This window comes from Glaciimonas sp. OK215, from assembly GCF_057787885.1.
Window position 1 is genome coordinate 692,059 of sequence record NZ_CM173544.1, and the last position, 115,343, is coordinate 807,401.

General features: G+C 55.8%; 105 protein-coding genes, 1 other RNA gene and 1 pseudogene (2 of these 107 only partly in view). 69 read left to right on the forward strand and 38 right to left on the reverse strand.

Annotated features, from left to right (window positions below; genetic code table 11):
- From AC3CHX_RS03130 to AC3CHX_RS03145, 4 genes are all read left to right on the forward strand, one after another.
- Window positions 1-23 carry the end of a sarcosine oxidase subunit alpha family protein gene (locus AC3CHX_RS03130; RefSeq protein ID WP_488642652.1) on the forward strand. 3,001 nt of this gene lie to the left of the window's left edge, so the window shows 23 of its 3,024 coding nt (coding positions 3,002-3,024); the start codon falls outside the window, past its left edge; its stop codon occupies window positions 21-23.
- Entirely contained in the window at window positions 13-663 is a 651-nt protein-coding gene (locus tag AC3CHX_RS03135) for a sarcosine oxidase subunit gamma (RefSeq protein ID WP_488642653.1), read from the forward strand. The genes AC3CHX_RS03130 and AC3CHX_RS03135 overlap by 11 nt, the downstream gene beginning before the upstream one ends.
- Window positions 663-1,100 (forward strand): dihydroneopterin aldolase, encoded by a 438-nt coding sequence (locus AC3CHX_RS03140; RefSeq protein WP_488642654.1) that lies wholly within the window; start codon window positions 663-665, stop codon window positions 1,098-1,100. The genes AC3CHX_RS03135 and AC3CHX_RS03140 overlap by 1 nt, the downstream gene beginning before the upstream one ends.
- 176 nt (window positions 1,101-1,276) lie before the next feature.
- Window positions 1,277-3,586, forward strand: coding sequence for an NADP-dependent malic enzyme (locus AC3CHX_RS03145; protein ID WP_488642655.1), 2,310 nt, complete (start codon window positions 1,277-1,279; stop codon window positions 3,584-3,586).
- Window positions 3,587-3,718: 132 nt separating this feature from the next.
- On the opposite strand, the gene AC3CHX_RS03150 is transcribed toward AC3CHX_RS03145, so the two are convergent.
- Complete coding sequence (locus tag AC3CHX_RS03150; RefSeq protein WP_488642656.1) at window positions 3,719-4,741, reverse strand: AraC family transcriptional regulator; 1,023 nt, start codon at window positions 4,739-4,741, stop codon at window positions 3,719-3,721.
- A gap of 329 nt (window positions 4,742-5,070) precedes the next feature.
- Between AC3CHX_RS03150 and AC3CHX_RS03155 the strand changes: the two genes are divergently transcribed.
- Both AC3CHX_RS03155 and AC3CHX_RS03160 read left to right on the forward strand, forming a co-directional pair.
- Complete coding sequence (locus AC3CHX_RS03155; RefSeq protein WP_488644709.1) at window positions 5,071-6,666, forward strand: AMP-binding protein; 1,596 nt, start codon at window positions 5,071-5,073, stop codon at window positions 6,664-6,666.
- A gap of 135 nt (window positions 6,667-6,801) precedes the next feature.
- The gene (locus AC3CHX_RS03160; protein WP_488642657.1) at window positions 6,802-7,569 is read left to right on the forward strand and encodes an SDR family NAD(P)-dependent oxidoreductase; all 768 of its coding nucleotides are present in this window, start codon (window positions 6,802-6,804) and stop codon (window positions 7,567-7,569) included.
- A 228-nt stretch (window positions 7,570-7,797) separates the two neighbouring features.
- Here AC3CHX_RS03160 and tpx read toward each other — a convergent pair whose 3' ends face one another.
- The 6 genes from tpx to AC3CHX_RS03190 form a co-directional block, all read right to left on the reverse strand.
- Window positions 7,798-8,388 carry a thiol peroxidase gene (tpx, locus tag AC3CHX_RS03165; RefSeq protein WP_488642658.1) on the reverse strand — a complete coding sequence of 197 codons (591 nt, stop codon included), beginning with the start codon at window positions 8,386-8,388 and terminating at the stop codon, window positions 7,798-7,800.
- A gap of 104 nt (window positions 8,389-8,492) precedes the next feature.
- Window positions 8,493-8,765: a helix-turn-helix domain-containing protein gene (locus AC3CHX_RS03170; protein WP_488642659.1), complete on the reverse strand. Its 273-nt coding sequence runs from the start codon at window positions 8,763-8,765 to the stop codon at window positions 8,493-8,495.
- A gap of 58 nt (window positions 8,766-8,823) precedes the next feature.
- Entirely contained in the window at window positions 8,824-9,267 is a 444-nt protein-coding gene (locus tag AC3CHX_RS03175) for a hypothetical protein (protein ID WP_488642660.1), read from the reverse strand.
- A gap of 292 nt (window positions 9,268-9,559) precedes the next feature.
- Window positions 9,560-12,955, reverse strand: coding sequence for an ATP-binding protein (locus AC3CHX_RS03180; RefSeq protein WP_488642661.1), 3,396 nt, complete (start codon window positions 12,953-12,955; stop codon window positions 9,560-9,562).
- A complete protein-coding gene (locus AC3CHX_RS03185) occupies window positions 12,952-13,791 on the reverse strand; it encodes a response regulator (protein WP_488642662.1) in 840 nt (279 codons plus the stop codon). The genes AC3CHX_RS03180 and AC3CHX_RS03185 overlap by 4 nt, the downstream gene beginning before the upstream one ends.
- Window positions 13,743-14,258: a transposase gene (locus tag AC3CHX_RS03190; RefSeq protein ID WP_488642663.1), complete on the reverse strand. Its 516-nt coding sequence runs from the start codon at window positions 14,256-14,258 to the stop codon at window positions 13,743-13,745. The genes AC3CHX_RS03185 and AC3CHX_RS03190 overlap by 49 nt, the downstream gene beginning before the upstream one ends.
- A gap of 165 nt (window positions 14,259-14,423) precedes the next feature.
- Between AC3CHX_RS03190 and AC3CHX_RS03195 the strand changes: the two genes are divergently transcribed.
- The 11 genes from AC3CHX_RS03195 (at window position 14,424) to AC3CHX_RS03245 (ending at window position 22,931) form a co-directional block, all read left to right on the forward strand.
- The gene (locus AC3CHX_RS03195; RefSeq protein ID WP_488642664.1) at window positions 14,424-14,666 is read left to right on the forward strand and encodes a hypothetical protein; all 243 of its coding nucleotides are present in this window, start codon (window positions 14,424-14,426) and stop codon (window positions 14,664-14,666) included.
- A 35-nt stretch (window positions 14,667-14,701) separates the two neighbouring features.
- Window positions 14,702-15,355: a hypothetical protein gene (locus tag AC3CHX_RS03200; protein WP_488642665.1), complete on the forward strand. Its 654-nt coding sequence runs from the start codon at window positions 14,702-14,704 to the stop codon at window positions 15,353-15,355.
- A gap of 249 nt (window positions 15,356-15,604) precedes the next feature.
- On the forward strand, window positions 15,605-16,114 hold the full coding sequence (locus AC3CHX_RS03205; RefSeq protein ID WP_488642666.1) for an Rrf2 family transcriptional regulator: 510 nt from the start codon (window positions 15,605-15,607) through the stop codon (window positions 16,112-16,114).
- A gap of 13 nt (window positions 16,115-16,127) precedes the next feature.
- Window positions 16,128-16,451, forward strand: coding sequence for a HesB/IscA family protein (locus AC3CHX_RS03210; RefSeq protein WP_488642667.1), 324 nt, complete (start codon window positions 16,128-16,130; stop codon window positions 16,449-16,451).
- Between the two features lie 29 nt (window positions 16,452-16,480).
- A complete protein-coding gene (gene sufB, locus AC3CHX_RS03215) occupies window positions 16,481-17,920 on the forward strand; it encodes a Fe-S cluster assembly protein SufB (RefSeq protein ID WP_488642668.1) in 1,440 nt (479 codons plus the stop codon).
- Window positions 17,921-18,060: 140 nt separating this feature from the next.
- On the forward strand, window positions 18,061-18,858 hold the full coding sequence (sufC, locus tag AC3CHX_RS03220; protein ID WP_488642669.1) for a Fe-S cluster assembly ATPase SufC: 798 nt from the start codon (window positions 18,061-18,063) through the stop codon (window positions 18,856-18,858).
- 175 nt (window positions 18,859-19,033) lie between these two features.
- The gene (gene sufD / locus AC3CHX_RS03225) at window positions 19,034-20,365 is read left to right on the forward strand and encodes a Fe-S cluster assembly protein SufD (protein ID WP_488642670.1); all 1,332 of its coding nucleotides are present in this window, start codon (window positions 19,034-19,036) and stop codon (window positions 20,363-20,365) included.
- A gap of 14 nt (window positions 20,366-20,379) precedes the next feature.
- Window positions 20,380-21,681 carry a SufS family cysteine desulfurase gene (locus AC3CHX_RS03230; protein ID WP_488644710.1) on the forward strand — a complete coding sequence of 434 codons (1,302 nt, stop codon included), beginning with the start codon at window positions 20,380-20,382 and terminating at the stop codon, window positions 21,679-21,681.
- On the forward strand, window positions 21,665-22,111 hold the full coding sequence (gene sufU, locus AC3CHX_RS03235; protein WP_488642671.1) for a Fe-S cluster assembly sulfur transfer protein SufU: 447 nt from the start codon (window positions 21,665-21,667) through the stop codon (window positions 22,109-22,111). The genes AC3CHX_RS03230 and sufU overlap by 17 nt, the downstream gene beginning before the upstream one ends.
- 50 nt (window positions 22,112-22,161) lie before the next feature.
- Entirely contained in the window at window positions 22,162-22,548 is a 387-nt protein-coding gene (locus tag AC3CHX_RS03240; protein ID WP_488642672.1) for an SUF system Fe-S cluster assembly protein, read from the forward strand.
- Between the two features lie 62 nt (window positions 22,549-22,610).
- Complete coding sequence (locus tag AC3CHX_RS03245) at window positions 22,611-22,931, forward strand: Rieske (2Fe-2S) protein (protein ID WP_488642673.1); 321 nt, start codon at window positions 22,611-22,613, stop codon at window positions 22,929-22,931.
- A gap of 178 nt (window positions 22,932-23,109) precedes the next feature.
- Here AC3CHX_RS03245 and AC3CHX_RS03250 read toward each other — a convergent pair whose 3' ends face one another.
- The 3 genes from AC3CHX_RS03250 to xseA form a co-directional block, all read right to left on the reverse strand.
- The gene (locus AC3CHX_RS03250) at window positions 23,110-26,139 is read right to left on the reverse strand and encodes a transglycosylase domain-containing protein (protein ID WP_488642674.1); all 3,030 of its coding nucleotides are present in this window, start codon (window positions 26,137-26,139) and stop codon (window positions 23,110-23,112) included.
- A 240-nt stretch (window positions 26,140-26,379) separates the two neighbouring features.
- Complete coding sequence (sodB, locus tag AC3CHX_RS03255; protein WP_488642675.1) at window positions 26,380-26,958, reverse strand: superoxide dismutase [Fe]; 579 nt, start codon at window positions 26,956-26,958, stop codon at window positions 26,380-26,382.
- A gap of 296 nt (window positions 26,959-27,254) precedes the next feature.
- Window positions 27,255-28,616, reverse strand: coding sequence for an exodeoxyribonuclease VII large subunit (gene xseA, locus AC3CHX_RS03260; protein WP_488642676.1), 1,362 nt, complete (start codon window positions 28,614-28,616; stop codon window positions 27,255-27,257).
- Between the two features lie 1,362 nt (window positions 28,617-29,978).
- Here xseA and AC3CHX_RS03265 point away from each other — a divergent pair.
- The 16 genes from AC3CHX_RS03265 to AC3CHX_RS03340 all read left to right on the forward strand — a co-directional run bounded on the left by AC3CHX_RS03265 (window position 29,979) and on the right by AC3CHX_RS03340 (window position 45,620).
- The gene (locus tag AC3CHX_RS03265; protein WP_488642677.1) at window positions 29,979-30,584 is read left to right on the forward strand and encodes a MotA/TolQ/ExbB proton channel family protein; all 606 of its coding nucleotides are present in this window, start codon (window positions 29,979-29,981) and stop codon (window positions 30,582-30,584) included.
- Window positions 30,585-30,613: 29 nt separating this feature from the next.
- Window positions 30,614-31,051, forward strand: coding sequence for an ExbD/TolR family protein (locus tag AC3CHX_RS03270; RefSeq protein ID WP_488642678.1), 438 nt, complete (start codon window positions 30,614-30,616; stop codon window positions 31,049-31,051).
- A gap of 155 nt (window positions 31,052-31,206) precedes the next feature.
- Window positions 31,207-32,265 carry a tetraacyldisaccharide 4'-kinase gene (lpxK, locus tag AC3CHX_RS03275; RefSeq protein ID WP_488642679.1) on the forward strand — a complete coding sequence of 353 codons (1,059 nt, stop codon included), beginning with the start codon at window positions 31,207-31,209 and terminating at the stop codon, window positions 32,263-32,265.
- On the forward strand, window positions 32,246-32,476 hold the full coding sequence (locus tag AC3CHX_RS03280) for a Trm112 family protein (RefSeq protein WP_488642680.1): 231 nt from the start codon (window positions 32,246-32,248) through the stop codon (window positions 32,474-32,476). Before lpxK ends, AC3CHX_RS03280 begins: the two co-directional genes overlap by 20 nt.
- A 17-nt stretch (window positions 32,477-32,493) precedes the next feature.
- Window positions 32,494-33,246, forward strand: coding sequence for a 3-deoxy-manno-octulosonate cytidylyltransferase (kdsB, locus tag AC3CHX_RS03285; RefSeq protein WP_488642681.1), 753 nt, complete (start codon window positions 32,494-32,496; stop codon window positions 33,244-33,246).
- A 232-nt stretch (window positions 33,247-33,478) separates the two neighbouring features.
- Entirely contained in the window at window positions 33,479-34,135 is a 657-nt protein-coding gene (gene adk / locus AC3CHX_RS03290) for an adenylate kinase (protein ID WP_488642682.1), read from the forward strand.
- A 249-nt stretch (window positions 34,136-34,384) separates the two neighbouring features.
- On the forward strand, window positions 34,385-36,877 hold the full coding sequence (locus AC3CHX_RS03295; RefSeq protein WP_488642683.1) for a sodium-translocating pyrophosphatase: 2,493 nt from the start codon (window positions 34,385-34,387) through the stop codon (window positions 36,875-36,877).
- Between the two features lie 72 nt (window positions 36,878-36,949).
- On the forward strand, window positions 36,950-38,143 hold the full coding sequence (locus AC3CHX_RS03300) for a patatin-like phospholipase family protein (protein WP_488642684.1): 1,194 nt from the start codon (window positions 36,950-36,952) through the stop codon (window positions 38,141-38,143).
- 226 nt (window positions 38,144-38,369) lie between these two features.
- On the forward strand, window positions 38,370-38,804 hold the full coding sequence (locus AC3CHX_RS03305; protein WP_488644711.1) for a ribonuclease: 435 nt from the start codon (window positions 38,370-38,372) through the stop codon (window positions 38,802-38,804).
- A gap of 61 nt (window positions 38,805-38,865) precedes the next feature.
- Complete coding sequence (locus AC3CHX_RS03310) at window positions 38,866-39,264, forward strand: barstar family protein (protein ID WP_488642685.1); 399 nt, start codon at window positions 38,866-38,868, stop codon at window positions 39,262-39,264.
- 199 nt (window positions 39,265-39,463) lie between these two features.
- Window positions 39,464-40,102: a phosphoribosylglycinamide formyltransferase gene (gene purN, locus AC3CHX_RS03315; protein WP_488644712.1), complete on the forward strand. Its 639-nt coding sequence runs from the start codon at window positions 39,464-39,466 to the stop codon at window positions 40,100-40,102.
- A 114-nt stretch (window positions 40,103-40,216) separates the two neighbouring features.
- Window positions 40,217-41,470, forward strand: a complete 1,254-nt coding sequence (locus AC3CHX_RS03320) for an RsmB/NOP family class I SAM-dependent RNA methyltransferase (RefSeq protein ID WP_488642686.1) — start codon at window positions 40,217-40,219, stop codon at window positions 41,468-41,470.
- A gap of 26 nt (window positions 41,471-41,496) precedes the next feature.
- Window positions 41,497-42,066: a phospholipase D family nuclease gene (locus AC3CHX_RS03325; RefSeq protein ID WP_488644713.1), complete on the forward strand. Its 570-nt coding sequence runs from the start codon at window positions 41,497-41,499 to the stop codon at window positions 42,064-42,066.
- Window positions 42,066-43,427: a mechanosensitive ion channel family protein gene (locus tag AC3CHX_RS03330; protein ID WP_488642687.1), complete on the forward strand. Its 1,362-nt coding sequence runs from the start codon at window positions 42,066-42,068 to the stop codon at window positions 43,425-43,427. Before AC3CHX_RS03325 ends, AC3CHX_RS03330 begins: the two co-directional genes overlap by 1 nt.
- A 126-nt stretch (window positions 43,428-43,553) precedes the next feature.
- Complete coding sequence (locus AC3CHX_RS03335; protein WP_488642688.1) at window positions 43,554-44,747, forward strand: DesA family fatty acid desaturase; 1,194 nt, start codon at window positions 43,554-43,556, stop codon at window positions 44,745-44,747.
- Window positions 44,748-45,140: 393 nt separating this feature from the next.
- Window positions 45,141-45,620, forward strand: coding sequence for a DUF4019 domain-containing protein (locus tag AC3CHX_RS03340; RefSeq protein WP_488642689.1), 480 nt, complete (start codon window positions 45,141-45,143; stop codon window positions 45,618-45,620).
- A gap of 70 nt (window positions 45,621-45,690) precedes the next feature.
- On the opposite strand, the gene rpmG is transcribed toward AC3CHX_RS03340, so the two are convergent.
- From rpmG to radC, 3 genes are all read right to left on the reverse strand, one after another.
- A complete protein-coding gene (gene rpmG / locus AC3CHX_RS03345; RefSeq protein WP_009667251.1) occupies window positions 45,691-45,858 on the reverse strand; it encodes a 50S ribosomal protein L33 in 168 nt (55 codons plus the stop codon).
- A gap of 22 nt (window positions 45,859-45,880) precedes the next feature.
- Entirely contained in the window at window positions 45,881-46,117 is a 237-nt protein-coding gene (gene rpmB, locus AC3CHX_RS03350) for a 50S ribosomal protein L28 (protein ID WP_108442476.1), read from the reverse strand.
- A 133-nt stretch (window positions 46,118-46,250) separates the two neighbouring features.
- The gene (radC, locus tag AC3CHX_RS03355; protein ID WP_488642690.1) at window positions 46,251-46,925 is read right to left on the reverse strand and encodes a RadC family protein; all 675 of its coding nucleotides are present in this window, start codon (window positions 46,923-46,925) and stop codon (window positions 46,251-46,253) included.
- Window positions 46,926-47,069: 144 nt separating this feature from the next.
- Here radC and AC3CHX_RS03360 point away from each other — a divergent pair, with 144 nt between their 5' ends.
- Both AC3CHX_RS03360 and ispH read left to right on the forward strand, forming a co-directional pair.
- On the forward strand, window positions 47,070-47,525 hold the full coding sequence (locus AC3CHX_RS03360; RefSeq protein ID WP_488642691.1) for an FKBP-type peptidyl-prolyl cis-trans isomerase: 456 nt from the start codon (window positions 47,070-47,072) through the stop codon (window positions 47,523-47,525).
- A gap of 65 nt (window positions 47,526-47,590) precedes the next feature.
- A complete protein-coding gene (ispH, locus tag AC3CHX_RS03365; RefSeq protein WP_488642692.1) occupies window positions 47,591-48,523 on the forward strand; it encodes a 4-hydroxy-3-methylbut-2-enyl diphosphate reductase in 933 nt (310 codons plus the stop codon).
- Window positions 48,524-48,920: 397 nt separating this feature from the next.
- Here the strand turns inward: ispH and AC3CHX_RS03370 are convergent, their stop codons facing one another.
- Window positions 48,921-49,163 carry a hypothetical protein gene (locus AC3CHX_RS03370; protein ID WP_488642693.1) on the reverse strand — a complete coding sequence of 81 codons (243 nt, stop codon included), beginning with the start codon at window positions 49,161-49,163 and terminating at the stop codon, window positions 48,921-48,923.
- A gap of 187 nt (window positions 49,164-49,350) precedes the next feature.
- Here AC3CHX_RS03370 and AC3CHX_RS03375 point away from each other — a divergent pair, with 187 nt between their 5' ends.
- Genes AC3CHX_RS03375 through AC3CHX_RS03390 form a run of 4 tightly spaced genes read left to right on the forward strand, consistent with a single transcriptional unit; the run spans window position 49,351 to window position 53,017 of the window.
- Window positions 49,351-50,280: a branched-chain amino acid ABC transporter permease gene (locus AC3CHX_RS03375; RefSeq protein WP_488642694.1), complete on the forward strand. Its 930-nt coding sequence runs from the start codon at window positions 49,351-49,353 to the stop codon at window positions 50,278-50,280.
- 18 nt (window positions 50,281-50,298) lie between these two features.
- Window positions 50,299-51,525, forward strand: a complete 1,227-nt coding sequence (locus AC3CHX_RS03380; RefSeq protein WP_488642695.1) for an ABC transporter permease subunit — start codon at window positions 50,299-50,301, stop codon at window positions 51,523-51,525.
- Window positions 51,522-52,292 (forward strand): ABC transporter ATP-binding protein, encoded by a 771-nt coding sequence (locus tag AC3CHX_RS03385; RefSeq protein WP_488642696.1) that lies wholly within the window; start codon window positions 51,522-51,524, stop codon window positions 52,290-52,292. The genes AC3CHX_RS03380 and AC3CHX_RS03385 overlap by 4 nt, the downstream gene beginning before the upstream one ends.
- Window positions 52,292-53,017 carry an ABC transporter ATP-binding protein gene (locus AC3CHX_RS03390; RefSeq protein ID WP_488642697.1) on the forward strand — a complete coding sequence of 242 codons (726 nt, stop codon included), beginning with the start codon at window positions 52,292-52,294 and terminating at the stop codon, window positions 53,015-53,017. Before AC3CHX_RS03385 ends, AC3CHX_RS03390 begins: the two co-directional genes overlap by 1 nt.
- A 158-nt stretch (window positions 53,018-53,175) precedes the next feature.
- On the opposite strand, the gene AC3CHX_RS03395 is transcribed toward AC3CHX_RS03390, so the two are convergent.
- A complete protein-coding gene (locus AC3CHX_RS03395; protein ID WP_488642698.1) occupies window positions 53,176-54,261 on the reverse strand; it encodes a transglycosylase SLT domain-containing protein in 1,086 nt (361 codons plus the stop codon).
- Window positions 54,262-54,760: 499 nt separating this feature from the next.
- Between AC3CHX_RS03395 and ubiD the strand changes: the two genes are divergently transcribed.
- Entirely contained in the window at window positions 54,761-56,245 is a 1,485-nt protein-coding gene (gene ubiD, locus AC3CHX_RS03400) for a 4-hydroxy-3-polyprenylbenzoate decarboxylase (protein ID WP_488642699.1), read from the forward strand.
- A gap of 79 nt (window positions 56,246-56,324) precedes the next feature.
- An RNA gene (gene ffs / locus AC3CHX_RS03405) (signal recognition particle sRNA small type) lies at window positions 56,325-56,423 on the forward strand.
- A 174-nt stretch (window positions 56,424-56,597) separates the two neighbouring features.
- On the opposite strand, the gene AC3CHX_RS03410 is transcribed toward ffs, so the two are convergent.
- The 6 genes from AC3CHX_RS03410 to AC3CHX_RS03435 form a co-directional block, all read right to left on the reverse strand.
- A complete protein-coding gene (locus AC3CHX_RS03410; RefSeq protein ID WP_488642700.1) occupies window positions 56,598-57,980 on the reverse strand; it encodes a heavy metal sensor histidine kinase in 1,383 nt (460 codons plus the stop codon).
- Window positions 57,977-58,672, reverse strand: a complete 696-nt coding sequence (locus AC3CHX_RS03415) for a heavy metal response regulator transcription factor (protein WP_488642701.1) — start codon at window positions 58,670-58,672, stop codon at window positions 57,977-57,979. Before AC3CHX_RS03415 ends, AC3CHX_RS03410 begins: the two co-directional genes overlap by 4 nt.
- A gap of 109 nt (window positions 58,673-58,781) precedes the next feature.
- Entirely contained in the window at window positions 58,782-61,949 is a 3,168-nt protein-coding gene (locus AC3CHX_RS03420) for an efflux RND transporter permease subunit (protein WP_488642702.1), read from the reverse strand.
- Window positions 61,946-63,112 carry an efflux RND transporter periplasmic adaptor subunit gene (locus tag AC3CHX_RS03425; protein WP_488642703.1) on the reverse strand — a complete coding sequence of 389 codons (1,167 nt, stop codon included), beginning with the start codon at window positions 63,110-63,112 and terminating at the stop codon, window positions 61,946-61,948. Before AC3CHX_RS03425 ends, AC3CHX_RS03420 begins: the two co-directional genes overlap by 4 nt.
- Window positions 63,113-63,141: 29 nt before the next feature.
- Window positions 63,142-64,605: an efflux transporter outer membrane subunit gene (locus tag AC3CHX_RS03430; protein ID WP_488642704.1), complete on the reverse strand. Its 1,464-nt coding sequence runs from the start codon at window positions 64,603-64,605 to the stop codon at window positions 63,142-63,144.
- Window positions 64,606-64,835: 230 nt separating this feature from the next.
- Complete coding sequence (locus AC3CHX_RS03435; protein WP_488642705.1) at window positions 64,836-66,257, reverse strand: MFS transporter; 1,422 nt, start codon at window positions 66,255-66,257, stop codon at window positions 64,836-64,838.
- Between the two features lie 318 nt (window positions 66,258-66,575).
- Between AC3CHX_RS03435 and pyrG the strand changes: the two genes are divergently transcribed.
- From pyrG to ftsB, 4 genes and pseudogenes are all read left to right on the forward strand, one after another.
- Window positions 66,576-68,234, forward strand: a complete 1,659-nt coding sequence (gene pyrG, locus AC3CHX_RS03440; RefSeq protein ID WP_488642706.1) for a CTP synthase — start codon at window positions 66,576-66,578, stop codon at window positions 68,232-68,234.
- Between the two features lie 9 nt (window positions 68,235-68,243).
- A complete protein-coding gene (gene kdsA, locus AC3CHX_RS03445) occupies window positions 68,244-69,098 on the forward strand; it encodes a 3-deoxy-8-phosphooctulonate synthase (protein ID WP_488642707.1) in 855 nt (284 codons plus the stop codon).
- A gap of 124 nt (window positions 69,099-69,222) precedes the next feature.
- Window positions 69,223-70,506 (forward strand): phosphopyruvate hydratase, encoded by a 1,284-nt coding sequence (eno, locus tag AC3CHX_RS03450; RefSeq protein ID WP_488642708.1) that lies wholly within the window; start codon window positions 69,223-69,225, stop codon window positions 70,504-70,506.
- Between the two features lie 89 nt (window positions 70,507-70,595).
- Window positions 70,596-70,868 (forward strand): annotated as a pseudogene (gene ftsB / locus AC3CHX_RS03455) (cell division protein FtsB); the annotation flags it as partial.
- Between the two features lie 212 nt (window positions 70,869-71,080).
- Here ftsB and hslO read toward each other — a convergent pair.
- Together hslO and AC3CHX_RS03465 are read right to left on the reverse strand one after the other, a co-directional pair.
- The gene (gene hslO, locus AC3CHX_RS03460) at window positions 71,081-72,016 is read right to left on the reverse strand and encodes an Hsp33 family molecular chaperone HslO (protein ID WP_488644714.1); all 936 of its coding nucleotides are present in this window, start codon (window positions 72,014-72,016) and stop codon (window positions 71,081-71,083) included.
- Window positions 72,017-72,051: 35 nt separating this feature from the next.
- A complete protein-coding gene (locus AC3CHX_RS03465; protein WP_488642709.1) occupies window positions 72,052-72,576 on the reverse strand; it encodes a gamma carbonic anhydrase family protein in 525 nt (174 codons plus the stop codon).
- Between the two features lie 143 nt (window positions 72,577-72,719).
- Between AC3CHX_RS03465 and AC3CHX_RS03470 the strand changes: the two genes are divergently transcribed.
- Complete coding sequence (locus AC3CHX_RS03470; RefSeq protein WP_488642710.1) at window positions 72,720-73,571, forward strand: ferritin-like domain-containing protein; 852 nt, start codon at window positions 72,720-72,722, stop codon at window positions 73,569-73,571.
- Window positions 73,572-73,674: 103 nt separating this feature from the next.
- Here the strand turns inward: AC3CHX_RS03470 and AC3CHX_RS03475 are convergent, their stop codons facing one another.
- The 4 genes from AC3CHX_RS03475 to AC3CHX_RS03490 all read right to left on the reverse strand — a co-directional run bounded on the left by AC3CHX_RS03475 (window position 73,675) and on the right by AC3CHX_RS03490 (window position 76,016).
- Window positions 73,675-74,232 (reverse strand): RDD family protein, encoded by a 558-nt coding sequence (locus tag AC3CHX_RS03475; protein WP_488642711.1) that lies wholly within the window; start codon window positions 74,230-74,232, stop codon window positions 73,675-73,677.
- 109 nt (window positions 74,233-74,341) lie between these two features.
- Window positions 74,342-75,004 (reverse strand): DUF3106 domain-containing protein, encoded by a 663-nt coding sequence (locus AC3CHX_RS03480; RefSeq protein ID WP_488642712.1) that lies wholly within the window; start codon window positions 75,002-75,004, stop codon window positions 74,342-74,344.
- 41 nt (window positions 75,005-75,045) lie between these two features.
- Window positions 75,046-75,450: a DUF3619 family protein gene (locus AC3CHX_RS03485; RefSeq protein WP_488642713.1), complete on the reverse strand. Its 405-nt coding sequence runs from the start codon at window positions 75,448-75,450 to the stop codon at window positions 75,046-75,048.
- Complete coding sequence (locus AC3CHX_RS03490; protein WP_488642714.1) at window positions 75,447-76,016, reverse strand: RNA polymerase sigma factor; 570 nt, start codon at window positions 76,014-76,016, stop codon at window positions 75,447-75,449. The genes AC3CHX_RS03485 and AC3CHX_RS03490 overlap by 4 nt, the downstream gene beginning before the upstream one ends.
- A 659-nt stretch (window positions 76,017-76,675) precedes the next feature.
- Here AC3CHX_RS03490 and AC3CHX_RS03495 point away from each other — a divergent pair.
- The 8 genes from AC3CHX_RS03495 to AC3CHX_RS03530 all read left to right on the forward strand — a co-directional run bounded on the left by AC3CHX_RS03495 (window position 76,676) and on the right by AC3CHX_RS03530 (window position 84,823).
- Complete coding sequence (locus AC3CHX_RS03495; RefSeq protein WP_488642715.1) at window positions 76,676-78,403, forward strand: acetolactate synthase 3 catalytic subunit; 1,728 nt, start codon at window positions 76,676-76,678, stop codon at window positions 78,401-78,403.
- On the forward strand, window positions 78,403-78,894 hold the full coding sequence (ilvN, locus tag AC3CHX_RS03500; protein ID WP_488642716.1) for an acetolactate synthase small subunit: 492 nt from the start codon (window positions 78,403-78,405) through the stop codon (window positions 78,892-78,894). The genes AC3CHX_RS03495 and ilvN overlap by 1 nt, the downstream gene beginning before the upstream one ends.
- Before the next feature lie 113 nt (window positions 78,895-79,007).
- The gene (gene ilvC / locus AC3CHX_RS03505) at window positions 79,008-80,024 is read left to right on the forward strand and encodes a ketol-acid reductoisomerase (RefSeq protein ID WP_488642717.1); all 1,017 of its coding nucleotides are present in this window, start codon (window positions 79,008-79,010) and stop codon (window positions 80,022-80,024) included.
- Window positions 80,025-80,450: 426 nt separating this feature from the next.
- Window positions 80,451-81,209, forward strand: coding sequence for an SIMPL domain-containing protein (locus tag AC3CHX_RS03510; RefSeq protein WP_488642718.1), 759 nt, complete (start codon window positions 80,451-80,453; stop codon window positions 81,207-81,209).
- Window positions 81,206-81,391 carry a hypothetical protein gene (locus AC3CHX_RS03515; protein ID WP_488642719.1) on the forward strand — a complete coding sequence of 62 codons (186 nt, stop codon included), beginning with the start codon at window positions 81,206-81,208 and terminating at the stop codon, window positions 81,389-81,391. Before AC3CHX_RS03510 ends, AC3CHX_RS03515 begins: the two co-directional genes overlap by 4 nt.
- A gap of 143 nt (window positions 81,392-81,534) precedes the next feature.
- Complete coding sequence (locus AC3CHX_RS03520; protein ID WP_488644715.1) at window positions 81,535-82,179, forward strand: phosphatidylserine decarboxylase; 645 nt, start codon at window positions 81,535-81,537, stop codon at window positions 82,177-82,179.
- A 33-nt stretch (window positions 82,180-82,212) separates the two neighbouring features.
- Window positions 82,213-83,085: a CDP-diacylglycerol--serine O-phosphatidyltransferase gene (gene pssA, locus AC3CHX_RS03525; protein WP_488642720.1), complete on the forward strand. Its 873-nt coding sequence runs from the start codon at window positions 82,213-82,215 to the stop codon at window positions 83,083-83,085.
- Window positions 83,086-83,272: 187 nt separating this feature from the next.
- Window positions 83,273-84,823, forward strand: a complete 1,551-nt coding sequence (locus AC3CHX_RS03530) for a 2-isopropylmalate synthase (RefSeq protein WP_488642721.1) — start codon at window positions 83,273-83,275, stop codon at window positions 84,821-84,823.
- An 8-nt stretch (window positions 84,824-84,831) separates the two neighbouring features.
- Here AC3CHX_RS03530 and AC3CHX_RS03535 read toward each other — a convergent pair whose 3' ends face one another.
- Together AC3CHX_RS03535 and AC3CHX_RS03540 are read right to left on the reverse strand one after the other, a co-directional pair.
- Window positions 84,832-85,518 carry a gamma-glutamylcyclotransferase gene (locus AC3CHX_RS03535; RefSeq protein ID WP_488642722.1) on the reverse strand — a complete coding sequence of 229 codons (687 nt, stop codon included), beginning with the start codon at window positions 85,516-85,518 and terminating at the stop codon, window positions 84,832-84,834.
- 63 nt (window positions 85,519-85,581) lie between these two features.
- A complete protein-coding gene (locus AC3CHX_RS03540) occupies window positions 85,582-86,874 on the reverse strand; it encodes an amino acid deaminase (protein WP_488642723.1) in 1,293 nt (430 codons plus the stop codon).
- Window positions 86,875-87,069: 195 nt separating this feature from the next.
- On the opposite strand from AC3CHX_RS03540, the gene AC3CHX_RS03545 reads away from it, so the two are divergent.
- From AC3CHX_RS03545 to AC3CHX_RS03560, 4 genes are all read left to right on the forward strand, one after another.
- Window positions 87,070-87,975, forward strand: a complete 906-nt coding sequence (locus tag AC3CHX_RS03545; protein ID WP_488642724.1) for a MurR/RpiR family transcriptional regulator — start codon at window positions 87,070-87,072, stop codon at window positions 87,973-87,975.
- A gap of 1 nt (window position 87,976) precedes the next feature.
- The gene (locus AC3CHX_RS03550; protein ID WP_488642725.1) at window positions 87,977-89,467 is read left to right on the forward strand and encodes an N-acyl-D-amino-acid deacylase family protein; all 1,491 of its coding nucleotides are present in this window, start codon (window positions 87,977-87,979) and stop codon (window positions 89,465-89,467) included.
- Between the two features lie 61 nt (window positions 89,468-89,528).
- Window positions 89,529-89,912 carry a RidA family protein gene (locus AC3CHX_RS03555; protein ID WP_488642726.1) on the forward strand — a complete coding sequence of 128 codons (384 nt, stop codon included), beginning with the start codon at window positions 89,529-89,531 and terminating at the stop codon, window positions 89,910-89,912.
- A 73-nt stretch (window positions 89,913-89,985) separates the two neighbouring features.
- Entirely contained in the window at window positions 89,986-91,335 is a 1,350-nt protein-coding gene (locus AC3CHX_RS03560) for a GntP family permease (protein ID WP_488642727.1), read from the forward strand.
- 92 nt (window positions 91,336-91,427) lie between these two features.
- On the opposite strand, the gene AC3CHX_RS03565 is transcribed toward AC3CHX_RS03560, so the two are convergent.
- Window positions 91,428-91,748 carry a ribbon-helix-helix domain-containing protein gene (locus AC3CHX_RS03565; protein ID WP_488642728.1) on the reverse strand — a complete coding sequence of 107 codons (321 nt, stop codon included), beginning with the start codon at window positions 91,746-91,748 and terminating at the stop codon, window positions 91,428-91,430.
- 98 nt (window positions 91,749-91,846) lie between these two features.
- Entirely contained in the window at window positions 91,847-92,428 is a 582-nt protein-coding gene (locus AC3CHX_RS03570) for a DJ-1/PfpI family protein (RefSeq protein ID WP_488642729.1), read from the reverse strand.
- A 40-nt stretch (window positions 92,429-92,468) separates the two neighbouring features.
- On the opposite strand from AC3CHX_RS03570, the gene AC3CHX_RS03575 reads away from it, so the two are divergent.
- Entirely contained in the window at window positions 92,469-92,627 is a 159-nt protein-coding gene (locus AC3CHX_RS03575; protein WP_488642730.1) for a hypothetical protein, read from the forward strand.
- On the opposite strand, the gene AC3CHX_RS03580 is transcribed toward AC3CHX_RS03575, so the two are convergent.
- Window positions 92,605-93,846 carry an MdfA family multidrug efflux MFS transporter gene (locus tag AC3CHX_RS03580; protein ID WP_488642731.1) on the reverse strand — a complete coding sequence of 414 codons (1,242 nt, stop codon included), beginning with the start codon at window positions 93,844-93,846 and terminating at the stop codon, window positions 92,605-92,607. The two genes, AC3CHX_RS03575 and AC3CHX_RS03580, sit on opposite strands and share 23 nt — an antisense overlap.
- Before the next feature lie 315 nt (window positions 93,847-94,161).
- Between AC3CHX_RS03580 and AC3CHX_RS03585 the strand changes: the two genes are divergently transcribed.
- Complete coding sequence (locus AC3CHX_RS03585; RefSeq protein WP_488642732.1) at window positions 94,162-96,984, forward strand: autotransporter domain-containing protein; 2,823 nt, start codon at window positions 94,162-94,164, stop codon at window positions 96,982-96,984.
- 532 nt (window positions 96,985-97,516) lie between these two features.
- Here AC3CHX_RS03585 and AC3CHX_RS03590 read toward each other — a convergent pair.
- From AC3CHX_RS03590 to AC3CHX_RS03615, 6 genes are all read right to left on the reverse strand, one after another.
- Window positions 97,517-98,887, reverse strand: a complete 1,371-nt coding sequence (locus AC3CHX_RS03590; protein WP_488642733.1) for a TldD/PmbA family protein — start codon at window positions 98,885-98,887, stop codon at window positions 97,517-97,519.
- On the reverse strand, window positions 98,887-100,335 hold the full coding sequence (locus AC3CHX_RS03595) for a TldD/PmbA family protein (protein WP_488642734.1): 1,449 nt from the start codon (window positions 100,333-100,335) through the stop codon (window positions 98,887-98,889). The genes AC3CHX_RS03590 and AC3CHX_RS03595 overlap by 1 nt, the downstream gene beginning before the upstream one ends.
- Before the next feature lie 44 nt (window positions 100,336-100,379).
- Entirely contained in the window at window positions 100,380-102,119 is a 1,740-nt protein-coding gene (locus AC3CHX_RS03600) for an ABC transporter ATP-binding protein (protein ID WP_488642735.1), read from the reverse strand.
- Between the two features lie 8 nt (window positions 102,120-102,127).
- Window positions 102,128-103,237, reverse strand: coding sequence for an ABC transporter permease (locus tag AC3CHX_RS03605; RefSeq protein WP_488642736.1), 1,110 nt, complete (start codon window positions 103,235-103,237; stop codon window positions 102,128-102,130).
- A 15-nt stretch (window positions 103,238-103,252) separates the two neighbouring features.
- Window positions 103,253-104,191, reverse strand: coding sequence for an ABC transporter permease (locus tag AC3CHX_RS03610; RefSeq protein ID WP_488642737.1), 939 nt, complete (start codon window positions 104,189-104,191; stop codon window positions 103,253-103,255).
- Window positions 104,192-104,297: 106 nt separating this feature from the next.
- Window positions 104,298-106,094 carry an ABC transporter substrate-binding protein gene (locus AC3CHX_RS03615; protein WP_488642738.1) on the reverse strand — a complete coding sequence of 599 codons (1,797 nt, stop codon included), beginning with the start codon at window positions 106,092-106,094 and terminating at the stop codon, window positions 104,298-104,300.
- 243 nt (window positions 106,095-106,337) lie between these two features.
- Between AC3CHX_RS03615 and AC3CHX_RS03620 the strand changes: the two genes are divergently transcribed.
- From AC3CHX_RS03620 to AC3CHX_RS03660, 9 genes are all read left to right on the forward strand, one after another.
- A complete protein-coding gene (locus AC3CHX_RS03620) occupies window positions 106,338-107,222 on the forward strand; it encodes an amino acid ABC transporter substrate-binding protein (RefSeq protein ID WP_488642739.1) in 885 nt (294 codons plus the stop codon).
- A gap of 267 nt (window positions 107,223-107,489) precedes the next feature.
- Window positions 107,490-107,687, forward strand: a complete 198-nt coding sequence (locus AC3CHX_RS03625; RefSeq protein WP_488642740.1) for a hypothetical protein — start codon at window positions 107,490-107,492, stop codon at window positions 107,685-107,687.
- Window positions 107,688-107,770: 83 nt separating this feature from the next.
- Window positions 107,771-108,337, forward strand: a complete 567-nt coding sequence (locus AC3CHX_RS03630; RefSeq protein ID WP_488642741.1) for an energy transducer TonB — start codon at window positions 107,771-107,773, stop codon at window positions 108,335-108,337.
- Window positions 108,338-108,480: 143 nt separating this feature from the next.
- Window positions 108,481-108,909, forward strand: a complete 429-nt coding sequence (locus AC3CHX_RS03635) for a type IV pilin protein (protein ID WP_488642742.1) — start codon at window positions 108,481-108,483, stop codon at window positions 108,907-108,909.
- 4 nt (window positions 108,910-108,913) lie between these two features.
- Complete coding sequence (locus AC3CHX_RS03640) at window positions 108,914-109,363, forward strand: GspH/FimT family pseudopilin (RefSeq protein WP_488642743.1); 450 nt, start codon at window positions 108,914-108,916, stop codon at window positions 109,361-109,363.
- 2 nt (window positions 109,364-109,365) lie between these two features.
- On the forward strand, window positions 109,366-109,923 hold the full coding sequence (pilV, locus tag AC3CHX_RS03645; protein WP_488642744.1) for a type IV pilus modification protein PilV: 558 nt from the start codon (window positions 109,366-109,368) through the stop codon (window positions 109,921-109,923).
- 19 nt (window positions 109,924-109,942) lie between these two features.
- Window positions 109,943-110,962 carry a PilW family protein gene (locus AC3CHX_RS03650; protein ID WP_488642745.1) on the forward strand — a complete coding sequence of 340 codons (1,020 nt, stop codon included), beginning with the start codon at window positions 109,943-109,945 and terminating at the stop codon, window positions 110,960-110,962.
- Window positions 110,959-111,564, forward strand: coding sequence for a PilX N-terminal domain-containing pilus assembly protein (locus AC3CHX_RS03655; protein ID WP_488642746.1), 606 nt, complete (start codon window positions 110,959-110,961; stop codon window positions 111,562-111,564). The genes AC3CHX_RS03650 and AC3CHX_RS03655 overlap by 4 nt, the downstream gene beginning before the upstream one ends.
- A 26-nt stretch (window positions 111,565-111,590) precedes the next feature.
- Window positions 111,591-115,343: the 5' portion of a pilus assembly protein gene (locus AC3CHX_RS03660; RefSeq protein ID WP_488642747.1), read on the forward strand. It continues 381 nt past the right edge of the window; only the first 3,753 of its 4,134 coding nucleotides appear in the window; the start codon lies at window positions 111,591-111,593; its stop codon lies beyond the right edge, outside the window.

Sequence of the window (115,343 nt, forward strand, 5' to 3'; positions counted from 1 at the left end):
GAGTCCGTCAACATGTTGAATGATGCGAAAGTTCTTGCTAAAGATTTTACGTCGGAGTCTGCGCCGGCCAACTTGTTGCGCGGCCTGAAACTGGAGTCGCCGCTAGCCAGCGTCGCCGCCTTGCTGGCCCCGCTGACATCCGGCGCCAACCGGGTATTCAGCGTGCTCGAAAAGCCCTTTCTGGAATTGATCAACGTCAAAGGCGAAGCTGATTCCGAGGTATTTTTAGCGGCGATCAAAAATACGACGGGAGCGGCATTGCCGCTGCTGCCGAATACGGTCTCGGAAAGCGATGACTACGTGATCTACTGGCTCGCGCCCAACGAATGGCTGATTCAATCGACGCAGCCACGGGTGCCGGTGCTGGACGCCGCACTGAGCAAGTTGCTGACAGGGCAGTTCGCATCGGTGGTGGATGTCAGCAGCGGCAATACGACGCTCATCATGGCTGGCGAAAAAGTCCGCGCCGTGTTGCAGAAAGGCTGTCCGCTGGATTTTCATCCCAAGGTTTTCACGGCAGGGCAATGTGCGCAGAGTCACTTTTTCAAAGCCGGCGTCGTGTTGCGCCCACTTGCCAACGGCAATTTTGAAGTCATCATCCGGCGCAGTTTCGCCGATTATTTCGGTCGCATCCTGGTCGATGCGGTCGAGGAGTATCGCTGATGAAAAATGAAAATATTGCCAGTGGCATACGCTGGCAAATCTTCGTCGATGGCTTGAAATTGATGACCCATGTCGGCTTGCATGCGCACGAATATCAACAGCCTCAGGCGGTCGAGCTGGATATTGAGATGTCTTACCGGACCAACAGAAAAAGCGGCGATGACGCCGAGTCGATTATCGACTACGACAAATATTGCACGCTACTGTCAACTTTCATGACGCATAAGCCGCATACGCGCTTGCTGGAAACCCTGGCATCCGAGGTCGCAAGCTTGTCGTTTCGCGACTATCCGATGCTGGAAGAGATCAAGGTCTCCATCCACAAACCCAAGATTCGTGAGAATGCCGCACGGCTTGGTGTGTCGGCTTGCTGGACGCGCTGGAGCTATGAGACTTTGCTGGTTCAGCAGCCGCAGGAGTTGGCGCTGAGTACATAAGGAATCAGGTCAGCGACGGAGTTTTCGACTACCGATATCGTCAAATTTTGTTAAGATGAAGTGTGTCCGCAAGGCATGCTTTTAAATAAGGCCTGCAAATTTGCAGGCCTTTTTGTTTGTGGCTTACTTTTTACATAACAATTTAGAAAATTATTTAGCTATACCGGAGACTCATAATGACCAAAGATAAAACTTTGTCAGCCGCAGAACAGGCGTTGCGCGAAGCCGCACTCGAATATCACCGCAGTCCTACGCGCGGCAAGATTAAAGTGCTGCCGACCAAGCCGCTGTCGAATCAGCGCGATTTGTCGCTGGCCTATTCCCCTGGTGTTGCCTACGCCTGTCTGGCGATTGAAGAAAATCCTGAGCTGGCGGTCGATTTCACCTCGCGTGCCAATCTGGTTGGCGTGATTACCAACGGTACGGCGGTGCTCGGACTGGGCGACATTGGCCCGCTGGCGAGCAAGCCGGTGATGGAGGGCAAGGGCTGCCTGTTCCAGACTTTTGCCGGTATCGATGTTTTTGATATTGAACTGGCGGAACGCGATCCCGACAAACTGGTGGAGATGATCGCGGCGCTGGAGCCGACGCTGGGCGGCATCAATCTGGAAGATATCAAGGCGCCGGAATGCTTTTATATCGAAAAGAAACTGCGTGAACGGATGAACATTCCGGTTTTCCACGACGATCAGCATGGCACCGCGATTATTTCCGCTGCGGCACTGCTGAACGGGCTGGAGCTGGTCAACAAGCCCATTGGTGCAATCAAGCTGGTGGCATCCGGTGCCGGTGCGGCCGCGATCGCCTGTCTGGACTTGATGGTTGAGCTCGGCGTCAAACGCGAAAACATGTTCGTTTGCGATTCGCGCGGCGTGATCCATGATGCACGTGAAGACAAGCTGGACGAGTCCAAGCAACGTTATGTGAAAAAAACCGACGCCCGCACTTTGGCGGATGCGATCAAAGGCGCGGATGTGTTCCTGGGTTGTTCCGCTGCCGGCGTGTTGACGCCGGAGATGGTCAAAACGATGGGGACCCAGCCTATCATCCTGGCGCTGGCCAATCCGGAACCGGAAATTCGCCCGGAACTGGCGCTGGAAGCCCGCCCCGATTGCATCATCGCAACCGGCCGCTCGGATTATCCGAATCAGGTCAACAACGTCTTGTGCTTTCCGTATATTTTCCGTGGCGCGCTGGATTGCGGCGCAACCCGGATTACGGAGGCGATGAAAGTCGCTTGCGTGCGCGAGATTGCCGATCTGGCGAAAGCCGAGATCAGCGAAGAAGTCGCGTCTGCGTACGCCGGCCAGGAACTGCGCTTCGGCCCTGAATACATTATTCCGAAGCCATTCGATTCGCGTCTGATTCTGCGTATCGCGCCGGCGGTAGCCCGCGCTGCCGAAGAGTCCGGCGTCGCCACCCGGCCGATCAAGGATATGCTGGCGTATCGCCAATCGTTGACGCGCTTCGTCACCCATACCGGCATGTTCATGCGACCGGTGTTTGAGGCAGCGCGGGTGGAGCCGCAACGTATCGTCTATGCTGAAGGCGAAGATGAGCGCGTATTGCGTGCGGTGCAGATCGCGCTGGAAGAAAAGCTGGTGCGTCCAATTCTGATCGGCCGCCCGGCCGTGATCGAAGCGCGGATTGAACGCGCTGGTCTGCGCCTGAAGGCCGGACAGGATTTCGAGCTGGTCAATCCGGAAGACGATGCGCGTTTTCGTCAGTATTGGGAGGCCTATCACGAGATCAAGGCACGCGACGGCGTCACGCCGGAAATGGCGAAGTCTATGCTGCGCCGTTCGAACACGATCATCGCGGCGATGCTGGTCAAACTGGGCGATGCCGACGGCATGCTGTGCGGTCTGGTTGGCCGCTTCGACAATCATCTGGAACACATCAGCGACATCATCGGCCTGCGCGCGGGGGCGCAAGGCTTCGCGACATTGAATGGGCTGGTGCTCGATCAACATACGCTGTTCATCGCCGACACCTCCGTCAACGATGATCCAAGCGCAGAGCAGTTGGCCGATATTGCCGCCATGGCCGTCGAAGAAGTACGACGTTTTGGCGTGCCGCCAAAAGTGGCGTTCCTGTCGCACTCGATGTTTGGTTCCAGCAGCCGTCCATCGGCCAGAAAGATGCGTGCCGCACGCGACCTGTTCGCCCTGCGCATGCCGGACGTGGAGTCGGATGGCGAGATGCACGGCGATGCCGCGCTGAGCGCAGACATCCGTAAGCAATACTTGCCGAAATCGACGCTGACCGGCAATGCGAACGTGCTGATCATGCCGAATCTGGATTCCGCCAATATTCTATTCAATGTATTGAAGATGACCGGTGGTCAGGGCGTCACGGTTGGCCCGGTATTACTGGGCGCGGCAGCAGCGGTGCATGTCCTGACGCCATCTGCAACGGTGCGCCGGGTGGTGAATATGACCGCTTTGGTGGTGGCGAATGCGATCTCTAAAAAGCAGGGTGGTTGATCGTAGTACGTTAAGGTATTGCAGGGAAGTAAGGTAAATACCCTCCATGACGCCGATTCGCGTGATGGAGGGTATTTTTGTTTGGGAGCGATGACGGACTTGCAGAATTATTTATGGATGCTGCGTAGCGCGTTACTTGTTCGACAGTGTCCGACGATGTTCTCCCGGACTATTCCCAGTCCACTTTTTAAAGGCGCGATGGAACGCGCTGGGATCTGCGAAGCCCAGTTGCCCCGCAATTTCTTCAATGCTCTGGTTTGATCCGCTCAAATGATTGATCGCCAGATCGCGACGCAGATTATCCTTGATCGATTGATAGGATTGGCCTTCCTGATGCAGTTTGCGGCGCAAGGTTGATGCGGTTGAGTGCAACTGCCTGGCAAGCGTGTCGAAGTCGGGCCAGTCGGCCAAGGCGGTGCGCCGTAAATGTCGGCGAATTTTAGCGTTCAGGCTATCGTGATTACTGTATTTGACCAGCAAGTTGGCCGGTGCTTCGCCTAAAAAAGCCGTCAGGCTGTGCTGGCTTTGAACGATGGGTAGCGCCAGATAGGCCAGGTCGAAGGTGATGCAGGTTTGCGCTTGCCCGAAACGGGCCTGCTCGCAAAATCGCACTTTATAGTCGGCGCTGTAAAGCGGTTCGTCACACCGGAAATCCGCTGTTAATAACGGGATCCGCCGACCAATCAGCCAGCTGCCCAGGCCGTGCATAATGATCAGAAAAGTGGTGTAGGCGAACAGGCGGCGCGGCGCTTGCGCCGGGCCGGATTCGTGCAGGGTCAACTGCGCAATGTGCTCTGTGGTCGTGAGCGTGCCGTGGATGTCATCCAGCAGCAGTCGCATAAACGCCAGTCCACGCTTTAACGCCACCCCCAGGCTATCGCTGTGCAGCACGCTGCGGCACAGCAACGCGAAACCGCCGACTTTCATCCGGTGGCTATCCATCCCGAAGAATTCATCGTCAAGCCGCTGGGCAATCAGGTACCAGAGCTGTCCATAGTTAGCCGCTGCGACCCGCGCTTGAGGTGCGCTTAGCAAAGTTGGTGAGATACCCGCCTGCAGCAGCAGTGTTTCGGTTTCGATGCCCTGTTCAAGCATGGCTGCCAGTGCTTCATGGACGAAGTCTATGCCGATGGTGCCTTTTTCCCAATCTTTCATGCGTTTTTTCTTGGGTTGGTTACAAATGTGTTCTGTATCGGTCGCGGGTTGCAAATCCAGCCGTTCAGCTTGGAAGGATATAACATGGTTAGTCAGCAATGAATATCCTAGACTGACGCAGCGTATTTTGATTGATTGCGTAAAAAAGACTATTTCGCCACAACATCGAAGAGCAGCTTGAAGGTGCCATTTTAGGTTAGAGGAGAACAAATATGTCAGCTGATGTGCCTGCAGGCGGGATCGCGATTCCTGGTGTTGAACGAGGGCATGCTCAAGGGCCCGATTATGCAAAATTTTATGCAGACTTTGACGTGGAGAATATCGCCGCCATGCTCTCCGGCGATCTGAAAGCAGGTATTAACGCCTGCGTCGAATGTTGCGACCGTCATGCACTGCCGGGCCGGATTGCATTGTTTCATGAGAGCAAGGATGGATGCAGCACCAGCTATACCTTTGCGCAGCTCAAGGAGCTTTCGGCAAAATTTGCCAATTTTCTGACGCAGCAGGGCATCCAGCCCGGCGATCGCGTCGCCGGATTGTTGCCACGGACCCCCGAACTGCTGATCACGATTTTGGGAACCTGGCGTGCCGGCGCGGTATATCAGCCGCTCTTCACCGCATTCGGATCAAAGTCGATCGAACACCGCGTCAGCACCAGTGAAGCCAAGCTGATTGTGACCGATGCCGACAACCGCCATAAATTGCACGACGTCGCCAATTGCCCGCCGCTGATAACGATAGGTGGTGAAAAAGGCCGCGGCATTGAACCTGGCGACGTTAGTTTCTGGGCCGAACTGGAGCGGCAATCGACAGAGTTTGCGCCAGTCATGCGGCGTGGCGATGACCCTTTCATGATGATGTTCACGTCCGGTACGACCGGACCGGCAAAAGGCGTCGTGGTGCCGCTCAGGGCGATGCTGTCGTTCTATGTCTACACCCGCTACGCGATGGATCTGCGACCGGAAGATGCGTTCTGGAATATTGCCGATGCCGGTTGGGCCTATGGCTTGTACTACTGCGTTACCGGGCCGTTGCTGATGGGCCATCCGATTACGCTTTACGACGGTCCGTTCACGGTCGAGAACTGCTATCGGATCATCGAGAAATATCGGATCACCAATCTGGCTGGCGCGCCGACCGCCTATCGCATGCTGATTGCGGCCGGCGAGGCTGCGGCCGCCTCAACCAAAGGACAACTGCGGGTTGTCAGCAGTGCCGGCGAGCCGTTGAATCCAGAAGTGATCCGCTGGTTCCGCGCGCATCTGGATTGTCCGATTTACGACCACTATGGCCAAACGGAAACCGGCATGGTGCTGTGCAATCACCATGGTTTGGCGCACCCGATTCATCCGGGCTCGGCCGGTCTGGCGATGCCAGGGTATCGCTTGGCCGTGATTGATGACGATGGTGCGGAATTGGCGGTCGGTCAACCGGGGGTACTGGCGATTGAGCGCGGACGGTCACCGTTATTCTGGTTTCAGGGTTATTGGCAGCAGCCGGCTGCGCCGTCGCCGCATGACTATTACGTCACCGGCGACACGGTCGAAAACAATGCCGACGGCAGCATCAGTTTCGTCGGTCGCGGTGACGATATCATTACCTCTGCCGGTTATCGTATCGGCCCGTTCGATGTTGAAAGCGCGCTGCTGGAACATGCCGCAGTGGCAGAGGCGGCGGTGGTCGGCAAGCCCGATCCGGAACGGACTGAACTGGTGAAAGCCTTTGTCGTACTGCGACCCGGGTTTGCGGCTTCCGATACGCTGGCGACCGAGTTGCAGCAATATGTCAAAAAACGTTTGGCAGCACATTCCTATCCGCGTGAAATAGAATTTTTGCCAGCGTTGCCGAAAACGCCGAGTGGAAAACTGCAGCGCTTTATCCTGCGCAATCAGGAAATCGCTAAAGCCCGGTCAGGTACGCCGTAAACATCACGTATAGGACGCGTGCCCCAACCGTTCGCCCTGTGCAGTCCGTAGGGCATGGCTCGCGTCGCAAATTTCCTGGGGCCGGCAGGCTCCCGGCATTGGTGGGACTAACAAAAATTTACTCTAGAGGTTGACATGCAAATTAAAGACAAGTGTTTTCTGATCAGCGGTGGCGGTTCCGGCCTTGGCGCAGCGACCGCACGCCTGATCATTCAAGAGGGCGGTCAGGTCGTCATCGCCGATGTGAACCAGGAAGCTGGTACCGCACTCGCGAAGGAACTTGGCGCGCGGGCGCATTTCATCGCCACTGACGTGAGCAACGAAGCTAGCGCCAAGGCTGCGGTGGATGCTGCGGTGACGGCTTTTGGCGGTCTGCACGGACTGGTGAATTGCGCCGGCGTCGCTCCGGCCAAAAAAGTACTCGGCAAGGAAGGGCCGCACAGCTTCGATGATTTCGCCCGTGTGATCCAGATTAACCTTATCGGCACCTTCAACATGCTGCGTCTGGCGGCCGAGGTCATCAGCAAGACCGAGCCGAATGCAGACGGTGAACGCGGCGTCATCATCAACACCGCTTCGGTGGCCGCGTTCGATGGCCAGATTGGGCAAGCGGCATATGCTTCTTCCAAAGGAGGCGTGGTGGCGTTGACCTTGCCGGTGGCACGGGAACTGGCGCGCTTCGGTATCCGCGTGATGACGATTGCACCTGGCATCATGGAAACGCCGATGTTGCTGGGTATGCCGCCTGAAGTACAGGATGCGCTGGGAAAGACCGTACCGTTTCCATCGCGTATGGGCAAGCCGGCAGAGTTTGCGGCGCTGGTGAAAACGATAGTCGAGAACGCTTACTTGAATGGCGAAGTGATCCGGCTTGACGGCGGGATCCGGATGACGGCAAAGTGATACCGCCAGTCTGACGCTTCGATCATCTCCGCCTGCATCGTCAGCCCGGGTTGGCCGGGTACCGATGGCTTCATGCGCGAATGGCAATGCGACGGCTGTCGCAATTTCAGAATTCTCTTGTCACAAAAAAAATGGATCGCATTCTACGAACGTGATCCATTTTTTGCTTCTGAAACCCGCATCAATCTGCTGAAAAGATCGGCATGCGTTTCTTACAAAGAACGAGTCTTAAGATTTCTTTTTCTCACCTAAGACCTCAAGAACTTTTTTATAGTCAGGCTCTTCCGCAATTTCACCAGAGCGTTGACTGAAAATAACTTGGTTATTCTCATCAAGTACAACCAATGCCCGCGCTGTAAGCCCTTTCAAGGCACCATCAGGGATGGCTACGCCATAATCTTGAGCAAATTTGGGCGAACGAAATGCTGACAACATGGTGACATTTTTAATATTTTCCGCCCCACAAAAGCGTTTCTGGGCAAAAGGCAGGTCATTGGATATGCCGATCATTTCCGTATTTGGGAGCGAGGCCACCATTTCGTCGAACTTGCGTACTGAACTATCACATGCCGGCGTGTCAATACTGACGAAGATGTTTAAGACCTTACGTTTCTTGCCAAAATGAGAAATAGAAATATCCTTAAGATCATTGTCGACCAGCGTAAAAGCGGGGGCTGTCAGTCCGACCTGGGGTAATTTTCCTGACACAGAAACCGGATAACCTTCAAAAGTCACTGCATGAGTGCTTTCTGCAATTGTACTAGTAGCAACTAGTGCAAATATGGAGAATGGCAGAAGATATTTTTTCATCAATTTCATTAGCGCATTTTCCTTTTAGTCGGCGGTTGCAATTTTTTTACTACGCTTAAACCAACGTCAGCGTCACTTCTTTTCTCTGCTCAGGAGGTCATCACCAGGATTTTTCATACCATCAGTGCCAGGTAGGGAGCATTCATCCACAATTTCAGTTGCCGGATCGAGATATTGCTCACTTCATGAGCCCGAATCAGCAAGTCTGGACTGACGGGTGTTCTGCCGTGACGAATATTGCGGATGACCGCAGGGCCTACCTCAAGAGCGCGGGCTAATGCAGCGTCATTTTCCAGTTCCAGTTTCTGGATCAGTTCATTGAGGAGGCGATCTGGATCATATTTCGTCTCTAGTGCGTACCGCGCCTTGCCTAAATCGATGAACATTCGCAGCCTCCTTTTCAGTTACCCAAAAAAGCGCTACAGCTGACAAAATACGATACGGTCAAACGATTCGCTGCCATATCGTCCGCTTTTCTGAGAGGTCGCCTTCGCTCTCGGCCATGTGTGCTTCGATGTGGCTTATATTTTTACTGCATTTGTATAGATAAGCTTTGCGCCCGTTTTTATCTTTCCCTTCCACGATTTCAACGATCGAACGGATCGTGTATTCATCGTTTTCGTATCGTCTTGATTGCAGACTTATTCGAACGACACTTACATCATTGCGTGCGATGAAACGCAGTACATAAGCGAGTTCATCGAAGATAAACCGGGACCAAGGTTGATCGTTCAGTTTTTTTTCAAGCATTACGACATCAAGATGAAAAAGGCGGACGTTTACTGGAATTTCAACACATGGGTAATAACGAAGGCCGGACTCGTTATACAAGGTGCTCAGTAGCTTTCCACGAGACTCGGATTCCCATGATTTATTCGTTTGCAACATAGTTGATCCAAATTGAAAAAGTTCGCTAACCTTGTCTTGCCCCGGAAAAAGAAGCAATTTATGTACTTGCGTGAAACTTAAGCTTGTTCTTCACGAATCAATAAACATTACCGGCCTCCTGTTCAGCTGCCAAAAAAATAGGCACAGTCCCACCCATATTTTCGCCGGTCGGCAGCAATACAACATGAGAGCCTGTGTCAGCATTGTGCCGGTGAGGCAGGCATCACATAATTGCCTGTACTCTGTTTTTTATGGGGGGAATATTCTTATAACAAGGTCGGCACGCGCATGACTAGCTCATTGACTGGGCCTGATAGCGGTCGACGATTTCTTGCATCGTTGTCCAAAAGCGCGGCAACAGGTCAGCAATGGCGGCGCTGCCATTTGTCTTCACACGTTGCTGCAGAAGCGCGCATTGGGACGTGGCATCATGCTCCTGCATGACCAGCAATGCCCCTTTCAAGCGATGCAGGCGACGCTGAAACAAGTTATCGTCTCCGCTGAGCACAGCCTCTTTCATTGCATTCACGTCGACCTTCCAGCTGGCAAGAAAGGCTGTCTGCAGTTGCTGCATGACAGTCGCATCGCGAATCGGCCGTGTGGTCACGACAAGCGCCTTGGCTTGCTTCCCTAACACGCGCGCCAAGGCATCATCTAGCTGCTCAATGGAGACTGGTTTATGCAACACATGCGCAAAGTCATGCTGGCTCGTATCGAGATCCTGTGCGGTGCCGGCGGTATTGACAATAACCGGCGTCGCAATCCCCTTGGCGCGCAGTGCAGACAACAGTATTTTTCCGTCCATTACCGGCATATTCAGATCGCTGACAATGACGTCGTATGTCTCGCCTCGACAGCGCTCTAGCGCTTGTCGACCGTTGAATACCGCATCGACATGATCGTAGCCGAGTGCCGCCAGTTGCGGCGCAATCAGGGCCCGGCTAACCGGGTCGTCTTCCACCACAAGAATACGCTCGGTATGCCTCACCGACGCTTGCGGACCCGTACGAATAGAGGTCTGTATCGGCGTATCGCGCTGCCCACAAAGACCGAGTGCCGCGTACAGCGCATTGGCGGCATAGGCGGATACGCCAATGCCGCCTGGCTGGCGTTGTGGATGCAAAGGGCCATCGGGTGTGATGATGACGCTATCGCAGAAAGACAATGTCGTGAGTTCCAGCCATGCCTCTGGCAGCGCCGGCTCGCAGCACGCTAATAACAGAATGGAGGTCGGCGACGCCGCCAATCTGGCTTCCACAGGATCCGTCAGTGCGATGAGCTTGACTAATGGTAGTCTGCGGTGGATGCCTGCCGCCAGTGTCTTTTGCCATACAACAGAATTGGACAACAGCACTATCGTATCGGCTGCCACGGCCAGCGTGAGCGTATCGGTCACCTGATTCTCGGCAACGATCTGCAGAGGCAGTGTGACGGTAAAAATGCTGCCGACATCCGGTTCACTGTCGACTTCAAGACGGCCGCCCATCAAGTCGGTCAAACGCTTGCACAACGATAGTCCCAACCCGGTTCCGCCAAAACGGCGCGATATCGAACCGTCTGCTTGAGAAAATGGCTCGAAAATATGACGCTGGTACTCGGCGGAGATACCGGAGCCTGAATCCGACACCGAAAAGCGCAGCCACGCATGCTGCCCACTGACCTCTCCTGGCTCAACGCGCAAGGCAATCGCGCCGGACTCGGTAAATTTCGACGCATTGCTCAAAAGGTTCATTAAAATCTGAGCAATGCGATGGCTATCCCCGAGTACCCGATCCGGCACTGACGGCGAAATCAGACATAGGAAGCGCACGTTCTTGCCATGGATGACCGGCGCGAAGGTTTGTGCGCATTGCTCGGCCAAGGTATGCGGACTGAATGGTTCTTGCTGCAGTGTCAGTTCGTTCGCTTCGACCTTAGAGATGTCCAGGATATCGTTGATCAGCGAGAGCAGCGCGTCAAATGACCGGCGAATCGTGTTCACGCGTTCTTTCTGCTGCAGGGACAAGTCCTCCATGGCGAGCAATTCAAGATTTCCTAGCGCACCATGCAGAGGAGTGCGGATTTCGTGGCTCATAGTAGCCAGAAACATGGACTTGGCCTGACTCGCTTGATCGGCAGCGATTTTTGCCTCGTGCATCAGGCGCTCTGTTTCTTTGCGCTCACTGATATCGGTAAGACCGAACAGCACCACGTCGCGTTCGCGATAGCGTGTGCGCGAGAATGCAGCGACCATATCGCGCTGACCTCCTGCGCCGTCGTTGACCGTCATTTCCGAAAACTCTATGCCGCGTTGAGTGTGGGAGCCGGAACTGGTCAGGATGCGTTGATAGAAATCGCCACTGCCGACAGGATCGTGATACAGCAGATTTGCGGCAATGTCATTTTGCAGAACTACCTCGCCTGAAATCGGATCCACTACCCCCAGCCCAACCGGGGCGGTCTCGATCACAGTGCGGTTAAAGGCCTCGCTCTCATGGACACGCTGCTCGTGCAGCTGCAGCGGCGTAAACACGAAGCGGTCGAGAATCACGACAAAGGCCCACAGGATCAGCAGCACAGTCAGCATCAGTGCGCTCAGTAGCGACAGTTCGGGCCACAAGCCGGCGAGGATGGTCATCCAGTCAAAGGCGTAAACGGCAATCCAGTTTGGTCCGGGAATCGTCTGGTAGATGAAAAACACACCCTTGTCGCGGACGATTTGCGGATGTTCCGCCATCGTAGCCCCGAGAATGTCCGGATGTGCCAACAGCGCCTTGCTCCAGCGTCGCTCATTGGCATCGTCGTCATTGGCCCCGAACAAATGTTTCTGAAGGCGAGATACCGCAAAAAAGCCTGCTACCGGCGCGCCATTTTGAAAAAGATGGGCAAACTGGTTAAACGGCACAGTTACAACAATGACGGCAACGCGCTTGCCGTCGCGAAACACAGGGCTGGCGAAATGGTTGACGGTTTGTCCGCTGAACGGATCGTCATGGAGTGGAAGCCAGAAGATCCGCTGACGTGCCAAAGTGCGGTCTGAGTATTTGCTTAACTCTTCCTCGACCTTGCCGATACGCTGGCGGATGATCTCGGGCATGCGGCCTTGCTGCGCTGCCTGTAAAGCCGATTCTGGCAGCGGCGGCACCGTCGCCAAAAAACGTTCGTCCGTGGAATAGGTGAAGCCACCGAGAAAATAACCGGTTTCGCGCCCCTGCAAGTGTCCCTCCGGTGATATTTCGCGAATCAGGCGCAGCATTTTGGCCAGACGCTGCTGCTGGTCCGGCGCGGTCAACGTGGTCAGCACACCAAACGATGTCGCTGTCAGATCGCTCTCGGTCAAGGTCACGCCCTGATGCGTCAGCAAACGTTGTCGATAGCGCTGTAACGGAATCCAGTCGCGGTCATGCAGCCTCCAGAGCGCTTCATAATTTTCGACGTAATTACGCAAGCCCACTTGGTAGCGCTCGACCCGGCTCTTGACCAGTTCGCGATGCTGTAAAAATAGTTGTTGTTGATCGTTGATAAAACGATCGATAAGAGAATTCACGCCGACCGCCATTGCCACAACAATGACGACCGTCAGCAGCGTTGCACCGCCATACAGCAGTCGCTTGACATAGCGTCCGGACACTTCCGGCAGAATCGCGGCAATGCCCAGCGGCACTAAACGTCGCCGCAGCCAGCCGGCCAGGAACTGCCGACGACTCATGTAATATCGGTCTGACGATGTGTTCCACCCAAGCGGTTAAACGCATTGATCAGTTCCACGTCATTGTGCGCTCCCAGCTTGATCATGGCTTTCTTCTTTTGGGTACTGATGGTTTTGAGGCTGCGATCGGTGAGCTCGGCGATCTCCGTGACCGTCTTCCCGGACACAAACAGACGTATCACTTCCAGTTCCCGCTTTGTCAAATTGGCTTCCATCAGCGTTTGAGATCCCGGATTGTTCACCAGCATATATTCCAGCATTACCTTGGAGGTGGTGGGATCGAGATATTTTTCGCCAGCGATGATGCTGCGCACCACCATGGGCAATTCAGAAAAGGCGCCGCTGCTCTTACTGATAAAGCCCAGCACACCTAATCGCATGGCTTGTCGTACCACCACGATATCGTCATGTGCGGTCAACAGCACGATCTTCAGCATGGGATACATGCGCCGCACCCGTTCAAGCAAATGCATGCCGTCCGGTGCGCTGTCACCCTCGAATGAATAATCGGTAATCAAGACATCGTAGGATACCTGTTGCAGCGCATCAAACAAATCCGCAATCGTCAGCACGGTGGAGAGCAGTTGAATATCCGGCTCTCCTTTAAGCACGTCGCTAATGCCTATGACAACAACCGGATGGTCGTCGGCGACGATCACCTTGATCGCGGGCAAGGACGCTGAAAACGATGCATTGAAGGCGTCCGCTGGCGATGATGAAATGGGTTTTGTCATAATAAGGGGGAGGAAAAGGTGCTGCATATTGCGGGAAGCAGCGAGATTGCCGCTTAGTTCTCTTGCATGATCGGCTGGCGCTTCAGATCCGGCAGAATGCACGGTGCGCGATCACTGACCAAGCAGGCCCAATGCAATGTGGAGTTATCCGTGCTCGACGCAAGCTCTGTGGATTTTGCCGTTTCCGCAGCCGCCAACGTTGCTTCATCGAGTCGGGCGCGATACATGGTCTCGTCAGCCTGCCTGCGCAATCTTTGCTGGACGCGCGCCGTGCACGAATGACCCTGGGCCGCAATCCGTTGCATCGTGCCGAACAAATCCTGATCGTCACTGACCGCCTCTGCCAGTTGATCCCACCGGCCGGATTCGGTCCAACGTCTGAATCGCATGTAAGTTGCACCCCGGCTGCCAAGCTCTGGCGGCAGGCAGGTCCACCTGATCTTTTTCGATGCTATCAGGATCATCGCGTCGATAAACTGACGATTGTTCCTGCCATTGGCTCCAGGGTGACCGGGCCTGCCTATCAACAGCGGCTCCAGCTTTTGCCATTGATCATCTCGTAGTCGCATATCGCGCCCTTTCTATTTCAGCAGTCTCATCGCGCTCTATCTGGCTCGCCCAGATAGCGTCATGCAAGTGCGTCACAGTATGTTGTTTGGATACCGATATCGCCATTGCCAAAGGGCCGATAATTCAATCGGATAAATCCTATTTTGAGCGGCATCAGGTGCGCGATGGTGATGGCGATTGTGCCGGAGATACTCGACAGCAAGATTATTCCGCAGATTCCGATAGCGCTGCAATTGATATCGGACAGGAGTTGCTTAAGCTTGAATCTTGCACAAATGAAAGTCACTCGTACTTTTGTGCAAGATGTAGCTGCGCTGACGGTTCTTGATCGGATTTTTGTCCTATACTTGCTGTCTTGCTTCAACCATCAACCGCTTCCTGCCCACGTTTGTTTTGATTTCACCTGATTCTGTTGACTCCCCCCAATATTGTTCTGGGTGGCATGTTTAATAACAATGAAGGAGACGAAATGCTAACAACTACTTACGCTCTTATCAGTCTTTCAGTGGAACAAAAGAGGGCGCATAACCTCTTATCGACGGTCCAGCAATTATTCCAGAACAGCTCGGCGGACAGGCAGCGCACCGACCCGGTGATTCTTGAATCGGTCATCAGTCAGCTTGCCAAACTCGATGCGTCTTGTCATCGACGCAAAGTGGAAGTTTACGTGATTCCCGCAATCCAGAAAGCAACAAAAGAAGGGGATTCTCTGCTGGCCGAGCTGGAATCGTTAAGCGCCGTCGGGCTGCGTATTCTCGAATCGGTCAGGGAATGGGTGCGGCAAGCCTTTGCGCAAGGGGTGACGGAAGTAAAAGAATTGTATTCGTCAGTCGAACTGTATTGCAATAACCTGCTGCAACGATTGGCTAAAGAAGAAGACGAATTGTTGCCGTTAGCGCAGCGAGTCATATCGAGCGACGAGTGGTTTACCATTGGGGCGCAATTCCTGTCACTTTACGCAGAAAGTAAAGCGCGCCGGCAATCCGTGGGTGTGGCGCTGCGACTACCCTTGGTGCCGATGCCAGTCTTCTCTTTCAATCCTTTCTTTTGTCAGCCGGAACAGTCAGCCGGAAAACTTGACGTCAGTTTTTCGTAAAGCAATAACCTCATCAGGCATCATCAATCCCCCGGCTGCAACCGCCGAATTGCGAATATTGGGTGGGGGATGTCAAAGCCTTGTTCAGCGATCAATGTTGTCCGAAATCGCTCCTGCCCGGATCTCTGCAACGAGCGAACTTTTAGCCTGAATAGCTGACTAACTTAGTATGTTATTGGCAGTTATTTCAAGCGTTAAGAAGGCGACAGCCCTAACCCAATATCAGCTACTACTTATGGAATCTTATCCATGAGACTCACCACCAAAGGACGCTATGCCGTGACGGCGATGCTGGACCTTGCTTCGCACAGCGGCGAAGGCCCGGTGACCATGACCGACATCAGTCAACGACAGAGGATTTCCAGGTCGTATCTGGAACACCTGTTCGCCAAATTGCATCGGGAGCATTTGGTTGAAAGCTTGCACGGACCCGGCGGCGGCTATTTTCTGGCCAGGGAATTGCATGAAATTTCCGTTGCCGACATCCTCCTGGCGGTGGGCGAGTCGATTGAAGCGACCCAGTGCCTCGGAAAGCTCAATTGCCACGGCGGGAAGCGCTGCATGACGCATGAATTGTGGGCCAATTTGAATGTGGAGATCACACGCTATTTGGCATCGGTCAGATTGTCCCAGTTGCTGGAAAAACATCTGGAACAGGGCAGCGCACAGCCGATAATAATGCGTCAACGCAACCCGCACGCGCTGCCTTTGGCGAGCCGATCCGAACTTGCCGATGATGAAAAATTTCAGGAGAAATAAGCGAGGTAACGCAATGGCGATCATGTTGACAGAAAGTGCGGCACAACACGTTCATGACTCTCTGGCCCAGAACAGCAAGGCCATCGGTCTGCGTTTGGGCGTGCGCAAAATAGGTTGTTCCGGGCTTGGCTACACCATGGAATTTGCCGATGTCATGGGAAGCACGGATCGGGTGTTCGTTAGCCACGGCATCAAGGTGCTGGTGGACGCCTCCACTCTGGCGTTGATTGACGGCACAGAGGTGGACTTCGCCAGAGAGGGCTTTAACGAAACGTTCAAGTTCCGTAATCCCAATGTTAAGAGCGAGTGCGGCTGCGGCGAGAGTTTTAGCGTGTGATTGCGCGATGAAAGACGCGGGAGTTGACTATGGCAGAAATGCTGGAAACCCTGGTAAATAAACCCTACAGGCACGGCTTTGTCACAGACATCGAATCCGATACGGTACCAAAAGGGTTGAGCGAAGATGTGATCCGCATGATCTCGGCGAAGAAGAATGAGCCGGAATTCATGCTGGCGTGGCGGCTGAAGGCTTATCGCCACTGGCTTGGCATGACCGAGCCGCATTGGGCTACGGTCAAGCACCCGTCGATCGACTATCAGGATATCGTCTATTACTCGGCGCCGAAGTCGAACCGGGATGGCCTGAAGAGTCTCGACCAGGTGGACCCGGAATTGCTCAGGACCTATGAGAAACTGGGTGTGCCGCTGCAAGAGCGCGAGTTGCTGGCAGGCGTCGCGGTGGACGCCGTTTTCGATAGCGTGTCGGTGGCAACGACGTTCAAGGGGAAGCTGGCCGAACTTGGCATTATCTTCTGCCCGTTTTCCGAAGCGGTGCAGGTACACCCTGAACTGGTCCGGCAATACCTGGGTTCGGTCGTTCCTCATACCGACAACTTCTTTGCGTCACTGAATTCCGCCGTGTTCAGCGATGGTTCGTTCTGCTACATCCCGCCAGGCGTGCGTTGCCCAATGGAGTTGTCGACCTACTTCCGCATCAACGCCAAGGACACCGGCCAATTCGAGCGCACGCTGATCATCGCCGACAAGGGCGCTTACGTGAGTTATCTGGAGGGTTGTACCGCACCGATGCGCGACGAAAATCAATTGCATGCCGCAGTGGTGGAACTGATCGCGCTGGAAGGCGCGCAAATCAAATACTCAACGGTGCAGAACTGGTATCCGGGCGACAAGGATGGCAAGGGTGGCATTTACAACTTCGTCACCAAACGGGGCGACTGCCGTGAAGCCGACTCGAAAATCTCCTGGACCCAGGTCGAGACCGGTTCGGCAATCACCTGGAAGTACCCGAGCGTGGTACTGCAAGGTGACAACTCGGTGGGTGAATTTTATTCGGTGGCACTTACCAATCACTATCAGCAGGCCGACACCGGCACCAAAATGTTGCATCTCGGAAAAAATACGCGCAGTACGATTTTGTCCAAAGGCATCTCGGCAGGACACGGTCAAAACGCCTACCGCGGGTTGGTCAAAGTGGCGAAGAGCGCGGTTGGCGCCCGCAACTACACTCAGTGCGACTCATTGCTGTTGGGCGACATGTGCAAGGCCCACACTTTTCCGTACATTGAGGTGAAAAACGCCACCGCCAAGGTCGAACATGAAGCATCCACCTCGCGTATCGGCGAAGACCAACTGTTTTATTGCCAGAGCCGCGGCATCTCGGCGGAAGACGCCGTATCAATGATTGTCAACGGTTTTTGCAAAGAGGTGTTCAAGGAACTGCCGATGGAGTTCGCGGTGGAGGCGCAGAAGCTGTTGGGGGTAAGCCTGGAGGGCAGCATCGGCTAACCAGGACTTACGCAAAACCGCCCCAGCGGCGTTACGCCTCCTAGCCGTACTTCGCACTGTCTGCGTCGGCAGGTTTTGCCAAACTCGTTGCTGGGACAATTTTGCATAAGCCCTAATAAGGAGAGGATGACATAGTGACCATGCTCGAGATCAAAAATCTGCACGTCGAAGTCGACCGCAAGCCTATCCTGCGCGGAGTTGAGCTCAGCGTCGGGGTCGGGGAAGTGCATGCCATCATGGGACCGAATGGTTCTGGCAAGAGTACGCTCGCCCAACTGTTGGCCGGGCGGGAAAATTTGACGGTCAGCGCTGGTCAGGTTACTTACGAGGGCCACGATCTGCTCGACATGACGCCCGAAGAACGCGCCAGAAATGGCGTGTTCCTGGCGTTCCAGTATCCGGTGGAAGTCCCCGGTGTCAGCAACATTTATCTGCTCAAGGCCGGGCTCAATGCGATTCGCAAGCATCGCGCCCAGGCGGAATTGGATGCGATGGATTTCCTGGTGCTGGTGAAGGACAAGCTGGCACTCATGGAGATGGACCCCAGCCTGCTTTATCGTTCCGTCAACGAAGGTTTTTCCGGTGGCGAAAAGAAGCGCAACGAGATCTTGCAGATGGCGGTACTGGAACCCCGGCTGGCGATTCTGGACGAAACCGATTCCGGCCTCGATATCGATGCGCTGAAGATCGTTGCCAAGGGCATTAGCGCCATGCGCAGCCCGGATCGGGCCATCATCCTGGTGACCCATTACCAGCGCCTGCTCAACTACATCGAACCGGATTACGTGCATGTGCTGGCGCAGGGGCGCATCGTCAAATCTGGCGGACCGGAGTTGGCGCGGGAGTTGGAACGCCACGGATACGGCTGGATCGAGACGCTGCAAACCAACCCGACGGCGGCGCAAGGCGGTGCGTCAGAGGGAGCGGCATCGGTATGAGCAAAGCGGCTTTTTACCACTTGCAACCCAAGGTGCCGAAGACACGGGTATACCGCTCCAGACGGCGTGAGAGCGGCTTGACGGAAGCGCTGAGGCCTGTTCGCGCACCTGCGAGAAACAGGCCTCGCTCCTTGCAGGTGCGGAACATCATCCTTGCCAAGAGGCGGGAATTCAAATGAACGCGGAATCCATAAACCGCTACCGAGAAGAATTTTTCCGGCTGGAAACACAGTTCGCTGGCGCGGACCTGTTGTGGTCGCACCAATCGCGGCGTGCTGCAATCGAGCGTTTCAGCGCGTTGGGGTTTCCGAGCACGACACAGGAAGATTGGAAGTACACCAACGTGAGCAGGATCGAGAACCGCGCTTTCAAGTCCTCACCGGCATCACAAAACGGGGTGAGCAGGTTTCAGGCGGGCGAACTTACCAAACTTTCGCTCAGCGACGCTTATCTTCTGGTGTACATCAACGGTCGTTACGCGCCAGCCTTTTCGCGGGTTGATGCTGTCCCGAATGGCAGCACGGTGGTCAGCCTCGCAGTCGGGCTGACTGACCCTTCCACACATCTTGCGCTGGCTCCCGGCATCGGCGCAGTAACAACCAATGGCTTCGTCGCGCTGAATGCGGCATTCTGGACCGACGGGGCTTACATCGACCTTGCTCCCGCAGTGACAATCGAAGCGCCGATACATTTACTGTTCATTACCACGGCAGCGGATCTGGCGATACACCCACGTCATATCATTCACGCCGGCGCCGGCGCACGCGCGACAATCGTCGAACACTATATCGGTTCGGATGACATCGCCTATTTCACCAATGCCGTCACGCAAGTGGTGGCCGACACGGGGGCCGTGATCGAGCACTATAAGTTGCAGCAGGAAAGCGGCCATGCTTTTCATATTGCCAGCATCGATGTCCAGCAAGCGCCGCGCAGTCGCATTACGTCTCACTCCTTCGCCCTGGGTGGGCTGCTCTCGCGCAACGACATCGGCACCCGGTTCAATGGTGAAGGCTGCGAGGCAACGCTGAACGGCCTGTATATGGCAAGCGGCAGACAACATATGGATCACCACACCAGCATCGACCACGCCAAGCCGGGCGGGGTGAGCCGTGAATTTTACAAGGGCGTGCTGGGCGGCGCGGCGCGTGCGGTGTTCAACGGCAAGGTCATCGTTCGTCCGGACGCACAAAAGAGCGATGCCTATCTATCCAACCGCAATCTCCTGCTGTCGGAAAACGCCGAGGTCGATACCAAGCCGCAATTGGAAATCTATGCCGACGACGTCAAGTGTACGCACGGGGCGACGGTGGGCCAGCTGGATGAGAAGCAGATTTTTTACCTGCGCTCGCGCGGGATCGACGCCGGGCAAGCCAGTACGCTGCTGACCTATGCCTTCGCCTCGGAAATCATTGATCGTGTCGGCATCGTTGCGCTGAAAGAACGATTGGAGGAACTGCTGATCAACCGCCTGCCGGGCGGCCAGCAGATCAGAGAACTGTTATGAATAGTGCAAAAGACATGGCGGCTGTTGAACAAGCAGTTGCACGATCAGTCGTCCAGCCTGTGACCGGTTGCGACGTGCAGCGTTGGCGCGCTGACTTTCCACTGCTGAAACAAACGGTACATGGCCAGCCGCTGGTCTATCTCGACAATGCCGCCACCAGCCAGAAGCCGGACAGCGTCATCGACTGCGAGAGCCGTTACTACACGGCGCTCAACGCCAATATTCACCGCAGCGTGCACGAATTAAGCGAGCGCGCCACCGAGGCGTTCGAGGCAGCACGGGAAAAGGTGCGACGCTTCATCAACGCGGGTGACAGCAAAGAGATTGTGTTCGTGCGCGGTACCACCGAAGCCATCAACCTGGTGGCACAGAGCTATGGCCGCAACCGCTTCAAGGTTGGCGACGAAATCCTGTTAACCGAAATGGAGCATCATTCCAACATCGTGCCGTGGCAACTCTTGTGCGAACAGACTGGCGCAGTGTTGCGGGTGGCACCGATCAACGACGCCGGCGAATTGATGCTGGAGGCATTTGAAAAATGCCTCAATCCTCGTACAAAACTGGTTGCTGTAGCACATGTTTCGAATGCGCTCGGCAGCATCAATCCGATCCGTAGAATTATTGAACTGGCGCACGCGATGGGCGTTGTGGTCCTGGTAGATGGCGCGCAAGCCGCACCGCATCTCGCCGTCGACGTGCAGGACCTCGATTGCGATTTTTATGCTTTTTCCGGACACAAACTATACGGCCCGACCGGGATCGGCGTGCTATACGGCAAGGCCGCGTTGCTGGATGCCATGCCGCCATACCAGGGCGGCGGCGACATGATCAGTCAAGTCACGTTCAAGAAAACCCTGTACCACGTCCTGCCCTATAAATTCGAGGCGGGAACGCCGAACATTGCCGGCGTCATCGGGCTCGGTGCGGCGCTTGATTACGTGCAGGCGCTCGGACTTGACGCCATCTCCGCCCACGAACACGACTTGCTTGCCTACGCCACGCAGTTGGTCGGCGGTGTGCCCGGCATGCGCCTGATCGGTACTGCGCAGGACAAGGCAAGTATCCTGTCGTTCACGCTGGAAGGCGTGCACCCGCATGATATCGGCACCATTCTCGACCGCGATGGCATTGCCATTCGCGCCGGCCACCATTGTGCGATGCCGCTGATGGAGCACTTTCAGATTGTCGCAACGGCACGTGCCTCGTTTGCGCTATACAACACACACGATGAAATCGACGCCTTGTTCGCCGGAATTCGCAAGGTATGCAAGATGTTTGGCATTCGCGACGGGGGCTTGCATGGAAGATCTGCGTGAACTCTATCAGGAGGTCATCATTGACCACTACCGGAAACCGCGAAATTTTCATGCGCTAAGCGCTGCCAACAGAAAGGCGGAAGGCTTCAATCCGCTATGCGGCGACCGGCTGACGCTCTACCTGAAACTGGAACATGGCGTGATCCGGGACATTAGCTTCGAAGGGGAAGGCTGTGCCATTTCGACCGCGTCCGCATCCTTGATGACGGAGCATCTGAAGGGCAAGACCGAGCAGGAGGCTGAAGCGTTGTTTCAGGGTTTCCACGATCTGCTCACGCAGGATGCCGGCGCGCCTGGCCCAGACCTTGGCAAGCTGACAGTACTGGCCGGGGTACGCGCATTCCCGGCCCGTGTGAAGTGCGCGACGCTGGCGTGGCATACCTTGCATGCCGCTTTGCTGAAGCAAACGAAGCCGGTGAGTACGGAATGAGCCGGTGGAACCGGGCAACCCAGACCACGAGACGCAGGAGGGCAAGCGGAATGTCTATTTTCGATTGGCTGAAAAAAGCTGAAGAGCTAGAAGCGCAGGAGGCCGGCCCGGCAGGCCAAGCTGCAACTGACACCGGCGTGTTGAAGCAGCAGGTCATTCAAGTGTTACGCACAATTTATGACCCGGAAATCCCTGTGAATATTTACGATCTGGGGCTGATCTATGAACTGAACGTGCAGGCGTCCGGTGCGGTCAGCCTGCGCATGACGCTGACCTCGGCCGCTTGCCCGGTGGCGCAAACCTTTCCGGAAACAGTGGAGTGCGCGGTGAATGCCGTCCCCGGCGTGACCGAAGCCAGGGTGGACCTGGTATGGGACCCGCCATGGACACGCGAAATGATGTCCGAGGCTGCGCGCCTGGAGTTGGGGATGCTGTAAGCGGCACCAAATGCAAGCCGCGTTTGGCGAACATCCTTCCATCACACAACAGGAGCCGGCTAATGGATAAATGGATTGACGTGGCACCGGATAAAGAGCTGCAACCCGGCCAGTTCCGCACGGTGGAGGTGGATGGCGTACAGATCGCGGTGTTCAATGTCGATGGCGAATACCATGCGATCGAGGACGTCTGCACCCACGATGGCGGAACGCTCACGGGGGGCGTTGTGGATGGTGACGAAGTGACGTGTCCGCGTCATGGCGCCCATTTCTCGATCAAGACCGGTGAGGCCTTGAGCCCGCCCGCGTACGAACCGGTGGCGACTTTTCCGGTAAGGGTGGAGAACGGGATGGTGCAGGTGAGGGATGATCGATGGGATTGAAGAGGTAGGACTCACGCAAAACCGCCCCAGCAGCGTTACGCCTCCTAGCCGTCCTTCGCACTGTCTTCGTCGGCCGGTTTTGACAAGCTCGTTGCTGGGACAATTTTGCGCAAGTCCTCGGGGGATCCGATGACACAGGTAAGCTCACGCGGCGCAACGGCCGCAAGGCGAATACCCGCTATTCAGCCGCCGTGAGTTGCGGCCGAACACATTCGGACGGCTGCTGCCCGGCCTCGCTCTGGTTGAGCCGGCGCATCAGCGTGGGGGCGAGCACTTTGAGGATCTGTACCGTCAGGGCACTGGTGAATTTGTATTCCGCCGCCTTGGGCCCCGCCACATACGCGACCACCGTACCGAAATAGCGATCGCCGAGGTAGAACACGAAAGCGCCCGAGCGGCTGACCACCCTTTCAGAAACCAGGCCGCCTCCCTTGGCGAAGGTCTTGTAACGGTTATCGCCGGTGCCGGTCTTGCCGCCCACCGGAATCTGCGTACCGTCCGGCAGGGTGAAGACGCCGGCGAGCCGCTTTGCGGTACCCATCTGTACCACTTCGGCCAGGATCGGCCGCACCAGCGGCGGGATTTCCGGCGGCAGCACGCGCTCGCCGCTGGTCGCCGCACGGGTGAGCACGGTTTCGTAGGGCGTGTCGGCGGCGAAATGCAGGCGGTCGATACGGGCTGTCGGTAAACGCACACCGTCGTTCACGATAATCCCCATCAGTTTTGCCAACGCATCCGGGCGGTCGGCCGAGGCGCCGATGGCGGTGCCGTAGGATGGCACCAGCGAATCGAATGGGTAGCCCAGCCGTTTCCACGCCTTGTGGATTTCCTGGAACCCTTCGACTTCGAGCAACTGCTTGATGCGTTTGTCCTGAGCGTTCTTGTGCCGGGTTTTGAACAACCATTTATAGACTTCCTGCCGCTCGGCCGTGCTGGCCTCGAAGGTTTGCGCGAGCGTTGCAGCGGGATGCTGGCGCAGGTAGCCGATCACCCATAACTCAAGCGGATGCACGCCCGCCAGATAGCCGCGATCGGGCAGATCGAAGCGCTCCGGCGAATACGCGTTGTAGAGCTTGGTCAGGGCCTCCTCGCCCAGACCGACCGAGGGCAGAAACGTGTTGACGAATTTGGCGAACTGGGCCGGGCTGGCCTCGGGAGCGATGCTCCGGAAAATCACCGCGAGACGCTTGGGGGTCGGACGGATCCCCTGGATCAGCGCCTCCTCCGCGTCCTGGGCGCTCTTGCCGTGATACTTGCGGTAGAAGTGCCCGATGAAGACGCGCCCTTCGCGGTCGGCGAAGCGCTGCAGGTATTCCTTGCGATGGGGGTCTTCGCCGTCTTCCATCAGTTGCGCGCTCGAACCAGGCACCTGGTACATGTAGTAATGCACGATATCGCGCATCAGGCGCACGAATACCAGATTGACCGAATACCGCAATCCTTCGTGCACCGTGAAGTTGCGGTAATTCTCGGATTTCTCGAAGTTTTCGAAGTGCTGCATGCCGCCGCCGGTGAAGAACCACTCTCCCGGATTGCCGGAATACTCGCGTTCGAGCGCCGCTGCAAGCATCGCCGACAGGCTGCGGTCCGATGCCCGTGCCAGATAATCGAGGGCCCAGCGCCTGATCGGGTCTTGTGCCGCCACTTTGACCGTCTTGAGCGCCTGCGGGTCGAGGCCGACGTACTGGCCGTGCAGATCGGCGACGACCTCCAGATAGGTAATCAGCGTGCGCAGTTTTGATGTCGAACCCAGATCGAGCTTGAGGCCTTCATTGATATCGAGCGGCTGGTCGAAGTTGTCGGCCTGCACACGCACGCGATTGGCGCCCGGAGTACGCTCGAACAGCGTAAAGCCGTACGTCACGCCGCGCGGATCGCCGTGCTGGAGTAGCTGGAATTCGATCAGCCCGGCAGCCTTGGCATAGGCCGGATCGCGCAGCTTGCGTAACTCGTCCGTCACTTCTTGCTGCAGCCGCGAGTCCAGCGCACTGTCGACCGTCAGGTCCAGGCGGTCCAGGTCATACATGCGCGGCACGCCCAGCAGCGACGCCAGGTTGACGCGCACGGCGTTGACCCCCTTGCGCTCGACCGGTGGGGGCGGCGGTCGAACGCTCTCCTTTTGCTGCTTGAGCGACTGCGTCAGCGCCGCATCGCGCAGCGCCGGCGAGATCACCCCGGTGCTGACCATCAGGCGCAGGTAGGAGTCGGTCAGCGCTTCCAGCTCCTCGATGTGGGCCAGGTAGTAGGACGGGCTGCGCTGCGAAATAAACAGGCTCAGGACCTCCTTGTAAGCCAGCGCGCGGGCTGCAAGCGGTGCTTGCGAATTATCGGCCAGCAGCAGGTTGACTTGCTCGAAATCCCGGCCATACCAAGCCCACAGGCCGTCGCCCACGCCGTTGATTTCGCCAAAGCCGGCGCGCGCGCCAAGCGGCACGGTATTCACGTAGTCAACCACCAGTTGCCGGCGCGTCGTCGTCGTGTCTTCGCCATTCAGATAGGCGCGCACCGAGGCTGAGGCCATCTGACGCAATTTTTCCAAGGGCGAGGCGGTGCGTCCTTCCGGCGAGTGCCGGTACTTTTCGATCTGGGTCGCCAGCGTGCTGCCGCCGGGCGATTCATAGCCGGGGCTGACCAAATGCAGGACCCGATCCCACCCCGCGTGGGCAAAACGCCCCCACTCGATCGCCGGATTGCGGCGCGGCTGGCTTGGATCAAGCAGGGTGTGGTTCTCAATGTACAGGAGCGAGTCGGTCAGCAAGGAAGGCACCGTCTCGAAGTCGGGGTAGACGCGCTCCGGATAGCGGGTGGCATAGATCGGCACGCCGTTGCAGTCGAGCACGCTGAGGCCGGTCTGATCTTTTTCCGGGTAGGGTACATACAGGCCGCGGTCGACCACTTCGCTCATGCGCCGCGACAGGCGGGCCTGCTCGGCCACGGTGTACTCGCGCGCGCGCAGCCGCTCCAGGTAGGCCGGCAATTGGGCATAGCCCAGACGCTGGTCGTAGGGGCCGGTTTTGGGATAGCGGATCGACGGGCTCGGTCCCGGCGCGATGCGAAAGGTCAGTTCTTGCCCGAGGCGAGCGAGATAACGGGCCTGTAGCCGCGAGGTGCGCAGTTCGTGTGCGACGAAATAGACAGCCGCCGCAATCAGTAGCAGGATCGCGACGAGAATGGCGAACTTAACAAAGCGCAAGCGTGTTCTCACCATGGGTTCGTCTGGTCGGTCCGGATCGATAAGGGTGGTTAAAATTCAGGATATTCTAGGGTGCATATATATTAGCGCATTCCTTGAATATCGGGATCATCGTTCGCCGGTGTTGACGACGGTTAGGCCGTTCAGGTAGGCGCGGAAAAAAATAGCGCTTGCGGTTAAGCAAGCGCTATTTTCAATATCATTGCCAACAACCTACTTGGTCAAAACTTTATTCCGGCAGAACAAAACGCTTGATTAAGCGAAATTCTTGGCTGCAAAGTCCCAGTTCGCCAACGCCCAGAATGCTTCCAGGTATTTAGGACGGGCATTGCGGTAGTCGATGTAGTACGCGTGTTCCCAAACGTCAACGGTCAGCAGTGCTTTTGCATCGGTTGTCAGTGGTGTGGCAGCGTTGGAAGTCGATACCAGATCCAGTGTGCCGTCGGCTTTTTTCACCAGCCAGGCCCAACCTGAACCGAATGTACCAACGGCACATTTGGTCATTTCAACTTTGAAGTTGTCGAACGAGCCCCACTTGGCGTTGATCGCATCAGCCAGAGCACCGGTAGGTGCGCCGCCGCCGTTTGGAGACAGGCTGTTCCAGTAGAACGTGTGGTTCCAGATTTGTGCTGCGTTATTGAAGACGCCGCCCGAAGACTTCTTGATAATATCTTCCAGTGAAGCATTTTCGAATTCTGTGCCAGGAACCAGGTTGTTCAGGTTGGTCACATAGGTTTGGTGATGCTTGCCGTAGTGATATTCCAGTGTTTCCTGGGACAGGTGTGGAGCCAACGCATCGAGTGCGTACGGGAGTGGTGGGAGTGTGTATGCCATGGTGTGTCCTTTCTAAGTTTTATTGGGCTACTAAGAGCCTGTTAGGGATGGATCGTGTTTAAGAGCACCTCTGAAACCTGCTGCATGAACCAATCCCGGCACTCTGATGTTGACCGTACTTGCGTACGGCTCCAAGGTTTCCAACATCGTGGTTCCGGCCGTGACTGCTTCACACTGGTTTTTAGAACTGCCCTTAACCACAGGTATTCAACAGGTTCAAGCGCGTTATTGTAAAGCGCTTATCTATTCCATGCAGCAATCGGACGAATTCAACAGTGTGCCTTGTTACGCCGGCGCTAATCGAACGTTGGCTGCACGCTGTCAATACCGACTTTCGCGCTGCCTTCAGCCAGTTGCAGTGTGATGATCTGGCGCGGGTGGAGTTCCTTTGGTGTACGCAGAACGTTCCCTTTAGGGTCGGTAACAATCGCGTAGCCGCGTTCCAGTGTGCGTTGTGGATTGAGCAATTCCAGCTGGGCATTGAGCGCGCTCAGTGCCAGGCGGCCTTGCCTGTTTTGTATGGTGAGCGCACTGCCGAGGCGGCGTGCTTGCTCCAACAGGTGGGCCCGCGCCCGACGCGTATCTGGCAACTGTGCCGACAAGCGAGTACGCAAATTCAGCAGCGCATAGTGCGATTGTCTTAACGGAATTTTGGTCGCATGCATCAAACGGGTTTGCAGACTTTGCAACTTCAGGCGTTCATGACTGATAGTGGTCGCCGGACTGACCATGCGGCGGGTTAACCAGTCGAGCGTCTGACCGGCTTCGCCCAGTTGTCGCCGCAAGGCGCGGGTCATGTCGTTGGCATGGCCTTCCAGCGTGGCAAGCCAGTCGTCGCGTGGAATCGTGGCCAGTTCGGCGGCCGCTGTCGGTGTCGCTGCGCGCAAATCGGCAGTGAAATCGGCAATCGTGACATCCGTTTCGTGGCCGACACCGGAAATCACCGGCATCGCTGCAGCAGCAATGGCGCGGGCGACGCCTTCGTCATTGAATGACCAGAGATCTTCGATGCTGCCACCTCCGCGGCAGACCAGCAAGACGTCGCACTCGGCGCGTGCCGATGCCGTGTTGATGGCGCGCGCGATCTTCTCTGCGGCACCTTCGCCTTGTACCGGCGTCGGATACAGCACTACGCGCACATGCGGCGCGCGGCGCGCCAAGGCGATCAGGATGTCGCGCAGTGCGGCAGCCTGCAGACTGGTGACGACGCCGATGCAGGTGACGAATTGTGGAAGAGGGCGCTTGTGTGCAGGGTCGAACAGGCCTTCTGCGTTGAGTTTTTCTTTCAGTCGCAAAAATGCTTCATACAAATTCCCTGCGCCAGCGCGGCGGATCGCCTCGACATTCAACTGATAGTCGCCGCGCGGCGCGTACAGCGTCACCAGCGCGCGGACTTCGACCCTGTCGCCCTCACGCGGAATAAACCCAGCATGTTGCGCACGCCCCTTGAACATCACCGCGCGCACTTGAGCGGCGTCGTCTTTCAGCGTGAAATACCAGTGACCGGAGGCCGCGCGCGTGAAGTTGGAGACCTCGCCGGAGACCCAGGTCAGCGGAAAAGTGCGCTCCAGCATGCGCGCCACGGCCTGGTTCAGTGCGGAGACGGATAGCACCGGCGCCGTGCCCGTGCGACTTTCTGTGGAAGAAGCGAAATTCATCAGGACTTTCAATGGATAACTAATTGGCAAAAGCCGGCTGAGGGTTGAGAGGAAGCGGCATCAACAATTCAGCGCCGTATTGTAAATCTTAATCCGGGGGAAAGCGTTGGCTGCGCTTGCCCACCTGATTGGTTGATGCTTTTGGCATGAAATTGCTCCACCGCTGCACAGTATGGAAAATTCTTTTCGAATCAGGCGCTTAGTCGCTTTCCCGTATATTTACGCACAAAGTTATCCACATAAACTGTGGAGAAGTGCCGACGCCATTTTTGCGCTGATGCTGTGTTCCATGAATCAATAGCATGCGGTGCGAGCACGTTGTTCATGCCGATTCGTTGATATTTGGGCGTTAACGGCCGTTGCTTTGCGGTGCTGCCGCACACTACCTAAAAAGTCTTTTTAATCAAGTGCTTAACCGGATACCAGTGTCCTTGTGCACAAAGTTACCCACATTTTCTGTGGATAAGTACAAGTGACCGGTACCGGTGATTTAGCGGTCTTTTCTTTTGAGCGGGGATCATTCGGCTATAACGATATCGCTTGGAATCTGTAGCATCGCTGCACACAGAGTAAAAACACCGTTGAATCAATGACTTAGTGCAATTCCAGTAGCGATGTACACAAAGTTATCCACAAAATCTGTGGATAACAAATGTTCATTTTTTGATCATTCGAGTTCGCCTGTGGTGTAGGTGATTTATCTTGGCGCATCTTTTGACTGACGAATATGTCCTGGGGTTTGTAGCATCGCTGCACACAGAGTAAAAACACCGTTGAATCAAGGGCTTAGTGCAATTCCAGTGGCGATGTACACAAAGTTATCCACAAAATCTGTGGATAACAAATGTTCATTTTTTTCATTCGACCTGGCGTGACGTATTGAACCATTCCAGGCCATGATTCGAACGAACTACGCGTATCTCGCCCTTGCTCGCAGGTGGTTTTGCGTACAAATCAATGAATTGAGCGCGATCTGAACAGGCGTAAAAATCTGAGAAAAATCAAGGTGTTAAGCTTTTGCGCAGTGTGTTGTTCACAAAGTTATCCACAAAATCTGTGGAGAACTTTGGATCCGACCTGACGCTGGCGTTGTTTCGCGTAGCCTGTCGGCCCTGCATGTTTTTGATGCAGGGATAAAAATCCCTTTGAAATCAATGGCTTCACATTCAGGTTAAGTACTTATCCACAATCTTGTTCACATAAATTGTGAGGAAGTCCCCAAGCCCCGGTGTCATGCCAACCTGTAAATGCCTTTTCAGCTACGGATGGACTTGCTCACATGGCCTCAACAGTTTACATTCTGCATCCATTAGATAAACCCGAATTAGATAAACCTGTCCGTTTTCCCTCAAGGAGTTTCTTTTGTTTGCCATTATTCAAGCTGCAGGCTGGCCGATCTGGTTGTTATTGACGGCCTCCGTGATTGCGACCGCATTGATCATCGAACGCTTGGTTTATTTGCGCCGCTCGCGTATTTTGCCGCCGCAGTTATTGCAGGAAGTCATCCGGGTTTATCACAACGGCAAGGCGAACATCGAAGTCATCACTAGCCTGGAAAACAACTCGCCGCTTGGACGTGTATTGGCTGCCGGCTTGCGCAACGTCGATGCGCCGCGCGAAATCATGAAGGAATCGATCGAAGAAGCCGGACTCGCCACCGCACACGAACTGGAGCGTTTTCTGACTACACTCGGTACGATCGCTTCGTTGGCGCCGCTCATGGGCTTGTTTGGTACGGTGGTCGGGATGATCGAGATTTTCGGCGCGACCAATGGCGCGGGCGCCGATCCGGCGCAATTGGGCCACGGGATTTCAGTGGCGCTGTACAACACCGGTTTTGGTCTTGCGATTGCGATGCCTGCGCTGGTTTTTTATCGGCATTTCCGCGCCATGATTGACAGCTTTATCGTCGACATGGAGCAGCAGGCAGTCAAGTTTGTGGACATCGTTCATGGTGCACGCAAGTAAGTACAAAAGTAAGCGCAAAGAGGACAAGTATGAAATTCCGCAAAGGTAAGGCGCGCGACGAGCCTGAAATTAATTTGATTCCGTTCATCGACGTGTTGCTGGTGATCGTGATCTTTCTGATGGTCACCACCACCTATAGCAAGTTCACCGCACTACAGATTACGCTGCCGACCGCCGATGCGGAGAAGGTAGTGGCGCATCCGTTTCAGATCAATGTCGGGGTAACGGCGCAAGGCCAGTACGCGGTAAATAAACTGCAGGTATCGTCCAGGGATGCGGCAGCCCTGGCGCAGGATTTGAAGAGCGCCGCGCAAAGTGACGCGAATAAATCGAAGGAAACCCCGGTGGTGGTGATCAATGCGGATGCGATGTCACCCCATCAAACAGTAATTAATGTGCTGGAGGCGGCGCGTTTGGCAGGTTTCGAGAAGGTGACTTTTGCCGCACAGGCGAGCGGCAAAAAATAGTCAGGAAGCGCGGCAAATAATTTATTGTTAAAGTCAGGCAATCCGTTGGCGCTGCCGGATTCATCGGCACCGACGGATTGTTTCACCTATTCACCTAACAGGCAGGCGCTGCCTGAAGCATTTCCCTTTGCTTTTTGATTGATAGGTTGTTTCGTTTGGCTCTCAAACCTTCCCCCACTGAAGCAACACTCATTGCAGCCTGGCAGCGTCGCGGTTTGCTGGCGTGCGTGCTGTGGCCGCTGTCGCTGTTGTTCCGGCTGGTGGTTGGGCTGCGCCGCCGCCTGTATCTGGCCGGTTGGCGCGCAAGCACGCGCTTGCCGGTACCGGTAATCGTGGTCGGAAATATTTATATTGGCGGCACCGGCAAGACGCCGCTCACCATCTGGCTGGTGCAGGCCCTGCGACGGGCGGGGTATGTGCCGGGTGTGATTTCGCGCGGCTATGGGGGACATGCGAGCGCTGCAATGCCGGCAATACGTACAGTGTCCGCAGATTCGGTGGCCGCTGAAGTAGGGGATGAACCATTGTTGATTGCACGTCGTGCGCAATGTCCGGTGGTGGTTGGCCGCAATCGCGTGGCGGCGGCGCAAGTATTGTTGCAGGCGCATCCGGAGGTGAATCTGATTTTGTCCGACGACGGCTTGCAGCATTATCCGCTGCAACGTGATATTGAAATTGTCTTGTTCGACGCCCGTGGCAATGGGAATGGCTGGCTGCTGCCGGCCGGGCCTCTGCGTGAGCCGGCTACGCGGCGGCGCGATTTTACCGTGGTGAATCTGCCAGCGAGGGCGGCATTTCCGACGTTGTTGCCGAAATCGGCGATCCGTATGCAGTTGGTCGGGGAGTACGCTGAGCGTCTTGGCGACAGCCAGCAGACGCAGCCCTTAGCGGCGTTCTCCGCCACGACACCAGCGCCACGTATCCTGGCTGCTGCCGGGATTGGCAATCCGCAGCGCTTTTTCAACATGCTTTCCGGCATCGGGTTGGTCTTTGAGTCGCTGGCGCTGCCTGACCATTACGATTTTTCTACGAATCCTTTTGCTGCGCTGGATGCCGAGATCATTCTGATCACCGAAAAGGATGCAGTAAAATGTAGCCAAATCGAAACCATCAAAAACGACCCGCGTCTGTGGGTCGTACCCGTGACAGCGCAGATTGACAACGCGCTGGCACATCAAATTGTGGAGAAACTCCGTGGACACCCGACTGCTTGATATTCTAGTTTGCCCGCTATGCAAGGGGCCGTTGCAGCATGATAAAAAAGTGCAGGAACTGATTTGCAACGCCGACAGGCTGGCTTTTCCGATTCGTGACGGTATTCCAATTATGTGGGCCGACCAGGCAAGGGACCTGAATACTTCGGCACCGGCAACTGCAACGGAGAACAGCCCGCCAGCAGCGCCTGACTCATTGTCTACTGAATAGCCTTATAAAGAGCGTCAATGTCCTTTACCGTCATTATTCCCGCCCGGTTGGCGTCTACCCGTCTGCCCAACAAGCCGCTGGCTGATCTCGGCGGCAAGCCGATGATCGTGCGCGTCGCCGAACGTGCGGCGCAATCGGGCGCGGCGCAGGTTATCGTCGCGACTGATCACGCAGACATTTTGCTGGCCTGCGAACAACATGGGATCGCCGCACGTTTGACGCGCGCCGATCATCCGTCCGGCACCGATCGGATTGCTGAAGTCGCTGCCGCACTGGGCTTGGCGGCGGATGCGGTCGTGGTGAATGTACAGGGAGATGAGCCGCTGATCGATCCAGCCTTGATCGCCGCGACCGCGGCGCAAATCGTTGACGGCGTTCCAATGGCAACTGCCGCGCATGCAATCGATAGCGCCGTTGATGCTTTTAATCCTAACGTGGTCAAGGTGGTGCTGAACAAGGCCGGACGCGCACTCTATTTTTCGCGGGCGACGATTCCATGGCATCGCGATGGCTTTATGCAATCGCAACAACAGTTGCCGGGCGACTATCTGCCGTTGCGACATATCGGACTGTATGCGTACAGCTATGAGTTCTTGCAAACCTATCCGACCCTGGCGGTATCGCCGCTAGAGCAGATTGAAGCGCTGGAGCAACTGCGCGTGTTGTGGCATGGCTATCCGATTGCCGTCCATATCGCGCCGTCGGCTCCTGCCGCGGGTGTCGACACGCCCGAGGATCTGGAACGCGTCAGACGCTTTTTTACGGCGTAATTTGTCCGGTTGTTAACACACAAATTAACTTTGAATCAACGCAGCGGTCCCGCTGGGACGCTGTTTGGTAAAATTGTGTGGTAAGTTTCATGCAAAGTTAGCGTGTTATAAGAAAGCATGCAGGATGACGCCCCTGTAATTTTCTAAAGAAGCTAGGAAATTAGCGTAAGGAAAATGCAGAAATAAGCGTCACCACAAACAATTTTTCAAACTCACCTTAGGACTTAACAATATGCGCCTTATCCTTTTAGGAGCGCCCGGTGCCGGAAAAGGCACGCAAGCCACCTTCATCAAAGAGAAATTCAACATCCCGCAAATTTCCACCGGCGACATGTTGCGCGCAGCAGTCAAAGCAGGCACTCCGCTTGGTATTGAAGCGAAAAAAGTCATGGACGCCGGTGGTCTGGTATCTGACGACATCATCATCGGTCTGGTCAAGGATCGTCTGCAGCAGGCAGATTGTGCAAACGGCTATTTGTTCGATGGTTTTCCACGGACAGTGCCACAAGCCGATGCGATGAAAGAAGCCGGTGTCGCTATCGATTACGTGCTGGAAATTGATGTGCCGGACGAAGCGATTGTTGAACGCATGAGCGGTCGTCGGGTCCATCCGGCTTCTGGCCGTACCTATCATGTGAAATTCAATCCACCGAAAGTAGCCGGCGTGGATGACGTCACTGGCGAAGAACTGATTCTGCGTGATGACGACAAGGAAGAAACCGTCAAGAAACGCCTGTCCGTGTATCACGAGCAGACCAAGGTTCTGGTTGACTATTATGGCGACTGGGCAAAGTCAGGTAATCCTGGCGCACCTAAATATCGCAAAATTGTCGGCGTTGGCCCGGTAGAGCAAATTCGCGACAGCGCCTTCAAGGCACTGGAAGCGTAAAAGAAAAGCGGACCATGTGTCCGCTTTTTTATTTGTAAAGAACTTCACAGCCGGTTAGCATGGCAAGCAATATGCGCTAGTTTGGATGCGCCAGCCCAGGCCGACTTCTGAAAATAAAAGGGCAACGGAAAGTCTTTCAGTACACATTATCTGCACGCTGGAGTGTCTGCCAGGCTGGCAGAACTTGGTTGCGATGTGTGGTTGTTTACTTTGTCGTGATTGTCGTTAGAAAAAACAGGAGGAGTCAACATGGCATCTGGTCTATGGTTTGCGATCGCTTGCGGCATCATCGCCGTCGTCTATGGGCTGGCCTCGCGCAGCTGGATTTTGAAACAGGATCCGGGAAATCTGCGCATGCAGGAAATCGCCGCTGCCATCCAGCAGGGTGCCGCAGCCTATCTGGCACGCCAGTACCGCACCATTGCCATCGTCGGTGTGGTTTTGTTCATTATTATCGGTATCATTCCCGGCCTCGGCCTGATCACTGCGCTCGGTTTTCTGGTCGGTGCGCTGTTGTCGGGGGCATGCGGCTTTATCGGTATGAATGTTTCGGTGCGTGCCAATGTGCGGACTGCGCAAGCCGCCACCAAAGGTTTGAACCAGGCGCTCGACGTGGCATTTCGTGGCGGTGCGATTACCGGGATGCTGGTGGTCGGACTTGGTTTGCTCGGGGTGTCCATTTTTTATTTTTTGCTTACCTCGTTTTTCAGTCGCCCCGAGATGTTGTTGCATGACATTCTGAAGCCGCTCATCGGACTGGCATTTGGCGCTTCGCTGATTTCCATTTTTGCCCGGCTTGGCGGCGGCATTTTCACCAAGGGTGCCGATGTCGGTGCTGATCTGGTGGGTAAGGTAGAGGCGGGAATTCCGGAAGATGATCCGCGTAATCCTGCCGTGATTGCGGATAACGTCGGCGATAACGTCGGCGATTGCGCCGGCATGGCAGCGGATTTGTTTGAGACCTACGTGGTCACGCTGATCGCAACGATGTTGCTCGGATCATTGTTGATCAAAGGGTTCGAATTACAGGCCGTGTTGTATCCGCTGCTGCTTGGTAGCGTGTCGATTCTGGCATCGATTGTTGGCTGCACGATGGTCAAGGCCAAGCCCGGCAAGAAAATCATGTCGGCGTTGTACACCGGCCTGTGGTGGGCGGCCATCCTCAGCTTGATCGGCTTTGCGATAGTCACCTGGCTCGTATTGCCTGCCGCCATGCATATCCCGATGATGGGCTCGGCGCTGATTGGTATCGTGCTGACTGGCCTGATGGTCTACATCACCGAGTACTACACCGGCACCGATTTCAAACCGGTTCGTCACATTGCCGAAGCGTCGACCACTGGCCATGGCACCAATATCATCGCCGGTCTTGGCGTCTCGATGAAGTCGACCGCGTATCCGGTGCTGGCGGTGTGCGTCGCGATTCTGGCGTCTTATTGGTTAGGCGGCTTGTACGGAATTGCGATTGCGGCGACGGCGATGCTGTCGATGGCCGGTATCATTGTCGCGCTCGACGCCTACGGACCGATTACCGACAATGCCGGCGGTATTGCAGAAATGTCGGGTTTGCCGGATGCGGTACGCGCGATTACCGATCCGCTGGATGCGGTCGGGAATACCACCAAGGCCGTAACCAAAGGCTATGCGATTGGCTCGGCGGGATTGGCGGCACTAGTGCTGTTTGCCGATTACACCCATGCACTTGATTCGGTCGGCAACAATACCGTTTTTGAATTGTCGAATCCGCTGGTGATCGTGGGCCTTTTCATTGGCGGCCTGATTCCGTATTTGTTTGGTGCGATGGCGATGGAGGCAGTCGGTCGCGCCGCCGGTGCGGTAGTGGTCGAAGTGCGGCGCCAGTTCCGCGACATTAAGGGCATCATGGACGGCACCGGCAAGCCAGAGTACGACAAAGCGGTCGATATGCTGACCTCATCGGCGATCAAGGAAATGATCGTGCCTTCGCTCCTGCCGGTAGTGGTCCCGATTGTGGTCGGTTTAATTTTAGGGCCGGCTGCGCTCGGTGGTTTGTTGATGGGGACCATCGTTACCGGATTGTTTGTCGCGATTTCGATGACGACAGGCGGGGGCGCCTGGGATAACGCTAAAAAATACATTGAGGACGGCAATCACGGCGGCAAAGGTTCCGAGGCACACAAGGCCGCGGTGACCGGTGATACCGTCGGCGATCCCTACAAGGATACGGCGGGACCGGCGATCAATCCGCTGATCAAGATCATCAATATCGTGGCTTTGCTGTTGGTGCCGATATTGCCGACGGGCGGCGCCAATCTGATGAACAGCGCCAGCCATGAGGCGACCGTGGCAGTGGTAGCACCGGTGTCGGTAGCACCAATGGCGAGTGGGCGTGCCGATGTCGCTGCCAGTAGTAAAAACGGTGACAACGCACCCGGTGTGCCGGTCGCAGCATCCGCTACCGCAGTGGTCTACTTCGAGTCGGGCAAGAGCGATGCGCCGGCCGGTACTGCTGACAAGTTGGTCGCCATCATCGCCGCGGTCAAAGCCCGGCCTGATGCCAAGGTAGTGCTGAGTGGTTTTCATGATGCCGGCGGTAATCCGGCGAAGAACATCGATATCGCCAAGGAGCGTGCCATCAGCATCAAGGCATTGCTGTTAATGGAAGGAGTCACGGAAGACCGGATTACATTGCAAAAACCGCAGGTGACAAGCGGCAGTGGCGACGACGCAGAGACGCGGCGCGTAGAGGTGAGCATTCAGTAACGTCAGAATTCATCCTGGGATGGTGTGTTTATCGGTTTCAGAAGCTCGTGCTGTCCTGTTAATCTTTGAATCATGACGATCCGAAAAAATGTAGGCCTGATTTTGACTGGAGGCGGCGCACGTGCTGCCTATCAGGTTGGCGTTCTGGACGCTGTGTCCGCCATTTTGCGCGAGCAAGGTTGGGCGCCGGAACGCAATCCCTTCGACATTATTTGCGGCACTTCTGCTGGCGCGATCAATGCCACGGCGCTGGCCTGTCGCGCCGATGATTTCACTGAAGGTGTAAAAAAACTGATGCAGGTGTGGCAGCATTTCAGTGTCGAACACGTGTATCGCGCCGATTCACTCGGGGTGTTGCGTTCGGGCGCACGCTGGCTGTCGTTGTTGTCGTTTGGCTGGTTATTGCGTCAATGGCATGCCCATCCGCCGAGTTCCTTGCTCGACAATACACCGCTGGTGACAATGTTGCATCGTTTGCTGGACCTGACGCGATTGGACGCGGCTTTGTCCAATGGTAGTTTGCAGGCGTTGGCGGTGACAGCATCCTCGTACAGCGCGGGCCAGCACATCACGTTTTACCAAAGTGCCAATGAAATTAAATCCTGGACCCGCAGCCAGCGGCGTGCGGTCAAGGATCAGATCGGGGTGGAGCATTTGCTGGCATCCGCTGCGATTCCTTTCATTTTTCCGGCGATTCCGATTTATTGCGAAGGTCGTCGTGAATATTTCGGTGACGGTACGATGCGGCAGCTGGCGCCGATTTCTCCGGCAATTCATCTTGGTGCAAGCAAAGTACTGGTGGTTGGCGCTGGACCCATGATGCAACCGCCAACCGATCTGCCGCCTTTTGATCATTATCCCAGTCTGGCGCAAATTGCCGGTCACGCGTTGTCGAGCATCTTTCTCGATGGACTGGCGGTGGATATCGAGCGTCTTGAGCGCATCAATCATACTTTGTCGTTCCTGACTGAAGAGCAACGTCAGCTAACCCCGCTGAAACCGATCGAGATGCTGATGATTTCTCCGTCGGAACAAATTGATAATGTCGCCAGTCGTCATATCGGTAGTCTTCCGAGATCAATCAGGGCGTTGCTCGGCGGCATAGGCGCGACCGAAGTGCGCGGCGCGGCGCTGGCTTCTTATTTGTTGTTTGAATCAGTTTTCACCTGTGAACTGATACAAATGGGGCAAAAGGACACCTATGCGCGGCGTCAGGATGTAGTGAATTTTTTTGCCGATCAAGGTATTGATGTGGCATTGAGCTAATGTTAAGTCAGTACTCTCATGCAGGGCCAATGTGTTTTGCATTGAACCGGAAAGCAAGCAACAATGATCTTTGTAGATGCTTCAGGCGACATCACGGATTAAGTATGCTTTTTGTCAAATTTTGTGAAAATAAGCAATACACGCGCAGCCGTCGTTGATTCGTGTTGATTCGTTTTCTGCAACACGTTACCCTACGGTATCGGATTCTTTCAAATTTGTTAAATACATGACAAATAATGCAATTCAACTTGATGTAAACGGTCCATCCGCCGTTGCCGGCCGACGTGCTAGCCCGGCATTTCTGCGTCAATGGGGGCTATTGCTGGTTGGCTTGTTGCTTTCATTTCATGTATTTGCACGTGCTTCTTCTCCGCTGGACGGAATTGCTGTGTCGCAACTTCCGCCGGAGGCGCAGCAAACGCTGGTACTGATCAAACAAGGCGGCCCGTTTCCGTACGCCAAGGATGGCGTAGTGTTTGGGAACTATGAAGGGCTTTTGCCAAAACAAAAGCGCGGGTATTATCACGAATTCACTGTCAAAACACCGCGTACCCGGAACCGTGGTGCTCGTCGCATCATTGCAGGCGGGGCGGCTAGGTCGTCCGGCGAGTATTATTACACCGACAATCATTACGCTTCTTTCAGGCGCATTCAAGAGTGACTGAATAATGATTCCAATGCAAAAACAACAGCAATCCATCATTGCGCTAGCTGAGGGAAAAATGAGTTTGTTTAAAACCGTGCCGCCAAATGTAGTGCAGTCCATCCGCGCGTTTCGCGTGACCGACTTGCAGGCGGAGGCTGCCCGTCTCGGACAGCATTTCCTGTACGCGTATTGCGCGGAGGCAACGACTAAACAACAAGTGCTGGCGAATATTGCGCAAGCGTTTCATTTTCCTAAACATTTCGGCAAGAACTTCGATGCTCTGGCTGACTGTCTGACGGACCTGGCACTCAAGGCTGGTCCGCAACCTGGCTTTATCGTGGTGCTGGAGCAATTGCCGAATACCCCGAAATTTGACAAGGAAGCGCGTGAAATCCTGCTTGACGTATTCCGCGACAGTGCGGATTTCTGGGCTGAGAAGAAAGTTGCTTTCCGCGTGTTTTACTCCTTTCAGTAACTGACTGCATCTTAAAAGCAGCGGTTGGTGCAGATCGATGTTGCGTTAATACGTCGTTGTGATTATATCTATGCTTGGCGGATTGCACCGTTTGGCGCGAGCCAGGCAAGCAACTTGGAAGAGCGCCGTGGAGTGTTTCAGGCTCCAATTTATATGTCAACAGGCCCTAAGCTGCAGTGCAGCAGGTACAATGCGCGCCATGAGAAGCATCGTTATCCTTATTTCTGGACGTGGCAGCAACATGGAAGCCATCGTCCGGGCTGCGCAAACCGAACAATGGCATGCCAAAATTGCCGCCGTCATCAGCAATAAAGCTGACGCCGGCGGCTTGTCCTTTGCCGCCGCTCATGGCATTCCGACGGCGGTTGTGCCCAACAAAGGCTATCCTGATCGCGCACAGTTTGATGCTGCGTTGCAAGTCGAAATAGATCGTTTCGCACCTGATTTGGTGGTGCTGGCCGGGTTCATGCGAATTTTGACTGCGCCGTTTGTCCAGCATTACGCGGGTCGGATGTTAAATATTCATCCGTCATTGCTGCCAAGTTTTACCGGGTTGGCGACGCATCGCCAGGCACTGACGATGGGTGTCAAAGTCCATGGCGCTACTGTACATTTTGTGACTGCCGATCTTGATCATGGGCCGATAGTGTCGCAGGAAGTGGTGCCGGTCATGGATGGCGATACTGAACAATCGTTAGGGGCTCGGGTGCTGGCAATGGAACATCAAATGTATCCGCGCGCGGTACGCCAGTTTGTCGAGGGGCGACTGGTTGTTCAAGACGGTCGTGTCCATACAGACAGCATTGCCCAACATGATGTCGATGACTCGGTGCAGTAGCACGCAGCAATCGTCCAAAACACGTGACATAAGTAGTTAGCGCAAACAAACCGGGCACACGCCTGTAGCAATGCGCTACAAGCAAAACAAACAGATTTTTATGAAAGATTTAACATGAGATTGCCTCCAGCGATCATCGGTTTAACCGAAGAAGTACTACGCGAAGTTCTACGATTTACCGGCCCGGCCGATGTTACTTTATCGCGTTACTTTCGCGATCATCCGAAGCTCGGTTCACGCGAACGCGGCGTGATTGCCGAAGCTGTGTATGGCTTGTTGCGTAACAAGTCGGTGTATACCAGTTTTGCTGAATCCGGCAATGGCCCGACCATGCGTCGTATGACTTTGCTCGGCCTGGCCGATGCGGTTGGCGCGGATTCATTGGGCGGTCTGTCCGAAGACGAAGCTGAATGGCTGGCCCGCGTCGCTGAGATTGACCGCAAACTGTTGCCGGCCGCCATGCGCGCCAACTTGCCGCAATGGTTGTTCGAAAAACTGGTCGCCCGCGATGGCGAAGAAAATACTTTGCAGCTGGCTGAAGCACTGAACACACCGGCGCCGCTGGATTTGCGGGTCAATTCACTCAAAGCCGCGCGCGATGAAGTGGTCGCCAAATTGGCTGAAGCACCGATTTTATGCGAGCCGACACCCTACGCGCCACTAGGTTTGCGTGTCATTAAAAAACCATCGCTGCAAAATCTGCCGCTGTTCAAGAGCGGTGCGATTGAGGTTCAGGACGAAGGCAGCCAGCTGCTGGCCCAAATAGTCGGCGCCAAGCGCGGCGAAATGGTGGTCGATTTCTGTGCCGGAGCTGGTGGCAAGACCCTGGCTTTGGGGGCAACCATGCGCAACACCGGTCGTTTGTATGCGTTCGATGTTTCCGAAAAACGTCTGGCGAAACTCAAGCCGCGGATGGCGCGCAGCGGTTTGTCGAATATTCATCCGGTACTGATTGCCCATGAAAATGATGGCAAGGTAAAGCGACTGGCGGGAAAAATTGACCGCGTACTGGTTGATGCGCCATGTAGTGGTCTAGGCACTTTGCGCCGGAATCCCGACGTTAAATGGCGCCAGACGCCAGAAGCGATCGTCGAAATGAATGCCAAGCAAATTGCGATTTTGTCGAGCGCGGCACGTTTGGTTAAATCGGGTGGTCGACTGGTGTATGGCACTTGCAGTTTGCTGGACGAGGAAAACGAAGCGATTGCCGTTCAGTTCCTCGCCAGCCATGAAGATTTTTCGCTGGTGCCTATGAAAGACGTGCTGGCCGAACAAAAAATAGATCTGGTGATGCAGGATTATCTGAAACTGCTGCCACACCTGCATCATACCGATGGCTTTTTTGCGGCGGTATTTGTGCGTAAATGAACCAGGGGTCTTCCGTGATCGAACGCATGCGCCGACGCCTGTTCACCGTAAGTGTTGCTGCGGTGACGGCACTGGCGGCGGCGCAGGTCAATGCGTTCGATCCAGGTTCGCCGCCGCAAGTGGCGACCGGTACCCTGCAAGCGGCGTTTTCACCGTGGGACGATATCGAAGGTTTGATCACGCAGGCCATAACTGCTGCCCAAAAGCAGGTATTGGTGCAAGCCTATTTGTTGAGCAACGGCAAAATCGCTTCTGCGTTGATTGCCGCCAAACAACGCGGGATCGACGTGCAGGTACTGGTCGATGGGCGTCAGCTTGAAAAAGAGAATGGTGCTTCCAAGGTTGCTGATCTGGCGGATGCCGGAATTCCGGTCTGGATCGAGACCAAATACCGGAGCGCCCATAACAAGGTCATCGTGATTGATCCGCAGGCAGCGGACGCCGCGGTGATTACGGGCAGCTTCAATTTCACCTGGAGCGCGCAGCATAAAAATGCTGAAAACGTTCTGATTGTTCGTAACAACCCGAAACTGGCAGCGCGCTATGCCTTCAATTGGCAGCGTCACCGCCACGACGCTACTCCTTATAAACAATAATGTTCGACTTGCTTTCTGATATAGCAGATAGCCTGGGGCGTAATTTCGCCGCACCCGGTTTGCCGGCGCAGGTCGGCGTGGTGCTGGCATGTATCGGACTAGGCTGGTTGTTGGCGCGCTTGTTGCGTCGCATTTTTACCGTGGACGATCTCACGCAACCGGCAGTGCAGATTGGCCTGCGCAGTTTTTCGCAAGTATTGACACCGCTGCTAACGGTGTTGCTGCTGGTGCTGGCAAAGTTGGTGATGGCAAAATGGCAGCAGCCGATCAGCTTTTTACGGCTGGTGATTCCGCTGATGGGCTCTCTGGGCCTGATGCGTTTTGTGTTCTACGTGCTGCGCAGGATATTTGTGCGCGACCATGGTGTCAGCACTTTTCTATTGTTGTTTGAGAAGATGTTCGGTGCGTTGGTATGGGGCGGCGTGTTGCTGTACATCACCGGATTATGGCCTGATCTGCTGGAGTATCTGGATAGCACGGTGTTGCCGATTGGTCGCCATCAGGTCTCGCTTTTATCGATTTTTCAGGCATTGATCTCGGTTCTCGTAACGCTAATCATTGCTTTATGGGCAGGTTCCACGTTGGAACAGCGCCTGATGCGTTTGAATACCATGCATTCGTCATTACGCACGGTGGTCGCGCGCATGGGGCGTGCTTTCCTGGTGCTGGTGGCCGTGTTATTGAGCCTGTCACTGGTCGGTATCGATCTGACCGTGCTGTCCGTATTCGGTGGTGCGCTGGGCGTTGCGCTTGGTCTGGGACTGCAAAAAATAGCCAGTAGTTATGTCTCCGGTTTTGTGATTCTGCTGGAGCGCAGTCTCTCCATTGGTGACATGGTTGGGGTCGGGACTTATTACGGCAAGGTTACCCAGATCAATAGCCGTTTCACGCTGCTGGAAGGGCTGGATGGCGTCGAGTCGATTGTGCCGAATGAAGTCTTCATGACCAATGCGGTACAGAATTACACGTTGAATCACCGCGTTCTGCGTTTGGCTACCCAGGTGACGATTGTGTATCAGGAAGATATCGAGCAGGTGCTAACCTTGCTGGAAGAGGCGACTAGTATTGTCGATCGTGTAACGCATGAAATTTTGCCGCAGGCGATCCTGTTAAAGATCGGTCATGATGGGTTGGAGCTGGAGGTCGGTTTCTGGATCCTCGATCCGGAGAACGGAAGGCTGAACGTGTTGTCTGATGTGAACAGGGCTATTTGGCGTGTGCTGCAAGCGCACAACATCAAAGTCGCGCAGCCGCGGCGTGATGTGCGGATGGTGGGTGAAGATAGTCCTGGGGCGGATTCACAACAAGTCGCGCAAATAGATAGCCAGCGGATCTTGCCGAATTCCGAAAGCGCCCCATAAAGGTAGTACAATAGCGCGTTAATTTCGCTTAAGTAACTGGTAACTACCCGCGAACTTACCCTGAACTTACAAGAAACGAGCGCCAAATTCTGCTGCTGCGCTGTCATCACTTCTGGAGGACACTTAGTGTTCAATGCAATTATTGATTTTCTGTCGAATGGTTTGACTGGAGCAACTGCATGGCAAATAGTCATCTTTACGCTCGCAGTTACCCATATCACCATCGCTGGAGTCACCATTTATCTGCATCGATGCCAAGCCCACCGCGCGCTTGATCTGCATGCAATCCCTAGTCATTTCTTTCGTTTCTGGTTGTGGCTGAGCACTGGTATGGTCACCAAGGAATGGGCTGCGATTCATCGCAAGCATCACGCTAAATGCGAGACTGAAGAAGATCCGCATAGCCCGGTAACGCGCGGCATCAAAAAAGTCCTGTTGGAAGGTGCCGAGTTGTATCGTGCCGAATCCAAAGTCGCTGAAACGATGGAAAAATATGGGCATGGCACACCAGATGACTGGATGGAGCGCAATGTCTATACAAAGCACAGCGCGCTGGGTATCGTCCTGATGTTGGTTATCGATATTGCCTTGTTCGGGGTGATTGGTTTGACGGTATGGGCAGTGCAAATGTTGTGGATCCCGATTACTGCTGCCGGCATCATCAACGGCATTGGTCACTATTGGGGTTACCGTAACTACGACTGCAATGATGCAGCTACCAACATCATCCCGTTCGGCATCCTTATCGGTGGCGAAGAACTGCATAACAACCACCATACTTTTGGCACCTCGGCCAAGCTGTCGTCGAAGTGGTATGAGTTCGATATCGGCTGGATGTATATCCGCATGCTCGAAATGGTTGGGCTGGCCAAGGTCAAGAAAATTGCACCGGCACCGAAGTTCAATAGCGCCAAGCTGGTACCGGATCTGGATACGCTCCAATCGGTGATCGCCAACCGCTACGATGTGATGGCGAAATATGCCAAGTCATTGAAGAGCGCCTGGCAGGAAGAGCGCGAGCATCTGGCTGGCAAAGCCGCACTGGAATCCGGTTTTCTGAAATCGTCGAAGAAATTGTTACAACGTGAGCCAACCAAATTGGAAGCACCACAAAAGCAACAGTTGACCGAGTTGTTCCTGCACAGCAAAGCGCTGCAAACCATGCACGAGATGCGGGTCGAATTAGGCGTGATTTGGGAGCGTTCGCACTTCACGCGCGACCAGTTGCTGCACCAGTTGCAAGATTGGTGTGCACGCGCCGAGGCTTCTAAAATCAAGGCTTTGCAAGAGTTTTCTCTGCGCCTGCGTAGTTATTCCTGACGCAGGGGTATGCAAAATAGAACGGTCTTTTTAAGGCCGTTTTTTTTCGTCGATTGCCGGCTGACTTTATTCTGCCTATTTAACTTCCTGTGGCTTTCAGGCTGCCAGGTAAGTTTGCCGTGCCATGGCGTGAACCCGGGGCGTAAAAATAGTAAGCATGCGTGAATTATGGTGGAGCCTGGGCGGGGTATTTCTCTTTGAGGGCATTACCCAGCGGCGAGTTATGATATGAAAACAAGGCGCATATTTGCTGAAAATGTGCTGAACCAGGATGCCAGGCAACGTGCCAAATTGGCTGGTTTGTGTTGTTTTGTCGAGCACACCTGGTTTTCGGGAATAAAATAATTAAGTGCATACTATTCTTCGCATCACTTCATATCTTGAGAGGAAAATATGACTCAATCCCTGTCATTCAAACAATTCGGAGTAGCCAGTGTGTTGGTTATTGGCGCAATGTTGGGCAGTGGCTACGCCTACGCTCAAACAGTATCGCTAGACGCAGCAGTGACTGCGGCGGCTCAGTGGGCGACGCTTGCGGACGCGAACCAGGCCGAGCGGATGTGGACTGCAAGTGGTGCAGTGATGCAGAAAAGCATCAGCAAGGAAGACTGGGCCAAGTACGTGGCAAATCTGCGCAATGATTTGGGGTCTCTCGATGGTCGTGAGTGGGCGCAAGTGGTGCGGCTTGGACAGCCGGCTAATTTGCCTAAGGGCGTGTATGTGAATGTGGTATTTTCTTCCCGCTTCGCCAATGCACCAACTGCAGAGGCGGTGTCGTTGGTGCAGACTGGTGGTCGTTGGGTGCCGGTTGGGTACGTTGTACATAAGATTCAGCCTGCGTCGGCAGCAGCGCCCGCACCAGCAGCCAAATAATTCAATCCGGCGAGAATAAAAAAAGCCCCGCAAGACTATGTCTTGCGGGGCTTTTTTGAGACTGGATCAATTACTTGATCTTGGTCTCTTTGTATTCAACGTGCTTACGAACCTTTGGATCAAATTTCATGATCGACATTTTTTCCGGTGTTGTACGCTTGTTTTTTGTAGTTGTGTAGAAATGACCTGTACCAGCGGTCGATTCCAACTTGATTTTGTCGCGGCCTGATTTCGCCATGATGCTTCCTTTATTCTGCTAGTTAGACTTTTTCGCCACGAGCACGCATATCGACCAGTACGGCATCGATGCCGAGTTTGTCAATAACGCGCAGACCGGCGTTGGAAAGCCGCAGGGAGACCCAGCGGTTTTCTGACTCAACAAAAATGCGGCGATTTTGCAGGTTAGGCAAAAAGCGACGTTTTGTCTTGTTGTTTGCATGGGAAACATTGTTGCCGACCATCGGCTTCTTCCCGGTGACTTGGCAGACACGTGCCATGTTTTACTCCTCAATGATTTCCGAAATTGGAAAAAGTGTGAGTATATATAAAAAGCTGATGTTTTTCAATAACTTGGCGAAAACAAGTGTGTCTTTTTGTATTTGTTGTATTTAACAATTTGAGCTGTGATGGTTACAAATCGCCATGTTCAGCGAACGAATACACTCTCGTTCCGGCTATGACGAAGTGATCCAGAATGCGGATGTCAACCAATGCCAGCGCCTGTTTTAGCGTCATGGTCAGATTGCGGTCGGCTGCGCTTGGCTCTGGGGTACCGGAAGGGTGATTGTGCGCCAGGATCACGCTGGCGGCGTTGTGTGCAAGTGCAGCTTTGACCACTTCGCGCGGATAAACGCTGGTGTGCGTCAAGGTACCTCGGAATAACTCTTCGGGCGCAATCAGACGATTTTTGACATCCAGGAAAAGCACTACAAACGATTCGTAAGCTTTGTTTGCCATTGATAACTGCAAGTATTGTTTTACCGCCTGGGGCGAACTGAGATTGTTTCCGCTGCGCAATTCTTCCGTCAAGGCGCGGCGCGCCAACTCCAGCACAGCCTGCAATTGGGCGAACTTGGCAGGGCCGAGTCCATTAATAACAGAAAAGTCGTTGAGCGAGGCGGAAAACAGGCGATTGAGCGAACCGAAGTGGGTTGTCATGTCGCGACCCAGATCGACAGCACTTTTTCCAGCAACGCCAACTCTGAGAAATACCGCCAGCAGTTCGGCGTCGGAAAGAGCTATCGGACCGAGTCGAATTAAGCGCTCGCGTGGTCGCTGGTCAAGCGGCCAGTCGGTAATTGCCATGGTTTATTTTCCCGTTATTCACTCTATTGTCCAAAATTTCTTGCTAACTGATGGTGGCAGAATCTCGCCAGGCGGAACCTTATGCCTGAAGGTGGCTTACAATATGTGGTTCCGACGCTTAGTTGCCATTTCGCACTTCCATTCATGTCTAATTCATTCGTACCGCTAGTTACCGAAGCATCCTATCTGACCCTCCACTATCGTTTGGCCTCGCAGGCCGGTGACGATATTGTCAGCACTTTTAATGCGTCGCCAGCGACGCTGCAGTTTGGCATGGGGCAACTGGCGCCGTTTCTGGAAAGCTGCCTGCTGGGTTTGCCCGAAGGCACACACAAAACCTTTGAATTGCCGCCCGAGCAGGCGTTCGGTCCACGTAATCCTGAGCTGATTCAACGTGTTTCGCGCGCTACCCTCAGACAAAATTCGCAGCTCGGAGAAGATTATCGGATCGGCGATCTGGTCGAATTCGCGGCCCCGGGCGGGGGGCAGTTTGCCGGTGTATTGCGTGAAATTGATGAGCAGAGCGCCTTGTTCGACTTCAATCATCCCCTGGCTGGCCAGCAGGTACAGTTTGAAGTAAAAATCATCGGTATTTTGTAAGGCTGCCGCAGATTTAAGTTTACAGCCCAGTTTTATGGCAGTTGCGTGCTTTCACGGATCAGATCATGGATAAAGAAATTTTGTTGGCTCAACCACGCGGCTTTTGCGCTGGAGTTGATCGTGCGATTGAAATTGTCGAGCGCGCACTTATACAGTTCGGCGCGCCGATTTATGTGCGCCACGAAATTGTACATAATGCTTATGTGGTCGCTGATCTGCGCGAAAAAGGTGCGGTGTTCATCGAAGAGCTGGCCGATGTGCCGCCCGGGAATACCGTTATTTTCTCCGCGCATGGCGTTTCCAAGGCGGTGCAGGCTGAGGCCGAGCAACGCGGGCTGAAGGTGTTTGATGCGACCTGTCCGCTGGTGACCAAGGTGCATATCGAAGTCGCCAAGATGCGCCGGGAAGGTCGGGAGATCATCATGATCGGTCACGATGGCCATCCGGAAGTGGAAGGCACCATGGGGCAGACCGAGCAGGGGATGCATCTGGTCGAAACCGTCGCCGACGTCGAAAAGCTGCAAGTGACAGATCCGGAGATGTTATCCTACGTTTCGCAGACTACCTTGTCGGTGGATGACACTGCGGATGTGATTGCCGCATTGAAACAGAAATTCCCGAGTATTACCGAACCCAAAAAAGGCGACATCTGTTACGCCACTACCAATCGCCAGCAAGCAGTCAAGTTCATGGCGCCACAGGTGGATGTCGTGATCGTGGTCGGTAGCCCGAACAGTTCCAATTCCAACCGTCTGCGCGAAGTCGCCGAAAAAATGGGTACGGTTGCCTATATGGTCGACAATGCATCGCAAATCGATTCGGCATGGTTGCAGGACAAGCCACGCGTCGGCGTCACGGCGGGCGCTTCTGCACCAGAAGTACTGGTGCAGGCGGTGATCGACCGTCTCAAGGAGTACGGCGCTAAAAGCGTGCGGCCGCTTGAAGGGGTTGAAGAGAATGTGACGTTTCCGATGCCTAAGGGGTTGACGCGGGTTTAATGCATAGTCAACACATTCGGCGCAGCTTGGGGACCGACGCGTCAGTTACCTGGCCGGTCTGACCTGAATTTTCGCATCGATGCTTTTGCTCGGCAGGTGTTAATCGCCTCGTGATCTGTTCACGGGGCTTTTTTTCGTCCTCGCATTCCTCCGCAGTGCTGTGACGAAATAAAATTCAGGGTAGGGCGTGGTTTTCCGTCGATAGTTTTTGCTTTTCCTCGTTATTATGACGGCGCCGCTAATAAATAAAACGTTGAGCCCGCAGCTAACGATTGCTACGCTGACTGTGGAACCTACTAAGGTTACCGACTCGCAGAATGTGGCTATAACGCGCCCGATTTTCGTGGGCAGTTTGATGACGGGCATCAATATAAATATAAATTTACAAAAACGTTCTTCAGTCAGAGAACAAAGGAGACAAAAAACTATGGATCCAGCCCATACTGTGCATGCAGAAGCTGTCGGATTGCTTATTGACCAAACCTGTTAACGCACCCATAGTTATAATTCGCCCTGTTTTGGTGCTGATCTCTCGCAGAGGGTGCCAATCAAATAAAGCGAGTAAAAAAAGTCCTTTTAAAAAAACGAAATAGGAGACAACTATCATGCGCATTTCATCAATTGCTGGCATTCCGATCATGCAAATTTTCCCTTTCACTTGCCTTTCTAGTTAATCAGCGAAGCTTCCCAATGGCACGCCAGGACTTCTCCCGGGTGCCGTTTTTATATCGGGAACGATTTTTGCTGTGCAGCACCATATCGGCCGTCATACCGTGTCTGCTTGGTATAGGCCGATTTGAACCGAATCACATTAGAACAAGGAAATCATGGATACCTTTATCCAACAAATTATCAATGGCTTAGTGCTGGGAAGCATGTATGCATTGATCGCGCTGGGTTACACGATGGTGTACGGCGTCTTGAATCTGATCAATTTCGCCCATGGCGATATTTTGATGATCGGTGCGATGGTCGGTCTGTCGATCCTCAAATTAGTGCAAGCCTATGTGCCGGATCTGCCCGGCATCGTCAAACTGATGATCGCGATCGGCGGTGCAATCCCGGTGTGCGTGATCGTCAACCTGATAATCGAACGGGTCGCCTACCGGCCGTTGCGCAATGCGCCGCGTCTGGCGCCGCTGATCACTGCGATCGGCGTCTCCATCCTGTTGCAGACGTTTGCGATGATGATCTGGGGCCGTAGTCCCTTGCCGGTGCCGCAGGTGATGTCATCGGATCCGGTGCATGTGCTGGGCGCACTGATTTCTCCCACCCAGATCATGTTGCTGATATTGGCGACAGCGGCGATGGTCGGCCTGGTGTTGCTGGTTGAAAAAACCAAGATGGGTCGTGCCATGCGCGCTACCGCGGAGAATCCGCGGGTCGCCGGCCTGATGGGGGTCGACTCGAATCGGGTGATCGTCATGACGTTTGCGATTGGTGCGGCCCTGGCGGCTGTCGCCGGCGTGATGTGGGGCGCCAACTATTCGTCCGCGCAATTCGCGATGGGCTTCGTGCCGGGTCTGAAAGCGTTTTCCGCGGCGGTATTGGGCGGTATCGGGAATATTTATGGTGCCATGTTGGGCGGTGTCTTGCTCGGCCTGATCGAAAGTCTGGGGGCCGGGTATATCGGTGACCTGACCGGTAATTTCCTCGGGAGTAATTACCAGGATATTTTCGCGTTCATCGTACTGATCATCGTACTGACACTGCGTCCGTCCGGCATCATGGGCGAACGTGTGGCGGATCGTGCTTAACCGTCACAGGAGAGACTCATGGCAAATTATTTCGATACTAAAAAAAATCCGGCGCAAGCCTACGGCAGTCTGGCCGTCCTGGCGATCTTCCTGATAGCCTTCCCCTTTGTTGCCGCCAACTACGGTAACTCCTGGGTCCGCATCATGGACTTCGCCTTGTTGTACGTCATGCTGGCGCTGGGGCTGAACATCGTGGTCGGCTTTGCCGGTCTGCTCGATCTGGGCTATATCGCGTTTTATGCGATTGGCGCTTACATGACCGGCTTGCTGGCATCGCCGCAGTTTGCGGCAGTGCTGGAGTCGTTCGTTAACAATTATCCTGCTGTCGGCAATTTCCTGGTCTCGGTGTATGGACCGGAAATCGTCCAGAACGGCATCCACTTGTCGGTCTGGGTGATTGTGCCAATGGGGGCGGCGCTGACGGCCTTGTTTGGCGTCATTCTGGGGACTCCGACGCTGAAGTTGCGCGGCGACTATCTGGCCATCGTGACGCTCGGTTTCGGTGAAATCATCCGGATTTTCATGAACAATCTGAATGCACCGGTGAATATCACGAATGGTCCGCAAGGGATCAACCTGATTGACCCGATTCACATTTTCGGGGTGTCGCTGGCAGGCGAGCGCGGTTCGAATGCGACCGTCCATTTTGGCGGCTTCGGTATACCTTCGGTGAATGCGTACTACTTTTTGTTCCTGGCGCTGTGCATCGCGATCATTTTTGTGACGGTGCGCTTGCAGCATTCACGTCTGGGCCGTGCCTGGGTGGCGATTCGCGAAGACGAAATCGCGGCCAAGGCAATGGGGATCAACACCCGTAACGTCAAGTTGCTGGCGTTTGCCATGGGCGCCTCGTTTGCCGGCGTGGCCGGTGCCATGTTTGCCTCGTTCCAGGGCTTCGTGTCGCCGGAGTCGTTCTCGTTGACAGAATCGATTGCAGTGTTGGCGATGGTGGTGTTGGGCGGCATGGGGCATATTCCAGGCGTCGTGCTGGGTGCGGTCTTGCTGTCCGCCTTGCCGGAAGTGTTGCGCCATACGGTGGAGCCGGTACAGATGGCGATCTTCGGCAAGGTCCTGGTGGATGCCGAGGTGTTGCGCCAGTTGCTGTACGGTCTGGCCATGGTAGTGATCATGTTGACCCGTCCATCCGGTTTGTGGCCAGCGCCAAAACACGAGGACAGGCCTGACCCCGATATCGATAAACCACAATATGACTTGACGTCGTCGCAGCTTAAGGAGATCTCATGAGCGAACAAATTATTCTGAATATCTCTGGCGTCAACAAACGATTTGGCGGCCTGCAGGCCTTGTCGGAAGTCAGCGTCAAGATTTTGAAAGGCCAGATTTATGGCCTGATCGGTCCTAACGGCGCCGGCAAGACGACCTTTTTCAACGTCATTACCGGTTTGTATCAGCCCGACACGGGTTCGTTCGAGTTGGCCGGCAAGCCTTACTCGCCGTCGGCACCGCATGAAGTGGCGAAGGCGGGGATTGCCCGGACGTTCCAGAACATTCGCCTGTTCGGTGAAATGACCGCACTCGAAAACGTCATGGTCGGTTGCCATGTACGCAGTCATCAGGGCGTGTTCGGTGCCGTCTTCCGGCATCCGGCCGCACGCCGCGAGGAGGCTGCAATCCGTGCGCGTTCGATGGCCTTGCTCGACTTCGTGGGCATCGCCCGCTTTGCCGAGCGGACGTCGCGCAATTTATCGTATGGCGATCAGCGCCGGCTGGAAATCGCCCGGGCGCTGGCGACCGAGCCGCAGTTGCTGGCTCTGGACGAACCAGCTGCCGGGATGAATGCCACTGAAAAACTCGGTCTGCGTGAACTGCTGGTGAAAATCAAGAGCGAAGGAAAAACAATTTTGCTGATTGAACATGACGTCAAACTGGTCATGGGGCTGTGCGACCGCATGACGGTACTGGATTATGGCAAGCCGATTGCCGAAGGATTGCCGGCGGAGATCCTGAAGAATCAGGCCGTGATTGAAGCTTACTTGGGAGGTGGTCACTAATGGCTGAGAATATTCTGCGCGTTCAGGGCCTCAAAGTCGCGTACGGCGGTATCCAGGCCGTCAAGGGCATCGACCTTGAAGTCAATAAGGGAGAGTTGGTCACGTTGATTGGCGCCAATGGCGCCGGTAAAACGACGACGCTCAAGGCCATCACCGGGACCCTGCCGAATTGCAAGGTCGAGGGTGCGCTGCATTACATGGGAACGGCGATCAAGGGGACCCACTCGTTCAACCTGGTCAAGCAAAATCTGGCGATGGTGCCGGAAGGCCGGGGGGTGTTTACCCGCATGAGCATCCTTGAGAATTTGTTGATGGGTGCTTATATTCGCGACGACAAGGCCGGAGTCGATGCGGATGTCGAGAAATGGTTTGGCGTCTTCCCACGCTTGAAAGAACGTGCGGCACAAATGGCCGGTACGCTGTCTGGCGGTGAGCAACAGATGCTGGCCATGGCGCGCGCGCTGATGAGCCATCCGAAGCTGCTGTTGCTGGATGAGCCGTCGATGGGTCTGTCGCCAATCATGGTCGAGAAGATCTTCGAAGTCATCCGTACCGTGTCGGCCCAGGGCATCACGATTCTGCTGGTGGAACAGAATGCGAAACTGGCTCTGGAAGCGGCGCACCGCGGCTATGTGATGGATTCCGGTCTGGTGACGATGAACGGCAACGCCAAAGACATGCTCAACGATCCTAAGGTCAAGGCAGCCTATCTGGGCGAAGGCTAGCGCTTTGCCGCCTTGTTGCGTTGATGATGTTGATCGATTGCAGCGCAACAGGGGGGCTTTGTCAGGCGCGAAGAAGTTGATGCAAGATTCACAGTAATAAAAAAGGAGCCTCAGGCTCCTTTTTTATTTTTTTACTACTTTTACCAATCTACAGCTTCTTAAATTGCAGCCATTTGGCCGATTGGCCGCATTGACTGTTGCAGATGGTGTTCTTTGACGTCTGCTGCCGCGTCAGCTGGCATTTCCGCCGCTTCGATGGCTGATGCTCGCGTTGTTGCTACTACCGGTGTCTGACGTGGCTTCAGTGCCGGGGTCGGCGCCATGCCGCCAGTAGAGGGCACGTTCTTGCCAGTAGCAACCTCTTGCAGGCGACGATATTCGGCGAGTACGCGATTGCCATAGCCGCCATCGTTGGCAAAGGCGGCGGCGCCAACATAGCGTTTCAGGCCTGCCTCAATCGAACCGCCCTGGGTAACGTAATCCTTCAGGATCAGTGATCCGACCTTGATATTGGCAGCCGGATTAAGCGCTGCTTTAACACCACCAAAATTCTCAAACTTCTCTTGATGAACCTTGGACATCACTTGCATCAACCCTTGGGCGCCGACAGGGCTCTCGGCAAACGGGTTAAAACCGGATTCAATCGCCATCACAGCCAGAATCAGCAGTGGGTCCAGTTTGGTTTCCTTGGCGGTTTTGTAAGCGGTGCTGACAAACATGTTGGTAGCATCACCAGCCACGCGATAGCGCTTCGATAACCAGTTGGTAACCCACTGTTGTTGATGCGCATCTACAGGTCGCGCGACCTTGCTGATCACGTTGCCTGGATGGATCTGGTTAGGCGTATTGTTCGCCGCAATCATTGCCGACAAATTGCCGGCTTTACGCGACTCCATGTCAACATCCGGAGCGCTTGCTACGGAAGCCGGCATTTTTGGTGCAGCGTCGACCTCGTTGTTTTGATGGCCGGCAAACAGCGGCAGTGCTTTGAGTTGCGCGGCCAGCTCTGGCTTGACTGCCAGTGTACTGACCCCAGTGATGGTAAGCAGGCTCGCCATCAGGATGGACATACCTGCGATACCGGTGTTGCCGATAACGTCACTTACGGTGCTGCGGACAGTCGATGCTGAAATTAATGCCCAGTTGGCAGATTGGCTGCCGAATTGCTTTAATACGTCTAGCGGTGTCTGGCTGGGGCCGACTCTGACCCTGGTAGATCCTACCTTTATTGATCGAACTAACAAATTGAACCTCCTGTATCGTTGCGCTGCATGCGGTGGCCCCAGAGGGGCACGAAAGCCAAAACTGCGGCTAAATCCCGCATGCAACGTAATCAATATCGCTTGGCGCTTCCTGCATGTATAACGCGCAAAACGTCGTGATGTTTGCAGTTGACTGGTGGCTGGGAATATTCAACATTAGGTTAAAAATGCCGACCAGTTGCAAACAAATTCTTTGGGGGAGAAGGCTGACGCCTTTTGAAAACAGTCCTTAAAATGTCATTTGGGACCCCAATCCCGTGGGTGTTGAGAGCCTCGAAAAGTGCTTTTGACTCTTCCAGGCATCATCAAGATTGACGCGCATTGTAGGTGGCGGTTTATATCAAGTCAACACTATAAAACGTAATTGCTATAACTTTTATATCTTATGATTGTAGTGATCGCAAAGTAAAAGTCAATAAAATCAATAGCTTGGATGAAATGCTTAAATTTCAGACTTCACAAACAGAAACATTCAAAACCCATGAAATATACAGATTTACGTGATTTTATTGTCAAATTGGAACAGTTGGGCGAATTGAAACATGTGTCGGTGCCGGTGTCGCCGGTCCTCGAAATGACGGAAATATGCGATCGGACCCTACGCGCTGCCGGTCCGGCGTTGCTATTCGAAAATCCGACCGGCCATACGATGCCGGTATTGGGAAATTTATTTGGCACGCCACGCCGGGTAGCTTTAGGCATGGGGGTGGAGGATGTCAGCGAGTTGCGCCGTATCGGTCACGTACTGGCACGCTTGAAAGAGCCGGAACCGCCTAAGGATTTTAAAGATTTGCTGGGGTTGGGTTCACTGGTCAAATCGCTCTGGGATATGGCCCCGAAAGAGCGTCGCTCGGCAGCTTGTCAGGAAATCGTCTGGGAGGGCAACGACGTTGATCTGGCCAGGCTGCCGATCCAGCATTGCTGGCCAGGCGACGTCGCACCGTTAATTACCTGGGGTTTGGTCATTACCAAAGGGCCGCACAAGAAGCGCCAGAATCTGGGTATTTATCGACAGCAGGTGCTGTCACGCAACAAGGTGATCATGCGCTGGCTGGCGCATCGTGGCGGTGCGCTGGACTTTCGCGAACATGCGATTGCGACCGGCGGCAAGCCTTATCCGGTGGCGGTGGCGCTGGGCGCCGATCCCGCTACTATATTAGGTGCGGTGACGCCGGTGCCGGACAGCTTGTCGGAATATCAGTTCGCCGGCTTGTTACGCGGCAGTCGCACCGAACTCGTCAAGGCGATCGGTAGTGAGCTACGGGTACCGGCTTCGGCCGAAATTGTGCTGGAAGGTCATATCAATCCCGACCCCAGTCATCCTTCCGGCTACGAGATGGCGCTGGAAGGGCCTTTCGGCGATCACACCGGGTATTACAACGAGCAAGATTACTTCCCGGTGTTCACGATTGATCGCATTACGATGCGCCGCTCGCCGATTTATCATTCCACGTATACCGGCAAGCCGCCAGATGAGCCGGCGGTGTTGGGTGTGGCGCTCAATGAAGTTTTCATACCGCTATTGCAAAAGCAGTTTTCTGAAATCATTGATTTCTATTTGCCGCCGGAAGGATGCAGCTATCGAATGGCCGTGGTGCAAATCAGGAAAGCGTACGCCGGCCATGCCAAGCGCGTGATGTTCGGAGTCTGGAGCTTCTTGCGGCAATTCATGTATACCAAGTTCATCGTGGTGGTCGATGAGGATGTGAATATTCGTGACTGGAACGAAGTCATCTGGGCGATCACGACGCGGGTCGATCCTATTCGCGACACAACATTGGTTGACAATACGCCGATCGACTATCTGGACTTTGCGTCGCCAGTCAGTGGCTTGGGCAGCAAAATGGGGATTGATGCGACGAATAAATGGCCGGGCGAAACTACGCGTGAGTGGGGGACTACCATCAAGATGACGGATGAGGTCAAGGCGCGGGTGGATCAAATTTGGCAAGAGTTGGGCCTGTAACAGGCTTGTTATAGCGGTTTGGCGGCGCAAGCGCAAAAAAGCGCTGCCAGTCGGGCGCTGATGCGGTACAATTCTGGCTGGCGGGCCCCTGCGCATTGCGGCATGGTGAATCTGGTCAGGTCGGGAACGAAGCAGCCACAGCTATTTCCCGCAAGTGCCGCAGACAAGGCTCGCCTCTTTAATTTCCCATTGTTTCTCCATTTTCGGCCTATACAGACGTCGAAAATGATGGCAGAAACAGTCTCTGATGTTGTCAAAGTCGGCCTGCGCGCCACGCCTCAAATAAATAACTATTACGCATGCGACTGGTCCACGACACGAATGTCGCCGGCCTGATACTTCGCTTCATATTTTATTTCGCTGCCAACGGCACGCTAAATCCTATCGTGGTCATGCCATCCGCACAGGAGGCAAACACGCCGCCGCCATGCATGTTGGCGACCGCCCTGACAATCGCCAGACCGAGTCCGTAGCCATGTAGTTCTCCCCGATCGTGACGCGCCGCATCGACCCGATAGAAACGATCGAACAGTCGTTGCAGATGCGCTTCGGGAATTGGCGTGCCGGGATTGGAGACGGCGATCTGGATCGCATTTGCCTGCCGCGTAATGGCGACCATAATTTGCGCACCAGCGCGTGAATGCTGAATCGCATTTTGCAGCAGATTGCTCATTGCCCGTCGAAATAAGGCGGTTTCGATCGGCGCTTCGACGCTCACGTCGCCAGTGATACCGACCGTCATGCCGCTGTCATCCAGGATGAATTCAAAAAACTCGACGGTTTTTCTGACCTGCAGTGCGATCGAGGCGTAAATCAGGCCGGTTGCGGGTTCCCCCTGATCCGCTCGCGCCAGGAACAGCATGTCGTTGATGATCGAGCGGACCCGCTCCAGTTCTTCCAGATTCGATTGCAGCACTTCCTCAAACTCTGACGCATTACGCTCGCGCGATAGCGCAACCTGGGTGGCACCTATCAAATTGGCCAATGGTGTGCGCAGCTCGTGCGCGACATCGGCATTGAACCATTCGAGTTGTTTGTAGGCGTTTTCGATACGATCCAGCGCGCCGTTGAAGGTGGTTGCCAGGTCTGATAATTCATCCGGCAAGCGGACGACTTGCAGGCGTTGCGACAGGGCTTTTGGACTGAGTATCCGGGCCTCGTTGGAAAGCTGTTTCAAAGGCCGCAGACCGACTTGCGCGATCCAGTAGCCGAGCAGCATCACCAGAATCACGCCGGCCAGTGACAGGCCGATCAGCGCCATCACGAACGCGTGCAAGGTATGAAAATACGGTTCAGAGTCGATTCCTACGATCAGTCGGACCGCGGGTCGCTCGTCAAGCGCAGCGATGGTTTTCGTCATCGTTCGCAGCGGATATGCGCGTTTGCGCAACTGCATGCTGCCTAAGCCATCGCGATCGCGCTGCAGATTGTCAATCTCGGCCAGGCCATGGCCGAACTGAAAGCGCGGATCGTCGCTCAGGATCCAGAAGCGCTTACTGCCGTCGGTTGGTGTCAGGGTGTCCAATTTTGCCTGCACGCGGGGCCAGCGCTCGACGCTGCCGACGTGTTCAACCATGTATTGCATATCCTGGAACAGGGTGTGCAGTTCTTCCTGCTGATGCCGCTCCAGCTCACTGTGGACCACGCTATACAGCGACGCACCGATCAGCGAAAAAATAAGTAATGCTGCGGCGGCAAACATCGCCACCAGGCGCACTGTGATGGAGCGCTTCATTCGGACTTCTCATCCTTGCGCAGTTCCAGCACATAGCCCATGCCACGGATGGTGTGCAGTAATTTAGGGCTGAATGGCATGTCAATTTTGGCCCGCAGGCGTTTGATGGCGACTTCGACGACGTTGGTATTGCTGTCGAAATTCATGTCCCAGACCAGTTCGGCAATCGCCGTTTTCGACAGAATTTCACCCTGGCGCCGCGCCAGCACCACCAGCAACGAAAATTCCTTGGCGGTGAGGTCGATACGGGTATTGCCGCCATCCCCACGATAAGCCTTGCGGCTGAGCAGGTCGATTTGCAGATCGCCTATATGCAGCTGGTTCGGTTCCAGGGATCTGCCGCGCCGCGCCAATGCCTGCAGTCGCGCCAGTAATTCGAGGAAGGAAAACGGTTTGATCAGATAGTCGTCAGCGCCGTCATGCAAGCCCTTGATCCGGTCTTCGACATGATCGCGCGCGGTCAGCATGATGACCGGTGTGTGCTTGATGGTGCGCAGCGCACGCAACACAGAAAATCCGTCGATTCCGGGCAGCATCACGTCCAGCACAATGACATCGTAATCGTGCTGCAATGCCAGATGCTGGCCGTCGATGCCATTGTGTGCAAGATCGACTGTACAACCCTGCTCGGTCAAACCCTTATACAGGTAATCGGCGGTTTTCAGTTCATCTTCGACGATCAGGATTTTCATTGTTGGCGCATTCCCCGGTACATCATCTATTGGTAAAACGTGGCAGCAACCTTCGCGCTCAAGTGCGGATTGAAGACGGCGAATCTACCAATAGTGAATCGCGATTTCATTATTCTGACTCTAGCACGGTCACAGTTTGCGTGGCTGCCGCCTTGCGTGCCTTGCGCTCTTTCTTGCGGCGCTCGTACCACAGGTGGGCACGATCCAGATACAGATAGACCACCGGTGTGGTGAACAGTGTCAGCATCTGGGACAGAATCAAACCGCCGACCATTGCATAGCCCAGTGGACGGCGCAATTCCGATCCCGCACCATGACTCAGCATCAGTGGCAGTCCGCTGAGTAGCGCACACATCGTGGTCATCATGATCGGGCGGAAGCGCAGCAGGCATGCCTGAAAAATCGCGTCTTCCGGCGTCATGCCTTTTTCTCGTTCGGCAGTGAGTGCAAAGTCGACCATCATGATGCCATTTTTCTTGACGATGCCGATCAACAATATGATGCCGATTAATGCGATGACGCTCAGATCATAGCCTCCCGCCATCAGGATCAGCAAGGCGCCGACCCCCGCCGATGGCAGCGTCGACAGAATCGTCAGCGGGTGGATGTAGCTCTCGTACAGCAAGCCAAGCACAATATACACAGCGACCAGCGCCGCAGCGATCAGATACGGCTGTGACGATAGCGAATCGCCAAACGCTTTAGCGGCGCCCTGGAACGCACCGCTTAAGGTCTGCGGTACGCGCATTTCCTGCTGCGCTTTCTGAATCGCGTCGACGGCATCGCCGAGTGCGACGCCTGGCGCCAGATTGAATGAGATCGTTACCGCCGGAAACTGACTTTGATGGCTGATCGACAGGAAACCGGTCTTGGTGGTATCTACCTTGACGAAGGTGGAGAGCGGCACCTGCTGCCCGGTCAATGGCGAGGTGAGATACAGTTTGTCAAACAACGCCGGATCGGTCTGTAATGCCGGCGTCACTTCGAGTACCACGTGATAACTGTTCACCTGCGTAAAGTATTGCGCCACCTGACGCTGACCGATCGCGTCATAAATCGTCGAGTCGATCAACGCCGGTGAAATGCCGAAACTGGAAGCACGCGCGCGGTCGATGGTCAGGTTCGCCGTCGCTGCCGCATTTTGCTGGTCGGAGGCGACATCGGTCAGTTGCGGCAATTTGCTGAAGCGGGCCAGCAGTTTCGGCGCCCACTGATTCAGCTCGCTCAGCGACGAGTCGATGATCGTATATTGATATTGGGTACGTGCCAGACGGCCGCCGACATTGATGTCTTGCCCGGCTTGCAGGAACAGGTTGACGCCCTGGATCTTGGCGACCTGGGGACGCAATCGGGTAATCACTTCGTCGGCCGTAGCGGTGCGTCCCTCGTCTTTCGGTTTCAGGCTGATAAAGAAATTGCCGGTGTTGTAGGTTGTTTGACCGCCGCTCATCCCGAACCCGGTAACGTCCGGATCCTGGCGAATCACATCGGCCAGTTTCAACATCCTGGCATTCATCGAGGCGAATGATGCATCCTGCGCCGATTCGGCAAAACCGAAAACGAAGCCGGTATCTTGCTGCGGGAAAAAGCCTTTGGGAATCACAATGAACAGCAACACGGTGGCGATCATGGTGCAAATAAACACGCACAGGGTGAAGAATTGATGACGCAACACCACCTGCAGGCCACGTTTGTAGCCATTCAGCATGGCATCGAACCCGTGCTCGAACCAGAGCGCCAGACGACCGTGTTTTTCGTCGTGATGATTGCGCAAAAAGCGCGAACATAGCATCGGCGTCAAGGTCAGGGAAACGATCACCGATAGCACGATCGTCAGCGTTACGGTAATCGCAAACTCGTGGAACAGGCGACCGACAATGCCGCCCATCAGCAACAGCGGAATGAACACCGCCACCAGCGACACCGAAATCGAAATAATCGTGAAGCCGATTTCGCCCGCACCCTTGTAGGCCGCCTCCATCGGTGTCATGCCTTGTTCGACATAGCGGTAAATATTCTCCAGCATCACAATCGCGTCATCGACCACAAAACCGACCGAGATGGTGAGTGCCATCAGCGACAGATTGTCGAGACTGAAGCCGACCAGGTACATGACGGCAGCCGTCCCCATCAGCGCCAGCGGCACGGTGACGCTTGGAATCAAGGTCGCCGGTACGTTCCGCAAGAACATGAAAATAACCAGCACCACCAAGGCAATCGTCAGCATCAGGGTGAACTCGACGTCGAGTACCGAGGCGCGGATGGTCTGGGTGCGGTCGATCAGGGTATTCACCCGTACCGTCGGCGGAATCGCCGCGCGCAGGCGTGGCAATGCGGCCTTGATCCGGTCTACCGTCTCAATCACGTTGGCGCCCGGCTGTTTGGTAATCGCCAGCACGATCGAGCGGCCGTTGGTCACGGTGTTGTCGGCCGGGGCAGCTTTTCCTGCAAAAGCCCAGCCGGCAACCTTCATGTTTTCCGGTGCATCGATGGCGACACCGAGATCGCGCACGCGGATAGGCGCGCCGTTCTTGTAAGCCAGAATCATGTCGTTCCACGGCTTAGCGGTGAGCAACTGATCGTTGGTGTAGACGGTGAAGCTTTGCCTGGCGCCATCGACCGTACCGGTCGGCTGATTGACCGTGGTGGTGGCAATGACGCCGCGAATATCTTCCAGATTCATGCTCAACGCAGACAGTTTGGCTGGGTCGACCTGAATCCGTATCGCCGGCTTTTGGGCGCCGCCGATATTCACCAGGCCGACCCCGGAAATCTGCGAAATCTGCTGCGCCAGAATATTGTCTGCGTAATCGTTGACCTGAATCAATGGCAGCGTCGTCGATTGCACCGACATCACCAGAATCGGCGAGTCCGCCGGGTTGATTTTGCGGAACGTCGGCGGGTTCGGCAAGTTGGCCGGCAGTTGACCGGCGGCGGCATTGATCGCGGCCTGTACGTCGAGCGCTGCGGCATCGATATTCCGGTTTAAATCGAATTGCAGTGTGACCTGGGATGAGCCGAGGGCGCTGGCCGAGGTCATTTGCGACAGGCCGGAAATTAACGAAAACTGTCGTTCCAATGGTTGCGCTACATTCGAGGCCATGGTTACCGGACTGGCCCCGGGCAGATTCGCAGACACCTGTATCGTCGGAAAATCGACCTGCGGCAACGGTGCGACCGGCAGCAAGGGCCAGACCGCGATACCGACCAGCAGAATGGCGGTCGCGAGTAGCGTGGTGCCTATCGGTCGCTTGATAAAAGTAGCGGAGATGCTCACTTAGCCGCTCCTTTTACTGCGCCGGCGTTGCTCTCAACAATCTGAGCGCCGGGCTTGAGCTTGTATTGGCCATCGAGGACCACCTTTTGACCCGCAGTCAGACCCTGGTCGATAACGGCGACGTCATCCTGGATTTGCAAGACATGAATGGCTTGCGTTTTAACGCTGCTATCGGCATTCACGACATACGCGTAAGTGCCGTCCTGACTGCGCTGGACCGCGGCGGCCGGGACGGTCAATGCCTGTACCAGGTCGGGCAGATAGAGGCGGACGTTGACATATTGTCCGGGCCACAGCACGTGCGTCGGATTGTCAAACGTTGCCTTCAATTGCACCGTGCCAGAGGTGGCGTCGATCTGGTTGTTGAGTAGGGTCAGGCGACCGTTGGCCAGTGCCTGATTGCTATTCCGGTCGAACGCCGCCACTTTTAATGGCTGATGACTGCCTTGCAGCGCCTGATTGATGACTTGAAAGTTGTCCTCAGGCAGAGTGAATACGGTGGCAATCGGATCAATCTGGTTAATCACCACCAGGCCATTCGCATCGGCGGCGTGCACCACATTCCCGGCGTCCACCAGGCGCGCGCCGACGCGGCCGCTGATCGGCGCATTGATCGTGGTGTAGCTCAGCTGTACTTTGGCGTAACTGATCTGGGCATCATCGGTTTTCAATGCGGCATCGAGTTGACCGACCAGGGCTTTTTGCGTGTCCAGAGTCTGTTGTGTGGCAGCGTCTTCCTGACGCAGCAGGGTGTAGCGTTGCAGGTCCAGCCTGGCGTTCGTCAGTTGCGCCTGATCCTTGGCTTTTTGTGCTTGTGCCTGTTCCAGTTGCGCCTGCAATGCACGCGGATCGATTTGTGCCAATAGCTGTCCGGCTTTGACATCCTGGCCTTCGCTAAAGCCGATTTTGTCGAGCTGGCCGTCAATCCGCGTTCTGACGATGACGCTGGCGTTGGCGGTAACGGTGCCAACCCCGGTCAGATACATCGGTACATCTTGTTGTTTGACCGGTGCGGTAGTCACCTGCACGGGTAGATTCTGGTTCGCGACGGGCGCCACTGCGCTTGCCTTGTGCTTCACGCTCCAGACACTGGCAGCAATCAGAAGCAGGATTGCAACGCCGCTGACATGCGTCGACCGGCGTTGGAGAAATGGTGTGGACATGTGCTTACTCGCGAAATGAATTGACGTTATTAATTGGCTTTGTTCAGCGCGGCCTGGCTCAGCGCCGCAGCATCCCAGCCGCCACCGATAGCTTTGATCAGGCCGACGCTGGCGATCAGTTGGCGGCCGCGTATTTGCACCGCTGTGCGCGCGTTACTCAGGGCGATCGCCTGGGCGCTGACCACGCTCAAATAAGTGGTGGTGCCGGCGCGGTATTGACTAAGTGCCAGCCGTGCCGAGAGCTCCGCTGCGGCGACTGCCTGATCCTGTACGGCGCCTTCCTGGTCCAGCACGTGCAAGGTTGTCAGATTGTCTTCAACATCCTGAAAACCGCTCAACACAGTTTGTTTGTATTGCGCTACCGCGCTGTCATAAGCGGCGATCGCCTGGGCGGTGTGAGCGCGCCGCAAACCGCCATCGAATATGGTTGCTGCCAACGCCGCGCCGAGCGACCACACCCGACTAGGCGTATCAAACCATTGCGCCAAACTGCTGGCATTGAAGCCGCCACTGGCGCTTAACATCAGGGCTGGGAAATAGGCGGCCTTGGCGACCCCGATATTGGCGTTGGCCAGTGCTGCACGGCGTTCGGCGGCGGCAATGTCCGGACGTCGTTCCAACAGGTCGGAGGGCAGGCCGGGCGGCACTACCGGCAAATGTGCTACCAAAGATAAGGTCGAAGCTGACGCTACCGGCGTGAGTGAAAAGGAGGCCGGTGCCTTGCCCAGCAAAATGGCGATCGCGTGTTCCAGCTGGCCGCGTTGGGCATCCAGATCAATCGCTTGTGCTTCGGCGGTTTTCAATTGCGTTTCCGCTTGCGCTACATCAGAGCGTAACGCTACCCCGGCTGCGTATTGACTTTGGGTCAGTTGCAGCGAACGTACATAGGCGGCAGTGGTGCGCGCATAGAGGTCTTTCAGCTGATCGATCACACGCAGTTGCAGATAGTCCTGCGCCAACGTGGTCTGGATACTGAGCCGCGCTGCAGCCAGATCGGCGGCACTGGCCTGACTACCGGCGTCGCCTGATTCGACCGAGCGCCGCACGCTACCCCAGATATCCGGTTCCCAGCTGGCATCGACGGCGGCACTGTAATTGTTGCCGACGTTAATCCCATTGGTGTTGGTGCGAGCACGACCAACGCCGGCGCCGACACCCAACGTCGGCCAAAAACCTGCACGGGCGGCATCGGCAGTGGCGCGTGCCTGTCTGTATTGTGCTTCGGCCTGATGGATATTTTGATTGGCCCGATTGGCTTCGAGTATCAGCGCATTGAGGGTGCCGTCGCCGTAAATTTCCCACCAGTTGTGGTTGGCGTCAATCTGCTGCGGCGTGGCCGTTTTCCACGGCCCGTTTTCCTTGTAGGCGCTCGGCGTGTCGATTTGCGGACGCACGTAATCGGGGCCGACGGCGCAGCCGGCCAGCAATGTGACGAGTGCTGCAGACGCGGCCAGGTGCGTGCTGAAATAGGTCTGAAATTTTGTAGGGGTCATGGCCTGCGGTTGGCGGTGTGGCTATCGGGCGATATGCGTGTCCGCCAACGGAAGTAGCTGCCGGACAGGCATGCTTGCCGATGTACTTTAAGCGCAGCCAGGGGACGGCAGGCTGTCGTGAATATGACAAATTTGTCAGTTTCAAACGCTTGCTTTCCGGAGGGAAAGCAATGTACCGGCAGTCAGTTCAGCTGCCGTTTGCCTGCCGCTGAATGTGATGCAGACGTGATTCAGCCATGCGCCGGTTTTCCGTGCCGAATACGCAGTGCGCTGATAATGGTGGCAAGCAGCGTGGCACAAGCCGCAGCCCACAGCGACAGGTGGACTGCACTGGCATCAATTGATGCCGTATCGACGGTGGCAAGATGACTGCCGGCCGCCGCCAGTGCAATGGCCACCAGCGCCGCGCCCAGCGACTGGCCAAACGTGCGGGCGATTGCCAGCACGCCGGAGGCCGTACCGCTGCGCGCGCGCGGGGCGTTGCTCATCATTTCACGGTTATTCGGGCTTTGGAAAAAGCCGAAGCCCAGTCCGCAAACAAAAGCACGCCACAAAATGTCGGCTATCGAGGCGTGTTCTCCAAGGCAGGTCAGCAGAACCAGGCCGATGGTGTAGACAGCCAGGCCGCAAGTCGAGAGTAGCGCTGCCGGATAACGATCGGCGAGTCGGCCGGCGATTGGCGCGGTGATGACTATCGCCACCGGCCATGGTGTAAACAAGGCGGCCGACATGAGTGGACTGTAGCCGTAAGCCCCTTGAAACAGAAACGGCAGTGCAATAAAGGCAATCCCCTGGCCGATAAATGAGCATAGGGACGTGGCGACCGCCATTGAAAAACGTATCGAAGAAAAAATATCCAATGGGAGTAGAGGTGCGGCAACGCGCTGCTGCCGAAGAATAAATAGCGCTATCGCTACCAAAGCAACGGCAGCGAAGACCAGTTCATCGACTACGCTGTCATGACGGGATAAGCCATCGACCGCCAGCACGACGGCGGCCAGCGCCAGTGCCGATAAAGCGGCACCGGCGATGTCGAATTTGCCACCCCGGCCGCGATCGGACGGCAGCACGCGGCGCGCCAATAGTAGTGTGAAGATGCCGATCGGAACGTTGACGGCGAATAACCACGGCCAGCTTAATACCGATAGCATTCCGCCGCCGATGGCCGGGCCGGCGGCCAGCGACGAGGCGACCACCATTGCATTGATGCCGAGGGCCGACCCAAGCAAGCGGGTGGGGAAAATATTTCGATACAGCGCCGGGCCGATACTCATGGCTGCCGCGGCGCCTATTCCCTGCAGAAAGCGCATTATATTCAGCGACATCAATGACTGCGACAAGGCGCAGCCTAGCGAGGTGGCGGTAAATAACAGAATGCCGCCCATATACAGTCGCCGAAAGCCAATCACGTCCCCGAGCGAGGCGAACCCCACCATGGTCATCGCACCGGCCAGCATGTAGGCGTTGGCGATCCAGACGGCGGCCGACGGATCGACCTGCAAGTTGCGCGCAATCATCGGCAGCGCAACGTTGACGATGGAACCGTCGAGTACCGTCATGCCTGTACCTAATATCATGACAACAATTGCCACACGTCGCTGCGCGCCCGGGATGCCATCGTCGCCCTCGAGGTCGCCAAAAAGTCGGCTCATGTTGTCGGATAGTGTCGATTGAATGGTCTGGCACTGGCCTGATGGCGCCGCTGCATTATAAGAAGCACGAGAAAGTCCAAGGTTGGAGGGCAGTTGAGTAGTATTGCAATACTGCGGAACGGCGAAATTATTACATGGCGCACAATTTCTTGCCGGCGTCCCCACTCTGGCCTGATTGAAAACAGCCTTTTCAGGTGGCCTGTACAGACAAATTCAGACGAACCTCAAGTCGACCGGCAGGCGCTTTTTTCAAGAAGGTTTGCGCCCGATTGAGGTATAATTCGAATTTCCCGCATGTGCCGTTTGGCACCATCCGCAATGACCAAGTTTGTATTTGTTACCGGCGGCGTCGTGTCTTCCCTGGGTAAAGGGATTGCCGCCGCTTCCCTCGCCGCGATCCTTGAATCGCGCGGCCTAAAAGTCACCCTCCTCAAGCTCGATCCGTACATCAACGTCGATCCAGGCACCATGAGTCCGCTCCAGCACGGTGAAGTGTTTGTGACCGACGATGGCGCCGAGACTGACCTCGACCTCGGCCACTATGAGCGTTTTATCACGACGCGCATGAAGAAAGTGAATAACTTCACTACCGGCCAGGTCTACGAATCGGTCATCCGCAAGGAACGTCGTGGCGAATACCTCGGCAAAACCGTGCAAGTGATTCCCCATATCACCAACGAAATCCAGGATTACATCTATCGCGGCGCCGAAGGGTTTGACGTCGCACTGGTGGAAATCGGCGGTACCGTCGGCGATATCGAGTCGTTGCCGTTCCTGGAGGCAGCACGTCAATTGAGTCTGCGCGCCGGTCGCAAGGCTGCGGCATTTGTGCATTTGACACTGGTGCCTTACCTGCCCTCGGCGGGCGAACTGAAAACCAAGCCAACTCAGCATAGCGTGCAAAAATTGCGCGAAATCGGTATTTTGCCGGATGCGCTGTTGTGCCGTGCCGATCGGCCGATTCCCGATGAGGAACGCGCCAAGATTTCGCTGTTCTCAAATGTCCAGGGCGATGCAGTGATTTCGGTGTGGGATGTCGACACCATCTACAAAATCCCGCAAATGCTGCACGATCAGGGACTGGACGCGATCATCTGCGAAAAGCTCGGTTTGTCGCCGCAGCCAGCCGATTTGACGATGTGGACCAACCTGGTGAATGCGCTGGAAAATCCCAAACATGAACTGACGATAGGGATGGTCGGCAAATACGTCGATTTGACCGAATCCTACAAGTCATTGACCGAAGCATTGCGGCACGCCGGCATTCATACCGGCGCTCGCGTGAATATCGAATACCTGGATTCCGAAGAAATTGAAGCCAATGGCGCCAATTCGCTGCTGAAATACGATGCCATTCTGGTGCCGGGCGGCTTCGGCAAGCGTGGTGTGGAAGGCAAGATCAATGCAGCGCGCTTTGCCCGCGAAAACAAGATACCTTACCTTGGCATCTGTCTCGGCATGCAAGTGGCGTTGCTCGAATATGCGCGTAACGTTGCCGGTCTGACATTGGCAAATTCGACCGAATTTGACGAGCATACCGAGCAGCCGGTGGTTGCGCTGATTAACGAATGGCAGAATCACGACGGTAAGGTCGAGACGCGTAACGCCAATTCCGATTTGGGCGGCACCATGCGTCTGGGTGCGCAAACTTGTGAAATCAAACCAGGTACCCTGGCTTCCGAAATCTACGGCCCGACGGTAACCGAGCGTCACCGCCACCGCTACGAAGCCAACAATCACTATCTGGAGCGGATCGAAGCGGCCGGTCTGGTGGTGTCGGCACGTACGCCGACCGAAGATTTGTGCGAAGTGATGGAATTGCCACGCACCGGCGAGCATGCTCACCCCTGGTACGTAGGCGTGCAATACCATCCTGAATTCAAGTCGACTCCGCGCGATGGTCATCCGCTGTTTATTTCGTTCATCTCGGCGGCGTTGGCACATCAGCAAGCACTTGCCAACAATCCCAAGGTATAAGGAAAGAACATGAAACTCTGCGGCTTCGATATCGGTCTGGATCAGCCATTTTTCCTGATTGCCGGTCCTTGTGTGATTGAGTCGCGCCAGATGGCGCTCGACACCGCCGGCCAATTGAAAGAGATGACCAGCGCGCTCGGCATCAACTTCATTTACAAGTCTTCATTCGACAAGGCTAACCGTTCATCGGGCAGCTCTTTCCGCGGCCTCGGCATGGAAAAGGGACTGGAAATTCTGGCTGACGTGAAGAAGCAAATTGGCGTGCCGGTGTTGACCGACATTCATGAAATCGACGAGATCAAACCAGTCGCCGCAGTGGTGGATGTATTGCAAACGCCAGCGTTTCTGTGTCGTCAAACCGACTTCATCAAAGCGTGCGCGCAATCCGGCAAGCCGGTGAATATCAAGAAAGGCCAATTTTTGGCGCCCCACGATATGATCAACGTCATCGACAAAGCCCGTGCGGCGGCACGCGAAGCCGGTCTGCCGGAAGATAATTTCATGGCATGCGAACGGGGTGCGTCGTTCGGTTACAACAATCTGGTATCCGATATGCGCTCGCTGGCGATCATGCGCGAAACCGGCTGTCCGGTGGTGTTTGACGCTACGCACTCGGTCCAATTGCCGGGCGGCCAGGGCAGCACTTCCGGCGGCCAGCGCGAGTTCGTGCCGGTGTTGGCGCGTGCCGCGATTGCGGTGGGGATTTCCGGCGTGTTCATGGAAACCCATCCTAATCCGGCGCAAGCGATGTCCGACGGTCCGAATGCCGTGCCATTGTCACGGATGAAAGAATTGCTGGCGACCATGATAGAGCTCGATCGGGTCGTCAAAAAGAATGGATTTCTGGAAATTAATTTCGCTTGAAATTAATATGCACATCATCACCGCGAAATGATGGCGTGCATTTTTTGTTGGTTTACATTGTAGGTTTCGATGCAGCATCCAGGCATTAATTGAGACGTAATCATTACGGAGATAGAGGAAATACATGAGTGCAATTGTTGACATCATTGGCCGCGAAATCATTGATTCGCGTGGTAATCCGACGGTCGAATGCGACGTCCTGCTGGAATCCGGCGTGATGGGCCGCGCATCGGTACCATCCGGTGCCTCGACTGGCTCGCGTGAGGCAATCGAATTGCGCGACGGCGACAAAAGCCGTTACGGCGGCAAGGGCGTGTTGACCGCCTGCGAGCATATCAATACCGAAATTTCCGAAGCGATCATGGGCCTGGATGCCAACGAACAAGCGTTCCTGGACCGCACCCTGATCGATCTCGACGGCACTGAAAACAAGGGTCGTCTGGGCGCGAATGCGATGCTGGCAGTCTCGATGGCGGTTGCTAAAGCTGCTGCTGAAGAAGCCGGCTTGCCACTCTACCGTTATTTCGGCGGCAGCGGCGCGATGCAGATGCCGGTGCCGATGATGAACGTCATCAACGGTGGTGCGCACGCCGACAACAACCTCGATATTCAAGAGTTCATGATTATCCCGGTCGGCGCGCCCAGCTTCCGCGAAGCGATTCGCTACGGTGCTGAAGTATTCCACGCACTGAAGAAAATCCTGCACGATAAAGGCTTGGCCACATCGGTTGGCGATGAAGGCGGTTTCGCACCATCGGTTTCCAGCCACGAAGAAGCAATCAAGCTGATCATCCAGGCAATTGAAGCCGCAGGTTACGAGCCAGGTACACAAATCGCGTTGGGCCTTGATTGCGCTGCGAGCGAATTCTACAAAGACGGTAACTACGTCCTGGCCGGCGAGAACATGACGTTGACCGGTGCCCAGTTCACTGGCTTGCTGGCATCGTGGTGCGACAAATACCCTATCATCAGCATCGAAGACGGCATGGCCGAAAACGATTGGGATGGCTGGAAGCTGCTGACCGAAACACTCGGCAAGAAGATTCAGCTGGTCGGTGATGACCTGTTCGTCACCAATACCAAGATCCTGCGTGAAGGCATCGAAAAGGATATCGCCAACTCGATCCTGATCAAGATCAACCAGATCGGTACGCTGACGGAAACTTTTGCTGCGATTGAAATGGCAAAACGCGCCGGCTACACTGCCGTGATTTCGCATCGTTCGGGCGAAACCGAAGATTCGACCATTGCCGACATCGCGGTTGGTACCAATGCGCTGCAGATCAAGACCGGCTCGATGTCGCGTTCGGATCGCATGGCGAAGTACAATCAATTGCTGCGTATTGAAGAAGATTTGGGCGATATCGCCAGTTATCCAGGCCGTGCAGCTTTTTATAACCTGAAGTAAAGCGTTATAAATACTTAATGCACGCATGAATCCGGCCAGCGAGTTAACCTAATCGCTGGCCGGATTTGCATAATTAATATGGATTGTTGATGCGTCTTATCGCCATTTGCCTCACCGTTCTGCTGATAGTCATCCAGTATCCTTTATGGCTGGGTAAAGGCGGCTGGTTGCGGGTCTGGGATATGGATCAGCAGGTGGTTGCCGCGCATGAAAAAAACGACGAGCTGAAAGCCCGCAATGCCAAACTCGATTCGGAAGTGCATGATTTGAAAAAAGGTACCGGCGCGGTCGAAGAGCGTGCGCGTACAGAACTGGGCATGATCAAGCAGGACGAAATTTTTGTGCAGATATTGGACCCGAACAACACCGAGGTTCTGTCCACCCTGAAGGAGGCACAGCAGTTGTCGGCGAATGTCGGTGCTGCCGTCGCCGTCAAGCCGGCGCTCAAACCAGGCGAGAAAGCGGTAGCGACGACGTCGGCTGCGAAGCCTGCCAAATCGGGACCGAAGCCGATATCCAGCCAGGCCCATAAGCCAACCGGCAAGTCAGCTGTTGAGCAGGTCAGTGTACAAGATTAATGCTTGACGTTGCCCGTTGTCAGTAGTGTTTCGACTGGTGCACTGGTTGCGAACAGGTGAGCGCAATCGACTTTGTCGAACTCGTAATGCTGACCGCAAAAATCGCAGTCGACAGACAATTTCCCCAAATCCGTAACGGCGTCATTGACCTCTTTCTGCCCCAGCATTTGGAGCATGTTGCCTACTTTTTCGCGTGAGCAGTTGCACACGAAGCTGGGATGCTGCGGTTCGAAAACACGCACGGTTTCTTCCCAGAACAGGCGCCGCAACAGCGTCTGTATATCGGTCGACAGCATTTCCGGAGAGCGCAATGTCGCCCCCAGCATGGCGATACGATTCCAGCTTTCAAGCTCATCTTCTACCGGGGTGGCGGTGCCGCCATGGTTTGGCAATTTTTGCAACAACAAGCCGCGCGAGACGTTGGCATCCGCCGCCAGCCACAATTTGGTATCGAGTTGCTCCGAGCGCAGCATGTAGTTTTCGATGACCGTCGCAACATTGTCGCCATCGAGCGGCACGATACCTTGATACGGCTGTTGTCCCGGCATTTTGTCTTGCGGATCGAGCGTGATGGCGAAGCGCCCATGGCCATTGACATTGACCAGTTGGGTCAGCGTGGCGCCGTCTTCGACAACTGCATCCGGCACCAGTTTCGCGGTGGCGCGCATTTGCAACTTGGAATCGCATTCGACCACCAGCAGGCGCACCGGACCGTCGCCATGGATTTGCATCACGATCACGCCGCTGAATTTCAAATTCGCGGTGAGCAAAGCTGATGCGGCCAGCATTTCACCTAGCAGGTTCGTCACCGCTATCGGGTAGTTGCGGCGCGCCAGCACCTGCCGCCAAGTGTTGGAAAGTTCGACCAGTTCGCCCCGTACCGCAGCGTTTTCGATCATGAATTTTTGCAGATTGTCGCTACTTATATCCATCACGTTGTTTGTGCCTTCCTGATTCATTATTTTTTTTAACCGATTTTCTTGAGTTGGGTTTTATATTCCTGGCCGCGCAGCGCATAATGCTGCGCGTTGCCTGCGAGCTTGGCGGTTTCTTCTTCGCTCAGGATACGTGCAACTTTGGCCGGTGAGCCGATAATCAAGGCGTTATCCGGGAATTCCTTGCCTTCGGTGACCAGTGCACCCGCGCCCACCAGACTGTTCTTGCCGATCTTGGCGCCGTTGAGTATCACCGCCTGGATGCCGATCAGGGCGCCGTCGCCAATGGTGCAGCCGTGCAACATGGCTTGATGACCAACTGTGACATTGTCGCCAATTGTCAGCGGAAAACCGGGGTCGGTATGCAACACCGCGTTTTCCTGAACGTTGCTGGCATGACCGATTGTGATCAATTCGTTATCGCCGCGAATGGTAACGCCAAACCAGATGCTGGCGTTGGCTTCGACTTTAACCTTGCCGATCAGCGTCGCGCTATCTGCGATGTAGGCTGATGGGTCAATGTCGGGGGTATGTTCGCCAAGTTGGTAGATAGTCATAAATTTCCGTAGAATGTGCGCTTGTTTGTGATTGAGCCTGTTGCAGGACTGATAGCCGGATTACCTATGCAATCGTTGCGTCCGTTTCTGGCTGAATTCTGACGCAATTTACTAATTAAGGTCGTCATTTTACCGCTGCCAGCATGAAGAGTTTGCCTGATCCCGTTTTTGTTGTTCCAGCGACCGGGTTGCGCGCCGCTGCCTTGCATCATCTGCTGACGTGCGATGCTGCAGCCAAGGTTGCAGGAGTGGCGAATTTGGCCGCTGATTTCAAGCGCGGAGCACTTGCGCTTGATACCGCTGCGACACCGATCGGTGCTGCACATGCGAATGCCATTCCTGGTCGCCCGCTGCGGCCCGAACTGGTGTCGCCAAAGAGCCTGAAGCACCGGTCGATGCGTACCGGGGAAGGGCGCGCGGCGCTGGTGCACGCTCTCGCGCATATCGAATTCAACGCCATCAATCTGGCGTTGGATGCGATTTGCCGCTTTGCCGATATGCCTGGCGACTATTACACCGATTGGTTGAGCGTGGCGACGGAGGAGGCGCAGCATTTTGACATGCTGTCGCGGCATTTACAGACATTAGGCTTTGCGTACGGGGATTTCCCCGCGCATAACAGCATGTGGGAAATGGCCGGAAAAACGCAGCATGACATCCTGGCGCGCATGGCGCTGGTACCGCGCACGCTGGAAGCGCGTGGACTGGATGCAACACCGGCGGTGCGGGCGAAAATTGCGCAAGCCGGAGACTTGGCTGCAGCGCAGATTCTCGACATCATTTTGCGCGAGGAGGTCGGTCATGTGGCGATAGGAAATCGCTGGTACAACTGGTTATGCAACGCACGCCGGCTGGAGCCAATTGCCACTTTTGCCAGCCTGGTGGTGGAATTCAAGGCACCCGTGTTACGCGGGCCTTTTAATCTTGCAGCACGTCGCGCAGCAGGGTTTTCCGAGGAGGAGTTGACGGCGTTGCAACTGGTTGAGCAGTTGTGAAAGATTTTGCAGCCGTTCCGATCGCGGCAAGGAATCCTGTCCGCTAACCATTGCTTCCATCAATCGACATGACCGGGTGGGTGCTCGGCCCGGCTTGTTAGTATCAGTGATACCAGCGTCGTTTCCCTGCGGGCTTCACAATCTCTGCCATATCCATCAACTTGGTGCCAGCCAGCCGGTCATGCAAAAACTGACGTTGCGGATCAAGGTAGATGGTCAGCGACCACAAGACAACATTTACCGTCGGAATTAACACCAGCATCCACGTGTGTGCGCCTAAAGCCCAGGCCAGCGCCAAGCCAGGCAGAAACCATAGCCAGGCCAGCAGATAACGCAGGAATGCTTTTTTTGCTTTAAGCGCGCTGCCATCCTTATTGACTAACTGAAGATGCCAGGTCTTCATCGCCAGTGTCTGGCCGCCATGGCTCCAGAGCCAGACAAAATACGCTGTCATGACGATGAATAGCCATGCTTGTTGCCCATGTCGCAGGTATAACGCGTTGCGTTGCTGCAGTAACGTGGAGAAGATCCAGCCAGAGATGAACAGGATGCCAAACAGCAGCATGGCCTCGTACATCATGCTGCCGAAACGACGTTTCAGGGACGGCGCAGCAGTGGTGGCGGAGGCGATTGTGCCGTTAGACGGTACTGGAGAATTCAAGGGTGCGATTGTTTCGTGATGTGTGGCGTAATGGATGCAGTCAGGTATCAGCGTCGGCCGACTGCCAGATTTAAGCGCAGATTTATTGACTGGCTTAATGGCTAGTCGGTCAATGCGGCGGTACAGGTTGCGGAGTCAACTGAATCGGCTTCGCAGGTTTGTTTTTGGCTGGCGTGGCCGGTACTTGCGTGGTGACGTGCTTGCGGTTGCCGGCCGCGGCGGCTGCCTCGGCTGCCAGTTTCTTTTTTTCCTCTTCCGGCAATTGTTGGTATTGTAACCAGCGTTTTGCTCTTTGCTCGGTATCGAGTTTTCTGTTGCGGGCGTAGTTTTCACGCACCAGACGGCGTTGTTCCGGCGTCAGGTTGACCCAGTCATGCATTCGCTCTTGGACCCGCGCTTGTTCAGTCGGGGTCATGCTGGCGTAGCGCTTGCTGATCTCAATCCACTTTTTCCTGGCCGATGGTTTTAATTTGTCCCAGCCCGACGCCAGCGGGGCCAGCGTTTGCCGTTGCGCCACAGTCAAGTCGTCCCAGTCGATTTTGCTATCGTCAACTTTACTGGTTTTGGCCGGACTGGCTGACTTTGGCTTGACCGCCAATTCGCCGGTTGCGCTGCTGGCGCTGTCGACGCCGGCCGCATGCGAGTTGCCTACGAGTATTGAAGCTGGGACGATTAACAATGCCAATATGAATAACAGGCCCCACCCAAGATTGCGCGATTTATACCAGCGACGCGTTGAGGTGTCGCGATGTGAGCGCGCGGTGTCCGTCATTCGTCCAGCATTTTTTTTTGAAGTTGGTGTCAGCGCCATTCTTATTCGTCGCGCTTGGAAAGATAGGCGTCAAAACCACTATCCAGATAGGCCGACGGCGGGACTTCATCCGCTAGTACGGCGGCGTCAAGCGCCGCGATTTCGGTGATGCGATGTTGCTGTTCGTACTGATACAAGCCGAAAAACAGCACTACTCCAGCCAGAATAGGTGCGGCAACGCCAAGCCGTGTCAGCCAGGAAAACGGTTGCTGGAAGAAACTGCCGGCTGGTCCGGCCGGTACGCTTTGAGGTACCACCACAGGCAACGGCGCATCTTTTTTCTTGCGGGATAAGGCCATTTGACGCGCAGCGGCCAGCCGATCAACGGTGGCTGGCGGCAGGTCGTCAATGCGTTCGTTAAGCGCGTGGCGTACTTTGTACGCGAAATTAATTTCTTTGCTATTCATAAACTTATTCCTTTGGCCCGGAGGGCCTGCGCCAGAGCGTGTGTTGCGCGAGAGCAGTGTGTTTTTACACTGCCTTCGGAGCAGCCCATTGCGGCGGCAGTCTCGGCAACATCCATGTCCTCCCAATAACGCATCAGGAACGCTTCTCGTTGACGAGCGGGCAGCTTTTGTACCTCCTGGTCGATTAAATCGAGGACTTGTTCCCGTTCCAGCTTGGATGAGCTGGACTCGGCTGCCTGTGAACCTTCCTCCGACTCGTAGGTTTCAAGGACATCATAATCTTCGTCGCTGGTCTTGTCGTGACCAATGCTGGAAAACAGGCTGACCCAGGTATTGCGTACTTTTTCTCTGCGGAAATAGTCGAGGATGGTGTTTTGCAATATGCGCTGAAACAGCATCGGTAGTTCGGCGGCTGGTTTGTCACCATATTTTTCCGCCAGTTTGATCATCGCGTCCTGGACGATGTCCAGCGCTGACTCGTCCTTGCGGACGGCGTAAACCGCTTGCTTGAAGGCGCGCCGCTCTACGTTCTCAAGAAAATCTGAAAGTTCTTTATCGGTTGCCATGCGTTGTGGCGCGTTGTGTCATTCGCTACCAGCTAGTGAGGAAAGTTGTTCAGAGTCCTGTTGCGCCGCTGCCCGAAGTGAACGGCGACAGCAACCAACTTATAACGGGACGGAAGCATTCAGGGTACGTTAGTTGACTTAGCTTTAACTTAGCTAACAAAACTATCTTGTAATGTGACGTTGGATCGTTATAAGGAAGGCTTTTCAGGCTGCCCGAATGCTAGCAAAAAAGACAGTGCTTGTGGGTTGTTTATACGAAATTTTGTTCAAATGAGGTCGATTTCAAACGAATTTGCATGAATTTGGCTTGACCTAAATGAAAGTACGCATTATGGTATCACTCCACTTCAGCATCCTGAAGTGTACCCATGGTCTTCTCGCTGGCAGTGCAAGACGCTGAGCAGCGGCAAGACGCGCTTCATATTTGAAAGCTGTTTGCTCTAACCCGTGCCACAAGCGCGAGAAAACGCGTGGTGCTTCGAGGTGATTGGCTGAACGAGTCGCGCACAGCGGCATTTTGAACCGTATCTACGGGTACGCAACGAAATGACGTGAACGCACAATAAAGGAATGCCAAAAATCCGCGTTGCAAGCCACCGTTGTCGTCAGGAGAGAGCATCCGATCAATTTCCAATGGACCTTGAAAGGACATAGTAACAATGAGTCAAGATACAAATTTACCCGTCTCCGGCGCAGAAATTCTGGTGCGCTGTCTGGCGGAAGAGGGAGTCGAACACGTTTTCGGTTATCCCGGTGGTTCGGTGTTGTATATCTATGACGCCATCTTCCAGCAAGAAAAATTCCAGCACATCCTGGTTCGTCACGAGCAAGCTGCGATACACGCGGCCGATGCCTATTCGCGCAGTTCAAACAAAGTTGGCGTAGCGATTGTTACTTCCGGCCCGGGCGTAACCAATGCGGTCACAGGTTTGGCCACGGCCTACATGGACTCGATCCCGATGGTGGTGATTTCAGGCCAGGTGCCGTCTTACGCGATTGGTGAAGACGCATTCCAGGAGTGCGATACCGTTGGTATCACGCGTCCGTGCGTGAAGCACAATTTCCTTGTCAAGGATGTCAAGGATCTGGCCGAAACGGTCAAAAAGGCATTCTATATCGCCACCACCGGCCGTCCCGGTCCGGTGCTGATCGATATTCCTAAAGACATCACCATGCACCGCCACGTCTACTCGTACCCGAAAGAGGTCGAGATGCGGTCGTACAAGCCGGTCGATAAAGGTCATTCCGGACAGATCCGCAAGGCATTGCAGCTGTTGCTGAGCGCCGAACGTCCGATGATTTATACCGGCGGCGGCGTGATTCTGGCGAATGCATCGCCTGAGCTGAACCGGCTGGTGGATCGTCTTGCCTACCCTTGCACCAATACCCTGATGGGGCTGGGCGGCTATAAGTCGTCGAGCGACAAGTTCGTCGGCATGCCAGGCATGCACGGCACCTACGAAGCCAACATGGCGATGCAGAATTGCGATGTGCTGATTGCGATTGGCGCGCGTTTCGACGACCGCGTGATTGGCAATCCCAAGCATTTTGCCAGCAATTTGCGCAAGATTATTCATATCGATATCGATCCGTCGTCGATCTCCAAACGCGTTAAGGTCGATATTCCTATCGTCGGCAACGTCAAGGACGTGCTGCAGGAATTGCTGGCACAACTGGACGCTGCCGAAACCAGGCCAAACGCGCTTGCGTTGGCCGCCTGGTGGAAGCAGATCGACCAATGGCGTGCGCGCGAGTGCCTGAAATTTACCGATTCGTCGGAAGTCATCAAGCCGCAAGCAGTGGTGGAAAAAGTCTGGCAGATTACCGGCGGCGACGCGTTCATTACGTCCGACGTTGGCCAGCATCAAATGTGGGCAGCCCAATATTACGGTTTCGATAAGCCGCGGCGCTGGATCAATTCCGGTGGCCTGGGCACCATGGGCGTCGGCTTGCCGTACGCGATGGGCGTGCAGATGGCCAATCCCGGTGCGACCGTGGCTTGTATCACCGGCGAAGCATCGATTCAGATGTGTATCCAGGAACTGGCGACCTGCAAACAATATCATCTGACCCCGAAGATCATTCTGCTGAACAATCGCTTCCTCGGCATGGTTCGTCAATGGCAGCAGATCGATTACGGTTCGCGTTATTCCGAGTCATACATGGATTCGCTCCCGGACTTCACCAAACTGGTTGAGTCGTACGGTCACGTCGGCATGAAGATCGAAAATCCGGCGGATATCGACGGCGCGCTGAAAGAAGCATTCGGCATGAAAGATCGTCTGGTATTCATGAATTTCATTACTGATCAAACCGAGAATGTCTGGCCGATGGTGAAGTCGGGTAAAGGCTTGACTGAAATGCTGTTGGGTTCGGAGGATCTGTAATGCAACATATAATTTCTGTACTACTGGAAAACGAAGCAGGCGCGCTGTCGCGGGTAGTGGGTTTGTTCTCTGCGCGCGGCTATAACATCGAAACATTGACGGTCGCACCGACCGAAGATGCGACCTTGTCACGGATGACCATCGTGACGAGAGGTTCGGATGACGTGATCGAACAGATCACCAAGCATCTGAATCGTCTGATTGAAGTCGTCAAAGTGGTCGACCTGACCGAAGGCGCGCATATCGAACGTGAACTGATGCTGATCAAGGTGCGTGCGGTCGGTAAGGAGCGTGAAGAAATGAAACGCACTGCGGATATTTTCCGCGGTCGCATCATCGATGTCACCGACAAGACTTACACCATCGAATTGACGGGCAACAAGAGTAAGCTGGATGCCTTTATTGATTCAATAGACCGCGTTTCAATTCTGGAAACTGTCCGTACCGGCGGTTCCGGTATTGGCCGCGGCGAACGTATCCTGAAGGCATAAGACAAGGCTGGCAAGCTGTGTTTCCGGCTGAATTTTTAGCCGACTGAATTTATCGAGCCGCTTTAGGTCATCTGAACGGTTCTCTATCAATTATTTTATATATAGGATTAAAAATGAAAGTTTTCTACGACAAAGACAGCGACCTGTCCCTGATCAAAGGCAAAAACGTCACTATCATCGGTTACGGTTCACAAGGCCACGCGCACGCGCAAAACCTGAATGACTCCGGCGTCAAAGTGACCGTCGGTCTGCGCAAGGGCGGCGCTTCGTGGGACAAAGCGGTCAACGCCGGCCTGAACGTTGCTGAAGTCAACGACGCAGTCAAGGCAGCTGACGTCATCATGATTTTGCTGCCGGACGAAAACATCGCCCAGGTTTATGCAGAAAACGTTGCGCCACACGCCAAGCAGGGCGCGACACTGGCGTTTGCGCACGGTTTCAACGTTCACTACGGTCAGGTAACGCCTCGTGCCGACCTGGACGTCATCATGATCGCGCCAAAAGCGCCAGGCCACACTGTCCGTGCAACTTACACTCAAGGTGGCGGCGTGCCTCACCTGATCGCTGTGTACCAGGACAAGTCCGGCACTGCCCGTGACATCGCTCTGTCGTACGCAACCGCGAATGGCGGCGGCCGTGCCGGTATCATCGAAACCAACTTCCGCGAAGAAACTGAAACTGACCTGTTCGGCGAACAAGCCGTTCTGTGCGGTGGTGCAGTTGAACTGATCAAGGCCGGTTTCGAAACATTGGTCGAAGCTGGTTATGCGCCGGAAATGGCCTACTTCGAGTGCTTGCACGAACTGAAACTGATCGTTGATCTGATTTATGAAGGCGGTATCGCCAACATGAATTACTCGATCTCGAACAACGCAGAATACGGCGAGTATGTTACAGGCCCACGTATCGTGACTGAAGACACCAAGAATGCGATGCGCGCCGTACTGAAAGACATCCAGACTGGTGAGTACGCGAAGAGCTTCATCCTGGAAAACAAAGCCGGCGCACCAACGTTGATCTCCCGTCGTCGTTTGAATGCAGAACACCAGATCGAGCAAGTTGGTGAGCAACTGCGTGGGATGATGCCATGGATCAAGAAGAACAAGATGGTTGACCAAACGAAGAACTAATTAGAGCTTAGTTATTTCGACGTCCGGGCATCATGCTGGAATCGCTGGCAAGCGATCCCAGCGCTCAACCGAAAGCTGTGCGCAGGCACAGCTTTTTTATCGGTTTCGCGTGCCATGGATCAAGAAGAACAAGATGGTTGACCAAACGAAGAACTGATTCGAACGCTTGTTATGTTAAAAAAGGGACGCATTAGCGTCCCTTTTTTGCTCTATAAAGCCGCGCTGAGTGAGGTTTGATATTTGCCTTTGTCGAATGGCGTTGTGAATTGGTACGCCGCAGGAGTGCAATCGCTAAAATCGATGCATGTTCTAGTTACAATTGAGAACTAAACAACCGTAACATCATCGAAGCTTGGATCTGTAATCCTTCTTGTTGCAAACCCGGTTGGGGGCGTGCGTAACGCCTCTCTTTTTTGGAGATTTCCTATGTCACGATCCCGTAATCTGATGGTCTCATCGATCCTGGCGCTAGCCAGTTTCGGTGTCCATGCGCAAACCAGGGTTCCGACCGCCGGCACTTTGGTGGTCGTACCCGCTTACGGCGAAGTCAAGCATGTCAACGATCAGGTACGCATTACCTTCGCCATAGAAGAGCAGGATAAAGACAAGGCCGCAGCGGCCTCACGCGTGAATCTGAAGATGAAGCAGGGAACCGAACTTCTGAAACGACAGGATCCGCAGGCGATCTTGCAGACCCGTGGTTATTACACTTACCCGGTCTACCCGGAGGATCAGCCGCAATCGCGTGCGAATGCCAACAAGTTGCGTCAGCCGACTGGCTGGCGGGTTGGCCAGTACCTGGATGCCACCACGACCAATCTGAACAGCCTGCCCAAGACCGTGGCGTCGGTTCAAAGCGTATTGGGCCTGAATGGCCTGTATTTCAGCCTGAGCGACGCCACCAGCAAAAAACTGGATGAGCGGCGCATCGCTGCTACCTATCAGAACCTGACTGAACGCATCGCTTCGATTGCGCGTGCCATGGGACGTAGCGAAGCGGATGCGGTACTGGATACGGTCGATTTTGAAGGTTCCGGTAACTATGCTGCGGAAGCTGCAATGCCGAAAGGCGCAATGCTGCGTGCGGCGGCGATGAATGATGCCGCACAGGTTGAAGAGCCAAGCTTCGAGCCAGGTGAAACAACGTTGAGCATGCGCGTGGTCGGCAAGGTGCGGTTCAAATGAAAAGGTTGGCGCTGATGTTGTCAGCCGGACTGGTGCTGGCTGCTTGCAAACCGGCGCAAGCGCCGCCGCCGGATATTTTAAAATCGCAGCACCAGGCGCTGGATCAGGCGAAGGCGCTGGACGGGCAGTTGCAGCAGCAATTGCAGGATCGGATGAAAGCCGCTGACGATCAGCAAAAGTAACGGCTGCGGAATTGCCGGCGGCCGGTTATTGCAGGCTGCGCTCTAATTACGTACCGATTGCTACGCAAAAGGTTACATTTACTGCTTGCTCGACTAGAATAGCCACGCTATCAAGTTTCCATCATTCTTTAAGACAATCCGGAGTGCAGTTGAATAATTATCCACATCCTATTATCGCCCGTGAAGGTTGGCCGTTTCTGGCAATTGCGTTTGCCGTGGCGTTGCTGGTCACCTTTGTGTCGGTTGGCTGGTCGCTTCCCTTCTGGATCATTGCCTTGTTCGTATTGCAATTTTTCCGTGATCCGCCGCGGGTTATTCCGCAAAGCCCCGGCGCGGTGATTTCGCCCGCCGACGGCCGCATTGTCGTCGTTGAAAAAGCCCATGACCCTTACGCTAACCGCGAAGCACTGAAAATCAGCGTCTTCATGAACGTCTTCAACGTGCACTCGAATCGTGCCCCGGTTGATGGCAAGATCGAAACGGTGCAATACTTTCCAGGCAAGTTCGTGAACGCCGATCTGGACAAGGCATCGATTGAAAACGAGCGCAACGCACTGGTGATTACCGCGGCAAACGGCCAAACCGTGACGTGTGTGCAGGTTGCGGGCCTGATTGCCCGTCGTATTCTTTGCTACGTCAAGGTCGCTGATATACTGGCGCGCGGGCAACGGTATGGCTTTATTCGTTTCGGCTCGCGGGTTGATGTGTATCTGCCATTGACAGCAACACCGAAGGTTTCTGTCGGCGACAAGGTGTCGGCGACGGAAACGATTTTGGCCGAATTTTAAGTTTTGTTTTTTGTAGATTGAAACGGAACCCACATGGCTACTTTCCCCCGCCGCAAAGCGAAGAGTAACGTCACACCGTTCCCGAAGACCTTGCGCGAAAAAAATTCCTTGCGCACTCCCTATCAGGATGACGAAGACGATGGCCCGATACGGCCGACGTTAAGGCGCCGCGGCGTCTATCTGTTGCCGAATGCATTTACGACTGCAGCGCTGTTTTGCGGTTTTTATGCGATCGTGATGGCGATGAATCTGAAGTTCGATCAAGCCTCGATTGCGATTTTCGCGGCGATGGTACTCGACAGTCTGGATGGCCGCGTGGCGCGCATGACCAATACGCAGAGCGAGTTTGGTGCGCAGTACGACAGTTTGTCGGACATGGTCTCATTCGGTGCGGCACCGGCGCTGGTGGTGTACGAATGGTCATTGCGCGGCATGGGAAAACTTGGCTGGCTGGCAGCGTTTGTGTATTGCGCGGGCGCGGCGTTGCGACTGGCGCGTTTCAACACCAATATCACGGTCGTCGACAAGCGCTATTTTCAAGGCTTGCCAAGTCCGGCCGCAGCAGCGCTGGTGGCGGGCTTCGTCTGGATCATGGACGATCTCGGCTTTGTCGGTGCCGACCTGAGCTGGGCGGCATGGGGAATTACCTTGTACGCCGGCCTGACGATGGTCACCAACGTGCCGTTTTACAGCTTTAAAGATGTCAACCTGCGTAAGCCGGTACCCTTTATCGCTACCTTCGTGGTGGTGCTGGTGCTGGTGGTTATTTCCAGCGCGCCGTCGAAAGTCTTGTTCGGCTTGTTCGTGCTGTACGGGTTATCCGGTCTGGGCGTGTATTTCTGGCGTTTATTCAAGGGCAGGCCGGTCAGCATCGTGCAGACTGAACATGAGCATGACGAAAAGTAAGCATTGGGAAGCATCGCGTTGACGAAATGCGCCGATGTCAAGGCGTAAACGCGCATCAAAGCCGCCGAGGTTCGCCAAGGCGGCTTTTTTCATGGCCGCGAGCGCTGGACCAAGCTGTTATTTTTGTCCGGCAGTCGTCTAAAAGCCTTTAAAATCGATTATTCACCAGAACATTCAGGAGCACAGCATGGCAGCCAACTCACCCGAAAAACTCATCATATTCGACACCACGTTGCGCGACGGCGAGCAGTCGCCTGGCGCATCGATGACCAAGGATGAAAAAATCCGCATTGCCAAGCAACTGGAACGGATGAAGGTCGATGTGATTGAGGCTGGATTTGCAGCGGCTTCGCCTGGTGATTTTGATGCGATCAAGGCGATCGCCGGCATCGTCAAGGACTCCACCGTGTGCTCGCTGTCACGCGCCAATGACAAGGACATCGCACGGGCAGCCGAAGCCTTGCAGCCGGCACAACGTAAGCGGATACACACTTTTCTCGCGACTTCGCCATTGCATATGGAAAAGAAGTTGCGCATGACGCCGGATCAGGTCTTCGAGCAGGCCAAGATGGCGGTGCGCTATGCGCGCAAGTTTACCGATGATGTCGAATTCAGCCCGGAAGACGGCAGCCGCTCCGACATGGATTTTCTGTGCCGGGTACTGGAAGCCGTGATCGCCGAAGGTGCGACCACCATCAACTTCGCCGATACGGTCGGATATGGCGTACCGGAACTGTACGGCCAGATGCTCAGAACGCTGCGCGAACGGATTCCGAATTCGGACAAGGCCATCTGGTCGGTGCATTGCCATAACGATCTGGGCATGGCGGTCGCCAATTCGCTGGCCGGTGTCATGATCGGCGGCGCGCGTCAGGTCGAATGTACGATCAATGGTCTGGGTGAGCGTGCCGGGAATACCGCACTGGAAGAAATCGTGATGGCGGTCAGAACGCGTCGCGATTACTTCAATCTCGAGGTCGGCATCGATACGACTCAGATCTTGCCTGCCTCCAAGCTGGTATCGCAAATCACCGGTTTCATCGTGCAGCCGAATAAGGCGATCGTTGGCGCCAACGCGTTTGCGCATGCTTCCGGCATCCATCAGGATGGCGTTTTGAAAGCACGCGACACCTACGAAATCATGCGCGCCGAAGACGTTGGCTGGAGTGCCAACAAGATCGTTCTGGGCAAGTTGTCAGGCCGCAATGCGTTTAAACAGCGCTTGCAGGAACTCGGCATCGATCTGGATTCCGAAACCGAAATCAACGCGGCGTTTTCCCGTTTCAAGGAATTGGCAGATCAGAAGTCGGAGATTTTTGACGAAGACATCATTGCCCTGGTGTCGAGCGAGCAGCAATCGCATGAGAACGAATACTATCGTTTCGTATCGTTGTCGCAGCACTCGGAAACCGGCGAAAAACCAAGCGCCAAGGTGGTGTTCTCGATTGACGGCCATGAGGTGGCATGCGAAGGGCAGGGGAACGGTCCCGTCGACGCGATTGTGAATGCAATCGAGACCAAGGTGGCGAGTGCTGCCGAACTGCAGCTGTTCTCGGTGAATGCGATTACCACCGGCACGCAGTCGCAGGGTGAAGTTACGATGCGCCTGTCCAAGGCGGGCCGTATCGTGAACGGCGTCGGCGCCGACCTGGATATCGTGGTGGCTTCCGCCAAGGCCTACCTGAGCGCACTCAACAAGCTGCATTCACGCGTGGAGAAGTTGAGTCCGCATTTGTAATCGCTTTGTCATGTATTTGATGTGTCGCGCTGCAACTGCGCCCACAAGCGCGCCAGATACGGGTCGTTGAGCCCCTCGCGGAGCAAGCCGTCAAGCGTGTGTTGCAGGTAGTCGCGTGCCGGTCCGTACAGGCCGGTCGCATCGCGCAGATGTGAAACCACGATGGCGTCGGGCAGGCGGCCGGCGTACGCGGCATGCTGCCGATTCATCACGAATGCCAGGGCCTTGATGTGGCGCTGCTGGCTCCCGCCTGTCGCCGGCATCCGTATCGATAGCCAGCGCGGCAAGTAGGCACCCGTCAGCATTTCACGCCGCCACAGCATGCGCAACTCAGCTTCGATATCGGCTGCCGGAATCCGGAACGCGACGCCATGACAGCAACCGCCGCGATCCAGGCCCAGCACCAGCCCCGGATTATCCAGCGTGCCGCGATTGATGCGCGAGTATAAATAAAAACCGCGATGATAGCCGTGCAATGTCGCCAGTCGGCGCTCGGTATGCAGCACCATCGGGTTCCAGATCAGCGAGCCATAACCGAACAGCCAGACATCGCTCCCGGTCTCGGGCAACGACGCCAGCGCGCCCCGCCAGGAAGCCTCCAGCGCCTCTTCCGAGAGTAGCGAAGCGGCAATAGGTGTGCTGACCAGCGTTGCGCGCAGGTGGTCTTGTTCAAGGTCTTCGCGGGTGATGCTCATGCTTTTGGTAGCATAATTTCTGCCTTGTTTTCCACGTTCTCTGTGCGCATTTTACGCAGCGGATCAGAAGAAGGTGTGGACGACATCGATGACGTCGAATTCCGGGCTGACTACTGCAATCTGACGCCATTTGTCGAAAGTCAGGCAAGGATGTGAAATGTCGAAGGCGATCATGTCGCCGACTTTGATATCGTCGCCATCGGCAATCTGCATGTAAGCATGCTGATCCATCATGCCGGTCAGTTCCCAATGCGCAGGCGTGGCGACCGGCGCAGCGTTGCCGGGACGGTAATGCGTCGCAGGCAGTGGTAGTCCGGCGTCGAAGGCGGCATCGCGTTTGCCGAGGGCGATGATGGCTTTGCCCGGTTCCGGCAGCGATTGCACGTAGGCCCATAGTTGCAATGCCGGCAGCAGGCTGGTGCGCATTTTTCGCGCGACCGGATTGCGGGTCTGGATCTGCGCCTGTGCGGCACGGTAGACCCCGACGTCATGCGTCAGATAGCAACCGGGACGCAGGATCACGTCCAGCGGCAGGCCGATCTCGGCCTTGGAAAACTCCTCCGCCACGACGTCATACCAGGCAGAGCCGGCGCCGCTCAGAATGACCGGCCGTAGCGCTGCGCGTTCGGTAAATTTACCGGCTTGCGCCAAGTCCCTGGCACAGCTGACCGCGCGTTGCAGAAAGCGGCGGATATCCGCCTCTTCCTTGAGTACGCCCTCATACAGTTCGACGCCGGCCAGGACGATGTGGTCTTGCCAGCGCTCGATTGCTTCCAGCACTGCGGCTTGTTGCGCGGCATCGCGGACGCCGGTGCGGCCGCCGTCGGGACCCAGTTCCAGCAATACATGCAATTTTTGCTGGCGTGCCTTGAAGAACGCGCCAAGCAGATCGACGCCCTCGGCCGAATCCACCAGACAGCAGAATTCGAAAGACGGATCGGTCAGCAAATCGGAAATGATCGCCATGTTTGGTTTGCCAACCAGTTGATTGGCCATGATCACGCGCCGCACGCCGTGCTGGTAAGCGACCCGGGTTTGATGCGCTGTCGCCAGCGTGATGCCCCAGGCACCGCCGGCCAGCTGACGTGCGAACAATTTCGGCGCCATGGTGGTTTTGCCGTGCGGCGCCAGTTTGACGCCGTATTCGGTGACAAATTGTTGCATCCATTCGAGGTTGTGCTGCAGCCGCTCTTCGTACAGTACCGCGGTCGGCAGGCTGACTTCCTCGCGCAACAAATTCCAGTGCAAATCCTTGATGGCAGAAGTAGCCAGCGGTTGTTGAAATGCTCCCAGGCCTTTGTTCAGAGGAGTAATAACCGGGTTGTCGATGCTGCTGTGATAGTTTGTATCATTCATTGGAAATTCCTTCGCTGAAAACTATATTTGGTGATAAGTTGGCAATAAAAATTATTTTATTGTATTCGTGAACTGGAAATTTGCAGGTTATGTTATAAAGTAACACAAAAAATTTCAAGTGCGTGTTAAAGTTGCCCCCAGCAGCACCCGACGGCTATCAGAATAGGCCATATTTTCAGATTTGGAATGGAACGCATGCCGCATACCTTGCCACACCCAGTTGCGCATACTTTCGATATCGTATCGCGTATTTCCGAGCGCAGCGGCCAGCTCAGGCTGGCCGAGCAAAAGGTCGCCCAGGCCATTTTGGGCGATCTGCCGCTTGCCGCCGGTGCGAGCATCAACACCCTGGCGCAGCTGGCCGGCGTCAGCGAAGCCAGTGTGACCCGTTTTGCCAAGGCCATGGGATGCCGCGATGTACGCGATCTGAAGATGAAACTGGCGCAGGCTGCAGCCATAGGACAGCGGTTTTTACATGCGGAAACGCCCTCGGCTGAAGGTCGGGTGCCGCAGATTGCGGACATGATCTATGCCGATATCGGGAAGGTGCTGGAACTCAATCGCGCCATGCTGAATCAGGACGCATTGCAGCGTGCCGCACAATTGTTGCTCGAGGCCCGCATGATTTACGCCTTCGGCATGGGCGGTGGTTCGACCATGTTATCTGACGAGGCGGGCTATCGGTTGGTGCGATTGGGGCGGCCGGCAGCGAGTTATCACGACGCCATGTTGCAGCGCATGGTCGCCGCGACGCTCGACAAAAATGATGTGGTGCTGGCGTTTTCGACCACCGGGAATGTACCTGAGCTGATTGCCAGCTGTGAGGTGGCCAAGGAGTACGGCGTGCGTCTGGTGGCGATCACCGCATTGGGATCGCAACTGGCGGCGCTGGCCGATGTGTTGCTGCCGCTGAAGTCGCTGGAAACCGATTTCATTTTTAAACCGTCATCGTCGCGCTACGCCATGATGATGGTGCTGGATGTGTTGATGGCCGAACTGGCGCTGCTGCAAAAGGACCATAGTCAGGAATTGCTGCGGCGCTTGAAGTTTACGCTGGATGCGCACCGTGGCAGCGGCAATCGTGAACCGTTAGGAGATTGAGATGAATACTGCAGCGAGCAAGCAGGCCGGAAATAGTTGCGACACCCTGATCCGCAATGTTTCGTTGATTGACGGTAGCGGTGCGCCACCATTCAATGCCGATGTCGCACTGGCTGACGGTCGCATCGTGCGGATCGCCGCAGCCGGTGCCTTGAACGGCTGGCAAGCCACGCATCAAATCGACGGCAGCGGCAAAGTGCTGAGTCCCGGTTTTATCGATGTGCACACGCATGACGATACCAACGTCATCCGCCAGCCGGAGATGCTGCCCAAACTGTCGCAAGGCGTGACCACGGTAGTGGTCGGCAACTGCGGCATTAGTGCGGCGCCGGTCAGTCTGAAGGGCGTGCCGCCGGATCCGATGAATTTGTTAGGCGACGCAGAGGCGTTCAGCTATCCGACATTTGCCAGCTATGTCGCAGCGGTAAATCAGGCGCAACCGTCCGTCAATGTGGCGGCACTGGTTGGTCATACGGCATTGCGGAATAACCAGATGGATCGTCTTGACCGGGCTGCAACGGACCAGGAAATCAGCGCGATGTGCGCGCAATTGAGCGAAGCACTGGCGCATGGTGCGCTGGGTTTGAGTACCGGTCTTGCTTACGGTAACGCGATCAGTGCGCCGACCGCCGAGGTCATGGCTTTGGCCGCGCCGCTGGCTGCTGCAGGCGGTATCTACGCGACCCATTTGCGGAGTGAGTTCGCCGAGATCCTGGAAGCGATGGACGAAGCGTTCCGGATCGGCAAGCATGCGCGCGTACCGGTGGTGATTTCGCATTTGAAATGTGCAGGTGTCGACAACTGGGGCCGTAGCGCTGAGGTGCTGGCCGCGCTGGAGCAAGCGCAACGCTACCAGCCGGTCGGCTGCGATTGCTATCCGTACACAGCCAGTTCATCGACCCTCGATTTGAAACAGGTCACCGATACCATCGATATCCAGGTGACCTGGTCCGAGCCGCATCCGGACATGGGCGGCAAAATGCTGGCCGCGATAGCGGCGGAGTGGAACGTTGATTTACTCGAGGCCGCGCGGCGTTTGCAGCCGGCCGGCGCGGTCTATCACGGCATGCACGACGACGATGTCAACCGTATCCTGAGTCATCCGGCGACCGTGGTGGGCTCCGATGGCTTGCCGAACGACCCGTTGCCGCATCCACGTTTGTGGGGCGCGTTCCCACGGGTACTTGGTTATTACAGCCGCGAAAAAAAGCTGTTTCCATTAACGGTGGCGATCAACAAGATGACCGGCCTGTCTGCGCATCGTTTTGGTCTGGCCGAACGGGGCCTGGTGCGTGAAGGGTATTGGGCCGATCTGGTGCTATTCGATGCTGAAACGGTGCGCGATGCCGCGACCTTCACCGATCCGATGCAACCGGCCCACGGGATTGAAGCGGTCTGGGTGAATGGCGTGCTGTCGTATCGCGGCGGTATTGAAAAAGCCGCTACCGGCGAACGTGCGGGACGTTTTTTGGCACGCCATCCACTCCCATAGCACAGATGGTTTTACAAACAATATTGGGCAGCACTTTTATGCATTTCGACAGGAGAAAGATATGACAATCAAAAGATACGGTGTAGAAGGCGGTTCCGGCACTGGCGGTCAGCATTTGCCATTCGCGCGTGCGGTGGAGGCGGATGGCTGGCTGTATGTGTCCGGTCAGGTACCGATGGTGAATGGTGAAGTGATCGATGGCGGCATCGTTGCCCAGTCGCACCAGGCTATCAAGAACGTGCTGGCGATTCTGGCTGAGGCTGGCTATGGTCCTGAGCACGTCGTGCGTTGCGGTGTCTGGCTGGACGACACCCGTGATTTCCAATCGTTCAACCGGGTCTTCAAAGAATACTTTGGCGCCAATCCTCCGGCCCGTGCCTGCGTGCAGTCGGCGATGGTGGTCGACTGCAAGGTCGAAGTGGATTGCATTGCCTTCAAGCGATAAAGCCGCGCCAGTCAGGCGCTGACGATAAAACCCGCATCGGGTCGACTGCTGGTGAAAAACAAAGGAGAGGGTAATGGAGATGGTTCAGGGAAACATGCTGCTGGCGTACGCACTGATTGCGGTGATTACGCTGGTGGTGTTGATTGCAAGATTCAAGATGAATCCGTTCATCGTATTGATCGTGGTGTCGGTAGTATTAGGCGCTGCGGTGGGCATGCCGATGGCGACCATCGTCAAGTCGTATGAAACAGGCGTCGGTGGCGCGCTTGGGCATATTGCGCTGGTGGTCGGACTGGGTACCATGTTCGGCAAGATGATGGCGGAGTCCGGTGCCGCCGAACGGATTGCCAACACGCTGATTGCTGCCTTTGGCCAAAAGAACGTACATTGGGCGATGATGGTGGTGGCGCTGATCGTCGGCTTGCCGGTATTTTTTGAAGTCGGTTTCGTGTTGCTGATTCCAATCGCCTTCAACGTTGCCAAGCGCACCGGAACCTCAATGATAGTGGTCGGGATTCCGATGGTTGCCGGTTTGTCGGTGGTGCATGGTTTGATTCCGCCGCATCCTGCCGCACTGTATGCGGTGACGGCTTACAACGCCGACATTGGCCATACTATTCTGTACGCGTTGATTGTCGGTATTCCTACCGCGATTATTGCCGGCCCATTGTTTGCCAAGCTGATCTCGAAGTTTGTTTTCCCCGATCCGGACAATCCACTGGCGGCGCAGTTTATCGAGAGCGACAGCACGCGCGACTTGCCAGGTCTGGGCATCACCCTGGCCACCATCCTGTTGCCAGTCGTTCTGATGTTGCTGGGTAGCTGGGCCGACATTTTCTTTGCGCCGAAAACTTTCCCCAACGACTTCCTGCGCCTGATCGGTAATTCGGTCATTGCGTTGTTAATTGCAGCGTTGGTGAGCTTTTACACCTTTGGCAAAGCCCGCGGTTTCGATCGTGCTGCCATCCTTAAGTTTACAAACGAGTGCCTGGCGCCTATCGCCGGGATTACCCTGATCGTTGGTGCGGGCGCCGGCTTCGGGCAAATTCTGAAAGACAGCGGGATCTCGACCTCGATTGTCGGTCTTGCCACGCACGCCAACTTGTCGCCATTGGTCCTGGGTTGGTTCGTGGCTGCGCTGATCCGGGTCGCAACCGGCTCGGCCACGGTGGCCATGATCACTGCCTGCGGGATTGTTGCACCGATCGTGTCCAGTGTTGCCGGTACGCGTCCGGAATTAATGGTGTTGGCGACCGGTGCCGGTTCGCTGATCCTGTCGCATGTCAACGATGGCGGCTTCTGGCTGGTCAAGGAGTATTTCCACATGACCGTCACTGAAACCTTCAAGACCTGGACGGTGTGCGAAACGCTGATTTCGGTGCTTGCCCTGCTGTTTACGCTGGCATTGTCGACCGTGGTGTAAGGCGCGTCGGTTGGGGTGTTAGCTTGAATGGATGGCTTGCAGAGCTTTGGTTCTGCAGGCCATTTTTTTATGGCGAATAATGGATGCGGTAGCTAGCCGGTCACGCTTGCTTTAACAGCTGGCAACTGCGTCGTGAATTCAATCCTGGCGTCGCGTTTAAGCGACTGGTAGCGTAAGCAGGTGACGCGCAAAAAAGAGGAAAAATTACTGGTTTCACCAAGATGGGCGGTGACTTCGCTGTGTAATTTTGCGATCAGTTGATTCGTCGTTAAATCATTGTCGGCAGCCAGCTCGGACAGCGTTTGCCAAAACAGATTTTCCAATTTGATGGTGGTGATGACGCCCATGATGCGCACTGATCGGGTGCGTGATTCGTACAGGATCGGATCAGCTTGCGAATAGATTTGGCACATGGCATACCTGCGTCTTCTGGAACAATCCTATTGTATGACCGTCCCCGGGCGGCGGTATCGGACGACCATCCGACGCCACCGCCAGGAACATCTTCCGATTACAGCTCGATACGCGTTCCCAGTACCTTCAGGAACTGCGCCAGCCAGGCAGGATGCGCCGGCCACGCCGGAGCCGTCACCAGATTGCCGTCGGTATGCGCAGCGGCGATATCGATATCCGCATATTTGCCGCCGGCCAATTCCACTTCCGGCGCGCAGGCCGGATAAGCCGAACAGGTTTTGCCTTTCAATATGCCGGCAGCTGCCAGCAACTGCGGACCATGACACACCGCAGCAATCGGTTTGTTTGCTGCGTGGAATTGCTGGACGATTTCGATGACGCGTTTGTTCAGGCGCAGATATTCCGGTGCCCGGCCGCCAGGGATCAGCAGCGCATCGTAATGGTTGACGTCGACATCGCTGAACGCCGCGTTCAGCGTGAAATTATGACCGGGCTTTTCGCTGTAGGTCTGGTCGCCCTCAAAGTCGTGAATTGCGGTACGGATGCGGGCGCCGGCGGCTTTGTCCGGGCACACGACATCCACCTGATGACCGACCATCTGGAGTGCCTGAAATGGCACCATCAGTTCGTAGTCTTCGACGTAGTCACCGGCGAGAAACAGGATTTTCTTTGCGCTCATGATAGCTCTTTCAGTAGAAATTTCTGGAGGGAAATGTGTGATGGAGGCAACACTAATGCATGGGTTTGGATGCCAATCCGGTGCGCATAAGAGCAAGTATGAGGCCGAAAAAGGCGGGCGGGTAATAACCGGCTATTACGCATTGATGTTGCAGCGCGCCAATGCGAAAGTGTTCATCAGCGCGCCGAGCCTTGCCTGACGCCGTGACCTGTGACCCGCGCCGCCATCGCACGCTGCACAACACCGCGCGACAAGCGCCAATACAAGCATGCAACCGCCGCTGACAGCAAAGCAAATCCCAGCATGCCGGTGTACAGATAGAGCAGCTTGTAAATCTCAATCCCCACGCTATACATCAGCATGCCGACGATGCCCATGGCCGCTGCGACGGTGCCTTTTGAGACATCGCTCTCGGTCAGAGTAAAGCGCACCAGCACCGCTACAGAAAGCCCTTCGCCGAAGGAAATCAGGCTGATCCCGAGAATCAGGAAGTAGGGGGTACGGAAAACGGCTGCGCCGACCAGCATGACGACGATTCCCGAGGCGATCGGATATAAGGCGTACTTGACCGAGCTGCCGAGCCGCCAGCGGTCGGCCTGACTGGCGAGGATCAGATTGCCGGCAATCAGACTGCCAAAAACAGGGATTTGCCACCAGCCGTATTCAATTACGCTCAGGTGTCCGTCGGCCACCAGAATCAGCGGCGACATGGCGATCCAGCCTATCAACGGGATCGCCAGCAATGGAATCGATAGCGCGCCCATCAAAAAATTATGATTGCAAAACACCTTGCGATAGTCATGCCAGATCTGCATCAGCGGTAATCTTTCCTTACGCGGCTTGACGGTTTCCGGCATGTGCAGGGCGAGGCCGATCAACGCGACACAGGAAACGGCTGCGATGAAGACAAACACCATCCGCCAGGGCCACAGCTCAATCATGAAAGCACCTGCCACCGGGCCGATCAACGGTGCGATCAAGGCCACATTCGCCATCAGTGCCGTGACTTTGACTGCGGCTTTTTCTTCAAACGCTTCTTGCACCACGGCATACCCGACCGAGGAGATAAAACACAGTCCGATCCCCTGCGCTACGCGCAAGACGATGAAACTTTCGATGCTGTCGGAGAACAGGGTCGCCAGGCAGGCAATGATGAAAAAGATGGTGCCGCCCAACATCACCGGCCGCCGTCCCACCCGGTCCGATAGCGGTCCGAACAGCCATTGGAATGAGGCGCCGCCCAACAGAAAGGCGGTCATGGCCGATGCCATCCAGGCAGCGCTGGCACCGAATTCACGGGTGACGGTGAGCATCCCGGGCTGGATCATGTCATTGGCGATGTAGACGGAGAACTCAAATAGCACCAGCGCCAACGGGAACATCAGGGTCGTACGATTCAGGGCGGAAATTTTTTGCATCGTTTTATTGGGAACGCCATGCGTAAAGCTAAAGATGGAAGCATTGCACAGAAGGCAGCCGAACGGGAATGATCTTTAAAAGCGGGCGCGGGTCAAGCCAAAATGGCAAAAATCTGGCAGTGTTGCTGGACCGCATCACCTTGTTTTTGTCACGTTGTGTGCGCCGGAAATCGCGCGTATCTTTGCCCGAATATTTTGGTGTGGTAATGATGTAGAGGCTCCTAGGCAGCCCGGATTGACCACAGGTTGAAGTCGCGGTCGACAACATGCATTACTCGAGAAAAATTGTCGTTCACATAAATACTCGAGGTTTTAATGAATAACCAACGCCCAACCTGTTTTTCATTGTCGGTCGTGTCGCTAGCGGTGTCAGCCATGCTGTCCGGTTGCGGTGGCGGCGGTGGCGGTAGCCAGAATCCAGGCAACGCGGCGCCCACCCTGAGCGGGCAGACCACGCCCAATCCGGCGCCGGTTAACAGCAGTGCCGGCCCGGTGCATGCGCAGGGGATTACCGGTGCCGGCGTGACGGTCGGTGTGGTGGACACAGATTTCAACTTATCCGATCCTGAGCTTGCGGGACGCATTACTAAACTGGTGTATACGGCTCCGACCGGCACCAGCAGCGGTGGCTTCCTGGGTGCCGGCGGCAACGGCAACTCTCACGGGACCGAGGTGGCTGAAGCGTTGGGTGGCACCGATACCGGCGTCGCGCCAGGCGTACAGATTCAGGGTATCGCGGCCGGGGTTGGCACTGATGGCGTGGCGCTGAGTACCGACATTTACAACCGTCTGTATAACAATGGCATCAGGATCTTCAATCAATCCAACGGCGTCGGTTCGATTGCGTCTCCTGCGAATGCCGTCAGCTACTACAACATCTATCAACCGTTCGTGGCAAAAGGCGGCTTGTTTGTCTGGGCCACCGGTAACGGCGCCAGTGCGCAGCCGACCATGACGGCCGGCTTGCCGGCGCTGTATCCCGACCTGCAAAAGGGCTGGATCGCGGTGACGGCCGTGAATGCGGTGGGTGGCGCACAGGGGTTTTCCAGTGCGGATACGCAGCCTGGGGTGATTTCCAGCTATGCCAATCGCTGTGGCGTCGCAGCCAACTGGTGTCTGGCTGCGCCCGGCGATTTTGTGTCGCCCAGCGCGGGCGGGCGTGTGTATGGCACTTCGTTTGCGACACCGGCGGTGACCGGTGCGATTGCTTTGGTCCAGCAAGTGTATCCATGGATGAATGCCGATTTGCTGCGGCAAACCATTTTGTCGACGGCGACCAGCATGAACGATCCGGCGACCTATGGCTGGGGGTTGCTGAACGCCAGCAAGGCGGTCAATGGCCCGGCCTTGTTTGCACAAAGCCTGGCGCTCGGCCCGAATGTCAACGTCAAGTTTGATGCGGTTTCCTCGATCTTCAGCAATGCGATCGCCGGCGATGCCGGACTGATCAAGGATGGGAGCGGGACGTTGACCTTATCCGGGGCGAATACCTATACCGGCAACAATGAGGTGGTCAAGGGCACACTGAATATCACCGGATCGATTGCTTCCGCTGTGCAAATCGACGCCGCTGGGAATCTGGGCGGTGACGGTGGCCGTATCGGCGCTAGCGTCAGCAACAACGGGCGACTCAGCAATACCGGCAAAGGCTTGACCATTGCCGGCAATTACACCGCAGCGGCGAACGCCGTGTTGGCCAACGATATCAACACGACCCTGACGGTTGGCGGCACCGCAACGTTGGGTGGCTCGCATCTGGTGGCAACGGTTCCGACTGGCACCGCCGATGCCAATGCGTATGTCACCGCACAGGCGAATAATCAGTCCCAAAAAGTGTTAACCGCGGGTACCGCTGTCGTGAATACCTTCGGCGACGTCGGGTTTCAAAGCGTTGGTACGGCGTTCCCACCCTTACTCACTGCACAAGTGACTTACGGCGCCAGGGAAGTTGACTTGACGATCGGACGCGTCGCTACGACGCTGGCAGCGCAAGCCTTTGCCGCAGATCCGACCAGAACCAATAGCGCCGCCAACGTTGAGCAGGCGATGACGACGGCTGACGCGATGGCGGCAAGCGGGCAAACCGGTGGCACCAACGCCGCTTTGCTGAGCAGCGCAGCAGCGCTGGAACGGGTCGCCAGTATCGCCGCGCTGGGCGCTGCGCTGGATAGTTTGTCGGGGCAAATTCATGCTTCTGCACAAGCGTTGACCTTTCAGCAATCGCAGGCGGTGAATCGCGATCTGTCGAATCGCCTGTCGCAATTAGGGAACCGGGATAGGCAAGTCAACACCGGTCTGTGGGTCAGCGCAATCGGTGCTTCCGGCAAACTGGCCGAATCCGGCTATGCCGGCGCCGCTACTTCAATGTCGGGTGCGCAATTCGGTATCGATACGCAACTCGGTGACAAGGCTATCCTCGGAGCCGCGATTGCGTATGCGGACAGCAGCGCCGGTTTCGATCGCTTTGGCGGTAGTTCCAGGGGGCAGAACACCGGTGTTTCGCTATACGGACGTTATGCGTTGTCGAATCAGGGGGGCAGCAACGGCGCCTATGTCTCCGGTCGTGCCGGTGTGGCAACGGTCTCCAGCACGGTCAAGCGTACTGCGATGGCTGGCGCTGAAATCGAGGGCCTGCAGGCGGATCATACGGACAGCGTGCTGTCGGCCTATGCCGAAACCGGTTATGCGCTCAAGTGGTCGAGCGGCACCATCATCACGCCGTTCGTCGGCGTTGCTTATGATCGCCTGAAACGTGGTGGCTTTGCCGAAACGGGCGGCAGTTTTGGCCTGATCGCCAATAGTCAGTCCTATCGGCAAACTGCCGGTTTACTCGGGTTGCGTGGAGATGCGAGTTTCGACTGGTTGGCTGGCAAGAGCAATCTGCAGGCATATGCGGCCTGGCAGCATGCGTTCACCGATGGCAATCTGGATTTTGCGGCGGCTTTTTCCGGCGCGCCTGGCAGCAATTTCACGGTGCAGGGTATTGGGCTGTCGCGTAATTCAGGCTGGAGTGGGGTTGGTATTTCGACAGCGATTGATCGCAAGTGGAGCTGGTATGCCAATTATGATGCGCAGTTTGGCAAAGGTGGGCTGGTGAATAATGTGGTGTCGGCGGGGGTGCGGATCGCGTTGGATTAAGGGGCAGTGTTGATGGGCGTGACTTGGCGGGTGTTATATGGTTTGCTTATATACGTTATCTGAACAATAAAGCAGACCTGGATGGTGCGGTGCGATATAGTTCGTCTGTCTCCTCCAACACCTCCTAAGGTTTGGATTTACCCGCTCCCGTAAGGTGAGCGGGTTTTTTTTGCCTGTGCATTTGTGATGTGTGGTGGCCGTCGGTAATTGAAACGGTCGCTACTCCGTGGATGCTAGTCGGGAGTGGCCCGACAGCCAGTCACTTTTCTTGCTTCGCCAAGAAAAGTAACCAAAAGAAGGCGACCGCAAAGCCGTTGCCTTCCCTTCGGTCAGGTTCCCAAATGGGTCGTCTGCCAGTCGGGTGGGGAAACAAACTCGCTGCGCTCAGACAAGTTTCCCCACAATTCCCGACTGACAGCCGCCCCATTTGGCAACGTCTCAATGCGGAATTCACGTCAACAGCAACTTCAAAAGCAACGGCAACGGCAACTTCAACAGCCTACGTACAGCGAACCGGTTGCGTGGGGTTTATTTACAGGACGAAGTTAACATCCTTAATCAGCGCACCGGGCAGGCGCACGCTGCCGACCCGGCGTTCGCCGTAGGATTCGCTATCGATCAGCAGCTCCCTTTCTTGTGTCAAACCTAGCAGCTTGTTGCCTAGTAGCCGGAACAGCGAATCGTCGAAGCGCATCACATTTAACGGCGCTTTGATTTCGCCGTGCTCGACCCAGAACGTGGCGAAGCGGGTCATGCCGGTGATGCGGCAGTTGGCGCGGTCTGAAAAATTCAGGTACCACAGGTTGCTGATGAAAATGCCGGTATCCAGTTCTGCCAATACGTTGGCCAGCGCTAATTCGCCGGCGCCGAGGTCGAGTGACGAGGTCGCTTCTGCGCCGTCGGCGCCATTGGTGGCGATGCCGTATTCCAGCGCTGTGCGTGGTGAAATCATGCTGCCGGTCAGCTTGCCGTGTTCCAGCAGCGTCAGTTGGTCGGGCTTGATAAAGCCGTCTTGCTGAAAGCCGGGTGCAATGCCGTTGACGGTGTCTTCGATCAGCGTCACGGAAGGATGCAGTGCCAGCCCTTCGGCGCGCATCCGGTGTAATGCACTTTGCTTGGTGCGCAAGGCTTTCTCTGACAGGCCGGACCAGTTCAGCATGCTGACCAGTTCGTTCAGCGCAGTGGGGGTCAGATAGACCCGATAGGCACCGGGTTTGACGGTCACTGATGGTCGCTGCAGGAGCGCCAGTTGTTCTTTGGCGCTGTCAAACTTGGTCTGGAACGCCTGTGCGTCCCATTCCAAACCGGCATACGAGGTCTTTACCGCCTTGTCGCGATTTTGATACAGGCTCCAGTCGAGATTGAAGTTGGCGGTCTGGTGCCAGTTGCGCTGGCCGAGGGAGTTGGCAAAGCCGCGATACACCGGTCCCGCTGCCAGAATCCCGACCAGGTCGCTGCCGTGTGCCGCTCTCAGCACCTGATCGACGATGGCGGCGCTGTCGGGCAATGCGGACGGGACAATGTGTTCGGTGCTGCGGACTTCTTGCGAAAACAGCAGATACGGGTCTTCCGGCAGATCCTCCAGTTGCGCGCGCAACTGACCGAGCATGCGGATGCACTGGGCGTTGTCCGTCGCCGGATCGCCGCCTAGCGTGGCACTGCTTTCGGCATGCCGCTTAGCGGCGATCAGGCGTAGCGATAAGGTCATTTGATGGACGTGGCCAGGTTGCCGGATGAGGCTGCGATTGAAGCGCACGAAGTCCGAGGCTTCTGCTGAAAACCAGCAGGTGTATTGTTCCGGACCTTGCACGCGGCTGCCGAGCAGTGCCGCCAGGTCATAAAAGTATTGCTGCATCTGACTGGTGATCGATTTTTCTGTCGATTGATCTGGTAAGGCGGTCATCACGCATCTCCTCCAAATACCGCGATATCGCTGAACAGGCAGGCCGGTGACGCGTGGCCGACGCGTATCACTTGCGACGGCTCGCCTTTGCCGCAGAAGGGCGTACCCATCACATTGAATGTCGACTGGTCGCCAACCCCTTTCAGGGAGCGCCAGAAGCTCTCGGAAATGCCGCGGTAGTTGGGGTTTTTGACGACGCCTTTGAGTTCGCCATTTTCAATCAGGCGGCCCGACTCACAACCGAATTGAAACTTGTTGCGCGAATCGTCAATCGACCATGAGACGTTGGTATCCATCAATACGCCGCGCTCCACCGATCCGATCAGGTCTTGCAACGAACTGCTGCCGGGTTCGATATTCAGGTTTGCCATGCGATCGATCGGTGGCCGGTTCCAGCTGCAGGCGCGCGAGTTGGCGACGCCGTCGATACCGGCGCGCGCCTGGGAAATGGTGCCGCCCAGCGGCTTTTTAAGGATCCCGTCTTGAATCACGAAGCAGCGTTCGGCAGGACTGCCATCGTCGTCCCATTGATAGCTGGCGAATTGTTCGAGGTGGGTCGGATCGTAGGTCACGTTGAGCAACTCCGAGCCGTACTGGAAATGGCCAAACATATCCAGGGTCACAAAACTGGTGCCGGCAAAGTTGCGCTCATCGCCGAGAATCCGGTCCAGCTCAAGCGGATGGCCGATCGATTCGTGAATTTGCAACATCATTTGCTCGGGCATCAGCAGCAGGTCCATGCTGCCGCTCGGGCAGTTGGGCGCGGCGAGCAACTCCAGCGCCTGCTCGGCGATGCGGTGGCCTGAGCCGTCAAAACCCGCCGCCGCCAGCACTTCCATGCCGCCCTGACGGCAATAGCCATTGTATTGGCCGCCTAAACTGCGGGTTTGCGTATCGGCGCCTTGATGCGCAGTGGCTGCCAGGTTCGGCATCACGTAGCGAAATTGCTGCAGGACGTCGGCGCCGTCGGCGCTCAGATACAGCTGGTCCGAGGCGACCGTGCCGAACGCCGCATACCAGTCGACAATCCGGCTATCGATACGGCAGGCGGCCGACTCGCGCATCAGCAGCGCAATCACTTCCTTGCGTGACCAGGCGCTGTCGGCGCGATGTGCCGCCCCCGCGCCGGCATACCTGCCGCTGGGACGCGGCATGTCGATGCGCGAATAATCCACCACGGAACGTCCTGCACTGGCTTCGGCCCAGCCCTGCGCCCGCTTGAATGCCTCTTTCAGTCCGCTGGCAGTGAGGTCGCCGGTGGCGGCATAACCATAGCCGCCGCGATGCATCACAGCTACCATCACGCCGCGATCGGAGCGGTTGCCGAGTGGTTGCAAAACATCCTGGCGGACGACGATTTGTTCGCTGGTTTCGTCCACCAGGCGTAACGAACAAAAATCTACAGCTGGCGCCAGGCGCTTGAACAGGGAGCGAATATTGTCGTACAAAGGTCACCTCATGAGTGAGTATAAAAAGGGCGAAATGTCGGGGTTCAGGCCTGCAAGCCGCGTGGAATGGCACTCAGCAATGAGCGGGTATAGGCATTGGCCGGATTGCGATACAACTCATCCGAGTTGGCCAGCTCGACGACTTCGCCCTGATGCATCACCATCACCTGATCGGCCATGTATTTGACCACTGCCAGATCGTGTGAAATGAAGATGTAGCTCATGCCGAATTCTTCCTGCAAATCCTGCAACAGATTCAATACCTGCGCCTGCACCGAGACGTCGAGCGCGGAGACCGATTCGTCGCAGACCAATACTTCCGGCTTCAGCGTCAGGCAGCGGGCGATCGCAATCCGTTGCCGCTGGCCGCCGGAAAATTCGTGCGGATAGCGGAGGAAGACGGCGGCCGGCATGCCCACTTTTTGCAGCAATTGCAGCGCCATGTCGACACGTTCCTTGTCATTCCGGCCGATGCCGTGGATGCGCATCGGTTCCAGCAAAATCTGGCCGACCGTAAAGCGCGGATTGAGCGACGCATACGGGTTTTGAAAAATAATCTGGATCCGTCGTTTGTAGGACATGAAGTCCTTGTTCGACATGGCCAGAATATCTTTACCTTCGAACAGCGCCTGTCCGCTGGTGGCTTGATGCAGCCGCAACAAGGTCAGGCCCACCGTGGTCTTGCCGGAACCGGATTCACCCACCACACCGAGGGTTTTGCCGCGCGCCAGCGTGAATGACACGTCGTTGACAGCCTTGAATTCCTTGCGGCCGAACAGGCCGTCGCGGGAGTAAAAACTCTTGCCCAGGTTGCGCACATCGAGCAGGATTTCTTCCTTGCCCGTGAGGCCACGGCTGCGTTGTTTGGCGCTCAGCCCGGGATGATCGATGGCCGGCAAGCCGTTCATGTAGTCGCTGATGACGGGCAAGCGCCACGGGCGGCTGTCGAGTGAAGGGCGACACAGCAACAGTGCCTTGGTGTAGGGATCTTGCGGCGCTTCGAAAATTTGCCGGACATGGCCTTTTTCACGCACTTCGCCGTTGCGCATGACGACTACCTGATCGGCGATTTCCCCCACCAGCGCGAGGTCGTGGGTGATGAACAGGACCGACATTTTATGCCGTTGGCGCAGCGCTTCGATCAAATCGATAATCTGCTTTTGAATGGTCACATCCAGCGCAGTGGTCGGCTCATCCGCGATCAGCAGTTTCGGCTCGCAGGCGATGGCCATGGCGATCATGACGCGCTGCTGCTGGCCGCCGGACAATTGATTCGGATACGCGTCTATTCTGGTCTCCGGGGCCGGGATGCCGACTTCCTTTAACAGGGCGATAGCACGGGCACGGGCTGCTTTGGCATGCATGCCCATGTGCTGCTGCAGGACCTCGCCAATTTGAAAGCCGACGGTAAACACAGGATTGAGCGATGTCATCGGCTCCTGGAAAATCATCGAGATATCCTTGCCGCACAATTGACGTCGCTGCGCCAGCGACAGCGCCAATAAGTTGCGGCCTTCAAACAGGATGCTGCCAGTCGGCGCGACGCTGGCACTGTCGGGTGACAACAAGCCCATCACCGCCAGCGCACTGACCGACTTGCCGCTACCGGATTCGCCGACCAGGGCGACCGTCGTGTTGTACGGAATGTCGAAAGAAATGCCTTTGACTGCCTCGACGCTATGTTTTTTATCGGTGCGAAAGCTGACGCGCAAATCACGTATTTGCAGCAACGGGGCGTGCTGTTCAGGCGCGAACTTAACACCATTCGAATTAAGCATATTCATGGTGCATCCTATTTCAATTTCGGATCAAGTGCATCACGCAGCGCATCGGTGAACAGCGAAAATGCGGTGACCAGAATCGCCATCGCGATACTCGCGGCGGCCAGCTGCCACCACTTGCCGAGAATTAATTCGTTCTGGGCTTCGTTGAGCATGCTGCCCCAGGACACCACGCCGACTGGCACGCCAAAACCGAGAAAGCTCAGGATTACCTCCGACTTGATAAAGCCGACCACCAGAATCGACAGCTGCACCAGCGCCACGTGGCTGACGTTGGGGAAAATGTGCGAAAACATCTTGCGCCAGTGCGACGCGCCGATGGCATCGGCCGCCATCACATATTCACGCGTCTTGTGCTTCATATATTCAGCGCGTATCAGGCGGAAGGTGCCGGTCCAGCCGGTCAGTCCCAGGACCAGCACGATCGTCAGCACGCCTTTTTTCTGCAGCACGGCAGCGACTGCCAGGATCAGCAGCAAATAAGGCAGCGAAGTGAAGATGCTATAGAACCAGTTGAAGACATCATCGACCCAGCCGCCGAAATAGCCTGACACCGCCGCGAAGACGGTGCCGAGCACGGTCGCCAGCAAGGCCGCGACCAGGCCGACCACGATCGAGGTTTCCGCGCCCTTGATGGTTTTCTTGATGATGTCGCGCCCCCATTTGTCGGCACCGAATGGCAAGGTCAATTTACGCGCCGGGATCGCCTTCGACCCGTCTGGGTCATGCGCGACCACCGGGGTGGTCGGGGCAACAGTCTTGCTTGCGCGCAGGGTGCGAATAATCTCGGCTAACGGGTCCAGCGGGTTCTCAGGCGGAGGCGCTTCGACTGTGCCGACGACGCCGTTGCCGTCGCTCCCCGGCTGGGCGCCGACAAAGGTCGGCGGGGCATAATTCACGGCCACTTCATCACGCCAGTCGGCGGCGATCAATCCGCTGCCGGAGAGCAGCAGCACCAGAAAATACAAGGCCACGACTGTGAGTGCCGCCATGGCCACCCAATCGACGCGCAAACGGCGCCAGGCCAGGGCCCAAAGGCCCGGCGACGGTTCCGAGCTCAGCAGTATGGTGGCTGGCGCCGCCCCATTTCTTCTCTTTTTGAAATCCGTGATGATAGACATGGCGATTGCGCTTTCTTACTTCAGCTGAACGCGTGGATCAACCGCCTGATACATCAGATCGGTCAACAGATTGAACAGCATGGTGGCAGCGGCGACATACACGGTGATCGCCTTGATCACCGGAAAATCGCTGCGCTCCACCGCTAAAATGACTTCGCGTCCGATGCCCGGAATCGAGAAGAAGCGCTCGATAAGGAAGGCGCCGATCAGCAGTGCGGGTAAATTCGACATCACATTGGTGATGATGGGAATGGCCGCATTGCGCAGGACGTGCACCCACAGTATGCGTTTCTCGCTGAGGCCCTTGGCGCGTGCGGTGCGCACGTAATCCTGATTGATTTCATCGAGTACGAAGGTGCGGTACAGGCGCAGGCTGGGAGCGATGCTGACCGCCAGTCCGATCAGGATCGGCAAGGCCGAATAGCGAAACAGATTCTCGTTAAAGCTGTTGCCCCAGCCTTGTACCGGAAAGATGCCGAGCTTGTACGCGAACCAGTACTGGAACAGGATGATATACACCAGGATACTGATCGACATGCCCACGGTACAGGCAATCATCACCATGCGATCGGTAATCGAACCGCGCACAAAGGCGATCGCCAGCGCCAGCGCCACCGTGATCAGGGTTTCCAGTATCGTCAGCGGAATCAGGACGGTCAGGGATGGACCAAGCCGCGTCAGGATCACATTCGAAACAGATTCGCCGGTACTCCAGCTGGCGCCGAAGTTGAAGGTGGCGATCTGCTTGATGAAAATCCAGAGTTGCACGTAGTAAGGCTGGTCGATACCGAGCTGGGCGCGGATATTCGCGATTTGCGCCGGGTTCGACATCTTGCCGGCCAAAATATAGGCCGGGTCGCCGCCGACCCAGCTGAACAGGAGAAATACCAGCACGATGACACCGAGCATGGTCGGTGCCATTTGCCATAAACGGCGCAGGATATAAGCGGTCATTGGTGGCGCTCCTCAGGAACAGCTGGCAGACAAGCAGGCCGCAAACAGCCCGCCTAACCATGACGAATGCATTGTCTTGATATCTCCGTGTTAAACAGATGCCGGTTTAATGTTTTTCGATATCCAGATATTGCCAGTCGGCATTCAGAATAGGGTGTTTTTTAAAGCCCTTCACCCACGGCCGCGTGAGCCAGTTGCGGACGCGCGACAGGTGCAACACTTCCGCCGTATCGGCTTCGAGTTGCCGCTCCATACGGGTGTAGAGCAGCTGCCGCTCAGGCCCGTCCGGCAACAGTCGCGCTTTGCGGTAGGCGTCGTCGTATGCCGCGGAGGCGTAGCAGCCGAGATTGCCTTGCCCCGCATTCGGTCCATAGAAGCTCTGCAGAAAATCATCGCCATCCGGGATGCCGGCCGTGCCGCCCAGGCCCCACATCATCAATTTGCACTCGGATGCGGCTTTCAGGTTGTCAGCGAAATTGCTGACGGGGAATTCTGCGCGCACGCCGATCCGATCGAGCGAACGTTTCCATATTTCCATCCGGGCCTGGTCGCGCGAGGAGGCCGAAGAAGAAATCCTGATGGTAAGGGGTTTGCCATCCGGCAGATTGCGATACCCGTCCGGGCCTTTGCGGTACTGAAAATAATCGAGCAGCTTATTCGCCAGGTTGGGGTCATAAGCAATGCTGCTGCGGTACTTCGGGTCAAAACCGGCGACACCGGGCGGCACCTCGGACTGTGCCTTGGTGGCCTGACCGAACCGGACCAGCGTAATTTCATCATCGAGGTTGTATGCCAGCGCAATCGCGCGACGCAGCGCGATTTTCTCTTTCGAGTAACCGCCGACGACGGGATCCTTGAAGTTGAAAAACGTGTGCGTAATTTCTGCACCGACGAAGCGATACAGCGAGACGCCCTGTGCCGTGTATTGCGGTTTCAGCTTGTCTTTATCCAGTACTTTACTCACCGAGCCGCCTTGCAGTTCGCCGATATCCAGCTGGCCGCTGTCAAAGGCCAGCCAGCGCGGCTGGTCTTCCTCGATGATGCTGATTTCAACCCGTCCGATCTGCGGCATGTGCTTGCCCTGCATATCCTTGACGAGTTGTTTGTCCCAGGCGTCGCCGGAGGGTGTGAAGTTCCAGATGAAACCGCGATAGCCGGGATTCGCTTCCAGCACGATTTTGCTGCGCGGAACGTATTCTTTCAGAAAATAAGCGCCGGTTCCGACCGGATGCCGGCCCGCGTCCTGGCCGTAACTTTCGATCACTTCTCGCGCTACGGCACCGGTTGTCGAATTCGCCAGAAGGTAAAGAAAGGTCTGGTCGAGCGCGTTCAACCGGATCCGCAGCGTATACCGATCAGGTGTTTCAAGGCCGGCGACAGGCGCGTCGTAACTGAAGCGGCCGGTTTTTTTGGCGTCCCCGACCAGCGCATCCAGCCCGACGATTTTTCCTTCGAATGCGCTGGCTTGAGCCGAGTGATTTTTCGGATCGAGTATGCGCTTGATGGTGTAGGCATAGTCCTGCGCCGTCAACTCGCGCCGCATGCCTTTGAAGGCCGGGTCCGGCGTAAACAAGATGCCTCTCTTTATATGGAAGACATAGGTCCGGCCGTCCTTGCTGGCGTCGGGCATAGCCTCAGCCGTTGCCGGCACCAGTTTGGCCGGCCGCGCCAAATAATCGTAAGTCAGCAGATTCTCGAATATCGCCTCGCCCACCCACGTCGAATACAGGCTGTTGTTGGTGCGCACCATATCGAAACCATCGTCGGCTGCTTCAAAAGCGATGTGCAGGACCTTGGACGGATCTGCTGGATTTGCAGCAGTTGCCGGATTTGCAATTATCAACGTGCAGCATGCCGCGCAGACCGGTGCAATCAGGAAATGTTTGAGTCGCTTGGAAAGCATCTTTCGTCACCTTTTCGTAGTCATTCATGACAGCCGTATTACCTAAGCTTGTCAAGAACCAGATCAGCATCCGGCGCGCACGCGATGACGTGGTAATTCGGTGACACATGCAACAAAAAGCCGCACCGGCTGGACGTCCTGATATATATTGCTGCGAGGGTAATATTTGTCTTAATCAAGTTTTCGGTCGCCTTGTCTGCCAGCGCCGGTGGCGACCGTCAGCGACTTATTGGAGCTTCTGTTATGCGTGGTGTAATCAAGCATGGTTTGACCTTGATGTGTATTCTGGCGCCGCTGGCCGCAACGGCAGGCGACACCCTGGCAAAGATTCGCGACAGTCAGAGCATCACGTTCGCGTATCGGCAGACCGCCCCGTTTTCCTACACCAATGAAAACAAACAGATCGTCGGCTATTCAATCGACATGTGCCTGAAAATCGCCGAAGCGGTGAAGCGCGAACTGAAGTTGCCGAACCTGAAAGTGCTGTATCTGCCGGTCGATTCGACCACCCGCTTCTCCAGCATCATCGAAGGCCGGGCCGATATGGAATGCGGGTCGACCACCAACAACGCAGACCGCCGCACCCGCGTCGGCTTTACCGTGCCGCACTTCTTTTCCAGCGTACGGATGGTAGTGCAGAACAACAAGGGCATCAAAAACTGGTCGGACCTGAAGGACAAGACCATCGTCATTACCAAGAGCACGACCACCATCGGCCTGGTCAATGACCGCAGCAATGTGCGGGCGCTGAACATCAAGGTGCTGGAAGGCCGCGACGACGCCGAATCGTTCGCCTTCGTCGAGCAGGGCAAGGCCGATGCCTACGCGATGGACGACGTGCTGCTGTACAGCCTGCGCTCAACCGCCAAGAACCCCGCCGGCTTTACCATCATCGGCGATCCGCTGTCGGTCGAGCCGTATTCGCTGATGTTCCGCAAGGATGATCCGACCTTCAAGAAACTGGTGGATCACGAGATGGTGCGGCTGATCAACGACGGCGAATTCCAGAAGATATACAGCTACTGGTTCACCCAGCCGAGCGGTCCCAAAGGGATCAATATGAACATGCCGATGAGTTATCTGCTGCGTGATTCATTGGCTTATCCGTCGGATAAGACTGCTGACTGAGGGGGGATCCTGGCGGGCAGTGCATGGCTGGGTTCTGAGAATCATATAAGCCACTGTTCTGATTGCATAAAAGCGCCCAGGATTCGATGCACCGTATCGTGCCGTCCACGACGCGCTGCCTTCACGACGCATATTTTTCGAACATACTCGCGCCTTGACCCAGTACATCCCTTTCGATGACTGGAATCATATGATGCGATTCATGTTCGATGCTCTCAAATCCAAGCCGCCCAATACTGGATAGCCTGTCTTGGCGCCGCAGACCTCATGAACACCTTTAAATTGAGAACTGCTGCTACGATTGCATCCCGGCATGCAGGCTTTTTTTTGTGCTTTTCGTGGACAAATGTTTTTGAAGTTTTTTGTGATTGCCGTGGAAAAAATAAATCAGATCGGCGCATTGCATCCTATCCGTCGCTCAAGCGGTATGATCTGGCACTGCGCAACCTCAGCAATTATGGATGATGTGGACGATACCGACTTTTTCTGCGTTAACGGTCAAGATTAGATCAGTTCAGCCGCGGTATCTGTTGGCGCTGGCACTATCGTTGACAGCGCATCTTTTTCTGGTCTATTTGCTTGGTATCCATGCCGGGGGTACGCGGCCAGGTGCAGATAAGCAGGCAGGTACCTTAAGTGTCAGGCTGATTGTTGGCGCGAATAATCCTGCCAGCAAGCTTGCCGGTGTCGGCAAAGAGCAGGGGGCAGAGAAAGACACGGTACAGACCCTACCGCCAGCCCCGGTGCGCACCGCTGTGATGGCGGCGAACGAGGATTCCTCCATTTTCTCCACCGTGGCACAGCCTGAACCGTATTATTTTCGCGCCGGCGAACTGACCGAAGAGCCGCGTGTCTTGCTCGACATTTCGCCCGACCTGCGCCTTTCCTTGCCGAATGGATTGTCGCAACTGGCAGTATTGCGCTTGCTGATCAACGAACAGGGCGATATCGATCAGGTCGTCATGGAAGACTCCCCCCTGCCGGAGGAAGTCCAAAAAATAGTGATCGACGCGTTCCTGAAAACAAAATTCCATCCCGGAAAAATCGATGACATGCCGGTCAAGAGCCAACTGCGGATTGAAGTCATGCCGGAGGATATGATCCTATCCCATTAGTTCCCCCCAATTCCTGCCACTCATCCGAGAAAACTGACCGCCTGTCGGAATGTTGCTGCAAGGCTACACTTGCCATATATGCTAGTAGCATGGCGTTGCGTCAATTACCATTCGACATCCTGATATAAGTGAAAATCACAACCATGAACAGAGGCGACTCTCCGGCGTCAGTGAAGCGTGGAACGCCAGGCTTCACCTTGATCGAATTGATGATCACGGTGGCCATTGCCGGCATACTTGCCGCGGTTGCTTATCCGTCTTACGTGAAGTCGGTGCAAAAGGGGCGTCGGGGCTCCGCTCAAGCCTACCTTCTGGACTTGGTGCTGCGGCAGCAGCAATATTTTACCGACAACCGGGCTTACGCCACGGCCGTAGCGACATTAAACGATCCGTTACCGAGCGAAGTATCTCCCTACTACACTGTGGCAATCGCATCGGGCACGATCGCTGCGCCTGCCCAAACGACGCCCCCGGCCTTCGCCATTACCGCTACCGCGATCGGAACGCAAGTCTCGGACGGGAATCTCCAGATCGATAGTACGGGCGCCAAGACGCCGTCCAGCGCGTGGTGACGCCATGACGCCGCGCGGTTTTACGTTGCTGGAATTGATGGTGACAATCACCATCGTGGCCATTCTGGCTGCCATCGGTGTGCCATCTTTTGTCTCGTTGATTGCAAGCCAGAAACTCAAGACAGCGGCCTCTACTCTGCAGGCGTCGCTGAATCTGACGCGTGCCGAAGCCCTGAAACGCAACGCCAACGTCACGCTCTCGCCCAGGCAGGCGGGGCAGTGGAACGCCGGATGGCAAATCCTCGATCCTTCGACCAGCGCTGTCCTGTTTACCACTGAGGCGCTGAGCTCGCTCACCATTACCGGCCCGGCTTCGGTGGTGTACCAAGGCTCCGGACGAGTCAGCGCGGCAGCGAATACCACTTTCAAGTTTTCCTCCGCGGCGAGCACCGACATCCGTTGCGTCGAGGTAGACCTGTCCGGCATCGGCATCGTTACCACCTCAGGCTGCTGACCATGCTACCCTCGCGCTCATGTCGTTTCCAGCCGGGCTTCAGCCTGCTGGAAGCCTTGGTCACCATCGTCATCCTGGCCTTTGGCCTGCTCGGACTGGCCGGAATGCAGGTCAAGACCCAGGCCTCGGAAACCGAATCTTTCCAGCGCGCGCAGGCGATCCTGCTGGTCGAAGACATGGCAAACCGTATCAGCGCCAACCGCGCCAATGCGGCGAGTTATCTTACCGGCACCACGCCCCTGGGCACAGGAGATAGCAGTCAACCAACCGACTGCACTACGCTCACCGGGGCCGCCAGGGATAGTTGCGACTGGAGCTACGAATTGAAGGGCGCGGCCGAGAAGCAGTCCGGAAGTGCGATCGGCGCCATGACCGGAGCCCGGGGCTGCATCGTGCAGATTGGAACCAATCCATCCGTTTATATGATTACGGTGGCATGGCAGGGCATGACGCAACTCAGCGCCCCCTCTCTTGCTTGCGGCCAGAACCTGTATGGCACCGACGGTTACCGCCGGGCGCTCGCCAACCAGGTAACCATCGCCAACCTGAGCGCTCCCTGAGAGACGACGAATGTCCCCTATGCACCATATCTCAGCCAGCCCGCGCCAACGCGGCATTTCCATCATCGAGTTGATGATAGGCATCACAGTGGGACTGCTGGTAGTCGCGGCCGTCACCGGATTGTTCGTCAATAGCAGCCGTAGCCGTGCGGAGACGGAAAAGACCAGCCAGCAGATTGAAAACGGGCGCTACGCGACCCAACTGCTGATGGACGACTTGCAGCTCGCAGGCTATTACGGCGAACTGAATCCTGCCGCTGCCGGGGTCGTCTCGACCCCAACCACCAAGCCGGATCCGTGCGCCACCGATGCGGCCAGCCTTAAAGCTGCGCTCGCGCTGCCGATTCAAGGTGTCGACAACGGTGCGACGGTCCCAGGCTGTGTGTCCGACGCGCGTACAGGCAGCGACATCGTGGTGATCCGCCGCGCCAGCACCTGTACGGCGGGCAGTACCGGTTGCGATGCCGTGGACACCAGCAAATTAACCTATTTCCAGACCGCCCTATGTTCGCACAGTGCGGGCACATATGTGATCGATACCAATGCAGCGAGTTTCTTTCTGACCAAGACCGATTGCAGCACTGTCGCCGGCCTGCGTGCCTACTACACCCGCATCTATTTCGTCGCCAACAATAACAAGGCGGGCGACGGCATTCCCACCCTGAAGGTGGCGGAGCTTGGCAGCGGCGCATTCACAATCTCATCCCTGGTGGCAGGGATCGAGCAACTGCAGGTGGAATACGGCATCGACACCAACGCCGACGGTAGTCCCGATGCCTATACCGCCAACCCCGACACCTACGGTACTTGCACCGGCGTCGCCTGCCAAACCAACTGGCGCGAGGTGACAGCAGTGAAGCTGCATATCCTGGCCCGCAACACCCAGTCCAGCACCGGCTTCAGCGACACCCGGACCTATGTCCTGGGCCAGAAGGCAGACGGAAGCGATAACGTGTTCGGCCCCTACAACGATGCCTACAAGCGCCACGCTTATAGCACGGTGGTCCGTCTCAACAACGTCGCAGGGAGATTCGAATGAGCATTCGACGTCCGCTAATGCATGCCCGGCAAGGTGGCATCGCCCTGGTAGTCGGACTCATCATGCTGTTGCTGATGACCATGCTGGCCATCTCCGCCTTCCGCATGGGCTCGGTCCAGACCGTGGTGGTCTCGAACGCCCAGCACCGGAATCAAGGGCTGGCGGCAGCGCAGGCGGCAATCGATACCGTGGTCAATTCCAGCAATTTCACCGTCAATCCGGGCGCGGCAATTACCAATACCAATTGCGCCGGCGGCGGCGGGGCCAACGTCCTGTGCGTGGCCAGCAACGGCGACAGCGTCAACGATTTCACGGTCACGCTTACCCCGCAACCGTTCTGCGTCATGGCCGCCGTCATTCCGGCAGTCCAGCTTGATTTGAGCAGCGGCGCCAACGCCCCGGATCTGGGCTGCCTGAGCGGGCCGCAGCAGGGGGAATTTGCCGTGTCCGGCGCCGTCGGCGGCAATTCTCTTTGCGCCACCTCGACCTGGGAGGTAGGCGCCCAGGCGGCGGACAGCAGCACCAACACCATAGTCAAACTGACGCAGGGAATAGGGCAACGTATCCTGACCGCCCAAATGACATCCTACTGCCCATCATAGCGAGTGAATCCATCATGCAGATCAAAATGAAAACTACCGCCCGGCTGCTGGCAGTCTGCCTGACTCTTTCCGCCCTCGCGTCGTTGTCGGCCTGGGCCGTAGATACGGACATTTTCACAGCGAGCAGCACCGCCACCGCGCCGAATGTCCTGATCATCCTCGACAATACGTCGAACTGGTCGCGTAACGATGAGAAATTTCCCGATGGCAACGGCGGGACGATTACCCAGGGTCAGGCTGAAGTCGACGCGATCAAGTCCGTGATCCAGAACCTGGGCGGATTCGTCAACGTCGGGCTGATGGAATTCGTCACCGGCGGGCCGGCTACCGACAATGGCGGTTACATCCGGTATGCCGTTTCCCCGATGGGGGCGGGCCAGACCACTGGCGCCACCAACAAGTCCAATTTCAGCGCCATCCTGACGACGATCTACAACAGCATTACTTCACCCAATGAGAAAACCAATTCCGGGATGTCTTACGGCAACCTGATGTACGACGCCTACAACTACTGGTCCGGGAACAAACCTTACGCAACTAGCGGCGACGTGGTTGGCAGCCTGGCCGACTCAAACGGCTATACGACCAACTATACCCAATTCAAGGCGCCCTTATCGGCCGCGAATACCTGCGACCACAATTACATCATTTTCATCGGCAATCCTCCATCCAAAGGGCCATCGTCCGACGATTCCACCAACACCGCAGCCTTGGCGGCCGTGGGGGGCAGCACCAGCCAATTGCCATTGCAACAATACAGCACCACGACCCAAAACGTGGCGACCAACCTGGGTTACTCGTCCGCATGCTTTACCAGCCAGCCCAGCGGGACGCCGACAGACTACGCTGCCCAATGCCCGAGCACCGGTACCACATGGGATAGTTGCAGCTACAGCACCAGCGACACTACCACCGCGCTGCCGACCTGTGCCACCGGTACTTCGCGCTATTCCGTGGTGGCGACTGTTCCGACCAGCACTACCTCAAGCAGCGTAGTGACAACGAGTACCAACACCGGCACGTCGACATCCTGTTATTCCAGTTCCGGTAGCTGGACCAGTAGCGACACAGGCACACTGACCTGCCCTGCGAACACCAGCGTAACCTCGGGCGGCACGACTACAGCTACTAGCTACAGCTGCAGCTACGCGTTGACCTCAAGTACGCCGGCCAGCTCGTGCGCATCTACCGTTACAGGCCCTACCTCCGGCACTGCCACCACAAGCACGGCTGCGTCAACATCGTGCTATACAGGCGTTTCCACAGGGAACACTAAATGGAGCAATTCAACTGATCACGGCACACTGACATGCCCAGCGTCCACATCCAGCACGGTAGGAGCTACGACCACAGCCACAACCTATAGCTGTACCTATAGCGGTGTGCTAGGCAGCACCGCAGGATGCTCTTCAAACCAACATATCAACGTGACGCAAACAGCAACACCTTCCGTCACGACTACGACCACGAACTCCAAATATAGCGTCACCCAGACCGTTACGAAAACCGTCGCAACGTCAACCGTTACCGGCTCCACCCAATCCACCCTGGGCAACACCTTTGCCTGCTACAGCAGCCTCCCCAGCGGTACGCCGACAGACTATACCTGCCCATCCGGCTCATCGTGTTCTTACAGCAGCACCGGCGCCACCACCGGCGGCATCTGTCCAGCGGGAGCCCGCTACCAGGCCCTGGGCTACACCAGCACCATCGTTTCAACCCCTACCTCGCCCGCCGTCTACGCTACCGATACCGCCCCCTATAATGCGGACGAATGGGCGCGTTTCCTGTACCAGACCGGCGTGCCGGTGGCGGGCACTACGACAAAAGCTACCGCATCCACGTACACCATCGACGTATACGGCATCAAACCGAGCGGGACCCAGTCGAGCCTGCTCAGCAGCATGGCGAAGGCAGGCGGCGGACGCTATTTTTCCGCTACCAACGAGGCGGCAATCATCACTGCCCTGAAAAATATTTTCAGCGAAATTCAGGCGACCAATGCGACCTTTGCCTCGGCCGCGCTGCCGATTTCCTCGACGCAACGGGCGCAGAATGACAACCAGGTGTATATAGGCGTGTTCCGCCCGGATCCGCAAGCTTTCCCGCGCTGGTTCGGCAATATGAAGCGCTACCAGCTGGGCGTCGTGAATGGCGGCATCGATCTGGTGGATATGAACAATGTCCAGGCGATCAGCACCGTCACCGGCTTCCTCGCACCCTGCGCGCAAAGCTACTGGACCGTGGACTCGGCCAATTATTGGGCTACTGTCAGCGGCAGCACGGTCAGCCCGCGTATTTTTACCACCACGGCCTCCACAGCCGGAACGGCATGGACCACGCAAGGGGATGACACCGCCCTTGCCAAGGGCGGATGCACAACCCTGGGCAGCGCCTATTCGGATCTGCCGGACGGCCCGACAGTGGAAAAGGGCGGGGCTGCGGAAATCATGCGGGGCAGCACCACCAGTCGCACCGTGAAAACCCTGTCCGGAACGTCTCTGGTGGATTTCAACACCGTCACCAGCCTGTCGAGCAATTCGGTAATCAATGCGAATATCGTCAATTTCATCTTGGGTCAGGACGTCACCGGCGAGATCGGCGGCACCGCCTCCACCAATAATCGCCCTTCCATCCACGGCGCGGTGGTGCATTCGCGGCCATTGCCGGTCGATTTCGGCGGCAGCGTCGGGGTCAAGGTGTTCTACGGCAGCAACGACGGCACCTACCGCAGCGTGAATGCCGCCACCGGCGCCGAGGATTGGGCCTTTGTGCCGCCCGAGTCGAATTCCTATTTGCAACGCCTGATGGACAACACGCCGCTGGTCCAGACCCCGTCGCCGACGCCGCCCGGCCAGACCGCCGCTGCAGGCACGCCCAAGGATTTTTTCTTCGACGGTTCCACCGGCCTGTACCAGAACAGCGACAACAGCAAGGTCTGGATCTACCCGTCCATGCGCCGCGGCGGACGCATGCTGTACGCCTTTGACGTGTCCACCCCGGCAACCCCCAGCACCTACCCGACCTTCAAATGGAAGGCGGGCTGTCCCAACTTGGGCAACGATACCGGCTGCACCACCGACAAGAACAACGTCTCCATGTCCGCCATCGGCCAGACCTGGTCCACCCCTAACCTGGTGTTCCTGAACGGTTATTCGACCACCACCCCGGTGCTGGTGGTGGGAGGCGGCTACGATACCTGCGAAGATGCCGACACCGCTTCCCCTTCCTGTACCAGCCCGAAGGGCGCTGGCGTGTATGTGCTGGACGCCAACGACGGCAGCGTGGTCGCTTTCTTTGCCACCGATCGCAGCGTCGCAGGCGACGTCGCGCTGGTCGATATCAACCAGGATGGTACAGTGGACGCGGCCTACGTCGCGGATACCGGGGGCAGTCTGTACCGGATCAATTTTTCCGACCCCAGCAGCTTCGCACCGTTCCTCAAGGGGCAGTGGGCCATTACCAAAGTCGCCTACACCAGCGGCGCCTCGCGCAAGTTCCTGTTCGCGCCGGCGGTAACGCCTTACAAGAACCAGGTGTATGTCGCCATCGGGTCGGGCGACCGCGAGCATCCGACAGGCCTGAGCTACCCGTATACCACGCCGGTGGTGAATCGCGCCTATGTCTATCTGGACGATCCGACCAAGTCCACGCTGACCAACCTGGACACCATGCTCAACCGCAGCAATGCGGCGACCGATACCTGCACCTCGTCGTCAGTCCTGCCGGGCGGCGTGGATAAGGGCTGGTATATGGACCTCACGGCCTACGGAACAGGG

Excerpts from the sequence above, each read along its gene's own strand:
- AC3CHX_RS03620 (WP_488642739.1), top strand. The coding sequence starts at position 106,338 with ATGCGTGGTGTAATCAAGCATGGTTTGACCTTGATGTGTATTCTGGCG.
- AC3CHX_RS03200 (WP_488642665.1), top strand. The coding sequence starts at position 14,702 with ATGTTTAATAACAATGAAGGAGACGAAATGCTAACAACTACTTACGCT.
- AC3CHX_RS03305 (WP_488644711.1), top strand. The coding sequence starts at position 38,370 with ATGACAAATAATGCAATTCAACTTGATGTAAACGGTCCATCCGCCGTT.
- adk (WP_488642682.1), top strand. The coding sequence starts at position 33,479 with ATGCGCCTTATCCTTTTAGGAGCGCCCGGTGCCGGAAAAGGCACGCAA.
- AC3CHX_RS03295 (WP_488642683.1), top strand. The coding sequence starts at position 34,385 with ATGGCATCTGGTCTATGGTTTGCGATCGCTTGCGGCATCATCGCCGTC.
- ilvC (WP_488642717.1), top strand. The coding sequence starts at position 79,008 with ATGAAAGTTTTCTACGACAAAGACAGCGACCTGTCCCTGATCAAAGGC.
- sufC (WP_488642669.1), top strand. The coding sequence starts at position 18,061 with ATGCTCGAGATCAAAAATCTGCACGTCGAAGTCGACCGCAAGCCTATC.
- pilV (WP_488642744.1), top strand. The coding sequence starts at position 109,366 with ATGCTACCCTCGCGCTCATGTCGTTTCCAGCCGGGCTTCAGCCTGCTG.
- AC3CHX_RS03635 (WP_488642742.1), top strand. The coding sequence starts at position 108,481 with ATGAACAGAGGCGACTCTCCGGCGTCAGTGAAGCGTGGAACGCCAGGC.
- AC3CHX_RS03575 (WP_488642730.1), top strand. The coding sequence starts at position 92,469 with ATGGAGGCAACACTAATGCATGGGTTTGGATGCCAATCCGGTGCGCAT.
- AC3CHX_RS03410 (WP_488642700.1), bottom strand. The coding sequence starts at position 57,980 with ATGAAGCGCTCCATCACAGTGCGCCTGGTGGCGATGTTTGCCGCCGCA.
- AC3CHX_RS03605 (WP_488642736.1), bottom strand. The coding sequence starts at position 103,237 with ATGTCTATCATCACGGATTTCAAAAAGAGAAGAAATGGGGCGGCGCCA.
- AC3CHX_RS03550 (WP_488642725.1), top strand. The coding sequence starts at position 87,977 with ATGAATACTGCAGCGAGCAAGCAGGCCGGAAATAGTTGCGACACCCTG.
- AC3CHX_RS03170 (WP_488642659.1), bottom strand. The coding sequence starts at position 8,765 with ATGTTCATCGATTTAGGCAAGGCGCGGTACGCACTAGAGACGAAATAT.
- AC3CHX_RS03415 (WP_488642701.1), bottom strand. The coding sequence starts at position 58,672 with ATGAAAATCCTGATCGTCGAAGATGAACTGAAAACCGCCGATTACCTG.
- AC3CHX_RS03190 (WP_488642663.1), bottom strand. The coding sequence starts at position 14,258 with ATGCGACTACGAGATGATCAATGGCAAAAGCTGGAGCCGCTGTTGATA.
- AC3CHX_RS03380 (WP_488642695.1), top strand. The coding sequence starts at position 50,299 with ATGGCAAATTATTTCGATACTAAAAAAAATCCGGCGCAAGCCTACGGC.
- AC3CHX_RS03650 (WP_488642745.1), top strand. The coding sequence starts at position 109,943 with ATGCACCATATCTCAGCCAGCCCGCGCCAACGCGGCATTTCCATCATC.
- sufB (WP_488642668.1), top strand. The coding sequence starts at position 16,481 with ATGGCAGAAATGCTGGAAACCCTGGTAAATAAACCCTACAGGCACGGC.
- AC3CHX_RS03205 (WP_488642666.1), top strand. The coding sequence starts at position 15,605 with ATGAGACTCACCACCAAAGGACGCTATGCCGTGACGGCGATGCTGGAC.
- AC3CHX_RS03495 (WP_488642715.1), top strand. The coding sequence starts at position 76,676 with ATGAGTCAAGATACAAATTTACCCGTCTCCGGCGCAGAAATTCTGGTG.
- kdsA (WP_488642707.1), top strand. The coding sequence starts at position 68,244 with ATGAAACTCTGCGGCTTCGATATCGGTCTGGATCAGCCATTTTTCCTG.
- AC3CHX_RS03435 (WP_488642705.1), bottom strand. The coding sequence starts at position 66,257 with ATGAGCCGACTTTTTGGCGACCTCGAGGGCGACGATGGCATCCCGGGC.
- AC3CHX_RS03530 (WP_488642721.1), top strand. The coding sequence starts at position 83,273 with ATGGCAGCCAACTCACCCGAAAAACTCATCATATTCGACACCACGTTG.
- AC3CHX_RS03600 (WP_488642735.1), bottom strand. The coding sequence starts at position 102,119 with ATGAATATGCTTAATTCGAATGGTGTTAAGTTCGCGCCTGAACAGCAC.
- AC3CHX_RS03195 (WP_488642664.1), top strand. The coding sequence starts at position 14,424 with ATGGTGATGGCGATTGTGCCGGAGATACTCGACAGCAAGATTATTCCG.
- AC3CHX_RS03375 (WP_488642694.1), top strand. The coding sequence starts at position 49,351 with ATGGATACCTTTATCCAACAAATTATCAATGGCTTAGTGCTGGGAAGC.
- AC3CHX_RS03425 (WP_488642703.1), bottom strand. The coding sequence starts at position 63,112 with ATGTCCACACCATTTCTCCAACGCCGGTCGACGCATGTCAGCGGCGTT.
- AC3CHX_RS03150 (WP_488642656.1), bottom strand. The coding sequence starts at position 4,741 with ATGAAAGATTGGGAAAAAGGCACCATCGGCATAGACTTCGTCCATGAA.
- AC3CHX_RS03145 (WP_488642655.1), top strand. The coding sequence starts at position 1,277 with ATGACCAAAGATAAAACTTTGTCAGCCGCAGAACAGGCGTTGCGCGAA.
- AC3CHX_RS03430 (WP_488642704.1), bottom strand. The coding sequence starts at position 64,605 with ATGACCCCTACAAAATTTCAGACCTATTTCAGCACGCACCTGGCCGCG.
- AC3CHX_RS03180 (WP_488642661.1), bottom strand. The coding sequence starts at position 12,955 with ATGAGTCGTCGGCAGTTCCTGGCCGGCTGGCTGCGGCGACGTTTAGTG.
- AC3CHX_RS03510 (WP_488642718.1), top strand. The coding sequence starts at position 80,451 with ATGTCACGATCCCGTAATCTGATGGTCTCATCGATCCTGGCGCTAGCC.
- eno (WP_488642708.1), top strand. The coding sequence starts at position 69,223 with ATGAGTGCAATTGTTGACATCATTGGCCGCGAAATCATTGATTCGCGT.
- AC3CHX_RS03535 (WP_488642722.1), bottom strand. The coding sequence starts at position 85,518 with ATGAGCATCACCCGCGAAGACCTTGAACAAGACCACCTGCGCGCAACG.
- AC3CHX_RS03465 (WP_488642709.1), bottom strand. The coding sequence starts at position 72,576 with ATGACTATCTACCAACTTGGCGAACATACCCCCGACATTGACCCATCA.
- purN (WP_488644712.1), top strand. The coding sequence starts at position 39,464 with ATGAGAAGCATCGTTATCCTTATTTCTGGACGTGGCAGCAACATGGAA.
- AC3CHX_RS03610 (WP_488642737.1), bottom strand. The coding sequence starts at position 104,191 with ATGACCGCTTATATCCTGCGCCGTTTATGGCAAATGGCACCGACCATG.
- AC3CHX_RS03565 (WP_488642728.1), bottom strand. The coding sequence starts at position 91,748 with ATGTGCCAAATCTATTCGCAAGCTGATCCGATCCTGTACGAATCACGC.
- AC3CHX_RS03370 (WP_488642693.1), bottom strand. The coding sequence starts at position 49,163 with ATGATCGGAATGCCAGCAATTGATGAAATGCGCATGATAGTTGTCTCC.
- AC3CHX_RS03625 (WP_488642740.1), top strand. The coding sequence starts at position 107,490 with ATGAACACCTTTAAATTGAGAACTGCTGCTACGATTGCATCCCGGCAT.
- rpmB (WP_108442476.1), bottom strand. The coding sequence starts at position 46,117 with ATGGCACGTGTCTGCCAAGTCACCGGGAAGAAGCCGATGGTCGGCAAC.
- AC3CHX_RS03140 (WP_488642654.1), top strand. The coding sequence starts at position 663 with ATGAAAAATGAAAATATTGCCAGTGGCATACGCTGGCAAATCTTCGTC.
- AC3CHX_RS03210 (WP_488642667.1), top strand. The coding sequence starts at position 16,128 with ATGGCGATCATGTTGACAGAAAGTGCGGCACAACACGTTCATGACTCT.
- AC3CHX_RS03490 (WP_488642714.1), bottom strand. The coding sequence starts at position 76,016 with ATGGCAACCGATAAAGAACTTTCAGATTTTCTTGAGAACGTAGAGCGG.
- AC3CHX_RS03250 (WP_488642674.1), bottom strand. The coding sequence starts at position 26,139 with ATGGTGAGAACACGCTTGCGCTTTGTTAAGTTCGCCATTCTCGTCGCG.
- AC3CHX_RS03325 (WP_488644713.1), top strand. The coding sequence starts at position 41,497 with ATGCGCCGACGCCTGTTCACCGTAAGTGTTGCTGCGGTGACGGCACTG.
- AC3CHX_RS03300 (WP_488642684.1), top strand. The coding sequence starts at position 36,950 with ATGACGATCCGAAAAAATGTAGGCCTGATTTTGACTGGAGGCGGCGCA.
- AC3CHX_RS03230 (WP_488644710.1), top strand. The coding sequence starts at position 20,380 with ATGGCGGCTGTTGAACAAGCAGTTGCACGATCAGTCGTCCAGCCTGTG.
- AC3CHX_RS03270 (WP_488642678.1), top strand. The coding sequence starts at position 30,614 with ATGAAATTCCGCAAAGGTAAGGCGCGCGACGAGCCTGAAATTAATTTG.
- ispH (WP_488642692.1), top strand. The coding sequence starts at position 47,591 with ATGGATAAAGAAATTTTGTTGGCTCAACCACGCGGCTTTTGCGCTGGA.
- AC3CHX_RS03160 (WP_488642657.1), top strand. The coding sequence starts at position 6,802 with ATGCAAATTAAAGACAAGTGTTTTCTGATCAGCGGTGGCGGTTCCGGC.
- AC3CHX_RS03310 (WP_488642685.1), top strand. The coding sequence starts at position 38,866 with ATGAGTTTGTTTAAAACCGTGCCGCCAAATGTAGTGCAGTCCATCCGC.
- xseA (WP_488642676.1), bottom strand. The coding sequence starts at position 28,616 with ATGAATTTCGCTTCTTCCACAGAAAGTCGCACGGGCACGGCGCCGGTG.
- AC3CHX_RS03615 (WP_488642738.1), bottom strand. The coding sequence starts at position 106,094 with ATGCTTTCCAAGCGACTCAAACATTTCCTGATTGCACCGGTCTGCGCG.
- pyrG (WP_488642706.1), top strand. The coding sequence starts at position 66,576 with ATGACCAAGTTTGTATTTGTTACCGGCGGCGTCGTGTCTTCCCTGGGT.
- AC3CHX_RS03580 (WP_488642731.1), bottom strand. The coding sequence starts at position 93,846 with ATGCAAAAAATTTCCGCCCTGAATCGTACGACCCTGATGTTCCCGTTG.
- pssA (WP_488642720.1), top strand. The coding sequence starts at position 82,213 with ATGGCTACTTTCCCCCGCCGCAAAGCGAAGAGTAACGTCACACCGTTC.
- AC3CHX_RS03390 (WP_488642697.1), top strand. The coding sequence starts at position 52,292 with ATGGCTGAGAATATTCTGCGCGTTCAGGGCCTCAAAGTCGCGTACGGC.
- tpx (WP_488642658.1), bottom strand. The coding sequence starts at position 8,388 with ATGAAATTGATGAAAAAATATCTTCTGCCATTCTCCATATTTGCACTA.
- AC3CHX_RS03470 (WP_488642710.1), top strand. The coding sequence starts at position 72,720 with ATGAAGAGTTTGCCTGATCCCGTTTTTGTTGTTCCAGCGACCGGGTTG.
- AC3CHX_RS03360 (WP_488642691.1), top strand. The coding sequence starts at position 47,070 with ATGTCTAATTCATTCGTACCGCTAGTTACCGAAGCATCCTATCTGACC.
- AC3CHX_RS03655 (WP_488642746.1), top strand. The coding sequence starts at position 110,959 with ATGAGCATTCGACGTCCGCTAATGCATGCCCGGCAAGGTGGCATCGCC.
- AC3CHX_RS03340 (WP_488642689.1), top strand. The coding sequence starts at position 45,141 with ATGACTCAATCCCTGTCATTCAAACAATTCGGAGTAGCCAGTGTGTTG.
- AC3CHX_RS03515 (WP_488642719.1), top strand. The coding sequence starts at position 81,206 with ATGAAAAGGTTGGCGCTGATGTTGTCAGCCGGACTGGTGCTGGCTGCT.
- sufU (WP_488642671.1), top strand. The coding sequence starts at position 21,665 with ATGGAAGATCTGCGTGAACTCTATCAGGAGGTCATCATTGACCACTAC.
- AC3CHX_RS03555 (WP_488642726.1), top strand. The coding sequence starts at position 89,529 with ATGACAATCAAAAGATACGGTGTAGAAGGCGGTTCCGGCACTGGCGGT.
- ubiD (WP_488642699.1), top strand. The coding sequence starts at position 54,761 with ATGAAATATACAGATTTACGTGATTTTATTGTCAAATTGGAACAGTTG.
- hslO (WP_488644714.1), bottom strand. The coding sequence starts at position 72,016 with ATGGATATAAGTAGCGACAATCTGCAAAAATTCATGATCGAAAACGCT.
- rpmG (WP_009667251.1), bottom strand. The coding sequence starts at position 45,858 with ATGGCGAAATCAGGCCGCGACAAAATCAAGTTGGAATCGACCGCTGGT.
- AC3CHX_RS03570 (WP_488642729.1), bottom strand. The coding sequence starts at position 92,428 with ATGAGCGCAAAGAAAATCCTGTTTCTCGCCGGTGACTACGTCGAAGAC.
- kdsB (WP_488642681.1), top strand. The coding sequence starts at position 32,494 with ATGTCCTTTACCGTCATTATTCCCGCCCGGTTGGCGTCTACCCGTCTG.
- ilvN (WP_488642716.1), top strand. The coding sequence starts at position 78,403 with ATGCAACATATAATTTCTGTACTACTGGAAAACGAAGCAGGCGCGCTG.
- AC3CHX_RS03485 (WP_488642713.1), bottom strand. The coding sequence starts at position 75,450 with ATGAATAGCAAAGAAATTAATTTCGCGTACAAAGTACGCCACGCGCTT.
- AC3CHX_RS03245 (WP_488642673.1), top strand. The coding sequence starts at position 22,611 with ATGGATAAATGGATTGACGTGGCACCGGATAAAGAGCTGCAACCCGGC.
- AC3CHX_RS03540 (WP_488642723.1), bottom strand. The coding sequence starts at position 86,874 with ATGAATGATACAAACTATCACAGCAGCATCGACAACCCGGTTATTACT.
- sodB (WP_488642675.1), bottom strand. The coding sequence starts at position 26,958 with ATGGCATACACACTCCCACCACTCCCGTACGCACTCGATGCGTTGGCT.
- radC (WP_488642690.1), bottom strand. The coding sequence starts at position 46,925 with ATGGCAATTACCGACTGGCCGCTTGACCAGCGACCACGCGAGCGCTTA.
- sufD (WP_488642670.1), top strand. The coding sequence starts at position 19,034 with ATGAACGCGGAATCCATAAACCGCTACCGAGAAGAATTTTTCCGGCTG.
- AC3CHX_RS03585 (WP_488642732.1), top strand. The coding sequence starts at position 94,162 with ATGAATAACCAACGCCCAACCTGTTTTTCATTGTCGGTCGTGTCGCTA.
- AC3CHX_RS03545 (WP_488642724.1), top strand. The coding sequence starts at position 87,070 with ATGCCGCATACCTTGCCACACCCAGTTGCGCATACTTTCGATATCGTA.
- AC3CHX_RS03320 (WP_488642686.1), top strand. The coding sequence starts at position 40,217 with ATGAGATTGCCTCCAGCGATCATCGGTTTAACCGAAGAAGTACTACGC.
- AC3CHX_RS03385 (WP_488642696.1), top strand. The coding sequence starts at position 51,522 with ATGAGCGAACAAATTATTCTGAATATCTCTGGCGTCAACAAACGATTT.
- AC3CHX_RS03480 (WP_488642712.1), bottom strand. The coding sequence starts at position 75,004 with ATGACGGACACCGCGCGCTCACATCGCGACACCTCAACGCGTCGCTGG.
- AC3CHX_RS03560 (WP_488642727.1), top strand. The coding sequence starts at position 89,986 with ATGGAGATGGTTCAGGGAAACATGCTGCTGGCGTACGCACTGATTGCG.
- AC3CHX_RS03135 (WP_488642653.1), top strand. The coding sequence starts at position 13 with ATGTTGAATGATGCGAAAGTTCTTGCTAAAGATTTTACGTCGGAGTCT.
- AC3CHX_RS03240 (WP_488642672.1), top strand. The coding sequence starts at position 22,162 with ATGTCTATTTTCGATTGGCTGAAAAAAGCTGAAGAGCTAGAAGCGCAG.
- AC3CHX_RS03155 (WP_488644709.1), top strand. The coding sequence starts at position 5,071 with ATGCTCTCCGGCGATCTGAAAGCAGGTATTAACGCCTGCGTCGAATGT.
- AC3CHX_RS03330 (WP_488642687.1), top strand. The coding sequence starts at position 42,066 with ATGTTCGACTTGCTTTCTGATATAGCAGATAGCCTGGGGCGTAATTTC.
- AC3CHX_RS03640 (WP_488642743.1), top strand. The coding sequence starts at position 108,914 with ATGACGCCGCGCGGTTTTACGTTGCTGGAATTGATGGTGACAATCACC.
- AC3CHX_RS03175 (WP_488642660.1), bottom strand. The coding sequence starts at position 9,267 with ATGTTGCAAACGAATAAATCATGGGAATCCGAGTCTCGTGGAAAGCTA.
- AC3CHX_RS03590 (WP_488642733.1), bottom strand. The coding sequence starts at position 98,887 with ATGACCGCCTTACCAGATCAATCGACAGAAAAATCGATCACCAGTCAG.